Source organism: Plantactinospora sp. BB1 (assembly GCF_003030385.1).
Lineage (GTDB): Bacteria > Actinomycetota > Actinomycetes > Mycobacteriales > Micromonosporaceae > Plantactinospora.
In genome coordinates this window covers 3,037,752-3,153,094 of the sequence record NZ_CP028159.1, presented here as the reverse complement: position 1 = coordinate 3,153,094, position 115,343 = coordinate 3,037,752, and the positions used below count along the sequence as shown (strand labels likewise).

General features: G+C 72.3%; 92 protein-coding genes, 2 tRNA genes and 1 pseudogene (1 of these 95 only partly in view). 40 read left to right on the top strand and 55 right to left on the bottom strand.

The genetic code is table 11. From position 1 onward, the window contains the following. Nucleotides 1-69 precede the first annotated feature (69 nt). Complete coding sequence (locus tag C6W10_RS13700; protein WP_101371954.1) at nt 70-291, bottom strand: hypothetical protein; 222 nt, start codon at nt 289-291, stop codon at nt 70-72. A gap of 469 nt (nt 292-760) precedes the next feature. On the opposite strand from C6W10_RS13700, the gene C6W10_RS13695 reads away from it, so the two are divergent. The 4 genes from C6W10_RS13695 (at nt 761) to C6W10_RS13680 (ending at nt 5,205) form a co-directional block, all read left to right on the top strand. After that, the gene (locus C6W10_RS13695; protein ID WP_107258404.1) at nt 761-1,606 is read left to right on the top strand and encodes a helix-turn-helix transcriptional regulator; all 846 of its coding nucleotides are present in this window, start codon (nt 761-763) and stop codon (nt 1,604-1,606) included. 1 nt (nt 1,607) lies between these two features. Further along, nucleotides 1,608-1,832: a DUF397 domain-containing protein gene (locus C6W10_RS13690; RefSeq protein ID WP_107258403.1), complete on the top strand. Its 225-nt coding sequence runs from the start codon at nt 1,608-1,610 to the stop codon at nt 1,830-1,832. A gap of 143 nt (nt 1,833-1,975) precedes the next feature. Next, a complete protein-coding gene (locus C6W10_RS13685; protein ID WP_234358990.1) occupies nt 1,976-2,563 on the top strand; it encodes an HD domain-containing protein in 588 nt (195 codons plus the stop codon). Between the two features lie 218 nt (nt 2,564-2,781). Next, on the top strand, nt 2,782-5,205 hold the full coding sequence (locus tag C6W10_RS13680) for an MMPL family transporter (RefSeq protein WP_234361743.1): 2,424 nt from the start codon (nt 2,782-2,784) through the stop codon (nt 5,203-5,205). On the opposite strand, the pseudogene C6W10_RS13675 reads toward C6W10_RS13680, so the two are convergent. From C6W10_RS13675 to C6W10_RS13655, 5 genes and pseudogenes are all read right to left on the bottom strand, one after another. After that, nucleotides 5,125-5,556: pseudogene (locus C6W10_RS13675) on the bottom strand (DUF998 domain-containing protein); the annotation flags it as partial. The gene C6W10_RS13680 and the pseudogene C6W10_RS13675 overlap by 81 nt on opposite strands. Before the next feature lie 264 nt (nt 5,557-5,820). Next, the gene (locus C6W10_RS13670) at nt 5,821-6,861 is read right to left on the bottom strand and encodes an ROK family protein (RefSeq protein WP_107258400.1); all 1,041 of its coding nucleotides are present in this window, start codon (nt 6,859-6,861) and stop codon (nt 5,821-5,823) included. Nucleotides 6,862-6,991: 130 nt separating this feature from the next. After that, a complete protein-coding gene (locus C6W10_RS13665) occupies nt 6,992-8,143 on the bottom strand; it encodes a cystathionine gamma-lyase (protein ID WP_107263928.1) in 1,152 nt (383 codons plus the stop codon). 26 nt (nt 8,144-8,169) lie between these two features. After that, the gene (locus tag C6W10_RS13660) at nt 8,170-9,165 is read right to left on the bottom strand and encodes an NAD(P)H-dependent glycerol-3-phosphate dehydrogenase (protein WP_107258399.1); all 996 of its coding nucleotides are present in this window, start codon (nt 9,163-9,165) and stop codon (nt 8,170-8,172) included. Beyond that, nucleotides 9,162-9,884 carry a 1-acyl-sn-glycerol-3-phosphate acyltransferase gene (locus tag C6W10_RS13655; protein WP_107258398.1) on the bottom strand — a complete coding sequence of 241 codons (723 nt, stop codon included), beginning with the start codon at nt 9,882-9,884 and terminating at the stop codon, nt 9,162-9,164. The genes C6W10_RS13660 and C6W10_RS13655 overlap by 4 nt, the downstream gene beginning before the upstream one ends. A 245-nt stretch (nt 9,885-10,129) precedes the next feature. On the opposite strand from C6W10_RS13655, the gene cofC reads away from it, so the two are divergent. From cofC to C6W10_RS13630, 5 genes are all read left to right on the top strand, one after another. Next, nucleotides 10,130-10,774 (top strand): 2-phospho-L-lactate guanylyltransferase, encoded by a 645-nt coding sequence (gene cofC, locus C6W10_RS13650; RefSeq protein ID WP_199853930.1) that lies wholly within the window; start codon nt 10,130-10,132, stop codon nt 10,772-10,774. Between the two features lie 92 nt (nt 10,775-10,866). After that, entirely contained in the window at nt 10,867-11,064 is a 198-nt protein-coding gene (locus C6W10_RS13645) for a cold-shock protein (RefSeq protein ID WP_199853075.1), read from the top strand. Nucleotides 11,065-11,322: 258 nt separating this feature from the next. Beyond that, nucleotides 11,323-13,545: an RNA degradosome polyphosphate kinase gene (locus C6W10_RS13640; protein ID WP_369938683.1), complete on the top strand. Its 2,223-nt coding sequence runs from the start codon at nt 11,323-11,325 to the stop codon at nt 13,543-13,545. 68 nt (nt 13,546-13,613) lie between these two features. Beyond that, on the top strand, nt 13,614-15,143 hold the full coding sequence (locus C6W10_RS13635) for a CYTH and CHAD domain-containing protein (protein ID WP_107258396.1): 1,530 nt from the start codon (nt 13,614-13,616) through the stop codon (nt 15,141-15,143). Next, nucleotides 15,131-16,099 carry a bifunctional NUDIX hydrolase/histidine phosphatase family protein gene (locus C6W10_RS13630; protein WP_107263925.1) on the top strand — a complete coding sequence of 323 codons (969 nt, stop codon included), beginning with the start codon at nt 15,131-15,133 and terminating at the stop codon, nt 16,097-16,099. The genes C6W10_RS13635 and C6W10_RS13630 overlap by 13 nt, the downstream gene beginning before the upstream one ends. Nucleotides 16,100-16,322: 223 nt before the next feature. On the opposite strand, the gene C6W10_RS13625 is transcribed toward C6W10_RS13630, so the two are convergent. The 3 genes from C6W10_RS13625 to leuC form a co-directional block, all read right to left on the bottom strand. Beyond that, complete coding sequence (locus C6W10_RS13625; protein ID WP_107258395.1) at nt 16,323-16,898, bottom strand: HU family DNA-binding protein; 576 nt, start codon at nt 16,896-16,898, stop codon at nt 16,323-16,325. A gap of 174 nt (nt 16,899-17,072) precedes the next feature. After that, nucleotides 17,073-17,660 carry a 3-isopropylmalate dehydratase small subunit gene (gene leuD, locus C6W10_RS13620; protein WP_107258394.1) on the bottom strand — a complete coding sequence of 196 codons (588 nt, stop codon included), beginning with the start codon at nt 17,658-17,660 and terminating at the stop codon, nt 17,073-17,075. Nucleotides 17,661-17,675: 15 nt separating this feature from the next. Further along, nucleotides 17,676-19,130, bottom strand: coding sequence for a 3-isopropylmalate dehydratase large subunit (leuC, locus tag C6W10_RS13615; RefSeq protein ID WP_107258393.1), 1,455 nt, complete (start codon nt 19,128-19,130; stop codon nt 17,676-17,678). Nucleotides 19,131-19,179: 49 nt separating this feature from the next. Between leuC and C6W10_RS13610 the strand changes: the two genes are divergently transcribed. After that, complete coding sequence (locus tag C6W10_RS13610; RefSeq protein ID WP_101370253.1) at nt 19,180-19,866, top strand: IclR family transcriptional regulator; 687 nt, start codon at nt 19,180-19,182, stop codon at nt 19,864-19,866. Nucleotides 19,867-20,611: 745 nt separating this feature from the next. On the opposite strand, the gene C6W10_RS13605 is transcribed toward C6W10_RS13610, so the two are convergent. The 3 genes from C6W10_RS13605 to C6W10_RS13595 all read right to left on the bottom strand — a co-directional run bounded on the left by C6W10_RS13605 (nt 20,612) and on the right by C6W10_RS13595 (nt 21,749). Beyond that, nucleotides 20,612-20,684, bottom strand: a tRNA-Glu gene (locus C6W10_RS13605). 83 nt (nt 20,685-20,767) lie between these two features. Beyond that, nucleotides 20,768-20,842: transfer RNA gene (locus tag C6W10_RS13600), tRNA-Gln, on the bottom strand. 103 nt (nt 20,843-20,945) lie between these two features. Further along, entirely contained in the window at nt 20,946-21,749 is an 804-nt protein-coding gene (locus C6W10_RS13595) for a fumarylacetoacetate hydrolase family protein (RefSeq protein ID WP_107258392.1), read from the bottom strand. Nucleotides 21,750-21,914: 165 nt separating this feature from the next. Between C6W10_RS13595 and C6W10_RS13590 the strand changes: the two genes are divergently transcribed. Beyond that, nucleotides 21,915-23,678, top strand: coding sequence for a hypothetical protein (locus C6W10_RS13590; RefSeq protein ID WP_159104572.1), 1,764 nt, complete (start codon nt 21,915-21,917; stop codon nt 23,676-23,678). Nucleotides 23,679-23,712: 34 nt separating this feature from the next. Then, the gene (locus C6W10_RS13585; protein WP_107258390.1) at nt 23,713-24,594 is read left to right on the top strand and encodes a 3-methyladenine DNA glycosylase; all 882 of its coding nucleotides are present in this window, start codon (nt 23,713-23,715) and stop codon (nt 24,592-24,594) included. Nucleotides 24,595-24,621: 27 nt separating this feature from the next. Here the strand turns inward: C6W10_RS13585 and C6W10_RS13580 are convergent, their stop codons facing one another. Next, nucleotides 24,622-25,380, bottom strand: coding sequence for an SDR family oxidoreductase (locus C6W10_RS13580; protein ID WP_107258389.1), 759 nt, complete (start codon nt 25,378-25,380; stop codon nt 24,622-24,624). A 108-nt stretch (nt 25,381-25,488) separates the two neighbouring features. Then, on the bottom strand, nt 25,489-26,205 hold the full coding sequence (locus C6W10_RS13575; RefSeq protein WP_107258388.1) for a TetR/AcrR family transcriptional regulator: 717 nt from the start codon (nt 26,203-26,205) through the stop codon (nt 25,489-25,491). Between the two features lie 93 nt (nt 26,206-26,298). Between C6W10_RS13575 and C6W10_RS13570 the strand changes: the two genes are divergently transcribed. Then, a complete protein-coding gene (locus tag C6W10_RS13570; RefSeq protein ID WP_107258387.1) occupies nt 26,299-27,336 on the top strand; it encodes an aminotransferase class V-fold PLP-dependent enzyme in 1,038 nt (345 codons plus the stop codon). Nucleotides 27,337-27,351: 15 nt separating this feature from the next. Here the strand turns inward: C6W10_RS13570 and arfB are convergent, their stop codons facing one another. The 5 genes from arfB to C6W10_RS13545 all read right to left on the bottom strand — a co-directional run bounded on the left by arfB (nt 27,352) and on the right by C6W10_RS13545 (nt 31,829). Beyond that, the gene (gene arfB / locus C6W10_RS13565) at nt 27,352-27,774 is read right to left on the bottom strand and encodes an alternative ribosome rescue aminoacyl-tRNA hydrolase ArfB (RefSeq protein WP_107258386.1); all 423 of its coding nucleotides are present in this window, start codon (nt 27,772-27,774) and stop codon (nt 27,352-27,354) included. Between the two features lie 17 nt (nt 27,775-27,791). Then, on the bottom strand, nt 27,792-28,664 hold the full coding sequence (locus tag C6W10_RS13560; protein WP_107258385.1) for a S1C family serine protease: 873 nt from the start codon (nt 28,662-28,664) through the stop codon (nt 27,792-27,794). Nucleotides 28,665-28,750: 86 nt separating this feature from the next. Beyond that, complete coding sequence (locus C6W10_RS13555) at nt 28,751-29,710, bottom strand: VWA domain-containing protein (RefSeq protein WP_107258384.1); 960 nt, start codon at nt 29,708-29,710, stop codon at nt 28,751-28,753. Next, nucleotides 29,707-30,693 carry a DUF58 domain-containing protein gene (locus C6W10_RS13550; RefSeq protein ID WP_107263924.1) on the bottom strand — a complete coding sequence of 329 codons (987 nt, stop codon included), beginning with the start codon at nt 30,691-30,693 and terminating at the stop codon, nt 29,707-29,709. Before C6W10_RS13550 ends, C6W10_RS13555 begins: the two co-directional genes overlap by 4 nt. A gap of 86 nt (nt 30,694-30,779) precedes the next feature. Next, the gene (locus C6W10_RS13545; protein WP_107258383.1) at nt 30,780-31,829 is read right to left on the bottom strand and encodes a MoxR family ATPase; all 1,050 of its coding nucleotides are present in this window, start codon (nt 31,827-31,829) and stop codon (nt 30,780-30,782) included. Nucleotides 31,830-31,999: 170 nt separating this feature from the next. Here C6W10_RS13545 and C6W10_RS13540 point away from each other — a divergent pair, with 170 nt between their 5' ends. Next, on the top strand, nt 32,000-33,136 hold the full coding sequence (locus tag C6W10_RS13540; RefSeq protein WP_107258382.1) for a hypothetical protein: 1,137 nt from the start codon (nt 32,000-32,002) through the stop codon (nt 33,134-33,136). Between the two features lie 125 nt (nt 33,137-33,261). Further along, a complete protein-coding gene (locus tag C6W10_RS13535; RefSeq protein ID WP_107263923.1) occupies nt 33,262-34,200 on the top strand; it encodes an endonuclease/exonuclease/phosphatase family protein in 939 nt (312 codons plus the stop codon). A gap of 112 nt (nt 34,201-34,312) precedes the next feature. Here the strand turns inward: C6W10_RS13535 and C6W10_RS13530 are convergent, their stop codons facing one another. Further along, entirely contained in the window at nt 34,313-34,828 is a 516-nt protein-coding gene (locus tag C6W10_RS13530; RefSeq protein ID WP_107258381.1) for a hypothetical protein, read from the bottom strand. Between the two features lie 531 nt (nt 34,829-35,359). Further along, entirely contained in the window at nt 35,360-36,949 is a 1,590-nt protein-coding gene (gene cimA / locus C6W10_RS13525) for a citramalate synthase (protein WP_107258380.1), read from the bottom strand. 322 nt (nt 36,950-37,271) lie between these two features. Between cimA and C6W10_RS13520 the strand changes: the two genes are divergently transcribed. After that, a complete protein-coding gene (locus C6W10_RS13520; protein ID WP_107258379.1) occupies nt 37,272-37,745 on the top strand; it encodes a PRC-barrel domain-containing protein in 474 nt (157 codons plus the stop codon). Between the two features lie 121 nt (nt 37,746-37,866). Beyond that, nucleotides 37,867-38,604 carry a tyrosine-protein phosphatase gene (locus C6W10_RS13515; protein WP_107258378.1) on the top strand — a complete coding sequence of 246 codons (738 nt, stop codon included), beginning with the start codon at nt 37,867-37,869 and terminating at the stop codon, nt 38,602-38,604. Nucleotides 38,605-38,663: 59 nt separating this feature from the next. Here C6W10_RS13515 and C6W10_RS13510 read toward each other — a convergent pair whose 3' ends face one another. Then, nucleotides 38,664-39,761 (bottom strand): branched-chain amino acid aminotransferase, encoded by a 1,098-nt coding sequence (locus C6W10_RS13510; protein ID WP_107258377.1) that lies wholly within the window; start codon nt 39,759-39,761, stop codon nt 38,664-38,666. A 187-nt stretch (nt 39,762-39,948) separates the two neighbouring features. Continuing rightward, complete coding sequence (locus tag C6W10_RS13505; protein ID WP_107263922.1) at nt 39,949-40,980, bottom strand: 3-isopropylmalate dehydrogenase; 1,032 nt, start codon at nt 40,978-40,980, stop codon at nt 39,949-39,951. A gap of 249 nt (nt 40,981-41,229) precedes the next feature. Here C6W10_RS13505 and C6W10_RS13500 point away from each other — a divergent pair, with 249 nt between their 5' ends. Together C6W10_RS13500 and C6W10_RS13495 are read left to right on the top strand one after the other, a co-directional pair. Then, nucleotides 41,230-42,087 (top strand): FAD:protein FMN transferase, encoded by an 858-nt coding sequence (locus tag C6W10_RS13500; RefSeq protein ID WP_107263921.1) that lies wholly within the window; start codon nt 41,230-41,232, stop codon nt 42,085-42,087. Nucleotides 42,088-42,575: 488 nt separating this feature from the next. Continuing rightward, complete coding sequence (locus C6W10_RS13495) at nt 42,576-42,929, top strand: hypothetical protein (protein ID WP_107258376.1); 354 nt, start codon at nt 42,576-42,578, stop codon at nt 42,927-42,929. A 59-nt stretch (nt 42,930-42,988) separates the two neighbouring features. Here C6W10_RS13495 and serA read toward each other — a convergent pair whose 3' ends face one another. The 6 genes from serA to C6W10_RS13465 all read right to left on the bottom strand — a co-directional run bounded on the left by serA (nt 42,989) and on the right by C6W10_RS13465 (nt 52,346). After that, a complete protein-coding gene (gene serA / locus C6W10_RS13490; RefSeq protein WP_107258375.1) occupies nt 42,989-44,590 on the bottom strand; it encodes a phosphoglycerate dehydrogenase in 1,602 nt (533 codons plus the stop codon). A 202-nt stretch (nt 44,591-44,792) separates the two neighbouring features. Next, nucleotides 44,793-46,028, bottom strand: coding sequence for a mannosyl-3-phosphoglycerate synthase (gene mpgS / locus C6W10_RS13485; protein WP_107258374.1), 1,236 nt, complete (start codon nt 46,026-46,028; stop codon nt 44,793-44,795). A gap of 203 nt (nt 46,029-46,231) precedes the next feature. After that, nucleotides 46,232-47,245 carry a ketol-acid reductoisomerase gene (gene ilvC / locus C6W10_RS13480; RefSeq protein ID WP_107258373.1) on the bottom strand — a complete coding sequence of 338 codons (1,014 nt, stop codon included), beginning with the start codon at nt 47,243-47,245 and terminating at the stop codon, nt 46,232-46,234. A gap of 69 nt (nt 47,246-47,314) precedes the next feature. Next, complete coding sequence (ilvN, locus tag C6W10_RS13475) at nt 47,315-47,830, bottom strand: acetolactate synthase small subunit (protein ID WP_101370234.1); 516 nt, start codon at nt 47,828-47,830, stop codon at nt 47,315-47,317. A 10-nt stretch (nt 47,831-47,840) separates the two neighbouring features. Next, nucleotides 47,841-49,778 carry an acetolactate synthase large subunit gene (locus C6W10_RS13470; RefSeq protein ID WP_107258372.1) on the bottom strand — a complete coding sequence of 646 codons (1,938 nt, stop codon included), beginning with the start codon at nt 49,776-49,778 and terminating at the stop codon, nt 47,841-47,843. Nucleotides 49,779-50,030: 252 nt separating this feature from the next. After that, entirely contained in the window at nt 50,031-52,346 is a 2,316-nt protein-coding gene (locus C6W10_RS13465) for a bifunctional diguanylate cyclase/phosphodiesterase (RefSeq protein ID WP_107263920.1), read from the bottom strand. Nucleotides 52,347-52,640: 294 nt separating this feature from the next. On the opposite strand from C6W10_RS13465, the gene ilvD reads away from it, so the two are divergent. Further along, a complete protein-coding gene (ilvD, locus tag C6W10_RS13460) occupies nt 52,641-54,488 on the top strand; it encodes a dihydroxy-acid dehydratase (protein ID WP_107258371.1) in 1,848 nt (615 codons plus the stop codon). 56 nt (nt 54,489-54,544) lie between these two features. Here ilvD and C6W10_RS13455 read toward each other — a convergent pair whose 3' ends face one another. The 6 genes from C6W10_RS13455 to C6W10_RS13430 all read right to left on the bottom strand — a co-directional run bounded on the left by C6W10_RS13455 (nt 54,545) and on the right by C6W10_RS13430 (nt 59,030). Next, nucleotides 54,545-55,573, bottom strand: coding sequence for a hypothetical protein (locus C6W10_RS13455; protein ID WP_107258370.1), 1,029 nt, complete (start codon nt 55,571-55,573; stop codon nt 54,545-54,547). Next, complete coding sequence (locus C6W10_RS13450) at nt 55,570-55,938, bottom strand: GntR family transcriptional regulator (RefSeq protein WP_107258369.1); 369 nt, start codon at nt 55,936-55,938, stop codon at nt 55,570-55,572. Before C6W10_RS13450 ends, C6W10_RS13455 begins: the two co-directional genes overlap by 4 nt. Nucleotides 55,939-56,011: 73 nt before the next feature. Beyond that, nucleotides 56,012-56,935: an alpha/beta fold hydrolase gene (locus C6W10_RS13445; protein WP_234361742.1), complete on the bottom strand. Its 924-nt coding sequence runs from the start codon at nt 56,933-56,935 to the stop codon at nt 56,012-56,014. Continuing rightward, entirely contained in the window at nt 56,928-57,398 is a 471-nt protein-coding gene (locus C6W10_RS13440) for a hypothetical protein (protein WP_234361741.1), read from the bottom strand. The genes C6W10_RS13445 and C6W10_RS13440 overlap by 8 nt, the downstream gene beginning before the upstream one ends. Before the next feature lie 156 nt (nt 57,399-57,554). Further along, a complete protein-coding gene (locus C6W10_RS13435) occupies nt 57,555-58,346 on the bottom strand; it encodes a maleylpyruvate isomerase family mycothiol-dependent enzyme (protein ID WP_107258368.1) in 792 nt (263 codons plus the stop codon). Between the two features lie 207 nt (nt 58,347-58,553). Beyond that, complete coding sequence (locus C6W10_RS13430; protein ID WP_107258367.1) at nt 58,554-59,030, bottom strand: hypothetical protein; 477 nt, start codon at nt 59,028-59,030, stop codon at nt 58,554-58,556. 269 nt (nt 59,031-59,299) lie between these two features. On the opposite strand from C6W10_RS13430, the gene C6W10_RS13425 reads away from it, so the two are divergent. Beyond that, nucleotides 59,300-61,294: a M14 family metallopeptidase gene (locus C6W10_RS13425; protein ID WP_199853929.1), complete on the top strand. Its 1,995-nt coding sequence runs from the start codon at nt 59,300-59,302 to the stop codon at nt 61,292-61,294. A gap of 181 nt (nt 61,295-61,475) precedes the next feature. Here C6W10_RS13425 and nudC read toward each other — a convergent pair whose 3' ends face one another. Next, on the bottom strand, nt 61,476-62,468 hold the full coding sequence (gene nudC, locus C6W10_RS13420) for an NAD(+) diphosphatase (protein ID WP_107258366.1): 993 nt from the start codon (nt 62,466-62,468) through the stop codon (nt 61,476-61,478). Nucleotides 62,469-63,101: 633 nt separating this feature from the next. Here nudC and C6W10_RS13415 point away from each other — a divergent pair. From C6W10_RS13415 to C6W10_RS13390, 4 genes are all read left to right on the top strand, one after another. Then, the gene (locus tag C6W10_RS13415) at nt 63,102-65,264 is read left to right on the top strand and encodes an AAA family ATPase (protein WP_107258365.1); all 2,163 of its coding nucleotides are present in this window, start codon (nt 63,102-63,104) and stop codon (nt 65,262-65,264) included. A 334-nt stretch (nt 65,265-65,598) separates the two neighbouring features. Next, on the top strand, nt 65,599-65,901 hold the full coding sequence (locus C6W10_RS13410) for a hypothetical protein (protein WP_159104571.1): 303 nt from the start codon (nt 65,599-65,601) through the stop codon (nt 65,899-65,901). 1,711 nt (nt 65,902-67,612) lie between these two features. Then, nucleotides 67,613-67,990, top strand: a complete 378-nt coding sequence (locus tag C6W10_RS13400; protein ID WP_107258362.1) for a helix-turn-helix domain-containing protein — start codon at nt 67,613-67,615, stop codon at nt 67,988-67,990. A 648-nt stretch (nt 67,991-68,638) separates the two neighbouring features. Then, nucleotides 68,639-71,686 carry a hypothetical protein gene (locus tag C6W10_RS13390; protein ID WP_107258360.1) on the top strand — a complete coding sequence of 1,016 codons (3,048 nt, stop codon included), beginning with the start codon at nt 68,639-68,641 and terminating at the stop codon, nt 71,684-71,686. A 212-nt stretch (nt 71,687-71,898) separates the two neighbouring features. Here the strand turns inward: C6W10_RS13390 and C6W10_RS13385 are convergent, their stop codons facing one another. The 3 genes from C6W10_RS13385 to C6W10_RS13375 form a co-directional block, all read right to left on the bottom strand. Continuing rightward, on the bottom strand, nt 71,899-72,639 hold the full coding sequence (locus C6W10_RS13385) for a carbonic anhydrase (RefSeq protein WP_234361740.1): 741 nt from the start codon (nt 72,637-72,639) through the stop codon (nt 71,899-71,901). Nucleotides 72,640-72,797: 158 nt separating this feature from the next. Then, nucleotides 72,798-75,140, bottom strand: coding sequence for a SulP family inorganic anion transporter (locus C6W10_RS13380; protein WP_107258359.1), 2,343 nt, complete (start codon nt 75,138-75,140; stop codon nt 72,798-72,800). A gap of 280 nt (nt 75,141-75,420) precedes the next feature. Next, entirely contained in the window at nt 75,421-76,848 is a 1,428-nt protein-coding gene (locus tag C6W10_RS13375; protein ID WP_107263915.1) for a PLP-dependent aminotransferase family protein, read from the bottom strand. 108 nt (nt 76,849-76,956) lie between these two features. Between C6W10_RS13375 and C6W10_RS13370 the strand changes: the two genes are divergently transcribed. After that, complete coding sequence (locus tag C6W10_RS13370) at nt 76,957-77,580, top strand: disulfide bond formation protein DsbA (protein WP_107258358.1); 624 nt, start codon at nt 76,957-76,959, stop codon at nt 77,578-77,580. A gap of 10 nt (nt 77,581-77,590) precedes the next feature. After that, on the top strand, nt 77,591-78,640 hold the full coding sequence (locus tag C6W10_RS13365; protein ID WP_107258357.1) for a DMT family transporter: 1,050 nt from the start codon (nt 77,591-77,593) through the stop codon (nt 78,638-78,640). Between the two features lie 52 nt (nt 78,641-78,692). Here the strand turns inward: C6W10_RS13365 and gdhA are convergent, their stop codons facing one another. Then, nucleotides 78,693-80,039, bottom strand: coding sequence for an NADP-specific glutamate dehydrogenase (gene gdhA / locus C6W10_RS13360; RefSeq protein ID WP_107258356.1), 1,347 nt, complete (start codon nt 80,037-80,039; stop codon nt 78,693-78,695). A 357-nt stretch (nt 80,040-80,396) separates the two neighbouring features. Continuing rightward, nucleotides 80,397-80,804, bottom strand: a complete 408-nt coding sequence (locus C6W10_RS13355; protein ID WP_107258355.1) for a RidA family protein — start codon at nt 80,802-80,804, stop codon at nt 80,397-80,399. A 93-nt stretch (nt 80,805-80,897) separates the two neighbouring features. Here C6W10_RS13355 and C6W10_RS13350 point away from each other — a divergent pair, with 93 nt between their 5' ends. Further along, nucleotides 80,898-81,521: a TetR/AcrR family transcriptional regulator gene (locus C6W10_RS13350; protein WP_107258354.1), complete on the top strand. Its 624-nt coding sequence runs from the start codon at nt 80,898-80,900 to the stop codon at nt 81,519-81,521. A gap of 7 nt (nt 81,522-81,528) precedes the next feature. Here C6W10_RS13350 and C6W10_RS13345 read toward each other — a convergent pair whose 3' ends face one another. Continuing rightward, the gene (locus tag C6W10_RS13345; RefSeq protein WP_107258353.1) at nt 81,529-83,694 is read right to left on the bottom strand and encodes a hypothetical protein; all 2,166 of its coding nucleotides are present in this window, start codon (nt 83,692-83,694) and stop codon (nt 81,529-81,531) included. After that, the gene (locus C6W10_RS13340) at nt 83,694-84,032 is read right to left on the bottom strand and encodes a DivIVA domain-containing protein (protein ID WP_107258352.1); all 339 of its coding nucleotides are present in this window, start codon (nt 84,030-84,032) and stop codon (nt 83,694-83,696) included. The genes C6W10_RS13345 and C6W10_RS13340 overlap by 1 nt, the downstream gene beginning before the upstream one ends. Nucleotides 84,033-84,361: 329 nt before the next feature. Between C6W10_RS13340 and C6W10_RS13335 the strand changes: the two genes are divergently transcribed. From C6W10_RS13335 to C6W10_RS13315, 5 genes are all read left to right on the top strand, one after another. Beyond that, nucleotides 84,362-84,583, top strand: a complete 222-nt coding sequence (locus C6W10_RS13335; protein WP_107258351.1) for a winged helix-turn-helix domain-containing protein — start codon at nt 84,362-84,364, stop codon at nt 84,581-84,583. Nucleotides 84,584-84,746: 163 nt separating this feature from the next. Next, nucleotides 84,747-84,959 carry a hypothetical protein gene (locus tag C6W10_RS13330; protein WP_107258350.1) on the top strand — a complete coding sequence of 71 codons (213 nt, stop codon included), beginning with the start codon at nt 84,747-84,749 and terminating at the stop codon, nt 84,957-84,959. 22 nt (nt 84,960-84,981) lie between these two features. Next, nucleotides 84,982-85,239: a hypothetical protein gene (locus C6W10_RS13325; protein ID WP_107258349.1), complete on the top strand. Its 258-nt coding sequence runs from the start codon at nt 84,982-84,984 to the stop codon at nt 85,237-85,239. Next, nucleotides 85,239-85,901: a hypothetical protein gene (locus C6W10_RS13320; protein ID WP_107258348.1), complete on the top strand. Its 663-nt coding sequence runs from the start codon at nt 85,239-85,241 to the stop codon at nt 85,899-85,901. Before C6W10_RS13325 ends, C6W10_RS13320 begins: the two co-directional genes overlap by 1 nt. Continuing rightward, nucleotides 85,894-86,346 (top strand): hypothetical protein, encoded by a 453-nt coding sequence (locus C6W10_RS13315; protein ID WP_107258347.1) that lies wholly within the window; start codon nt 85,894-85,896, stop codon nt 86,344-86,346. Before C6W10_RS13320 ends, C6W10_RS13315 begins: the two co-directional genes overlap by 8 nt. A gap of 112 nt (nt 86,347-86,458) precedes the next feature. Here the strand turns inward: C6W10_RS13315 and C6W10_RS13310 are convergent, their stop codons facing one another. Next, the gene (locus tag C6W10_RS13310; protein WP_159104570.1) at nt 86,459-86,929 is read right to left on the bottom strand and encodes a hypothetical protein; all 471 of its coding nucleotides are present in this window, start codon (nt 86,927-86,929) and stop codon (nt 86,459-86,461) included. A gap of 115 nt (nt 86,930-87,044) precedes the next feature. Between C6W10_RS13310 and C6W10_RS13305 the strand changes: the two genes are divergently transcribed. Next, complete coding sequence (locus C6W10_RS13305; protein ID WP_107258345.1) at nt 87,045-87,470, top strand: hypothetical protein; 426 nt, start codon at nt 87,045-87,047, stop codon at nt 87,468-87,470. 436 nt (nt 87,471-87,906) lie between these two features. On the opposite strand, the gene C6W10_RS13300 is transcribed toward C6W10_RS13305, so the two are convergent. Further along, nucleotides 87,907-88,377 carry a hemerythrin domain-containing protein gene (locus C6W10_RS13300; protein WP_107258344.1) on the bottom strand — a complete coding sequence of 157 codons (471 nt, stop codon included), beginning with the start codon at nt 88,375-88,377 and terminating at the stop codon, nt 87,907-87,909. Nucleotides 88,378-88,828: 451 nt separating this feature from the next. On the opposite strand from C6W10_RS13300, the gene C6W10_RS13295 reads away from it, so the two are divergent. Beyond that, entirely contained in the window at nt 88,829-92,122 is a 3,294-nt protein-coding gene (locus C6W10_RS13295; RefSeq protein WP_159104569.1) for an endo-1,4-beta-xylanase, read from the top strand. Nucleotides 92,123-92,180: 58 nt separating this feature from the next. Here the strand turns inward: C6W10_RS13295 and C6W10_RS13290 are convergent, their stop codons facing one another. Then, nucleotides 92,181-94,184, bottom strand: a complete 2,004-nt coding sequence (locus C6W10_RS13290) for a cellulase family glycosylhydrolase (RefSeq protein WP_107258342.1) — start codon at nt 94,182-94,184, stop codon at nt 92,181-92,183. A 115-nt stretch (nt 94,185-94,299) separates the two neighbouring features. Beyond that, nucleotides 94,300-96,762, bottom strand: coding sequence for a glycoside hydrolase family 2 protein (locus C6W10_RS13285; protein WP_107258341.1), 2,463 nt, complete (start codon nt 96,760-96,762; stop codon nt 94,300-94,302). Nucleotides 96,763-97,295: 533 nt separating this feature from the next. Between C6W10_RS13285 and C6W10_RS13280 the strand changes: the two genes are divergently transcribed. After that, on the top strand, nt 97,296-98,315 hold the full coding sequence (locus tag C6W10_RS13280; RefSeq protein WP_107263914.1) for a LacI family DNA-binding transcriptional regulator: 1,020 nt from the start codon (nt 97,296-97,298) through the stop codon (nt 98,313-98,315). Nucleotides 98,316-98,422: 107 nt separating this feature from the next. Next, a complete protein-coding gene (gene glyA / locus C6W10_RS13275; RefSeq protein ID WP_107258340.1) occupies nt 98,423-99,691 on the top strand; it encodes a serine hydroxymethyltransferase in 1,269 nt (422 codons plus the stop codon). Between the two features lie 32 nt (nt 99,692-99,723). On the opposite strand, the gene C6W10_RS13270 is transcribed toward glyA, so the two are convergent. Then, nucleotides 99,724-102,369 carry a bifunctional diguanylate cyclase/phosphodiesterase gene (locus C6W10_RS13270; protein ID WP_107258339.1) on the bottom strand — a complete coding sequence of 882 codons (2,646 nt, stop codon included), beginning with the start codon at nt 102,367-102,369 and terminating at the stop codon, nt 99,724-99,726. A gap of 375 nt (nt 102,370-102,744) precedes the next feature. Between C6W10_RS13270 and C6W10_RS13265 the strand changes: the two genes are divergently transcribed. Continuing rightward, the gene (locus C6W10_RS13265; RefSeq protein WP_107258338.1) at nt 102,745-103,143 is read left to right on the top strand and encodes a PH domain-containing protein; all 399 of its coding nucleotides are present in this window, start codon (nt 102,745-102,747) and stop codon (nt 103,141-103,143) included. A gap of 39 nt (nt 103,144-103,182) precedes the next feature. Here the strand turns inward: C6W10_RS13265 and C6W10_RS13260 are convergent, their stop codons facing one another. Both C6W10_RS13260 and C6W10_RS13255 read right to left on the bottom strand, forming a co-directional pair. Further along, a complete protein-coding gene (locus C6W10_RS13260) occupies nt 103,183-104,109 on the bottom strand; it encodes a 2-hydroxyacid dehydrogenase (protein WP_107258337.1) in 927 nt (308 codons plus the stop codon). A gap of 95 nt (nt 104,110-104,204) precedes the next feature. Next, a complete protein-coding gene (locus C6W10_RS13255) occupies nt 104,205-105,830 on the bottom strand; it encodes a hypothetical protein (protein WP_234361738.1) in 1,626 nt (541 codons plus the stop codon). A gap of 327 nt (nt 105,831-106,157) precedes the next feature. On the opposite strand from C6W10_RS13255, the gene C6W10_RS13250 reads away from it, so the two are divergent. After that, complete coding sequence (locus tag C6W10_RS13250; protein ID WP_107263912.1) at nt 106,158-107,339, top strand: sorbosone dehydrogenase family protein; 1,182 nt, start codon at nt 106,158-106,160, stop codon at nt 107,337-107,339. 118 nt (nt 107,340-107,457) lie between these two features. Beyond that, nucleotides 107,458-109,095 (top strand): metallophosphoesterase, encoded by a 1,638-nt coding sequence (locus C6W10_RS13245; RefSeq protein WP_107258336.1) that lies wholly within the window; start codon nt 107,458-107,460, stop codon nt 109,093-109,095. A gap of 69 nt (nt 109,096-109,164) precedes the next feature. On the opposite strand, the gene gatB is transcribed toward C6W10_RS13245, so the two are convergent. The 5 genes from gatB to C6W10_RS13220 all read right to left on the bottom strand — a co-directional run. Further along, nucleotides 109,165-110,667 carry an Asp-tRNA(Asn)/Glu-tRNA(Gln) amidotransferase subunit GatB gene (gene gatB / locus C6W10_RS13240; protein WP_107258335.1) on the bottom strand — a complete coding sequence of 501 codons (1,503 nt, stop codon included), beginning with the start codon at nt 110,665-110,667 and terminating at the stop codon, nt 109,165-109,167. A 125-nt stretch (nt 110,668-110,792) separates the two neighbouring features. Continuing rightward, nucleotides 110,793-112,727 carry an arabinofuranosyltransferase gene (locus C6W10_RS13235; protein ID WP_107258334.1) on the bottom strand — a complete coding sequence of 645 codons (1,935 nt, stop codon included), beginning with the start codon at nt 112,725-112,727 and terminating at the stop codon, nt 110,793-110,795. 133 nt (nt 112,728-112,860) lie between these two features. Further along, nucleotides 112,861-113,544 carry a response regulator transcription factor gene (locus C6W10_RS13230; RefSeq protein WP_107258333.1) on the bottom strand — a complete coding sequence of 228 codons (684 nt, stop codon included), beginning with the start codon at nt 113,542-113,544 and terminating at the stop codon, nt 112,861-112,863. Further along, nucleotides 113,541-114,809 carry a sensor histidine kinase gene (locus C6W10_RS13225; protein WP_234361737.1) on the bottom strand — a complete coding sequence of 423 codons (1,269 nt, stop codon included), beginning with the start codon at nt 114,807-114,809 and terminating at the stop codon, nt 113,541-113,543. The genes C6W10_RS13230 and C6W10_RS13225 overlap by 4 nt, the downstream gene beginning before the upstream one ends. A 177-nt stretch (nt 114,810-114,986) precedes the next feature. Then, nucleotides 114,987-115,343, bottom strand: partial view of a hypothetical protein gene (locus C6W10_RS13220; RefSeq protein WP_107258332.1) — the 3' portion only. It continues 417 nt past the right edge of the window; 357 of the gene's 774 nt are visible here — the last part of the coding sequence; its start codon lies beyond the right edge, outside the window — the gene reads right to left on this strand; it ends in the stop codon at nt 114,987-114,989.

The following is a 115,343-nucleotide window of genomic DNA, read 5'->3' as shown; positions in this document are numbered from 1 at the left end:
AACGGCGACCCGAACGACGGCCTGAGCGGAGGGCTCGGCGGTGGGACGGGTTCCGGGATCGGCGTCAGCTCAGCCGGCCAGTGATCGACGTCGGCCGACCGCGAGTACCTTGACCCGCTGCCGGCCCGCCCGCACCATGCCGAGGGCGGCGAAGGCGGCGGCGATCCGGTCCGCGGCCTCCCTGCTGGTGGCGCCGACGACCTGGCGGCGCCGCTCCGGCTCGATCCGCTCGTCCCGGCCCTCCTTGGTCAGTGGCCGCACGTCGGTGAGCACCACGAGGAACCGGGTCACCGTGACCGCCCCGGCCACCGTCGCGGATGGCTGCGCCGCCCGCGACCACTCCGAAGTCCGTGCCGGTCAGAGGCCACGGCGAGCCGCCTCCGGCTCGGCGGTCGTGCCGGCCAGCCCACCCCACCGGTCCCGGCACACGTAGGCCAGGTCGGCGTGGATCCACGCGTCCTCGTTGTCCCGCAACACTGGTCGCGCGCACCAGCGGCATCGGGAAACCCGAGGCCAGCACGGGGTCGCGGTCATCTGTCACCTCCAGGTCCGCTTGCTGGCGGGAGGGACACGGCGATCGGGTACGGGAAGGTCCGATCGCCGTGCGCCTCATTCCCCTTCGGTCACCCACAGCCACCGTCGACACGACCACCGGCGGTGAGGACGTGATGACAGATTGCCAGTTGTGAACGCGTGAATGCAACTCTCACGTACCTTCTCTCATGCACACATTCCCGGTTCCATGTGACAGGATCGATGCATGGCTCCGAAGTCGTTCCGCGCCCGCCGCCTCGGCATCGCCCTACGCCATGCCCGCGAGGCGGCCGGGCTCACCCTCGAACAGGCCGCCGACGAGATCAACAGCACCCGCAGCACGCTCTCGCGGTACGAGAACGCGCAGACGATGGTCAGCCCGGCCTCGGTACGCGCCCTGCTCACCCTCTACAGGCGGCCGGAGAGCGAACTGGAGGACATGGTGGCGCTCGCCAAGGAGGCCAGGAAGCAGGGGTGGTGGGTCCCGTACTCGTACATCCTGGACCGCCGCACCATCGACTTCATCGCCGTCGAGGCCGAGGCCACCGCGATCGCGAACTTCGAGCCCTCGGTCGTGCCGGGCCTGCTCCAGACCACGGAGTACATCCGGGCGATCATGCGCGGCGGCCCGCACACCCTCGGCGACGAGGAGGTGGAGCAGCGGGTGCAGATCCGGATCGGCCGGCAGGAGCGGCTGAAGGAGAGCGACCCGCCGATCTTCGACGCCATCGTCGACGAGGGCGCCCTGCTCCGCCCGGTCGGCGGGGAGGCCGTGATGGCAGCACAGCTGAAGAGCCTGCTCAAGATGTCCGAGCTGCCGAACGTCACCGTCCAGGTCATCCCGCTCAAGGCCGGCTACCACCGCGGTACCCGTGGCTCGCTGCACCTGCTCGAGTTCGCCGACCCGGAGGATCCGATCCTCGCCTCGGTGGAGACCGTCGCCGGACAACTGATCCTCGACCGGCCGCACGAGCTGCGCACCTGCACCAAGATCATGGAACACCTGCGGGCCGTCGCACTGAGTCCCGCGGAAAGCCGCGACACCATCAACCGCCTCCTGAAAGGACTGTGACATGTCACCGGAGACCACCGACCTGCTCGGCCGGGCCCCCTGGCGCAAGAGCAGCCACAGCGGAGACCAGGGCGCCTGCGTCGAGTTCGCCCTGCTCGCCGGGGCCGCCGACGACGTCGTGGCCGTCCGCGACTCCAAGGACACCACCGGGCCGGTGCTGATTTTCGCGCCGGCCGCCTGGACCGCATTCACCACCGCGCTGCCCGCCTCCCCCGTTCTCCCCTGACCCCGGGGGAGGTCGGCGGTCACCGAGCTGCGTCCCCCCGGCAAGGCTCGGCCCGCCCAGCTCCGGTGCCCCACGCCCCCTGCTCCGCCGGTCCGGGTCGGCGGTCAGGGGGCGTGGCGGTCAGTTGGCTACCCTTGACCGTCGTGACCGCCGCCCTGCACCGCGCCCTCGCCGACCCCGGCACGCCGCCGCTGCGGCCGCTCCCGCCGGAGGCCGCCGAACTGCTGCTCAGGTCGAACGCCCCGGCCCGGCTGGCCGCACACCTGCGCGCGGTGCACGACGTCGCGGCCCAGTTGCTCGACTGGCTCGGCCAGGACTATCCCGACCTCGTCGTCGACCACCGGGCGGTGTGCTTCGGCGCCGCCACCCACGACATCGGCAAGACCCGCCACCCCGAGGAACTCTCCGGGCCCGGGTCGCGGCACGAGCCCGCCGGGCGCGAACTCCTGATCGGGTACGGAGTCCAGCCGGCCCTGGCCCGGTTCGCCGCCAGCCACGCCCGCTGGGACTCCCCCGACACCACCATCGAGGAGTTGCTGGTCAGCCTCGCCGACAAGATCTGGAAGGGTCGACGCGAAGCCGACCTCGAAGACCGGGTCGTGGACCGGCTGGCCGCGGTCGGTGGGCAGCAGCGCTGGGCGGCGTTCCTGGCCCTCGACGACGTACTGGGTCGGATCGCCGAGGACGCCGACGCCCGCCTCGACTTCCAGGCCCGCTACCCCGTCGACTGACGAGGGCGACGACCGGCCCGCGCTCGGCCGAACCGCCGGACCGGTACGGGATCAACCACGCCGACCGGCGGGGTGTGGTCTACCGCAGCAGCCGGAGTGCGGCCGGCCGTCCCGGGGCGGATGGTGCGCCCCATGGTGGCCTCCGGGCCGGATTCCTAACGTCGGAGCAGACCCGAGACGGGTCCTGGATCACCCGACGGCGTTGAGGACTCCGACCTGTGAAACGAATTCCCCTGACCGTGCGGATCGGCCGGTGGAGCGCCACCCGCCCCCGGCTCGCCATCCTCGGCTGGCTGCTCTTCGTCGCCGCCTGTGTCGTCGGCGGCTCCGCCGTCGGCACCGTACCGGCGACCGGGGCGAACAGCCTGCACGGCGAACTGGCCCGGGCCGACCGGATCGAGCGGGCCGGCGAGTTCGCCGAGCCGCCGGTGACGGAGAACGTCCTGATCACGCCCTTGACCGGTCCGCTCGACCGGGACCGGGCCGACGCGGCGGCGACCGAGGTCGGCACCCGGATGCGCACCCTGCCGGAGGTCGCCGAGGTGCGGGCGCCGCTGCACGCACCGGACGGCACCGCACTGCTGGTCGAAGTGGTGCTCGCCGACCCGCCGGACGAGGAGGCGGACGCCGCCGAACGGCAGGTGCCGGCACTGCTGGCCACCACCGCCGAGGTCCAGCGGGAGTTTCCGGACCTGCGGATCGAGCAGATCGGGACCGCTTCGCTCGGCAAGGCCCTGACCGAGACGCTGGGCGCGGACTTCCTGCGGGCCGAACTGATCAGCGTGCCGGTGGCCCTGGGCATCCTGGTGCTCAGCTTCGGCGCGCTGATCGCGGCGGGCGTACCCGTGCTGCTGGCGCTCTCGGCGGTCGCCGCCGCGTTCGGGCTGGCCGCCTTCGCGTCGCACGTCTTCCCCGCCGGAGAACTGGTGAACAGCATCATCCTGCTGATCGGGATGGCGGTCGGGGTCGACTACTCCCTGTTCTACCTGCGACGGGAGCGCGAGGAGCGGGCCCGGGGCCGGGACCACCGCAGCGCGGTCGAGATCGCCGCCGCCACCTCCGGACACGCGGTACTCGTCTCCGGGCTGGCGGTGATGGTGGCGATGGCCGGGCTCTACCTGGTCGGTGAGAACACCTTCAGCTCGATGGCGACCGGTTCGATCCTGGTGGTCGGGGTCGCGATGCTCGGCTCGCTGACCGTACTGCCGGCCGTACTGGTCACGCTGGGGCGGTGGGTGGACCGGCCCCGGGTGCCGTTCCTCGGCCGCCGGATCGAGCGGGCCGGCCGGAGCCGGTTCTGGTCCGCGGTACTCCGGCCGGCGCTGCGCTGGCCGGCACCGACGCTGCTGGTCGCCGTACTCGCGTTGCTGGCCCTCGCCGCCCCGGCCCTGGACATGCGGCTCGCCCGGCCGACCTCCGCGGACCTGCCGCGCTCCATCCCGATCCTGCGCGGCTACGACCGACTGGCGGCGGCGTTCCCCAGCAACGATCTCGGCACCAGCCACACCGTCGCGATCCGCACCGGCGCCGGGCACGGCGCGGAGCTGGACCGGGCGCTGACCGAACTCGGCGCCCGGCTGGGCGACGCCGCCGGCTTCGCCCACGACCGGCAGCCGACGGTACGGCGCTCCGCCGACGGCCTGGTCCGGCTCGTCTCGGTGTACGTGGCCGGTCCGGCCGGCAGCGACGACGCGGTCCAGACGCTGCGCCGGCTCCGGGCCGAGCTGTTGCCGGCCACCGTCGGCCAGGTGCCGGGAACCGAGTACGCGGTCGCCGGCCGCACCGCCAGCAGCCAGGACTTCCTGGACCAGATGTCGGACTCGCTGCCCTCGGTACTCGGCTTCGTCCTCGCCGTCACCTTCCTGGTGATGCTCGGCAGCTTCCGGTCCGTACCGGTGGCGTTGACCTCGATCCTGCTCAACGCCCTCTCCGTCGCCGCGTCGTACGGGCTGCTGGTGCTGGTCTTCCAGCACTCCTGGGCGGAGGACCTGCTCGGCTTCCAGAGCAACGGCGCCGTCGTCTCCTGGCTGCCGCTGATGCTCTTCGTCATCCTCTTCGGACTCTCGATGGACTACCACGTCTTCGTGGTCAGCCGGATCCGCGAGGCGGTGCTGCACGGCGTGCCGACCCGGGACGCCATCGAACGCGGAATCGTCTCCTCCGCCGGCGTGGTGAGCAGTGCCGCGATCATCATGGTGGCGGTCTTCGCGGTCTTCGCGACCCTGTCGATCCTGGAGTACAAGCAGCTCGGGGTCGGCCTCGCCGCCGCGATCCTGATCGACGCCACCGTCATCCGCGGCCTCGTGCTCCCCGCCCTGATGCGGCTGCTCGGCGAGGCGAACTGGTGGGCACCGCGCTGGCTGCGGGGGAACGGGCGGCCGCCGGCCGGCCCGGCAGCGGCACCGACGATGGAGCTGGCCGTGGTCACACCGCGACGCCGCCGGGCCCTGCTAGCGGGTCGACACCGCCCGGGACCGGTTGCCGGCGACCCGGTGCAGCCTGGCCACCAGCACCGCGAGCAGGGCCAGCTCGACCACCACCAGGATCCGCTCGACCAGCCCCATCATCACCCGGCCGCCGGGAAACGCGACGTAGTAGAGCGCGATCAGCGCCAGCACGCTGGTCACCGCCAACGCCCGTAACCGGCGTACGGCGTCCCGCCAGCGCACGTCGGCGGCGAGCCGGCGGATCGCCAGCAGCGTCGCGAGCGGCAGGGCGACGAAGGCGGCGACCGAGACGTACCGGTGCACGTAGCCCTGGGTGGTCAGCTCGACCGTTCCGAGCGGATCGGTCGGTACCAGTGCCGAGGCGATCAGCCCCAGGCACCAGACCAGCAGCAGCGCCTCGGCGGGGCGGCCCACCCTGACCCGGGCGGCCCGCAACGCCAGCGGTACGGCCAGCGAGGTGACCCCGAGGATCAGGATCGCGAGGTTCATCGGCCAGCCGTTGTTCGACACGGCGTAGTCGCTGATGGTGAGCGACAGCGGGCTCATCCCGGGGTCGGGGGCGAGGTGCGCCGCGACGCCCAGGGCCGCCGTCAGGCACATGCCAAGCGCCGCGAGCAGGGTCAGCGGTCGGGCGGTCCATGGCTGCGGTAGGGGTCCGGACATCATGTGACCAGCGTCGTCGCGCCGGCCCGGCGCCGAATCCGGCGCGATCCCGGACCGATCCCCGGCTTCCGCGACCCTGAGCCGATCAGGGTCGGGTTGCCCCTACCCCCGGAACTACCCCCAGCACCATCGACAACAGCGGGCGGATCACCGGGCGGGGTTGACCGTGCCGTCCAGCAGCTTCAGCGCGGCGATGGCGGCGCCCCGGGCCCCGGCCATGTCGAGATCCGGCACCAGCGCGAACCGGGCCCGTTCGGCCTGCTCGGCCCGGAGCGTGGTGTGTTCCCGGACGGTGGCCAGGAACCAGTCCCGGAACTCGGGCGTCGCCTCCACCACACCACCGCCGACGAAGTACCCGTCCGGGTCGGTGAAGTTGGCGGCGATGGTGAAGAGCCGGCCCAGGGCCATCGCCTGCTGTTCGAAGATCCGCAGCGCCATCGGGTCGCCGTCCACCCCGTACGACCGGACCTGCTTGGCGGCGCCCACCGGGTCGAGTTCGGCCAGCGGGTGACCGGCGAACCGGCCCAGCCAGTACGGCAGCAGGTTGCGCCGGATGCCGGTCAGCGAGGCGACGCTCTCCACGTCACCGACGAACCCACAGTTGCAGGCCGGCACCGGCTGCCCCTCGGCGAGCAGGCCGAACATCGGGATGTGCACGTGCCCGAGTTCGCCGGCCATCCCGGCGGTACCGGTCAGCACCTGCCCGCGTACGACCACACCGCCGCCGAGTCCGGTCCCCACGATGGCGGAGATCGACGACCGCTGCCCGGCGTCGGCGCCGAAGTAGGAGTGGTGGGCGTAGAGCGCTGCCGCGTTGCCGTCGTTGTGGTAGACGACCGGCAGGCCGAGCCGGCGTTCGAGGGCGCCGCGGATGTCGAAGCCGCGCCAGGCCGGCTGGGAGAAGTTCGTCGAGCCCTTCGACGAGATGACCCCGGTGGCGCTGGCCGGCCCCGGGGTGTCCAATCCGACGGCCAGCACCCGCTCCGGCCGGGTGCCGGTACGCGCCAGCACCTGTGCCATCGACGCCGCCAGCGCCTCGACCGCCGCCTCCGGCCCGTCCAGCACCCGGCACGGGGTCTCGACCAACTCGTCGACCAGGAACCGCCCGGTCGCGTCCAGCACGGTGGCGTTGTTGCTGTTACCGCCGTTGTCGAGCCCGACCACGACCGGTACTTCCGAGTTCGTCATGGTGCGCCTCCCCGGTACGCCGGCCGGCCCCCGGACCCCGATCCCGGCGTCGCCAGCCGACCGATGTGCATACCCTGCCGCACCCGAACCAGTCCCGCACCCCCCGGCCGTCCGACTCGGGCCAGCGACGCTATCGGCCGCCGGCCGCGTCCAGCGCGGCGGTCAGGTCGGCGACCAGGTCGGCGGTGTCCTCGACCCCGCAGGAGAGCCGGACGAATCCGGCGGAGACGCCGTCGCCCCACTGGGCCCGCCGGTCCGCGCTGGTGTGCAGGCCGCCGAAGGAGGTCGCCGCGAAGACCAGCCGGCTCGCGGCCAGGAACCGCGCCACCCGGTCGGCGTCGCCGAGGTCGAAGGCGACGATCCCCGGCACCCGCCGCAACTGCCGGCTGGCGATCGGGTACGCCGGGTCGTCGCCGAGCCCCGGCCAGCGCAGGCCGGCCACGTCGGAGCGGGCCCGCAGGACCGCCGCCACCGCCGCCGCGTTGGCGCTCTGCCGGGCCAGCCGCAGGTCCAGTGTGGCCAGTGACCGGTGTGCCAGCCAGGCGTCGAAGGCGCCCGGGATCGAGCCGGTGGTGGTCCGCCAGCCCAGAATCGTCTCCAGCAGTGCCGCCGTCCGGCTGGCCACGTAACCGAGCAGCAGGTCCGAGTGCCCGGTCAACGCCTTGGTGCCGGAGGCGACCACCAGGTCGGCGCCCAGGTCCAGCGGCCGCTGGCCGAGCGGTGTCGCGGTGGTGTTGTCGACCGCCAGCAGGGCACCGGCGGCGTGTGCCCGGGTCGCCAGCTCGGCGATGTCGCAGACGTCCAGGCCCGGGTTGGCCGGCGTCTCGACCAGCACCAGGCGTACGCCGTCGAACGACGGGTACGGGCCGGCGGTCGGTACGAAGTCGACGCGTACCCCGATCCCGCGCAGTGTCTCGGCGGCGAACGCCCGCACCGGGAAGTACCCGTCGGTGGGGAGCAGCACGGTGTCACCGGGGCGCAGCACCGAGAGCAGCACCGCCGTGATCGCGGCCTGCCCGCTGGAGAAGGCGAGACAGTCCCCACCCTCCAGCTCACCGATGGCCGCCTCCAGCAGGCGCCGGGTCGGGTTGTCCGGCCGGCCGTACCCGTTCGGGCTCGCCTCCGGGCCGACCGCCGGGTCCAGGTGGTAGGGGGCGGCGAAGACCGGCCCGGGCAGGAACGGCTGTCCGGGTACCGGCGCCGGCAGACCGGCGTGCACGCTCCGGGTGCCGTCGCCGTAGTCCGGCCGGGTGCCGTCGCCGTGGTTCGGCTGGTCGGGCATGGTCTCCCCCCGTCGATCGGTCGCGGTCACTCGGGCCTCGGCTTCCGGCTCATCAGGACGGCCATCGCGGCGTGCGGGTCGGCGCCCTCGTGGCAGACCCGCTCGACCTGCTCGGTGATCGGCATCTCCACGCCGTGCGCCCGGGAGAGATCCCGGATCGCCAGGCAGCTCTTCACCCCTTCGGCGGTCTGCCGGGTCGCGGTCTGCGCCTGCTCCAGGGTCTCGCCCCGGCCCAGGTGCTCGCCGAAGGTCCGGTTCCGGGAGAGCGGCGACGAGCAGGTCGCGACCAGGTCGCCGAGGCCGGCCAGGCCGGCGAAGGTGAGCGGGTCGGCGCCGAGCGCCACGCCGAGCCGGGCCGTCTCGGCCAGCCCCCGGGTGATCAGGGTCGCCCGGGTGTTGTCGCCCAGCCCCATCGCGGTGGTGATGCCGTAGGCGAGCGCGATCACGTTCTTGACCGCCCCGCCCAGCTCGCAGCCGATCACGTCGTCGTTGGTGTACGGGCGCAGGTACGGCGTGTTGACCGACGCCTGCACCAGGGTCGCCCGGTCGGTGTCGGTGCAGGCGACCACGGTCGCGGCCGGCTGCTCGGCGGCGATCTCGGCGGCCAGGTTGGGGCCGGAGACCACGACGACCCGGTCCGCCGCCACCCCGGCGGTCTCCACGATCACCTCGCTCATCCGCTTGGTGGTGCCGAGTTCGATCCCCTTCATCAGCGATACCAGCGTGGAGTCGGGTTCGAGGTGCCCGGCCCACTCGGCGAGGTTGCCGCGCAGCGTCTGCGCCGGCACCGCCAGCACCACCAGGTCGGCGCCGGTGATCGCCTCGGTGGCGTCGGCGGTGCCGCGTACCGCCGCCGGCAGCCGGAGTCCGGGCAGGTAGTCGGGGTTGGTCCGGGTGCTCCGCAGCGCCTCGGCCACCGCCGGGCGGCGGGCCCAGAGGAGCACGTCCCGGCCGGCGTCGGCGAGCACCTTGGCGAAGGCGGTACCCCAGGAACCGGCGCCGAGCACGGCGACGTGGCTCATGCCCGGTCCTCGGTACGCCGATTCGCCTGCGCCGACCAGAGCGGCGGGGGTGTCTCGCCCCGGACCTCGGCCAGCATGTCGCGCAGCCGCAGCATGATGGTGTCGGTCATCTCGTCGAGTACCGGCTTGCTCGGCACCGCGCCGGCCCACCGGCTCAGGTCCACCGGCGGACCGGCGACCACCGTCACCGGGGTACGCGGCCGGAGGCTGACCTTCTTCGTCCGGGGGTCGAAGATCCGCTGTGGCCCCCAGGTCACGATCGGCACCACCGGGGCGCCGGTGGCCAGGGCGAGCCGGGCGGCACCGGTCTTGCCGCGCATCGGCCACAGCTCGGGCTCCCGGGTGGTGGTCCCCTCCGGGTAGATCACGACGGCGGCGCCGGAGCGGACCGCCCGGTCCAGCGCGTCCAGCGACCGGGCCGCGTCGACGGTGCCGCGCTCCACCGGAATCTGCCGGCACTTCAGCAGGATCTTGCCGATCACCGGCACCTTGAAGACGCTCGCCTTGCCCAGATAGCTGGGCCAGCGGCCGGAGTCGTAGATGAAGTGGGCCGAGACCAGCGGGTCGAAGTGGGAGAGGTGGTTCACCACGATGATCAGGCCACCGGACGACGGGAGGTGTTCCATGCCGCGCCAGTCGCGGCGCGTCCAGACGGTCAGCACCGGCTTGACCACCGAGACGGCGAACCGTCGCCAGAACCCGAGCCTGCGCCGTGTCACTGTGCCTCCTCGTCGTCCAACCCTGGCGCGGCCCGGCCGGGGCGCCACCCGGGCGTCCCGGCTCGGGTGGCGAGGTGACACCGCCCGTGCCCACCCCGGTCCGGCCCGCCACCGACCCGGGCCCGGGGTGCCGCCGCCCGCAGCGAAATCATGCCTGTTCGCCCCGGGTACGGCCAGCCAGGGGTATCCGCCGGCCGGCTGGGCCACCCGCCGGGCGACCGCCGGCGAACTGGCAGGATTGTCGCGTGGCAGAGCGGAACTGGACCGTGGTGGTGCCGGTCAAGCGCCTCGGGTCGGCGAAGAGCCGGCTGCGCGGGGCGCTCGACGGCGTACCGCACGAACTGCTCGCCCTGGCGCTGGCCGAGGACACCGTCGAGGCCGTACTCGGCTGCCCGGCCGTCCGGGAGGTACTCGTGGTGACCGGTGACCCGGAGGCGACCCGTACCCTGGGCCGGCTCGGCGCCCGAATCGTGCCGGAGCCGCCGACCGCCGGGCTCAACCCCGCGTTCGCCCGGGGCGCGGCGGTCGCCGCCGACGGGCCGGTCGCGGCGCTCACCGCCGACCTGCCGGCGCTGCGCCCGGCCGAGCTGGCCGAGGCGCTGCGGGCCGCCGGCGGGCCACCCGGGGTACGCAGCTTCGTCGCGGACGCCCCCGGCACCGGCACCGTACTCCTCACCGCCGCCCCCGGCGCGACGCTGGACCCCCGGTTCGGCCCGCACTCGGCGGCCGCGCACGCCGCCTCCGGCGCCCGGCCGCTCACCGCCGCCTGGCCGACGCTGCGCCGCGACGTCGACACCCCGGCGGACCTGCGGGCCGCGGTCGCGCTCGGCCTCGGCCGGCAGACCGCCGCGCTGACCCGGCGGGCGACACCGGCCGGCGCCCAGCGCTGAGGCGCGGCCCGACCGGCGGGGAACGACACCGCCGCCGGTGCCGCCGCCCGAGGCCGACGCACCGTCTTCCCGACCGGTGTACGGTGCTGGGCATGCAGGGCACGGTGGCCGACTACGACCCGCAGACCCGCACCGGCACGCTGCTGCTCGACGACGGCACCCGGGTCAGCTTTCCGGCGACCGCGTTCGACGCCTCCGGCCTGCGGCTGCTCCGCCTCGGCCAACGGGTCCGGCTGGAGCACGACGAGACCGGCACGCTGGTCCGGATCACGCTGCCGACCTTCCCCTGATCCGCTCGGGCAAAGTTCATTTTCGGTTAACCACCACCGGGGAATGATGGGGTGGTGAGCACCCCACCGTCCCGACGCCCCCGCCCCGAGCGCAAGGCACGGCCCGCCGGGCACACCGACCGCGACCCGGCGGGCGAGCCGGACGGCACCGTCGAACCGGACACCGTCGCCGAACCGGACCGGTCGGCGGCGCTGGACCAGGCGGCCGACTCGGCCCGCGCCGCAGCCGGCGGCCCGGACCGCAGCCCGGCGACCGGCCTGGCCGGCAACCCGGAACAGGGCCGGCGCGGCGTGCCGGCCACCGGGCCGGGCAGCGCCATCCCGGAGAGCGGCCTGGCCGCCCGCCCCGAGAGCACCGAACCGGCCGCCGAACCCGCCGCAGCACCGGCCGGGCCGCTGCCACCGGACCGCTTCCTCAACCGGGAACTCTCCTGGCTGGATTTCAACGCCCGGGTGCTGGCCCTGGCCGAGGACCCGGACACCCCGCTGCTGGAGCGGGCCAAGTTCCTCGCCATCTTCGCCAACAACCTGGACGAGTTCTACATGGTCCGGGTCGCCGGGCTGAAGCGACGGTTGCAGGCCGGGCTGCCGGTGAGGGGCGGCGACCGGATGCCGCTGAGCACCCAGCTCGAACGGGTCTCCCAGCGCGCCGCCGAACTGGTCGCCCGGCACGCCGCGTGCTTCGTCGACGAGGTACGCCCGAAGCTCGCCACCGAGGATGTCGCGGTACTGCACTGGGGCGAGCTGCCGGTGGCGGAGCGGCAGCGGCTGCGGACGTACTTCCGGGAGCAGATCTTCCCGGTGCTCACCCCGCTCGCCGTCGACCCGGCGCACCCGTTCCCGTACATCTCCAGCCGGTCGCTGAACCTGGCGGTGGTGGTACGCGACTCCGACGGCGGCTCGGAACTCTTCGCCCGGGTGAAGGTGCCGAACAACGTACCCCGGTTCGTCCGGGTCGAGCGGGACGTGCCCGGCTACCGGTTCCTGCCGGTGGAGGACCTGATCGCGGCCCACCTCGACCAGCTCTTCTCCGGCATGCAGGTGGTGGAGTGCCACCTGTTCCGGGTCACCCGCAACGCCGAGGTGGAGGTCGACGAGGACCGGGACGAGGATCTGCTCCAGGCCCTGGAACGGGAACTCGCCCGGCGCCGCTTCGGCCCGCCGGTACGCCTGGAGGTCGCCGCCTCCGTCTCCGACCACGTCCTCGACCTGCTCGTCCGGGAACTCGACATGGACAGCCAGGACGTGTTGCGGGTGCCGGGGCTGCTCGACCTGACCGCGCTCTGGCAGGTCTACAACGAGTCCAACCGGCCCGAGCTGAAGGACCCGCCGTTCGTGCCGGCCACCCATCCCCGGCTCGCCGAGGGTGAGGTGCCGCGCAGCGTCTTCGCCACCCTGCGCGACGGTGACATCCTGGTGCACCACCCCTACCACTCCTTCTCGACCAGCGTGCAGCGCTTCATCGAGCAGGCCGCGGCCGACCCGAACGTGCTGGCCATCAAGCAGACCCTCTACCGCACCAGCGGGGACTCCCCGATCGTCGACGCGCTGATCGACGCCGCCGCCGCCGGCAAGCAGGTGGTGGTGCTGGTGGAGATCAAGGCGCGCTTCGACGAGGTGGCGAACATCGGCTGGGCCCGGGTGCTGGAGCGGGCCGGCTGCCACGTGGTCTACGGCCTGGTCGGGCTGAAGACGCACTGCAAGACCGCGCTGGTGGTCCGGCAAGAGGGCAACCAGATCCGCCGGTACTGCCACATCGGCACCGGCAACTACCACCCGAAGACCGCCCGGCTCTACGAGGACTTCGGCATGCTCACCGCCGACCCGGAGATCGGGGCGGACCTGACCGACCTGTTCAACGTGCTGACCGGGTACAGCCGGCAGACGTCGTACCGGCGGCTGCTGGTGGCGCCGCAGGGCATCCGGCGCGGCCTGATCGAGCGGATCGAGGGTGAGATCGACCGGGCCCGGGAGGGCCGGCAGGCCCTGGTCCAGTTCAAGGTCAACGCGTTGGTCGACGAGGCGATCGTGGACGCGCTCTACCGGGCCTCCCGGGCCGGGGTCCGGGTCGACCTGCTGATCCGGGGGATGTGCACGCTGCGGCCGGGCGTACCGGGGCTTTCGGAGAACATCCGGGTCCGCTCGATCCTCGGCCGCTTCCTCGAACACTCCCGGGTGTTCCGGTTCGGCAGCGGGGAGGCCGGGGCCGGCGGGTCGGACGGCGCCGTCGAGTTCTGGATCGGCTCCGCCGACCTGATGCACCGCAACCTCGACCGCCGGGTGGAGGCGCTGGTGCAGGTGACCGATCCGGCCGCCCGGGCCGCGCTGGACGAGTTGCTGACCGCCGCGATGAGCCCGGAGGTCGAGGCGTTCGACCTGGCCGGGGATGGCTGCTGGACCCGGCGCAAGGGCAGCCCCGAGGCACCGTTGGTGAACCTCCAGGAGGCGCTGCTGGGCCGGGTCGCCGGAGAGGCCAAATGAGCGGCGGGGCGGTGCGGTGGCGGCGGTGGACGGTCGGCCGGGCCGACATCCCGGACTAGGCTTGGCCGATGGTGGAGGAGGAGCGGAAGTACGACGTCGATCCGGAGTTCACCCTGCCCGACCTCGCCGGAGTCGTGCCGGACGGCGTACGGGTGGTGGAGCTGCCCCCGGTGACGCTGACCGCGACCTACCTCGACACCACCGACCTGCGGCTGGCCCGGGCCGGCGTGTCGCTGCGGCACCGCAGGGGTGACGAGCTGCCCTGGACGGTGAAACTTCCCGCCGACAGCCCCGGGGTACGCCACGAGATCTCCCGTACGGGCCGGCCGAAGAAGGCGCCGGCCGAGCTGCTGGCACTGGTCACCGCCTACTCCCGGGGCGCGGAACTGCGACCGGCCGCCGTGGTCCGCACCGTGCGCCGCGCCTACGAGCTGCGCGACGACACCGACCGGCTACTGGTCGAAATCGCCGACGACTCGGTGCGGGTGTTGGACGGCAAGCAGGTCCGGTCGACGTTCCGCGAGGTCGAGGTGGAACGCAAGGACGGCGACCGGGAACTGCTCGACGTGCTGGAGCCGGCGCTGACCGGCGCCGGTGCCCGGCGCGGTGACTTCACCCCGAAGCACGTCCGGGCGCTCGGTCCGGCGGCCGAGGCCGCGCCCGACCTGGTGCCGCCGGGCGAGCTGCCCGAGCGGCCCAGCGCCGGTGACGTGGTCACCGCGGCGATCCGCCGTGGCGTCGGCCGGGTGCTCGCACACGACCCGCTGGTCCGGTTGCGGGCACCGGTCGGCGACGACGACACCGCCGTACACCAGATGCGGGTCGGCTGCCGCCGGCTCCGCAGCGACCTGCGGACGTTCGGGCCGCTGGTCCGCGACGCGTGGGCCAGGTCGCTGCGGGACGAACTGAAGTGGCTGGCGGGGGTGCTGGGGCAGGCCAGGGACGCCGAGGTGCTGCGGGCCCGGCTCTCCGGTACGGCCGCCGCCGACCCGCTCAGCCCGCTCGACCCGGCGGCGGTGGCCCGGATCGACCGGGTACTCGCCGAGCGGCACGCCGAGGCGCTGGCCGCCGTCGACGAGGCGCTCGGCTCGACGCGGTACCACGCCCTGGTCGAGGCGCTGGTCGATGCCACCCGGGCCCCGCAACTGACCGCCAGGGCCGACGGGCCGGCCGCCAGGGTGCTGCCCCGGCTGGTCGCCCGGCCCTGGCACCGGCTGACCGACGGCGACGACGGGGTCGACGGCGCCGCCGACCTCGACCCGGACGCCCCGGACGAGCGCTGGCACGCGGTACGCATCAACGGCAAGCGGGCCCGGTACGCCGTCGACGCCGTCGCCGGGGTGCTCGGCGGTGACGCGGCGAAGCTGGCCAAGGCGCTGGCGAGGGTGCAGAACCTGCTCGGCGAGCACCAGGACGCGGCGGTCGCCGCGCAGACCTGGCTGTCGATCGCCGAGCGGGACCCGGGCGACCATGCCGTGGCCGTCACCGCCGGCCGGTTGGCGGAACGGGAACGGGCCGCCGTCCGTGCCGCCCGGGCGGCCTTCCCGGACGCGTGGCGCCGGGCGAGCCGGAAACGGCGGACGGCATGGCTGGGGTGACCCCGGTCCGGGCGGCGGGTGGCGTGGTCTGGCGGCACTGCGACGACGGCGTACGGGTCTGCGTGGTGCACCGCCCCCGCTACGACGACTGGTCGCTGCCGAAGGGCAAGTTGGACCCGGGGGAGCATCCGCTGACCGCCGCGGTACGCGAGGTGGCCGAGGAGGCCGACGTGCACGGGGTACCGGAGGTGCGGCTGCCCCCGGTGCACTACCGGATGCGCGACGGTGCGCCGAAGACGGTCGAGTTCTGGTCGATGCGGGCCGTCGGCAGCGGCGGTTTCCAGCCGGAGACCGAGGTCGACACCGTACGCTGGCTGCCGCTGGCCGAGGCCCTCCGGCTGGTCAGCTATCCGCACGACGTCCGGGTGCTGGAGGACTTCGCCGCCCTGCCGCCGGTGAGCGCGGTGCTGGGGCTGGTCCGGCACGCCCCGGCGGGCAGACGGGGCACCTGGTCCGGGCCGGACACCGCCCGGCCGCTGGACGCCGCCGGGCTGGCCCAGGCCCGGGATGTGGCCGGACTGCTCGCGCTGATCCGCCCGGTACGCCTGCGTTCGGCGGCGCCCCGGCGCTGTGTGCAGACGCTGCAACCCCTGGCCGAACTGCTCGACCGGCCGATCGAGGTGGATTCCGCGTACGACGAGCCGAAGCCGGGGCAGGACGCCGAGGAGAACGCCCTGGCCGCCGCCGGAGCCCTGCTCGAACTGGCCCGGGCCGGCGAACCGGCGGTGGTCTGTAGCCAGGGGAAGGTGATTCCGGAGGCGTTGGCGTGGCTGGCCGCCGCATCGGCCGCCTCGACCGGACCGGCCGCCTCGACCGGTGCCGTCCCGCTTCCCGGCTCGGCGGAGGACTTCCGGACCAGGAAGGGCACCGGCTGGCTGCTCGCCTTCAGCGGTGACCGGCTGGTCGCCGCCAGCCGGCTGGACGGCGCGGAGCGCCTCGCCGCCATCGCACCCTGACCCGGGCCGTCGCCCGGCCGGGCAGCGCGGGCTCTGCGGGAACGGCCGCCGCACTGGTACCCCGAGGGTCGGTCTCGGGGTTTCCGGCCGTCCACGGGCCGCTGAGCGGCGCCAACGCCCTGTCGACGGCGGAGGACCGCCGCCGTCGACCCCGGATTTCGGTGCCGGACAACGTGAAGGGCGCCTCCGGACGAGCCGGAGGCGCCCTGGCGGTACCCGATTCTCAGCGCTTGGCGGCTTTCTTGGCCGGAGCCTTCTTGGCCGTGCTGGCCTTCTTGCTCGCCGTGGCGCGGGTGGACGTGCTCTTGGCCGCCGTCGACTTCTTCGCCGCCGTCGTCTTCTTGGCCGTGGTGGCCTTCGTGCCGCCGGTGGCCTTCTTCGCCGGAGCCGTCTTCTTCGCCGCCGCCTTCGTGGCGGTCGTCTTGGCGGGCGCCGCCTTCTTGGTCGTCGTCTTCTTGGCAACGGTCGACTTGGCCGTCGACGCCGTGGCGGACTTCTTCGCCGCCACGGTGTTCTTCGGGGCCTTGCCGCTGGCCACCATCTCCTTGAAACCGGCGCCCGGCCGGAAGGCCGGAACCGATGTCTTCTTCACCTTCACCGATTCGCCGGTGCGGGGGTTGCGGGCTGTTCGAGCACCGCGCACGCGCTTTTCGAACACCCCGAACCCGGTGATGGCGACCCGGTCCCCCTTGGTGACCGCCGCCTGGACCTCCGCGAGGACCGCGTCGAGCGCCGACGTCGCCGTCTTCCGGTCCCCCAGACGAGCGGCGAGAGCCTCGATGAGCTCGGCCTTGTTCACGACTTCCCTCCCAATGTGCAACTGGACTCAACGCGAGCCATTCTGCGCGCACGGTATGCCCTGTGCCACCGGGACACAAACATCTGCTCGAAAAAACCCATTGTGTCGCAACGGATTCGCCCCCGCCGGACGAACCGGCGGGGGCGAAAACGACTGTGCGGTCGGCGGTTCGGCCTATGCCACCACAGGCCGGAAGGTGGATCGCCGGCCCTCGTACGCGGTGATGTCGGCCTCGTGCCGGAGGGTCAGTCCAATGTCGTCCAAGCCCTCCATCAGCCGCCAGCGGCTGAAGTCGTCCATCGGGAAGGACCAGGTGTCCTCCCCTGCCCGGACCTCCCGGGCGGTCAGGTCGACCGTGATCCGGGCCGTCGGGTCGGACTCGACCAACTCCCACAAAGCCTCGACGGCCTTCAATTCAAGCTCGACCGGCAGGAGCCCTTCCTTGAGCGCGTTCCCCCGGAAGATGTCTCCGAAGCGGGGAGCGATGACCGACCGGAACCCCCAGTCGCGCAGCGCCCACACGGCGTGCTCCCGGGAGGAGCCGGTGCCGAACTCGGGGCCGGCCACGAGAATCGACGCCCCGGAATATGAAGAATCGTTGAGTACGAATGTCGGGTCCTCCCGCCAGGCACTGAAGAGGCCGTCGGCGAAGCCCGTCCGGGTCACCCGCTTGAGGTACACGGCGGGGATGATCTGATCGGTATCCACGTTGGACCGGCGCAGCGGAACCGCCGTACCGGTGTGCACGGTGAACTTGTCCATCTCAGGTCAGCCCCTTCACAGGTCGGCCGGCGCGGCCAGCCGGCCCACCACGGCGGTGGCGGCGGCGACCGGTGGCGAGACCAGGTGGGTACGCCCGCCCCGGCCCTGCCGGCCCTCGAAGTTACGGTTGGAGGTCGAGGCCGAGCGCTGGCCCGGCTTGAGGGTGTCCGGGTTCATGCCCAGGCACATGGAGCAGCCGGCGAACCGCCACTCGGCGCCCGCCTCGGTGAAGATTCGGTCCAGCCCCTCCTGCTCGGCCGCCTCGCGGACCGCCGCCGAACCGGGTACGACCAGCATCCGCACGTTGTCGGCGACCCGGTGCCCGCGCAGCACGTCGGCGGCGGCCCGGAGGTCCTCCAGCCGGCCGTTGGTGCAGGAGCCGACGAAGACGACGTCCACGGGTACGTCCCGGAGCCGGGTGCCGGGCTTGAGGTCCATGTATTCCAGGGCCCGCCGGGCGGCGGCCTGCTCCGCGTCGGTGACGAAGTCCTCCGGGTCGGGCACGGCGGCGTTCAGCGCGGTGCCCTGGCCCGGGTTGGTGCCCCAGGTGACGAACGGGCTGATCCGGCCGGCGTCGAGCACCACCTCGCTGTCGAAGGTCGCGCCCTCGTCCGTCGGCAGGGTGCGCCAGTATTCCAGCGCCGCGTCCCAGTCCGCGCCCTGCGGGGCGTTCGGCCGCCCCTTCAGGTACGCGAAGGTGGTCTCGTCCGGGGCGATCATCCCGGCCTTGGCACCCCACTCGATGGACATGTTGGCGATGGTCATCCGGCCCTCCATGGAGAGCCCGCTGATCGCCTCGCCCCGGTATTCGACGATGTGGCCGCGACCGCCGCCGGTGCCGACCTGGGCGATCAGCGCCAGCACCAGGTCCTTGGCGGTGACCCCGGGGGCCAGCTCGCCGACCACGGTCACCGCCATGGTCTTGGGGCGGATCTGCGGCAGGGTCTGGGTGGCGAGGACGTGTTCGACCTCACTGGTCCCGATCCCGAAGGCCAGCGCGCCGAACGCGCCGTGGGTGGCCGTGTGTGAGTCGCCGCACACGATGGTCAGGCCCGGCTGGGTCAGGCCGAGCTGTGGCCCGATCACGTGCACGATGCCCTGGTTGTCGTCGCCGAGCGGGTGCAGCTTGACCCCGAACTCGGCGCAGTTGCGGCGCAGCGTCTCGATCTGGGTCCGCGAGGTTGGGTCGGCGATGGTGAGCAGGTCACCGCGCCGGGACCGGAACGACGGATCGTCGTAGCCGGTCGGGGTGTTGTGGTCCTCGGTCGCGAGCGTGAGATCGGGGCGGCGGACCTTGCGATTCGCCATCCGCAGCCCGTCGAAGGCCTGCGGGCTGGTCACCTCGTGCAGCAGGTGCAGGTCGATATAGAGCAGATCCGGCTCACCGTCAGCGGATCGCACCACGTGAGCATCCCAGACCTTCTCGGCCAAGGTCCTGGGCGAGGACGGCTCTGGAGTGACTCCCACCATCTGGACATCCTAAATTCTGGGAGGTAGGTTTCGGCTTGTGGGACACAGTATGAGCGGTGTCGGCGTTCTCGACAAGGCGGTGGTCATCCTGGCCGCCTGCGTCGACGGCGCCAGCCTGGCCGAACTCGTCGATCGCACCAAGCTGCCCCGGGCCACGGCCCACCGCCTGGCCCAGGCCCTGGAGATCCACCGGATGCTGGTCCGGGACACCCAGGGACGCTGGCGCCCCGGGCCGCGCCTGGGCGAGCTGGCGAACGCCGCACCCGACGTACTGCTGACCGCGGCCGAGCCGCTGCTGTCGGCGCTGCGGGACGCGACGGGCGAAAGCGCCCAGCTCTATCTGCGCCGGGCCGACGAGCGGATCTGCGTCGCCGCCGCCGAGCGGGCCAGCGGGCTGCGCGACACCGTGCCGGTCGGCTCGGTACTGCCGATGACGGCCGGTTCCGCCGCGCAGATCCTGCTCGCCTGGGAGCCGCCGGAGGCGGTCATGCCACTCCTCCCCCGGTGCAAGTTCACCGGCCGCACCCTGGCCGAGGTACGCCGCCGGGGCTGGGCGCAGAGCGTCGCCGAACGGGAGGCCGGAGTGGCGAGCGTCTCCTCGCCGATCCGGGACCGCACCGGACGGGTGATCGCCGCGATCAGCATCTCCGGGCCGATCGAGCGGCTCGGCCGACGTCCCGGCGACCGGCACGCGATGGCCGTGGTACGCGCCGGCCAACGCCTGAGCGGCCTGTAACCCGAATCGTTGCCGGCGGCTGCCGCCGCGCCGGTCGACGCCGCGCCGTGGCCCCGGACGACCGGCACCCACCCGACGGGTCGACGCCCAGCCGGCGGCCGCCGACCTCCGCCGCCGGGGAGACTCTGCCGAGCAGACTGTCGAGCTGCCCCGTCCACGCACCCAACCCGCCCCAGACCCAGCCGACAGGTGGCCAGCAGACGTCGCGGTGACCACGTGCGTGTCCGGGCAGCCGTGCGTGGCCTACCCCCACCCGACCGTTGCGGGGACCCGGCCGACGAATCGGCCAGGGCGCCCCGTCTGTGCACCCAGCTCGACAGTCTGCGCAGCGGGGGTCATGTTCGGAGTAGGTCGCCGAGATCTCCCCGCCGCGCTCCCGGTAGTCGAAGACGGTCGCGGCCCCGACCTCGCCGCGGCGCCGAGGCACGGCGGCGAGGCACGGCGACGAGGCACGGCGGCTTACGGCCGTTGCGCCGCCGGCCGGAGGGGCGGATCGGCATGCGCGAACGCAGGCCACCGCAGAGCATCCGGAAGACCAGCTCGTTTGCGGTACGAGGTCAGGGGCGGTGTGCGATGCTCGACATCGGGAGCCGGCCCGACGGCCCGATCGGCCGAGGAGTCCCGACGCGGACGCCGAGGCCAGGGCAAGGCAGGGCAGGTCGACGGCACGCGCAAGGGCGCGGCCCCGGGTGGCGTACGAACGAGAAACGGCCCGCGCCACCTGAGTGACGCGGGCCGTCGGTCGTAGCCCCGACCGGATTCGAACCGGCGCTACCGCCTTGAGAGGGCGGCGTCCTAGGCCGCTAGACGACGGGGCCAGGACTTTCCTCTTTGTTGACCTTGCGATCAACGCTGCTGAACTCTACCAGAGACCAGCTACCGTTGCCCTTTCGGGTTTCGGTGGCTGGGGTACCAGGACTCGAACCTAGACTAACTGAACCAGAATCAGTCGGGCTGCCAATTACCCCATACCCCATCGGTGCTCGTCGCACCGAAAGCGAACTTTACCGGACCCGGTGGTGGAGACCAAATCGGGTCGGTACCGGGCGACGGCGTGCCGCCGTCGCCCGCACCGGACCTCAGTCGAGGGTCACCACCGGGTTCGACAGTTCGCCGATACCGCCGATGCGGACCGTGACGGTATCCCCGTCCACGATCGGACTAACCCCCGCCGGAGTGCCGGTCAGCACCACGTCGCCCGGGAGCAGCGTCATCACGTGGGAGACGTAGGAGACCAGGGTCGCGACGTCGAAGACCATGTCCCTGGTCCGGCCGAGCTGGCGTACCTCCATCTCGTCGGCACCCCGACCCACCTCGCAGCGGACCTCGACGTCGCTGACGTCGATCCCGGTCGAGATCCACGGGCCGAGCGGGCAGAACGAGTCGAAGCCCTTGGCCCGGGTCCACTGGCCGTCCGCGCGTTGCAGGTCCCGCGCGGTGACGTCGTTGGCGCAGGTGTAGCCGAAGATGGCCTGGGCGGCGGCGGCCCGGTCGGCCCGACGCGCCCCCGGCGGCCCGATCACCACGGCCAGCTCGGCCTCGTGCTCGACCTGCTTGGACTGGGCCGGCAACCGGATCGCGTCCCGGGGCCCGATCACCGAGGTCGACGGCTTGAGGAAGAGCAGCGGCTCGGCCGGTACGTCGTTGCCCAGCTCGGCGGCGTGCTCGGAGTAGTTGCGGCCGACACACACCACCTTGCTCGGCAGGATGGGCGAGAGCAGCCGGACGTCCGCCAGCGCCCAGCGGGCGGTGGTGAACCGGATCTCGCCGAACGGGTGGCCCTCGATCTCGGCCACCGTCAGGCCCTCGGGGCCGCCCTCCGGGTCACCCTCGACCACGCCGAACGACATTCCCTTTGCATGAGCGAAACGAGCGATACGCACGCCGCCAATCTATCCCCACCAGGAGCCGTCCCCACCGGGAGCCGGCGCCGATGGGCGGCGGGGCGGCACCATACCGCAGCGGGCCGGCCGACGACGGGGGTTCGATCCTTCCCCGCCGGCCGGCCACCCGTCCGGCTTAGCGTCTGGGCGGGAGGAGACTTCGTGATGCCTGCATCGATCCGACTACGTGCGGTGGGGGCGGTGATCGCGGGTTACCTGCTGGTCGCCACCGCGCCCGGCGCCCCCGCCCAGGCGGCCGGCGCCCCCGCGCCGACCAGTCCGCTGATCACCGTCGCGATGGCCACGTCCGGCGATCCGGCGCCCCGCTACGAGATCCGGGTACGCAATGGTACCGACGGCATGGTCAAGACGACGGTCCGGCAGGAACTGCCGCCGGGCGCCACCCCGTCCCTGATCAGCCAGGGCGGCACGGCCAGCGCCCCCGGCACCCTGCCGGGGCAGCTCGGTACCGAGGTGATCTGGCAGGTCCAGCTCGGCGGCCGCAGCACCGCGCTGCTCAGCACCACCCTGGTACCGCCGGCGCGCGGGGCCGACGTCACCGCCCCGGCCTGCGCCTTCGTCGCGGGCGGCAACATGCCGTACGACTGCGCGACCGCGACCTGGAACCGGGCACGGGCGGCCGCCGCCGGCCCCGGCCCGGACGACGCGACACAGGCTCAGGGGGACGCCGCCCCACCGTGGTGGCGCCGGGGCACCCTGCTGGGTACCGCCCTCGCGGCACTGGCGCTGCTCGCCTCGGCCGGCGGCGCGCTCTGGTGGCGGCGACTGCGTCGACGGCGCGCCGCCGGCCAGGTCAACAGCACGCCGGTGGCCGGAGCGGACCGGCGGGCCGCCAAACGGGCCGCGAAGCGCGAGGCGGCGGAGCGGCGCGCCGCCGAGCGGCAGGCCGCCGCCGCGGACCGGCGGATCCGTCGTTCCGGCAACCCGATCGCGCGGGCCCGGGCACGGGTACGCGGAGACCACAAGATCCCGGTGCCGGAGAGCGTACGGCTGGCCACCGGCCACCCCCGGATCGGCGGCGCGGCGGAGCGGGCGGCGGCCGGGGATCTCGGTGCGCCGAGTGGGGATCTCGGTGCGGTCGCCCACCGGACCGGAGACGAGGGCGCGGGCGTGACCACCGGCGGCGGGCTGCTCCGGGACGGCGGGCTGGCCGGGCCGGCCGGAGCGGAGGCTGACGAACCCGGTGGTCTGGTCGGGATCGCCGGCGGCGCCCGTTACGTCGGGCGGGCACCGGTAGCGCCCCGCACACCTGCGCCGATCGACGCCGAGGAGCCGGTCGAGGAGCCCGTACCGGAGCCGCCGGAGCCGACCGCCGAGGAGCTCGCCCCGGTGGTCGGACGGGCCCGCCCCGCACCGCACCCGGCCGCCACCTACCGGCCGCCGCGACGGCGGGCCAGGCCGCCCGCGTGGGTGGCCGTCGGCTCGGCCGCCCTGCTCGCGGTGGCCCTGGCCGCGCTCACCGCATGGACCGGATCGAGTCGGGTGAGCGCGATCAACGCCAACCGCCAGCCGTCCAGCGGGGCGTGGGTGGGCAGGACCGTGGCCGGGCCGGTCGGTACGAGCCTGCGGGAGAGCGCCTTCGAGTTCACCGTCTACCGGCTGGTCTGCCCGCCGGCACCCGGCGGCTGCCAGGCGATTCTCGGGGTACGCAACCTGACCGACAAGAGCCAGCAGTGGCACGGCACGCTGCAACGGGCGTACCTGCCCAGCGGGGACTGGGTCGGCGCCGATGTACCCGCGACCCAGGTCGCCAACGCCGGGAAGGACCCCTTCGCCGAACCGGTACCCGCCGGTCGACGCATGATCATGCCGCTGGTCTTCGCCTCGACCGGTGCGGTCGAACCGACCCGGATCGAGCTGCGCAGCGCCGTCTTCTCCGCCGGGGTCAGCGTCGACGTGCCGCACTGACCAGCGGCATCCCGCCCCGCCGTACCCTGGAGCGGTGACCGCCGCTCTCGCCCGTACCGTCGTGCTCGACGCGGCGGACTGGCGCGCCCGGCGGGCGGCCCACGAGCGGCGGGTGGACGAGTGGCTGGCGCCGCACCTGGCCCGGCGCGGCAGCGGCACCCGTCATCCGGTGGAGGACTTCCTCTTCACCTACTACTCGCACCGGCCGGCGCAGCTACGCCGCTGGCATCCCGGCGCCGGTGTGCTGCTCCGGGACGCCGACCCGGCCGAGTTCGGTCGGGACTACCGGGTCGAGGACGGCGGCCTCACCCTGGACACCGAGGCGGTACGCGGGCGCCGGGGCGACTCCGTCGACTGGATCCGCACCCTGCTGACCCGGACCGCCGGCCGGCCCGGCCAGTTCGGCTGCTTCGGGATGCACGAGTGGGCCATGGTCTACCGGCAGACCCAGGCGGAGGTGCGGCACAACGCCTGGCCGCTGCGGCTTTCGCCCGAGCAGACCGCCCGGGTGGTGGAGGCCAACCGGATCCGGTGCAGCCACTTCGACGCGTACCGGTTCTTCACCGCACCGGCCCGGCCGCTGAACCTGCTCGCCCCGAGCCGCGAGACGCAGGCCGACAACGAGCAGCCGGGCTGCCTGCACGCCAACATGGATCTCTACAAGTGGGCGTACAAGCTCTCCCCGCTGGTGCCGGGCGAACTGGTCGCCGACGCGTTCGCGCTGGCCCGGGAGATCCGCGCCCTGGACATGCGGGCCAGCCCGTACGACCTGGCCGCCCTCGGCTATCCGCCGGTCCGGGTGGAGACGCCCGAGGGCCGGGCCGAGTACGCCGCCGCCCAGCGCGGTTTCGCCGAGCGGGCCGCCGCGCTCCGGGCCCGGCTGCTCGCCGCGCTGACGGCGGCCGGGATCGACTGACGGCGGCCCGGATCGTGCCGCCCGGGGTCAGATGATTCCGCCGTTGGCCCGCAACACCTGGCCGTTGACCCAGTGCCCGGCCGGGCTGACCAGGAAGGCCACCACCTCGGCGATGTCGTCCGGGGTACCGAGCCGCTCCAGCGGTGGCTGGGCCGCCAGCTGGGCGATCCGCTCCGGGCTGTTGGCCCCCAGGAAGAGGTCGGTGGCGGTCGGCCCGGGTGCGACGACGTTGACGGTGACGTCCCGGCCGCGCATCTCCCGGGCCAGCACCAGGGTCATCGCCTCGACCGCGCCCTTGCTGGCGGCGTAGGCGCTGTAGTTCGGGAAGGCGAGGCCGACGACCGAGGAGGAGAAGTTGACCAGCGCGCCGCCGGGGCGGAGCCGGCGTACCGCCTGCTGGTCGACGACGAAGGTGCCCCGGATGTTGGTCCGGTGCAGACTGTCCAGGTCGGCCAGGTCGAGTTCGGCGAGCGGGGCGAGCGGCATCCGGGCGGCCACGTGCACGACCACGTCGATGCCGCCGAAGGTCCGCTCGGCGGTGTCGAAGAGTTCGGCGACGGCGTGCTCGTCGGCCACGTCGGCCCGTACGGCGATCGCCCGGCCGCCGGCCGTCTCGACCTCCTTGACCGCGGCCTCGGCCTCGACCTGGTTGCCGGCGTAGCCGACCACGACGGCGAAGCCGTCGGCGGCGAGCCGGGTGACGACCCGGCGGCCGATGCCGCGTGAGCCGCCGGTGACGACGGCGGTACGAACGTTCGGGGTGGCGGGGGCGGACGGGGTGGACACAGGAGTTCTCCTTGCTGTTCCGTAGCTGTTCGTGCGGTTTCGGGGTGCGGGGTGGCGCCGGTCGCGGCGCCCGGGTGCTGCCCGCGCTGTCGCTGCCCGCCGGTCGGGTCAGCCGGTGACGGGCCGGTCGGCCAGTCGGGTCAGCCACTCCAGCAGCAGGCCGGTCTCGGCCGCCGAGAGCGGACTGTCCGGCAGCGCCGGCAGCAGCGCGCCGAGGTTCGCGGCGGCCACCGCGACCTCGCCGCCCGGTTCGGCGGTGCGCTCCCGACCGGCGGAGGGGTCCGGGGTGACGATGGCCGTGACGACCGCCTCGCGTACCCGGGCGGACACCTGGGCGGCGTCGGTGTAGATGGTCGGGCGGGTGATCAGCAGCAGTGCGACCCCCACGGTCGCCGGCATCACCATCTGGGCGGCGAGCTGCGGACTGATCCGGAGCCGGCCGGCCGCGGCGCAGCGTTCGAGGACGCCGAGCAGGAGTTGGTGCGCCTCGGTCGCGGCGGCCGGCGGGGTGGAGAGCCCGGGTGAGTACATCAGGCGGTAGAAGTTCGGGTTCTCCAGCGCGAACGAGACGTGGTTGTCCCAGCCGTTGCGCAGGTCCCGGACCGGGTCGTCCGACGGGACGGCGGCCCGCTTGTCGGAGAGGTACTGCTCGTAGCCGTAGTCGACCACGGCGGCGAGCAGCCCCTCCTTGTCACCGAACTGGCGGTAGAGCACCGGCGCGCCCACCCCGGCGGCCTCGCAGACCGCCCGGGTCAGCAGGTCCGCCTCCGGGGAGCGGGCCAGCAGGTCGGCCGCAGCCCGCAGAATCCGCGTTCTCGTATCCACGTAAGCGACGATAACACCGGAGGGGTACCACCGCTACCTCATAGCTGTAATCGTCGTTACGGGCGCCCGGTCGGGCCGTACTACGCTGGTCGAGTGGATCTAGCCGAGGCGCGACAGTTGTGGAAACCGGAGCCGGGCTGGCTGAACACCGCCAGCTACGGGCTGCCGCCGGAGCCGGCCTGGGAGGCGCTCCAGGCCGCCCTCGCCGACTGGCGCACCGGGCGTACCTCCTGGGAGGGGTGGGACGAGTCCACCGCCCGGTCCCGGGCCGCCTTCGCCCGGCTGGTCGGCGTACCCGTCTCGGACGTGACCGTCGGGGCGACCGTCTCCCAACTGCTCGCCCCGGTCGGTGCCGCGCTGCCCGCCGGAGCCACCGTGCTGGTGCCCGAGGTGGAGTTCACCTCCAACCTCTTCCCCTGGCTGGTGCACGCCGAGCGCGGGGTACGGGTGCGCACCGTGCCGGCGGACCGGCTCGCCGAGGCGGTCGACGCCGACACCGACCTCGTCGCGTTCAGCCTGGTCCAGTCGGCGGACGGCACCGTCGCCCGGTACGACGAGATCCTGGCCGCCGCCGAGGCGCACGACGCGCTGGTGGTGGTCGACGCCACCCAGGGCTGCGGCTGGCTGCCCTTCGACGCCGGCCGGGCGGACGTGGTCGCCGTCGGCGCGTACAAGTGGCTGATGGCGCCGCGCGGGGCGGCGTTCGGCTATCTGGCGCCCCGGATCCGGGACCGGATCACCCCGCTCGCCGCCAACTGGTACGCCGGCTCCGACCCGCACGCCTCCTACTACGGGCCGCCGCTGCGGCTGGCCGACGACGCCCGCCGGTTCGACCTCTCCCCCGCCTGGTTCTGCTTCGTCGGCGCGGCCCCGGCCCTGGAGCTCCTCGTCGAGGTGGGACTGCCGGCGATCCGGGAGCACAACGTCGGGTTGGCCAACCGGTTCCTGGCCGGGCTCGGCCAGCCGCCCCGGGACAGCGCGATCGTCACCGTGGACGTGCCCGGTGCGGCGGAGAAGCTGGCGGCGGCGGGTGTCCGGGCGGCGGTCCGGGCCGGCCGGGTACGCGCCTCGTTCCACCTCTACTCCAGCGACCACGACGTCGACCTGGCCCTGGCCGCCCTGACCTCCTGACCGGCCCCCGCGACGTCAGTCCACGTCGCGGCGGCGCGTCTGCTTGAGCTGGCTGCGGCGCTTCTTCTCGGCGAGCCGGCGCTCCTTGGCGCCGCGACTCGGTTTGGTGGGCCGCCTCGGCGGCGGTGGCGGCGCGACCGCGTCCGCCAGCAGCGCGGCGAGCCGGGCCAGCGCGGCCTCCCGGTTGCGGAGCTGGGCCCGGTGCTCCGACGCCGAGATCGTCAGTACCCCGTCGACGAGCCGCCCGCCCAGCCGGTCCAGCGCCCGGGCCCTGAGCCGCTCCGGCAGCGCCGTCGAGTTCGCCACGTCGAAGGAGAGTTCCGCCCGGGAGTCGGTGGTGTTCACGCCCTGTCCGCCCGGGCCGCCGGACCGGGAGAACCGCCAGTTCAGTTCCGCCTCCGGGATGACGAGACCCGGTCGGATGGTCAGGGGTGCCATGGCGTCAACCGTACGGCTCAGCCGCCCTTGCCGATGATGGTGTCCGCCGTCTGCTGCACCTGCTCGATCGGGATGGCGAAACCGATCCCGATCGACCCACTGCCGTCGATGGTGGCGATCGCGGTGTTCACTCCCACGACCTCGCCCCGCGCGTTGACCAGCGGACCACCCGAGTTTCCCGGGTTGATGGAGGCGTCGGTCTGCACCGCGCTGTGCCGGTTGTCGCCGAGCTTCACCTGACGGTCCAGCGCGCTGACGATGCCGGCGGTCACCGTGCCGGCGAGCCCCAGCGGCGAGCCGACCGCGAGGACCGGCTCGCCGACCCGGGTGGCGCCGGGCTTGGCCAGCGGCAGCGCCGTCAGTCCGGCCGACGGCGGCACCCGGAGCACGGCGATGTCGCTGCTGGAGTCCCGGCCGACGAGCCGGGCCGGGAACTGCCGGCCGTCCGAGGTCTCCACCATCACCGCGCCGTCGGGCTCCCCGCCGCCGCCCCGGGCCACGATGTGGTCGTTGGTGACGATGTGCTGTAGGTCGTCGATGGCGAACCCGGAGCCGCTGGCCGACTTGCCACCCCCGGCCACCATCACCGAGACGACCCCGGGCACCACCTGCGCGGCCGCGGCCACCAGGTCGGCCGGCAGCGCCGCCTGCGCCGCCTTGCCCGGCTGCCCCGGGGGCTCCTGGCTGGCCACCCAGCCGCCGGCCAGGCCGCCGGAGCCGATGGAGAGCGCGACCACCGCCAGCGCGGCGAGCAGCGCCCGCCGCCGCCGGGCCGCCCGCTCCGGCAGCCCCGCACCGGGTACGCCCGGAACTGCTCGCCCGTCCGGTTCCAGGTCGGGTGAGATGAACCATGGACCGCGGGGTTCGCCGAGTCCGGTCTGCGTTGCCATAGCTCACTCCTCGTCAGTCCGTCGTCGGATCGGGCCAGCAGGTGTGCCGGTCTCCGCCTCGGCCGGGCCGAGCGGGCCGGCGCGGTCTACGGCAGTCGGGAGAACCACGCCATCGAGCCGCCCGCCGCCGCCAGGGCCAGCAGCAGCCCGATGCCGATGAACCGGGCGGAGATGTCCTGCTTCTCCGTGCGGTAGCCGACCGATGTCCCGATGTCCTCGTACACGGCCCGCAACTCGGCGCTGCTGCCCGCCTCGTGGTAGCCGCCCTTGGTCTGCTCGGCGACCGCCCGCAGGGTCTGGCCGTCCACCGGTACCCGGATCGGCCGGCCGCCCCGGGCGACATAGCCGGCGGCGGTGCCGAACGAGATGGTGTGCACCGGTACCCCCGCCTGCACCGCCTCGTCGGCCGCGTCCATCGGGTCGCGTCCGGAGGTGTTCGCCCCGTCGGAGAGCAGCACGATCCGGGCCGGCGGCGGGTTCTTCGCGGCCTGGGTGTCGAAGGTCTTGATCGCCTCCAGCGAGGTGCCGATCGCCTCGCCGATCGCGGTGCCCTGCACCCCGGTGCTCCCCTCGGCGAGCCGCCTGATCCCGGAGTGCAGCACCGAACGGTCGGTGCCCGGCGGTACGAGTACCGCCGCGCTGCCGGCGAAGGCGACCAGCCCGACGTTGAACTCGTCCGGCAGCGACTCGGCGAACCGGTGCGCCGCCGACTTCGCCGCCGCCAGCCGGTCCGGTTCGACGTCGGTGGCGAGCATCGAGGTCGAGACGTCCACCGCGACCATCACGGTGGCCCGCTCCCGGGGCACCCTGACCTCCGCCTCCGGCCGGGCGAAGCCGACCACCAGCAGCGCCATCATGGCCAGGAACAACCCGGCCGGCAGGTGCCGCCGCCAGGACGGCCGCTCCGGCGCGACCCGGTCCAGCAGCCGCAGGTTGGTGAAGCGGACGGCGTACCGGCTGCGGCGCCGTTGCAGCACGACGTACCAGATGCCGAGCCCGAGCACGCCGAGCAGCAGCAGGAGCCGCTCCGGAGACTGCCACGTCATGCCGTGCCTCCCCGTACCGCTGCCGTGGGCGGGCGGGCCGTGCCGGCCAGCCGCCGCTGGGTGTGTACGTGCCGGACGATGTCCGCGACCCAGTCCCGGTCGGTACGCAGCGACAGGTGCGCGGCGCCCGAGCGGCGCAGCGCCTGCCGGACCAGTTCGCGCTGGCCGGCCGCTGCGGCGGCGTACCGCTCGCGGAGCCGACGGTCCGCCGTGGACACCTCACGCCGCCGGCCCGTCTCCGGGTCGACCAGCGTGACCAGTCCGACGTCCGGCAGTTCCAGTTCACGCGGGTCGACGATCTCGACCGCCAGCACCTGGTGGCGTACCCCGAGCCGTCGCACGGCCCGCTCCCAGGCCGGCGTGCCGCCCTCGGTCTCGGGCAGCCCGTCGAGGAAGTCGGAGACCAGCACCACCAGGCCCCGGCCGGTGGTGGCCCGGTGCAGTGTGGTCACCGCGTCGGCGAACGACGGGGCCGTCCCGGACGTGTCGCGCCGGTGCGCCGCGAGCAGCATGTTGAGCAGGCCGAGCAGGTGGTTCCGGCCGGTCCGGGCCGGGAAGCGGCGGATCCCGGTGCCGTCGAGCAGGTGGGCGCCGAGCCGGTTGCCCACCCCGGCGGTGAGGAAGCCGACCGCCGCCGTCGCGGCCACCGCGAGTTCCCGCTTGTCCAGCTCGGCGGTGCCGAAGTCCATGCTGGGGGTGGAGTCGACGAGCAGCCAGGTGGTGAGTTCCCGGTCGGCGTCCACCTCCCGGACGTGCGGCAGGGTGGTCCGGGCGGTCACCGCCCAGTCCATCCGGCGTACCTCGTCCTCGCCGGGCCGGTATTCCCGGGCGCCGGTGAACTCGCTGCCGGGGCCGGGGAGCAGGCCGAGGTGCTGGCCGTGCAGCAGCCCGTCGAGGCGCCGGGTGACCAGCAGTTCCAGCCGGCGCAGCCGGTGCTCGGGGGCGAGCTGTGCCAGCGTGGGGTCGCCGCTGTGCGCGGGCACGCCGTCCCGACCCGTGCGGCCGTCCTCGCCCGGCGGGCTCTCCCGACCGATCCGGCCGACCCGGCGACCGATCCGGCTGACCCGGCTCACGCGACCGCCAGGCCGCGCCGCTGTTCCTCGCGGCTCGGCGCGATCCGGGGCGGCGGGACCGCCTCGACCAGCCGGCGTACCACCGACTCGGCCGGTACCCCGTCGGCGATCGCGTCGAAGGAGAGCACCAGCCGGTGCGCGATCACGTCGGTGGCGAGTTCGCGTACGTCGTCGGGGAGCACGTAGTCCCGGCCGCGCAGCAGCGCCTGTGCCCGGGCGGCGGCGACCAGGCCGAGGGTGGCCCGGGGACTCGCCCCGTACGCGAGCAGCGGCGCCACCTCCGGCACCCCGAACCGGGCCGGATCGCGGGTGGCCAGGATCAGCCGTACGACGTATTCGGCGAGTGCGTGGTGCACGAAGACCCGGGAGGCCCGGTCCTGGAGGGCGCGCAACCGCTCCGGGTCGAGTACGGCCCGCGCGGTCGGCCGCTCCGCGCTCATCCGGTAGAGGATGGCGAGTTCGTCGGCGTCGGTGGGGTAGTCGACGAGTACCTTCAGCAGGAACCGGTCGCGTTGGGCCTCGGGTAGCTGGTAGACGCCCTCGGACTCGATCGGGTTCTGGGTGGCCAGGACCAGGAACGGTTCCGGTACCGGATAGCTGCGTCCGCCGATGGAGACCTGCCGTTCGGCCATCGCCTCCAGCAGCGCCGACTGTACCTTGGCCGGTGCCCGGTTGATCTCGTCGGCGAGGACCAGGTTCGCCATCACCGGGCCGAGTTCGACGTCGAAGCTCTCCGAGGAGGCGCGGTAGATTCGGGTGCCGACGATGTCCGACGGGACCAGGTCCGGGGTGAACTGGATCCGGGAGAAGGTTCCGCCGACGGCGACGGCGAGGGTCTGCGCGGCGAGGGTCTTCGCCACCCCGGGTACGCCCTCCAGCAGGCAGTGCCCGTCGGCCAGCAGCGCGGTGAAGAGCCGTTCCACCAGCCTGTCCTGCCCGACGATCACCCGCTTGACCTCGAAGAGGGCCTGTTCCAACTCGGGGCCGGCGGAAGCCGTCTCGACCGGCCTGGGGCGGGTGGCCACGGTGTCTGACATGTCCGTCACGGTGCGGGCTTCCCGACCTCACCGGCGGCAAACCCGTGGCCACCGCAGCGTCATGACAAGTTCCGTCACAGGCACATCTCCGGGCGCACAAATCCTCCGGTGTACCAATAGGATCGGCGGCACACAAACCCGTCAGCGGAGCCGGGACGGGACGAAACGCGGGAGGCACTGTGTTGCTGCGACGGTGCACGGCGACGCTGCTGGCGGTGGCTTCGGTGCTGCTCTTCGCGGCACCGGCGACGGCGGCCCCCGACCCGCTCCCGCCACCGAGCTACGCGGGCTTCCGGCTGGTGAAGGCGATCCCCGGCGAGCCCGGCACGCCGCAGATCACCCTGCCGGTCGGCTACGAACTCGTCACCGGCGCCTCGACCCAGGTGGCCAGCCGGGCCGAGTACTACTCCTTCGTCCGGGGCCCGCGCAGCGAGGCGGTCACCGTCACCGTCGACTGGCCGGGCACCTGGGTCGGCTCGGTGGTCGCCACCGACACCCGGCTGGCGATCCGCCGGCACGCCGGTGCGCCGTACCGGATCAGCTTCACCCTGCCGGTGACCTGGTCGTCGGTGAACGCCAACCAGGCGACCGTGCAGGTCTGGAGCATGCTCAGCCCGGAGACGTCGAGCGGGCTGCACTGGCGGATCGAGCACAACGACCCGGACCGGGTGGCCGGGCCGTGGACCACCGTCGCCTGGCCGGCGACGCAGGCCGCCTCGGTGATCAACTATCTGGTCGCGACCGAGGCGGTGCTCCAGGACTCCGGCCTGGTCGCCGAGGCCCGCCGCAAGGGGCACTTCTTCTCGCTGATGGGCTTCGAGACCAACAACGTGCTGCACCCGGACAACCCGCCGCACTGGCACCTCGCGTACTACCCCGGGCTGACCTACAGCGCGCCCCGGGCGCACGTGCCGCACTTCTGGGTCGACGCGCAGGGCAGGACCTACTACAACGGGATGGACATCCAGGGCCAGGGCCGCAGCCGCTTCTACGCCGGGGACCCGGCGCAGATCCACGACCCCGAGAACAACCTCGTCGTCACCCTCACCATCCGGGCCGACGGTGGGCTGGACATCGACCCGCCGGCCGGGCCTCGCTACTCGGTCACCGCACCGGACGGGGACTTCTCGCACCAGGTCGACGTCTCCCGGGACGGCGTGCCGTGGCGCTCGGTGGTCAGCCGGGACCACGTGAAGATCGGCGTACTGGTCACCCAGGTGAAGGAGCACCAGTCGACCCGGCCGCACCGGACCACCGTCTACCAGTACGACGCGCTGACCGGGGTGCTGACCAACACCTGGCCCGGCCCGCACTAGCTCCGCACCCCGCACACGATCTTCACCGGCTCTCCACAACCGACGGTTAGCGTGCCGGTGTGGATGTCGATCTCGCCTCGGAGCGGCCGCCCCCGGCCGTACCGGACCGGACCCGTCGACGGCCGCTGACCGGGCTCTGCTGGCTGCTGGTGCTGCCCGCGCTCGGTCTCGCGGCGGTACGGCTCAGCGGGCTGGAACGGGGTCCGCTGGTGCAACTGATCGCGTTCACGCCGTACCTGGCGGCCTGGGCGCCGGTGCCGCTCGGGCTGGCCCTGGCCCTCCGGCACCGGTGGGCGGCGGGCGTCGCGGCCGTCGCCGCGCTCGTCCTGGTCGCGCTGGTCGCGCCCCGCGCGCTGCCGGACCGGCAGCCGGCCGCCGGTGGACCTCCGCTGCGGGTGCTCACCGCCAACCTGCTCGCCGGGGCGGCCGATCCGGAGACGCTGGTCGCACTGGTCCGGAGCGAGCGGGTCGACGTGCTCGCCGCCCAGGAGTTCACCCCGGCGGCCGAGGCGGCACTGGACCGGCTCGGCCTGGCCGGACTGCTGCCGCACCGGCAGGTCAACCCGGAGATCGGCACGACCGGGTCGGCGCTGTACTCCCGCCATCCGCTCCGGGAGACCGGCATCCGGCGCAACGGGGGCGGCTTCTCCCAGGCGTACGCGACGGTCCAGCCGCCGGGCGGGCCGGCGGTGCTGGTGGAGTCGGCGCATCCGATGGCGCCCGCCACGCTGGCCCGGCTGCCGGACTGGCGGGCGGATCTACGGGCCCAGCCACCGGCCACCCCGGGCGGGCCGCTGCGGATCCTGGCCGGGGACTTCAACGCCACCCTGGACCACGCCCCGCTGCGCGACCTGCTCGACACCGGGTACGTCGACGCCGCCGATTCGGTCGGGGCCGGCCTCACCGGCACCTGGGGTCCGTACGACGGCGATCCGATCCCGCCGGTGACCATCGACCACGTCCTGGTGGACCGGCGGATCGCGGTCGGCCGGGTGGCGGTGTTCCGGCTGCCCGGCTCCGACCACCGCCCGGTACTGGCCGAGCTGACCCTGCCGGCCCGCTGACCCGGCGCGCTGACCCGCTGGTCTGGACGGCGACGTGGCGGCGCACCCGCACCAGACGCCGCCGGCCTCCGTGTCCGTTCGGGGGGACACGGAGGCCGGCGGGCACCGGGGGTCAGGGCAGGAACACCGCCAGGTGGAAGCTGCGGTTCGCCGGCTGGTTGGCCGCGTTCCAGGTCTGCACGAAGACGCCCTGGGACAGGTTGGTCCGGCCGACCACCGAGATGAGACCGGACGGTGAGGTCCCGACGCTGCCGGTCAACCCGATCGTGGCGACGAACGCCCCGCTGGCCACCGGCACGTTGAAGACCACCTGGTAGAGGCCGAGTCCCAGCGAGGTCGCCGAGACGGCCTGGCTGCCGCGGATCAGACCGCCGTTGGCGCTGACCACGGCGAAGAGCTGTGCGCTCGACGCCTGGATGGCCGCGTCGCCCTTGAGCAGCGCCGCCTTGGCCAGGTCGATGTCGGCCTGGGTGACCGCTGGCTGCTGGACCACCTTGCCGTTCACCCGCACCGCGTCGGGGTCGGCGCGGTGGCTCGGGCCGGCGACGGCGATGCCGCCACCGGCAAGGGTCAGCGCGAGCGCTCCGACGGCTAGCAGGATCGTCTTACGTCCAAAGATTCTGGCCATGACGTCATCTCTTTCTTTCTACCCAGGATGGTGATGGTCTCTCCGACGGTGGAGATGGGTCCGAACTGCCGACCTGCTGTTCCGGGTACGCCCCTTGCCCGTCCAGACTCGCGACCGAAATAGCCAGCCCGACAATTGCCGTGGGCGCTTTCAACGACGAGCCACCGGACAATGAGGGCTGCGTCAGTCCTTGACGCACGATTGTTTCGCGTGCCGAACGCCCGACCGACACCGATCGTCGCCCCGCGCCCAGCAGCAGATACTACTTAGAGTGGCCACTCAACAACCATGAGCGAACATAGCATTCGGCAAAGCAGCAGGTCAATAGCGGTTTCACCTGCCCGGGTCCGTCCACATGGGCGGCCGACAACGGGCCGTCAACCGGAGCGCGATTTTCGAGAATGCGTGTCGCTCTCGGATCTCACATTCATTTTTCGCCTTTTACGGGAAACGGCCCCCGGCATGCCGGAGAAACGGAACGGCCCCGCCCGCGGTCGTCACCGCGGCGGGGCCGTCTTTCGGTCCGTCGGCTCAGACCTCGGCCGGGGTACGCGCCACCCCGTACGTCAACGCGTCGACCAGCGCGTGCCAGCTCGCCTCCACCACGTTCGGGTGTACGCCCACCGTGGTCCAGTCCCGGCCGCCGCTGTCGGCGGTCTCCACCAGTACCCGGGTGATCGCGCCGGTGCCGTGGCTCCCCTCCAGGATCCGTACCTTGTAGTCGGCCAGCTCGAACCCGCGCAGCTCCGGGTAGTGCCGCAGCAGCGCCACCCGCAGCGCCTCGTCCAGGGCGTTGATCGGCCCGTTCCCCTCGGCGGTGGCGATCACCCGCTCACCGCGTACCCGGAGTTTCACCGTCGCCTCCGAGACCACCGCGCCATCCTCGCGGTGCTCGACCAGCACCCGGTACGACTCCAGCGCGAACGGCCGGGGCGCGGTCATCCCGGGCAGCTCGGCCCGGACCAGCAGCTCGAACGAGGCGTCGGCGGCCTCGAACGACCAGCCGCCGGCCTCCAGCTCCTTGACCCGCTTGGTGACCCGGGCGGCGGCGTCGGGATGATCGGCCAGGTCCAGACCCAGCTCGCGGCTCTTCAGCTCGATGCTGGCCCGGCCGGCCATCTCCGTCACCAGGATCCGCATGTCGTTCCCCACCACGGCGGGGTCCACATGGTTGTAGAGCAGCGGATCCACCTTGATCGCACTCGCGTGCAGCCCCGCCTTGTGGGCGAAGGCGGCGGCCCCGACGTAGGCCTGGTGGGTGTCGGGGGCGATGTTGGCGATCTCGGCGATGGCGTGCGAGACGCGCACCATCTGCTCCAGGCACCCGTCCGGTAGGACCGGTAGCCCGAGCTTGAGTTGCAGGTTGGCGACCACCGCGAAGAGGTCGGCGTTGCCGGGCCGTTCGCCGTAGCCGTTCGCGGTGCCCTGGAAGTGGCGTACCCCGGCCTCGACGGCGGCGATGGTGTTCGCCACCGCGCAGCCGGTGTCGTTCTGGGTGTGGATGCCGAGCCGGGCCGGCGAGATCCCGAGCCGCTCGGTCAGCTCGCCGATCGCGGCGGTCACCTGGGAGGGCAGCATCCCGCCGTTGGTGTCACACATCACCACGACCTCGGCGCCGGCTTCGAGGGCGGTCTCCACCACCGATGCGGTGTACGCCGGGTCGTGCCGGAAGCCGTCGAAGAAGTGCTCGCAGTCCAGGAAGGCCCGCCGCCCCTGCGCGACGAGGTGGGCCACGCTGTCCCGGACCATCGCCAGGTTCTCGGCCGGGGTGGTCCGCAGCGCCCGCTCCACGTGCCGGATGTCGGACTTGGCGACCAGGCAGACCGCCGGGGTCTCCGCGTCCAGCAGCGCGCGCAACTGCGGGTCGGCGTCGACCGCCACCCCGGCCTTGCGGGTGGCGCCGAAGGCGACGAGGACGGCGTGCTTGAGGTCGAGTTCCGCCCGGGCCCGCCGGAAGAACTCGGTGTCCTTCGGCATCGCCCCCGGCCAGCCCCCCTCGATGAATCCGACGCCGAACTCGTCGAGCAGCCGGGCCACGGCCAGCTTGTCGACGACCGAGTAGCTGATCCCCTCGCGCTGCGCACCGTCGCGCAACGTCGTGTCGAACACCTGGTACGTCATGTGATCTCCTTCGAGAAGGGCGCGCACCCCGCTCCGATGCCGTCCCGGCCTGACAAACAAAATGACCCCCCGCGGATGCGGGAGGTCTGCGCGCTCGGCGGGAAGGATGCCGGCGCGCTAGCTGCCAATAATGAGTGCGGAGCGGGTCACGGACCGTACTCTGCCACGCCGTCACGGATCTGGGAGGAAAAATCCACATCGCGGGACTGGTCACCGGATCTCGGCTCGCCGAATTCCCCTGGTGTAGGGATCGACCACCCTGGGTAGGTGTCTTCGGGACAGCGGAGAACGTCGAGACAGTCGAGAAGAGGAGTGATAGCCAGTGGACAGGCTCGATCCTCAGACGACCCCGCAGCAGACGCCGGATCCTCTGATCCATGGCGGCGGTGGTGCCTTCGCGGGCGGAGCGCCCGCGGGCGAGTTCGACCCGTGGCGCTACCGGGACGACGCCGGGGTGACCGGCGCCGACCTGGTGGGCTACAAGGTGGAGGCGACCGACGGCGGCATTGGCAAGATCGACAGTGCCAGTCACGAGGTCAACGCCAGCTACCTGGTGGTGGACACCGGCCCGTGGATCTTCGGCAAGAAGGTCATGTTGCCGGCCGGCGTGGTGAACCACGTCGACCACGACGACCAGAAGGTGTACGTCGACCGGAGCAAGGACCAGATCAAGGCCGCTCCGGAGTTCGACGGCGCCACGCACGAGGATCCGGCCTACCGGGACAAGCTCGGTGGCTACTACGGCGGCACGTACGGCGCCTCGGGCTGGACGGTTCCGCCGGGCCGCGCCATGTGACACGCGACCCGCAGTCGACTGGCCGGTGGGGCCTCCGCCCCGCCGGCCAGCGGCGTCCTACCGCCGGAAGGCGCGATCGCCGGCCCGGACCGGCCCTCCCCGCAGGCACTACGGTAGTCGGGTGGACGGAACTTCGACGCGTACGACGACCTTCGAGAACCTCTTCAACTTCCGGGACGTCGGCGGCGTCGCCGGGCTCGACGGCCGGCTGGTCCGCCGGCAGCGGTTGTACCGGTCGGACTCACCGCACCGGATCGACGGCATCGACCGGGAGGCGTTCGAGGCGCTCGGCATCCGCACCGTGGTCGACCTGCGCCGGCCCGCCGAGGTACGCCAGCACGGCCGGGTACCCGCCTACGACGGCCTGGTCTACCAGCACATCCACCCCGAGCACGCGCTCTGGCAGGAGGCCGCGTACGCCGAGGAGATCGGGCTGGCCCGCTGGCTGGCCGACCGCTACCACGACCTGGCCAGCACCGGCTCGGCGGGCCTGGTGGCGGCGCTGGAGATGATCGCCGACGCCGAGGCCGCCCCGGTACTGGTGCACTGCGTGGCCGGGAAGGACCGCACCGGCGTGGTCTGCGCGCTGGCCCTGTCGGTCCTCGGCGTCGCCAACGCCGACATCGCCGAGGACTACGCCCGGAGCACCGCCGCCTCGGCCCGGTTCAGCGAGTGGCTGGCCAGCACCATGCCGGACGAACCGCCGCTGCCGGCCCCGTTCCTCGCCTCGCCGGCCGAGGCGATGACCCTGTTCCTGGCCGAGCTGCGCGACCGGCACGGTTCGGTACCGGACTACCTGGTCGGCGCCGGCCTGGCCCCGTCCCGGATCGACGCCCTCCGCACCCACCTCCTGAGCTGACCGGCGCCGCGCGCCGCACCCACCGCGCGCCGTCGGGCGGGGGTGCGGCGGGCGGACGCTCAGCCGATCCGGTGGATCCAGCCGTTGCGGTCCTCGGCCCGGCCCCGCTGGATGTCGACGAGCTGCTGCCGCAGTCGCATGGTGACCTCGCCGGGACTGCCGTCGGCGATCGGGAACTCCCCGTCCGGGTAGCGGACCTGGCCGATCGGGGTGATCACGGCGGCGGTACCGCAGGCGAAGACCTCGCGCAGCCGGCCGCTGGCCGCGTCGGCCCGCCACTCGTCGAACGCCACCGGCCGCTCCAGCACCGTACCGCCGGACTGCCCGATCAACGTGATCAACGATTCCCGGGTGATGCCGCGCAGGATCGTACCGCCGAGCGGCGGGGTGACGATGCTCCCGTCGTCGTAGACGAAGAAGATGTTCATGCCACCGAGTTCGTCGACGTACCGCCGCTGCACGGCGTCGAGGAAGACCACCTGGTCGCAGCCGTGCTCCATCGCCTCGGCCTGGGCCGCCAGCGAGGCGGCGTAGTTGCCGCCGAACTTCGCCTCGCCGGTGCCGCCGGGCGCGGCCCGGGTGTAGGTGGGCGAGACCCAGACGTCGACCGGCTGCACGCCCCGGGCGAAGTACGAGCCGACCGGCGAGGCGATCACCACGAAGAGGTACTCGTTGGCCGGGCGCACCCCGAGGAAGACCTCGTTGGCGAACATGAACGGCCGCAGGTAGAGGCTGGCCTCGTCGGTGGTGGGCAGCCAGGCCCGGTCGATCTCGATCAGGTGCCGTAGCGAGTCCAGGAACACCGCCTCCGGCAGCTCGGGCATGGCCATCCGCCGGGCCGAGTCGTTGAACCGGGCGGCGTTCGCGTCCGGCCGGAACATCGTCACCGAGCCGTCCGCCGCCGAGTACGCCTTCAGCCCCTCGAAGATCTCCTGGGCGTAGTGCAGCACCGCGCTCGCCGGGTCCATCGGGATCGGCGCCCGGGCCTCCACCCGGGCGTCGTACCAGCCCTTGCCCTCGGCGTACCGGATCGTGACCATGTGGTCGGTGAAGACCCGACCGAATCCCGGGTTGGCCATCAGCGCCGCGCGCTCGGCGGCGGCTACCGGCTGAGGATTCGGACGGATCTCGAAGTCGAGCTTGTCACCACCGCTCATCGTGCTGACCTCCAGAGAGTGGACCGGCGCCCGGGGACGGGCGGCCGGAACATGGGAGTTGTGCCTGAAACTTACCCGAACGGTCGTTCAACCTCGACCCTCCGGGCGACCGGCGGGCCGCACCACCCGCGCCTTCGCGCAGATCCGGCGGCCTGCCAGGCTCTGCGGGCGGAACGGGGCGGGCGGCTCAGGAGGCCGCGTGGGCGGCGAGCCGGTCTCCGATGTCGGCGGTGCGCCGTGCCGAGCCGGGGCCCCGGGAGGCCAGCTCGGCGGCGACCGCCTCGGTTACTCGGCGGGCCGCGTCGGGGTGGCCCAGGTGGTCGAGGAGCAGCGCGGTGGAGAGCACCGCGGCGGCCGGGTCGGCGACGCCCTGGCCGGCGATGTCCGGCGCCGAGCCGTGCACCGGCTCGAACATCGACGGGTACGCCCGCTCGGGGTTGATGCTGCCGCTGGCGGCGAGCCCGATCCCGCCGGTGACGGCGGCCGCGATGTCGGTGAGAATGTCCCCGAAGAGGTTGTCGGTGACCACCACGTCGTAGCGCTGCGGCTGGGTGACCAGGAACATCGCGGCGGCGTCGACGTGCTGGTATTCGGTCTCGATGTCCGGGTGCTCGGCGGCGACCGAGGCGAAGGCCCGGGCCCAGAGCGAGCCGGCGTGGGTCAGCACGTTGGTCTTGTGCACCAGGGTGACCTTGCGGCGCTCCCGGCGCCCCGCCCGGGCGAACGCGTCCCGGATCACCCGCTCGACGCCGTGCCGGGTGTTCAGGCTCTCCTCGGTGGCGATCTCGGCCGGGGTGTCCCGGTGCAGCGTGCCGCCGGCCCCGGCGTAGAGGCCCTCGGTGCCCTCCCGGACGACCACCAGGTCGATCTCGTTCGGCTTGACGCTGGCGAGCGGGCCGGCGGTGCCCGGCCAGAGCCGGGACGGCCGGAGGTTGACGTACTGGTCGAACTCGAAGCGGAGCTTGAGCAGCAGGCCGCGCTCCAGCACCCCGGGCGGCACGGTGGGGTCGCCGACCGCGCCGAGCAGGATCGCGTCGTGCCCGGCCAGCTCGGTGAGCACGGAGTCGGGCAGCACCTCGCCGGTCCGGTGGTAGCGGGCGGCCCCGAGGTCGTACTCGGTGGCCTCGACCCCCGGCAGTACGGCGTCGAGCACCTTGCGGGCCTGCGCGACCACCTCCGGCCCGATGCCGTCGCCAGCCACCACCGCGATCCGCGCCACCGCCACGTCCCAGCTCCCTTGCCTCCGTCGTGTCTAGGGAACGTTAAGGGACCGTCCCGGCTCCCGGTACGCCACTCCCAACATCTGGAATGTCAACTGCACAGGAGCTTCTCAGCCAGTACTCATGCTCTGGCCATCTTCGCTTCCTATGGTGAGCGCGGAGAACGGCTCGCGGGCTGGCGACGGCGACCGGGCCGGAGGGGCGAGACGCGGATCCAGGGGGCGAACGTGCGGGTCCAGGGGGCGAACATGCGAATCCCGGGCGGCCGAAGTCGGGGACAGCGTAGCCGGAGCCTGCCGCCGGCGCCCGCCGTAGGCCGGGGACGGCCGGACCTGCGGTTGGGCGCCGGCTGGCGCAACGTCCGGCCCGGCGCGACCCTGACCGACCGGGTGGTCGCCCGGCACACCGTGCAGACCTCGATCGCCGAATACACCCTGGTGCTCAACGGCATGGGTGCGGTCGGCTGGCGCGGCGTCGGCGACGCGCTGCGGGACGCCGTCGCCGAACTGCGGGCCATCGACCTCACCTACAGTCCGGCCCGGCCGGAAAGCCTGGTCTCCCGGCTGCGCCGGGGCGAGATCTCCGCGGACGCGTACCCGCCGCTGGCCGACATCGTCGCCCGGTGCGCCGCGATGCGGGCCGCCACCGACGGCTGGTTCGACGCCTGGGCGGTACCCGGCGGCTTCGACCCGGGCGGCCTGCTGGTCGGCTGGGCGGTGGAGCGGGCCGCCGCCCGGCTGCGCACCGCCGGCATCGAGGACTACGCCGTGATCAGCGGCGCGGATCTGGTGGTACGCGGCCACGCGCCGCACGGCGGCCCGTGGCGGGTCGCGGTGCACCACCCGACGCAGGGCGACCGGCAGCCGATGATGCTGGAGATGACCTCCGGGGCGATCGGCACCTCCGGCGTCGCCGGCCGGCGCGACCACGTGGTCGACCCGCACACCGGGCAGCCGGCCGACAAGCTGCTCGCGGCCACGGTCACCGGCCCGGACCTGGCGGTCGCCGACGGCTACGCGACCGCGCTCTTCGCCGCCGGGCGCCCCGGCCTGGACTGGTTCCCCACCCGGGACGGTTACCGGGCCCTCTTCGCCACCGCCCGCTGACCCTGCCCGGCGGCCCTGCCCCGGCCCGACAGCCCTGACCCTGCCCGGCGGCCCTTTCCGGCGGCCCTGGGTTGGCCCGACGGCCCTGAGTCGGCCCGGCGGCTCTTTGCCGACTCCCGTCACCGCAGGCAGTGCACGGGCACCCAGGTGATCCGACCGTGGAGCGACGGTGCGGCGGCGCAAGCGCGATCGGCCCCCGCGATCTCGGCAACGATCGCGGGGGCCGATCAGCGACGAGTGCGCGTGGCTCGCGCACACGGGGGTGCTGGCTACCCGGCCGGCGCGACGCCTCATCACCCGAAGACGAGCCCACGCCTAGGAACTCACCGGGTATCCGCGTCAATACGCTATAGACCCGACGCGAGTCCCCGCAAGAGTCGCCCTTCCGCGTGTCGGCGGGGTATCCGAGAAAAGGTCGCCGACTCAGTGGCACCCTGTACCCCCGTGAGTTCTGATCTGTCAACACTCTTGGGACACGGGAGCCCGGTGTGAGCTTCGATCTGATCGTATGGGCGCTCGGGGCCGGCGCCGCCGACGAGGACGTACGCGCGGCCCACGGCCGGTGCCGGCAGGGTGTCCACGCCGAGGGGAGTCCGGACCGGCGGATCTCGGCGTTCTACCGGGCGATCACCGCGGGCTATCCGGACCGGCCGGGGCCGGGTACGCCGTGGGCGGTGACCCCGCTGCACGTCGCCGCCGACCACGTCGAGATGAAGCTCGACGAGTCCTGTGCCGACCAGGTGCTGCTCGACATCGAACGGTTGGCCGCGCAGCACGGCCTGATGCTGCTCGACCCGCAGGACGGCTCGGTCTATCCGCCGCCGACCCCGGTGAACGGCTGACCCGGGCGGGGCGACCGTACCCCGATCGCCCCGCCCGGGCCGCAGGTGTCAGGCGCCGCTCACACCTCGTCGCGCAGGTCGGCGGCGCTCGCCGCGACCGCGCCGATCGAGTCGGCGGCCGAGCTGAGCAGCTCGGCCGCGGTCGCCGAGTCCACGGTCAGGGTCATCAGCGCCTCGCCGCCGGCCTCCCGGCGGGCCACCTGCATCGCCGCGATGTTGACGCCCGCCTCGCCGAGGATCGAGCCGATGCTGCCGACCACGCCGGGCTTGTCGACGTAGCGGAAGAAGAGCAGGATGCCGTCCGCGCCGAGTTCCAGGTCGAAGCCGTCCACTTCGGTCAGCTTGAGCACGTCGCGGTTGCCGCTGTGCACGGCGGTGCCGGAGACGGAGACGGTCCGGCCGTCCGGCAGCGCACCGTGCACGGTGACCAGGTTCGGGTGGTCGATGGTCTCCGCGTGCGTGGTCAGGGCCACCGTGACGCCCCGGTCGGCGGCGAGCAGCGGCGCGTTGACGTAGCTCACCTGCTCCTCGACGATCGAGGTGAAGATGCCCTTCGTGGCGGCCAGCTTCAGCACCGAGACGTCGTTGGCGACGATCTCGCCGCGTACCTCGACGGTGACGCTGGCGGCGACCCCGCCGGCCACCGCCGTGAAGACCTTGCCGAGCTTCTCGGCCAGCGGCAGCAGCGGCCGGACGTCCTCGGCGACCACGCCGCCGGCCTGCACGTTCACCGCGTCCGGCACGAACTCGCCCTGGAGGGCGAGCTTGACGCTGCGGGCCACCGCGAGGCCCGCCTTGTCCTGCGCCTCGGCGGTGGAGGCGCCCAGGTGCGGGGTGGCCACCACGTTGTCGAAGGCGAAGAGCGGCGAGGCGGTGCAGGGCTCCTTGGAGTACACGTCGATGCCGGCGCCGCCGACCCGCCCCTCGGCGATCGCGTCGGCCAGCGCCTGCTCGTCGATCAGGCCGCCCCGGGCCGCGTTGACGATCCGGACCCCCGGCTTGACGAGGGCGAGTTCCTTCTCACCGATCAGACCGACCGTCTCCGGGGTCTTCGGCAGGTGGATCGAGATGAAGTCGCTCTCCCGGAGCAGCTCCTCCAGCCCGACCAGGCGTACGCCGAGCTGCGCCGCCCGGGCCGGCTGCACGTACGGGTCGTACGCGATCAGCCGGGTGCCGAAAGCCGCGATCCGCTGCGCGAAGAGCACCCCGATCCGGCCGAGCCCGACCACGCCCACGGTCTTGCCCTGGATCTCCACCCCGGTGTACTTGGACCGCTTCCACTCCCCCGCCTTCAACGCGGCGCTGGCGCTCGCCGTGTTCCGGGCGACGGCCAGCAGCAGCGCGAGCGCCTGCTCGGCGGCGGAGACGATGTTGGAGGTCGGCGCGTTGACCACCATCACGCCCCGGGCGGTCGCGGCCGGCACCTCGACGTTGTCCAGCCCGACGCCGGCCCGGGCGACCACCTTGAGTCGGGGGGCGGCGGCGATCGCCTCGGCGTCGACCTGGGTGGCGCTGCGTACGATGACCGCGTCCGCCTCGGCGAGCGCGCTGAGCAGGGCAGGGCGGTCGGTACCGTCGACGTGGCGTACGTCGAAGTCGTGCGCGAGCACGTCGATTGCGGCGGGAGCGAGCTCTTCAGCGATCAGTACGACGGGAGTCATTGGTCCTCGTATATGTCGTCCGGGCGAGGTCTGCGGCCACGTGGGCGCCGCACTGCGTCCCGCGCTTCCGGCCATTCGGGTGCTTCCCTGCGGTGCGGACGCACCTGTCTGCCGATCGTAGGCGTCCTGCTGCGCACGGTGCGGCGCAGAACCGCGTGAGTGCCCTCACAAGGCGCACCGACCGGCGTGTTCCGCCGACGGCTCAGGCGGAGGTGAAGACCTCGGATCCGGGCAGTGCGGAGCGGGGCCGCAGCAGCGACCGGGTACCGAGCTGGCGGAACGTCCCCGCCTCGCTCTCCAGTACGTCGCGGAGCAGGTCCAGGTCGAGCGAGCCGACCGGCGGGTAGATCCGCTCCCGGGGCGGCTCCTCGCCCGGCGCGATCGCCTGCTGGGCGAGCATGAAGTCGAGGATCGCCTCGCGGACCGGCGGCAGCGCGACCGGCGAGTGGTAGAGCACGTTCAGCGCCTGCATCCGCATGCCCTGGACGTGGTCCTCGCCCTTGTTGTCGTGGAAGTGCGGGTTGCGGGTCTCGATCTGGAGTACCGGGACGGAACTCGCCATCACCTCGGGATGGGTGGTGTCGAGCACCCCGCCGAACTGTTCGAAGAGTTCCACGAACTCGAAGGGCTCGACCGCGAAGCCGCCGGCCAGCCGCATCCGCAGCCCGAGGTCGAGACTGAGCGCGTGTTCGCCGGCATTGCCGGTGGCGATCACCTCGGTACCGAAGCCGGAATACTCGGCCACCAGCCGGTTCAGGAACTCGTTGGTGATCTCGGAACTCCGGCCGCGCCGGCTGAAGAAGAGGCGCCCGTCCCGCAGTTTCGGCTTCGAGTGCCAGGAGATCCGGACCATCGCGTACGGATTGGCCGCGAGGTGCAGGCCGGCGGCGTACACCTTGACGTACTCGTGCACGGCGCCCGGTACGTAGTTGTCGGCGTCGATGTAGCCGAGGTACTTCCGGCCGGTCAGCGCGGCGACCGCCATGCCGATCAGCATCGCCTCGCCCTTGCCGGCCCGGACCAGCCCCTCGTCGTCGATCAGCTCGGGCATGCCGGCGGCCTTGACGGCGGCGGCCAGTCCCGGGTCCCGCTGGTGCACCATGATCGCCGGCCGCTCGGTCGCCCGGCAGTACTGCTCCAGGGTCTGGGCCTCCATGTCGTAGCGATCGACCGGGTGCCGGGCGCTGTTCGAGACGAGCACGATCAGACAGTCGTGTGGAATCCCCGAGAGCACACCTTCGATTACTCTGCGTGTCTCGTTCATGCAGGGAATGACGATGACCATCTGCCGCTCGATCGCGCGCATCGCCGCGTGCGAGACGATCCCCTCGGCGGTGGTCCCCGTGGCGTCTCCCGAGTCCAGCTGTATGACACGCTGGAGTTCGTGGATACGGACGGCGCCGAAACGCTCGGTACGGTGCGATTGCTCCAGACGCATGCGGCGACAGTACCCGAGCGGACGCATTAACCGCCCGTAACCGCCGACCATTTCCTGACGCCACCGCCGTGGATGGCGATTGGACGTCTATTGGCAATGATCTGGAAACTCGGCGGGGAAGATCGGGTACCGGAAGAATGTTGCCACCGGATGCGGCCGCCGCCCCGGACCGGTATCCTCACCGGCCCGGGGCCGCCGCTGTGTCAGGCGGTCTCGGTGATCGGCCGGTCGACCCAGCTCATCATGCCGCGCAGCTTCTTGCCGGTCTCCTCGATCGGGTGCGCCGCGCCCTCGGCCCGCCACTTGGTGAAGTTGGGCCGGCCCGCGTCGTCCTCGGCGATCCACTCCCGGGCGAACTCGCCGGACTGGATCTCGGAGAGGATCTTCCGCATCTCGTCCTTGACCCGGGAGTCGATCACGCGCGGGCCGCGCGAGTAGTCGCCGTACTCGGCGGTGTCGGAGACGCTGTAGCGCATCCGGGCGATGCCGCCCTCGTACATCAGGTCGACGATCAGCTTCAGCTCGTGCAGGCACTCGAAGTACGCCACCTCGGGCGCGTACCCGGCCTCGGTGAGCACCTCGAAACCGGTCTGCACCAGCGCGGAGGCGCCGCCGCAGAGCACCGCCTGCTCGCCGAAGAGGTCGGTCTCGGTCTCCTCCTTGAAGGTGGTGCGGATCGCACCGGCCCGGGTGCCGCCGATCGCCTTGGTGTAGGCGAGCGCGAGCGGGAAGGCGGTGCCGGTGGCGTCCTGCTCCACCGCGACCAGGCAGGGCACGCCCTTGCCGTCGACGTACTGCCGGCGGACCAGGTGGCCCGGGCCCTTCGGGGCGACCATCGCCACGTCGACCTCGGCCGGCGGGGTGATGAAGCCGTACCGGATGTTCAGGCCGTGGCCGAAGAACAGCGCCTTGCCGGCGGTCAGGTTGGGCGCGATGGCCTCGGCGTAGAGCGACCGCTGCGCGGTGTCCGGCGCCAACACCATGATCACGTCGGCCTCGGCCGACGCCTCGGCCGGGGTCAGCACCCGAAGGCCCTGCTCCTGCGCCTTGGCCCGGCTCTTGGAACCCTCCGGCAGACCGATCACGACGTCGACGCCGGAGTCGCGCAGCGACAGCGCGTGGGCGTGGCCCTGGCTGCCGTACCCGAGCACCGCGACCTTCTTGCTCTGGATGAGCCCCAGGTCGGCGTCGTCGTCGTAGAACACCTCAACGGACATGACTTTCCTCTCCTGCGGCGCGACCCGGCCGGGCCCGCCGTTGCCAATCGTTGTGCGGGTTCGCCGTGCTCAGGCGGCCCGCAGCGCCGAACCGGTGGTGATCGAACGGGAGCCCCGCCCGATCGCCACCAGGCCCGACTGCACCATTTCCTTGATTCCGAACGGTTCGAGATCGCGCAGCAGCGCGTCCAGCTTGTCAGCGGTGCCGGTCGCCTCGATCGTGAGGGTGTCCGGCGCGACGTCGACCACCCTGGCCCGGAACAGGTTCACCGTCTCCAGCACCTGGGCCCGCTGTGAGCGGTCGGCCCGGACCTTGACCAGCACCAGCTCCCGGGCCACCGAGACGCCCGGATCCAGCTCGACGATCTTGAGTACGTTCACCAGCTTGTTGAGCTGCTTGGTGACCTGCTCCAGCGGTGAGGTCTCGGCGTTGACCACGATGGTGATCCGGGAGACGTCCGGGTTCTCCGTCTCACCGACCGCCAGCGAGTCGATGTTGAAGCCCCGGCGGGAGAAGAGCCCGCTCACCCGGGCCAGGACACCCGGCTTGTTCTCCACCAGCACGGACAGCGTGTGCTTGCTCATCTTCCCGGCCTCACAGCTCGTCGTCGTCGAAGGCGGGGCGGACCCCACGGGCGAACATGATCTCGTCGTTGCTGGTGCCGGCGGCCACCATCGGCCAGACCATGGCGTCCTTGCCGACCACGAAGTCGATCACCACCGGCGCGTCGTTGATCTCCATCGCGGCCTTGATGGTCTTGTCCACGTCGGCCTTGCTCTCGCAGCGCAACCCGACGCAGCCGAGCGCCTCGGCCAGCTTCACGAAATCGGGAATCCGGTGCTTGTGGGTGCCCAGCTCGGTGTTGGAGTAGCGCTCGCCGTAGAAGAGCGTCTGCCACTGCCGGACCATCCCCAGGTTGCCGTTGTTGATCACGGCGATCTTGACCGGGATCCCCTCCAGGGCACAGGTCGCCAGCTCCTGGTTGGTCATCTGGAAGCAGCCGTCGCCGTCGATCCCCCAGACCACGGTCTCCGGCTTGCCGACCTTGGCGCCCATCGCCGCCGGCACCGCGTAACCCATGGTGCCCAGGCCGCCGGAGTTGAGCCAGGTGTACGGCTTCTCGTACGAGACGAACTGTGCCGCCCACATCTGGTGCTGCCCCACCCCGGCCACGTAGATCGCCTCCGGGCCGGCGATCGCGCCCAGCCGCTCGATCACGTACTGCGGGGCGAGGGTGCCGTCGGTCGGCTCGTCGTAGCCGAGCGGGTAGCGGTCGCGCAGGTCGTCGAGCTGCGCCCACCACTCGGTCCGGTCGATCGCCGCGGTCTGCCCGGCGGTGGCGGCCCGGACCGCCTCGATCAGCTCGTCGATCACGTATTTCGCGTCGCCGACGATCGGCACGTCGGCGGCACGGTTCTTGCCGATCTCCGCCGGGTCGATGTCGGCGTGCACGATCGCCGCCCCCGGGGCGAACGAGTCCAGCTTGCCGGTCACCCGGTCGTCGAACCGGGCCCCCAGCGCCACGATCAGGTCCGACTTCTGCAGGGCGTAGACCGCGGCGACCGTGCCGTGCATGCCGGGCATGCCGAGGTGCTGCGGGTGCGAGTCCGGGAAGGCGCCCCGGGCCATCAGCGTGGTCAGCACCGGGATGCCGGTCAGCTCGGCCAGCTTGCGCAGCCCCTCGGTGGCGCCGGCCTTGAGCACGCCGCCGCCGACGTAGAGCACCGGGCGGCGGGCGGTGGTCATCAGCCGGGCCGCCTCGCGGATCTGCTTGCCGTGCGGGTGCAGGGTCGGCCGGTAGCCCGGCAGGTCCAGGGTCGGCGGCCAACTGAAGGTGGTCTGCGCCTGGAGGACGTCCTTGGGGATGTCGACCAGCACCGGGCCGGGCCGGCCGGTGGCGGCCAGGTGGAACGCCTCGGCCAGGATCCGCGGGATCTCCTCGGCGGTCTGCACCAGGAAGTTGTGCTTGGTGATCGGCAGGGTGATGCCCTGGATGTCCGCCTCCTGGAAGGCGTCCGTGCCGATCGCCGGCCGGGCCACCTGACCGGTGATCGCCACCATCGGCACCGAGTCCATGTACGCGTCCGCGATCGGCGTGACCAGGTTCGTCGCCCCCGGACCCGAGGTGGCGATGCAGACCCCGACCCGGCCGGTGGCCTGCGCGTACCCGGTGGCGGCGTGCCCGGCGCCCTGCTCGTGCCGGACCAGGATGTGCCGCACCGACGAGTCGTAGAGCGGGTCGTACGCCGGCAGGATCGCCCCACCCGGGATGCCGAACGCGACCTCGACGCCGAGCGCCTCCAGCGACTTGACCAGCGAACCGGCCCCGGAGACCTGGACCGGTGCCACCACCTGCCCGCCCGCGGCACCCCGGCTCGGCTCGGCGAGCGGACCGGACTGGTCGCCGGCCGGCTGGGCACCCGGGCGGAGTCGGCGGGGGAACTGGTCGGCGGGGTCGTTGCTCCCCTCGGCGGGGGCGGACCGGTGACGCCGCGCGCTGTTGGCCAGGGTCTCGGGTGTGGGTCTCGTCATGGCTATTCAGGCCTTCGGCTCGGAGCAGTGATCTTTTCGAGGTGTACGGCGTTGCGGGCGGGCCGCCTCGGCCGGCGGCCGATCCGCCCAAACCGGCAGGAGTGGTACGCCAACCGGGGCGAGCACACTGCCGACGCGAGATACGTGGCCAATAAAAACGGCCCTCGTGCTGATGCACGGGGCCTGCGCACTCTCGGGAGTCGAGAGTGCGCTCAGATAAGTACTCGGAAGGACCTGGTCGCAGACATGCGGCTAAGCCTGACGCATCTCACGCGATGAGTCAACTGATCCCGCATTCTGGGCAGTGTCGGTTTTCGGGTCCGCCGGCCCGTCGCTGGGCCTGCGCTGCCGGGGCGCACTCCGGCTGTTGCCGGCCGTCCGGGGGGCGGGCTTGCCGGCGTCGCCCTTCGGGCGGGACTCCGAGCCGCTCCCCTCCGGCGGGCTGGCCGCCTCCAGCATCGCCTCCAGGTGCTCGGCCGGCACCCCCCAGCCGAAGAGCTGGCCCTGGCCGAACCGGCAGCCGGCCTCGACCACGGCGGCGAGTTCCGTCGGATTGGTCACCCCCTCGGCGATCACCTCCAGCCCGAGCTGGTGGCCGAGCCGCATCACCACGTCCACCATCGGGGCGAAGGCGCGGCCCTTCGGTCGCCGGATCGGCTCCGGACCGGCGACCAGACTGTGGTCGATCTTGAGGATGTCGATCGGCAGCCGGCGGAGCTGGCCGAGCGAGGAGTATCCGGCGCCGAAATCGTCCAGCGCGATGCGTACCCCGGTCAGCCGCAGCGCCCGGAGCCGGCGGATCAGCTCGTCCAGGTCGGTCGCCACGGCGTGCTCGGTCACCTCCAGCACCAGCCGTTGCGGCGGCACCCGGTGCGCCCGCAGCGCCTCGGTGACCTGGACGACGTACTCCGGGGCGTGCAGCTCGCGGGGCGAGACGTTCACCGACACCCAGACGTCGTGCCCGGCGGCGAGCCAGAGGGAGAGCTGGTGGCAGGCCCGGTGCAACACCCAGGCGCCGAGCTTGGCGATCATCCCGCACTCCTCGGCGAGCGGGATGAACTCGTCCGGGCCGACGTTGCCCAGCTCGGGGTGGTGCCAGCGCAGCAGCGCCTCCGCGCCGACCGGCCGGACCGACGGGACCGCCACCACCGGCTGGAACGCCAGGTGCAGCTCGTCGCGCTCGATGGCGCCGCGCATCTCGTGCTCCAGCGTGGTACGCCGGCGCAGCAGGTTGTCGTAGGTCGCGTCGTACCGCTCGACGCGGTTCTTGCCGCGCTGCTTGGCGTACCGCAGGGCCAGGTCGGCGTTGCGCAGCAGGGTCTCCACGTCGGCGGCGTCGGCGCTGTCCGCCACCCCGATGCTGACCGACAGGAAGACCGACCCGGCCTCGTGCCGGTACGCCGAGCCGACCACCCCGAGCAGCCGCTCCGCGATCCGCTGCGCCTCGGCCGGACGGGCCCGCATCAGTACGGCGAACTCGTCGCCGCCGAGCCGCGCGGCCAGGTCGCCGGGGCGCAGGTTGCTCTTCAGCCGCCGGCCCACCTCGACCAGCACGGCGTCGCCGACGTCGTGCCCGCGCATGTCGTTGACGTTCTTGAAGCCGTCCAGGTCGAGTCCGAGCAGCACCCAGGGCGTCTCCGGGTCGGCCTGCTGCACCGCCCGGAGCAGCCCCCGGCGGTTCGCCAGCCCGGTCAGCGGATCGGTGTGCGCCAGTTCCCGGAAGTGTGCCTCCCGCTCGGCGAGCCGACCCGCATAGGCGCGTACGTCGGCCAGGGCCAGGTATTGCCGGGCGACCAGGCCGAACCCCTCGACGATGCCGGCCACCACCGCGAAGATCGTGAAGTCGCCGCCGACCAGCAGGTGGTAGACGGCGGAGACGGCCATCGCCACCATCGGCAGCACGGCGTAGGTGCCGCGCCGGATGACGTCGCCGTCCGGCCCGCCGGCCAGCTCCGGTGCCCGGCCGGCCAGGGCGACCATCAGCAGGCCGAACGGCAGCAGCACCGCCCCGACCAGCGCGACCGTCGGGCCGGCCTGGCAGATCCCGGCGGAGATGGCCAGCCCGGAGCCGGTCACCAGGTTGACCCCGGCCCCGGCCAGCAGCAGCCCGCGCCGGGGCGCCCGGGCCCGGGCGCCGACGATGAAGGTCAGCCCGACCGCCACCGCCGCCGTGACGGTCGCCACCAGGATGGCCAGGCAGCCGCTCGGGGTGAGGTCGCCGAGCACCCGGGTCGGTTCGGCGAGCAGCACCCAGCCGACGAACCAGAGCGCCGCCCCGATCACCAGCCCGTCCAGCACCAGCCGGAGCGCCGCGCCGGGGGTCTCGGCGACGCCGGGCAACCGGAGCAGGCCGGCGCAGAGCAGCGCCCCGCTGCCGGCCATCCCGGCCGCGATCAGGGTGGCCAGGCCGGTCCGCTGGGCCTGCTCGTGCTGCCAGTGCTCGGCCATCGTGACCAGCGCGAACAGCCCCAGTGCGGCGCTGGCCGCCGCCAGCGCGCCGCCGACGGCGAGCAGCCAGTGCCCGACCCGGCGCGCACCGGTGTGCCGGTGTGCCGACAGCGCCAGCATGACCGGCCCGCAGCAGGAGGCGAGGCCGGTCGCCACGGCGAGGGCCGGCGCACCGGAGGCGAGTTGCACGGGTTCACTCTGCCGGATCGATCGCACTCCATGGGGGAGCCCGCGCCGGTTCATCGATCAGAGGCACAGACCGCCCATTCGGGCATCGGCGGGATCATCGGGCCGGGGCGGGACGGCCCGGCGGGGGTGCCGGCGGGCCGGCCCCGACCCGGCCGGCGTCCCGCTGGCTGGACCGGGTGGACCGCGCAGGCGGCGTTCGGCCGCCGGGAGTGCCACACTTGTCGAATGCCTGACCTGCGGTCGAAGACCTCCACACACGGCCGGACGATGGCCGGCGCCCGCGCGCTGTGGCGGGCCACCGGGATGACCGACGACGACTTCGGCAAGCCGATCGTGGCCATCGCGAACAGCTTCACCCAGTTCGTACCCGGGCACGTGCACCTCAAGGACCTCGGCGGCCTGGTCGCGGACTCGGTGGCCTCGGCCGGCGGCGTCGGTCGGGAGTTCAACACCATCGCCGTCGACGACGGCATCGCGATGGGGCACGGCGGCATGCTCTACTCGCTGCCGAGCCGGGAGCTGATCGCCGACGCGGTCGAATACATGGTCAACGCGCACTGCGCGGACGCCCTGGTCTGCATCTCCAACTGCGACAAGATCACCCCGGGCATGCTGCTCGCCGCGCTCCGGCTGAACATCCCGACCGTCTTCGTCAGCGGCGGCCCGATGGAGGCCGGCAAGACGGTGGCGATCGAGGGGATCGTGCACGACAAGATCGACCTGATCGACGCGATGATCGCCTCGTCCAACGACGCGGTCACCGACGACCAGCTCGGCGCGATCGAGCGCTCCGCCTGCCCCACCTGCGGCTCCTGCTCCGGGATGTTCACCGCCAACTCGATGAACTGCCTCACCGAGGCGATCGGGCTGGCCCTGCCCGGCAACGGGTCGGTGCTGGCCACCCACGCCGCCCGCAAGGCGCTCTTCGAGGAGGCCGGCCGGGTCGTCGTGGAGATCGCCAACCGGTGGTACGCCGACGACGACGCCTCGGTACTGCCCCGGTCGATCGCCTCCCGGGCCGCGTTCGAGAACGCGGTCGCGCTGGACGTGGCGATGGGCGGCTCCACCAACACGGTGCTGCACCTGCTGGCCGCCGCCCGCGAGGCGGAACTCGACTTCGGCGTCGCCGACATCGACGAGATCTCCCGCCGGGTGCCCTGCCTGGCCAAGGTCGCCCCCAACTCGCCGAAATACCACATGGAGGACGTGCACCGAGCCGGCGGCATCCCGGCGATCCTCGGCGAGCTGGACCGGGCCGGACTGCTCCGCCGGGACGTGCACGCGGTGCACTCGGCCGACCTGGACGGCTGGCTGGCCGACTGGGACATCCGGGGTGGCAAGGCCAGCCGGGAGGCGATCGAGCTCTTCCACGCCGCCCCCGGCGGGGTACGCACCACCGAGCCGTTCTCCACCACCAACCGCTGGTCCACACTCGACACCGACGCGGCCGAGGGCTGCATCCGGGACCGCGAACACGCGTACACCGCCGACGGCGGGCTGGCGATCCTGCACGGCAACCTCGCCCCGGACGGCGCGGTGGTGAAGACCGCCGGGGTGCCGGCCGAGTGCCTCACCTTCCGGGGCCCGGCCAAGGTCTACGAGTCGCAGGAGGCCGCCGTCGAGGCGATCCTCGGCAAGCAGGTCGTCGCCGGTGACGTCGTGGTGATCCGCTACGAGGGCCCGAAGGGCGGGCCGGGGATGCAGGAGATGCTCTACCCCACCTCGTTCCTCAAGGGACGCGGTCTCGGCCGGGAGTGCGCGCTAATCACCGACGGCCGGTTCTCCGGCGGCACCTCCGGGCTCTCCATCGGACACGTCTCCCCGGAGGCGGCCGGCGGCGGGCTGATCGCGCTGGTCGAGCCCGGCGACGAGATCGTCATCGACATCCCCAACCGGAGCATGGAACTGGCGGTGGCGCCCGAGGTGCTGGAGGCGCGCCGGATCGCGCAGGAGAAGCGGGACCGGCCGTACACGCCGGTGGACCGGGAGCGGCCGGTCTCCGCCGCGCTGCGCGCGTACGCCTCGATGGCGACCTCGGCCAGCGACGGCGCCTACCGGCGCGTCCCGGAGTGAGCGCGACGCCGGGCGTGGGGTCTTCTGACGGATGACCCCACGCCCGGCGGTCCGGGTCAGCCGAGCCGGGCCCGCAGGGTGTTCACCATCGCCACCGCGGTCGGCACGTCCCGGCAGGTGACCAGCCGGCGGCTGCCGTCGGTCAGCCGGAGCGCCAGCGCCGGGCCGGGCAGCAGCGGCACGTCGGCGGCGGTGGCGCCGCGCAGGAACGAGCGGAGCAGCCAGTCCTGCACCGCCAGATGGTCCGGCTCGGCGGCGGCGATCGCCGAGATCGGCACCCGGCGGCGCAGCGGGCCGACCGCCACCCGGACCGCCTCGCCGTCGATGACCAGCCGGTAGCGGGTGAACGGCAGCATCGCCAGCGCCGACACCATCGGCGCGGCACCCGCCCAGCCGACGACGCCGATCAGCGGCACCAGTACGGCGACCATCAGCACCCCGGTCAGGGCCAGCGCCCCGGTCGTCCAGAGCACCGGGCGCAGCGCCCGCAACTCCCACCAGATCAGCCGCTCGTCGACACCGGCCGCCAGCAGCGGCCCGACCGCCGGCTCCGGGACGTCGGGCCCGGCCGCCGCCCGGGTCGGTGCCGGGGGGCCGGCGCCGGGTGCCGCCGGGGGTGCCGCGCCGGCCAGCAGGTACGCCAGCAGCCCGGCGACCGCCGCCGCCACCATCGGCAGCCCCATCAGCGCGGCGAAGTAGCCCCAGGAGAGGCGTACGTCGGCGGCGGTCGGCGCGTCCAGTGCGGCGGCCAGCGTCATCAACAGCACCGTGCCGGCCGCCGCGGCGGTGCCGTTCACCGCGACCTGGGCACCGAGCCGTAGCCAGTGCCGCCCGGTGCCGGGGAGCCCACGGGCCAGCGCGAAGACCAGCAGCCCGGCCAGCCAGACGGTGAGCGCGGCGCCGAGCAGCACCCCGGCCAGGGTGTCGACGCCGATGGTGCTCACCATCGGCCGGTCACCGACACCGCCGGAGTTGGGCAGGCTCTCCGGGAGGCGGCTCCGCCAGGCGAGGGTCACCGCCACCGCACCGCCGATCAGGGCCGCCGGCAGCAGACCGCTGCCGATCGTCCACCGGGCACTCCTCATGCGCTCACCTCTCTCGAATACTGCTGCCGCAGCATCGCGACGGCCTCGTCGAGGCCGACGCCGGCCCGGCGGGCAACCGTCACCAACTCCCGTACCGACTCGATCACCCGGGCCCGCTCGTGCGGGACCTCCCCGGTCACCACCGCGCCCCGTCCCCGGCGAAGCTCGATGAGCCCCTCCTCGCGCAGTGCCGCGTACGCCCGGAGCACGGTGTGCATGTTCACGTCGAGCGTGCCGGCGAGTTCGCGGGCGGCGGGCAGCCGGTCGCCCCGGCCGATCGCTCCGTCGGCCAGTGCCCGGCGCACGCTGCCGGCGATCTGCTCGGCCAGCGGTACGCCGCTGCCCGGTGACACCCGAAACAACATGTTCGCATTCTACTAGAACAACGAGCACTATCCGCAAGCCCGCCGACCGGATCGGGGCACCAGCGCGGGACCCCTAGCGGGAGAGGAACCCCGCGACCAGGTCGGCCAGTTGGCCCGGGCGTTCGGCCACCATGGCGTGGCTGGCGCCGTCCAGCGGTACCACCTCCAGCCACGGGTTGTCCCGGACGGCTGCCAGCCGCTCCAGCACCCGACGCCGGTGTGCGGCGTAGAGGTCGTGGAAGGGACGCTGTTCGGGCATGTCCACGGTGGCCAGTACGAGCAACAGCGGGCAGCGGACCGCACGGTAGACGGGTACCAGGTCCAGCGACTCCATGGCCAGCCGCAGTTCCTCGGTCAGTTCCGGATCGGGGCGCAGCCGGCTCGTCCCGTCCTCCGCCGGCACCAGGTTGCGCCGGAACGCCTCCACCCAGATCTCCTCGGCGGAGCCGTACCGCCGGGCCGTGGCCCGCTGTCCGGCGAGCGCCGCCGCGACCTGCTCGGCGTCGAGCGGTCGGGCCAGCGCGGCGGACATCCCGGCGAAGACCTCGCGGAGCCGGGCGAGTTCGGCCACCGCCCGGTCCGGGTCGAGGCCGGCGAGGTCCTCCGGCCGGCTCGGGGTGGGATTGCCGTCCAGGCTGACCGCGCCGGGGCAGTCCGGGTGACGGGCCGCCCAGAGGCTGGCGAGCATGCCGCCCAGCGACATGCCGACCACCGCCGGACGGGTCAACTCCAGTTCGTCGGCGACGGCGTCGAGGTCGTCGAGGACCTCGTCCCACTTCCACGGGCCGTCGCCGGAGCGGCCGTGGCCGCGCAGGTCGACCGCGACCACCCGGTGCGCCGGCCGCAGCGCCTCGGCCAGCGCGGTCATGGTGACCAGGTTGCCGCCCCCGCCGTGCAGCAGCAGCATCGGAACACCGGAGCCGCCGAAGTCCCGGGCGACGATCGGCACCGGGCCGGAATCGATGGAAATCTCACGGTCGTGGGGTACGTCAGACACGGCGGGGCCGCCCTTCCTCCAGTAGCCGGTCGCGGACGGAGGAGGGCAGCACACCACCTTCCGGATGACGGACCAGCTTGCCCCGGTTGACCAGGTCGTGGACGCCCTGCCGGGTGATCCCGAGCATCGCCCCGGCCACCGCGTACGTCACCGAGTCGGCGGTGGGGTGCCCGACCCGCCGCGCGACGACCTGGCCCAGCGGGCTGCGCCACCAGTCGAGCGGGGGCTCGAACGGGCCGTCGCCGGGATAGAGCGTCGAGACGATCCGCATCGCGGTGCCGACCGCCTCCCGGTCGTCGCCGTCGACCAGCCGGTGCGCCCAGGTCTCGGCGCGGACCCGCACCACCGTACGCAGCGCGTCGACCGCGTCGTCCCCGTCGAGCAGGATCTCCAGCGGATCGAGCAGCCGGACGTCCATCGTCCGGAGAAGCTGCTCGATGAGTTCGTCACGGGTCGGCGGCACGCCACCCTCCTCACTTGACGTCCAGTGTCAAGCACTTGACTAGCGCTGTCAAGTAGATGCCGACGACCGGGCTGGGCGGGTGAGCCGGTCAGCTCGGGCGGGCGGAGTCGTCCAGCCCGGGCCGGTGGAGCCGGTCAGCTCGGGCGGCGGAGTCGGTCAGTAGCCGGGGAAGACCCGGCGCAGGTCGTCCAGGCCGAGCGGGCCGGTCACGGTCAGCGTGTCCGGGGTGTGCTCGGGCGCCAGCCGGCCGGCGGCCAGCCGCAGGAACGCCTCGGCCGGCCCGGTGATCTCACCGGCCGGCTGCTCCGGCCGCTCCACCAGCTCGACCCGGTCGGTCAGCCGCAGCCCCAGGACCCGGTCCGGATCGGTCAACCGCAGCGCCAGCTCCACCGGCCGGTCGCCGACCGCGTCCGGCCGGGCGATCCAGCCGAGCAGGCCGCCGAGCCGGTCGAGCACCAGCGGCACCGCCTCCGGCGCCACCGTCGCGTACCGGTTGAAGGCGACCTCCACGTCCCACTCGTGCAGCGCGAACTCGCTGAGCCGCATCCCGGCCGCCGTCGCCAGGTCCACCGGCTCGGGCAGGAAACCGAGGTCGATCCGCAGGCTGGACCGGGCCTCCGCGTCCAGCGACTCGTACCGCTCGACGAGCCGGCGGTTGGCCTCCAGAAAGCCCTCGGCGTGCTCGATCGGGGTCATCGCGTCCCAGCGGGCCCAGACCTGCTTGTTGAAGTCCGCCTCCAGGGCGGGGCGACCGCCCAGCGCCACGTCGAGAGTGGCCTCGTTGATCTCGGCGCCGCTGCCGAGGTGGCTGAGCACCTGCGACACCTGCCACTCGCTGGCCCCGGACGGCCGGGTCAGGTCGGTCGGGCCGAGGTCGCGGACCAGCGCCGCGAGTTCGTCGTGGCCCGAGCGGAGGGCTGCGATGGTCGTGTCGGCGGTAGTGGCCATGTCTTCCTGTCTCCCGGGTCGTACGTCGCCGGCTCCGGATCGGCCGGCACGACACCCGCCCATCATGCCCGCTGCCCCCGGCCGACCGCCGACCCTCCGGCCACCGCGCGGCGGTGGCGGGCGGCCCGGAAGCCGGCGAACGTCCACCGTCAGCTCCGCGTGGCGCCGCCACCGTCGACTCCCGGGCCGCCGCCACCGGCACCGGGGTCAGCCGATGCACTCCTTGTCGATCCTCGTGCCCACCTGCACGAACTCGCCCTGGAGGAACTTCACCGGGTCACCGGACTTCGCGCCGGACTCGATGTCGGCGACGATCCCCTCGACCAGCGCCTTGACCTTCGGGTCGGTCGCCTTGGCGGCCTCGGCCTCCAACTGGCCGGCGAGCCCGGTCAGCGTGGTCTGGAGCTGCTTCTCCTGCTGCGCCACGCTCAACTGCTTCTCGATCGCCTTCACCGAGTCGTCGGCGATCTTGACGCTGCCGTCCAGGAAGATGTCGGTGACCGCCTCGCACACCTCCTTGGTGTTCGGCGCGGCGGTCGGGCTCGGTGCGGCGGTGGTCGGAGCCGCGGTCGGCGTACCGGCCGCGTCGGTGGTCGACTCGTCCGGCTGGCAGCCGGCACCGAGTACGGCGACGGTCGCCAGGGAGAGGGCGACGAGGCCGGTACGAACAGAACGAACAGTCATCAGGAACCCCCGTTATCGCGAGCAACGGCGGGGAGCGTAGCAAGGGTGATCAACCACGGCTGAAGATTTATCGGCGCCCCGTCACGGGCGACGGCGGGCCCGACGGGACCGTCCACCCCCGCCACCAGCACCGGATATTTACACCGGCACACGCCTCGATTAGCATGATCACAAGTGAGTACACGTTGGGTGGCGCCCCCGACACGGAAAGTGGCCATCATCCTGCCGACCCGGCAGACGGTCACCGAAGTGACGACAGGAGATCTACCGTGGGCTCCGAGATCACCCGCTCCGCACCCGACCGACCCGATCCCGGCCAGCCGGCCCCGCCGGTACCCCGACCCGCCCGGCGGCCGACCCCGAAGCTGGTGACCCTGCTGGCGGGCGCCGCCGTCGTGCTGGCCAGTACGCCCCTGTGGGGTACCGGCGACCCGGTCGCACTCGACGACGCCGAACTCTCCGCCGCGCCGACGTACACGATCGGGTTGCAGCCGGCGGCGGACCCCGGCCCGTTCCCCGGCAGCGTCACCCCGACCACCCCGACCATCACCATCGCCGGGGAGCGCGACGGGGAGAGCACCTTCGACGTCGTACGGTACCCGCAGGTCCAGCCGAAGCAGCCGGGCCAGATGGACTTCGACCACTTCCACACCGGGATCGAGATCCAGTGGTGGCTGAAGAAGTGGGCGCACCAGCGGCCGGACATCGTCGACCTCCACATCGTCGGCGAGAGCTTCGGCGGCGAGCCGATCTACCAGCTCACCATCACCGACAAGTCCACCGGCAAGGACACCGACAAGCCGGCCGCGTTCTTCGAGGGCAACCGGCACTCCGGCGAGGTCTCCTCGGCCGAGAGCTCGCTCTGGCTGGCGCACCACCTGATCAGCCGGGCCGGCAAGGACCGGCAGGTGGACCGGATCCTCGACACCAAGACCGTCTACATCCGGCCGGTGAACAACCCGGACGGGCACAACCTCTACCTCTACACCGCGCAGACCAACCGGTCGTCGGTCCGGCCGACCGACAACGACGCCGACGGCAGGCTCGACGAGGACCCCGGCGAGGACCTCAACGGCGACGGCTACCTCGGGCAGCTGCGCCAGCACGTCGGCGCCGGCAAGGGCACCCACGTCGTCGACGACCGCGACCCGGCCGGAGTCGTGATGCGCAACGTCGGTGCCGGCAACGGCGACTACCTGATGTTCTCCGAGGGCGTCGACAACGACGGCGACGGCCGGGACAACGAGGACGGCGTCGGCGGCCTCGACCTGCACCGGAACTACCCGTACAACTGGCACGTCATGCCCGGGTACGACGAGACCGGCCGGAACCTCACCCAGGTGGGCGCCGGCGAGTACCCGCTGTCGGAGCCGGAGACCCGGCACGTCTACACCTGGCTGATGTCGCACACCAACATCGGCGCGGTGAACAGCATGGACACCCGGGTACCGATGCACCTGCGCGGCCCCTCGACCTGCGACCCGGTCGAGTGCATGTACACCGGCGACCGCAAGCTCTACGAGCACTTCGACCGGGCCGGTGTCGGCTTCACCGGCTACCGCTACTCCGGCAGCGTCTACATCGACTACGCCACCCGCAACGGCGGCGACCCGGAGGCGCTCTTCGGGCACGGCCCCGACTTCGGCTACTTCCAGTACGGCGCCGTCTGGTACGGCGACGAGATCTGGAACGGCGGCGACTTCGTCGACTACGACAAAGACGAGCGGTTCGCCGACTGGGAACGGTCGCGGTGGTGCGTGGAGAACCGGCGTACCAACTGCTTCCTGCCCTGGACCAAGATCCAGCACCCGAAGCTCGGTGCCGTCGAGGTCGGCGGGATCAACCCGAAGTTCTGGGCACAGAATCCCTCGCCCGACCTGATCGGGCAGTGGGCGGCGAACCAGGCCCGGTTCAACATCTACCTGACCGAGTCGCTGCCGCAGGTGGCGCTCTCGCAGGTCGGCGTGCGCAAGCTCCGGGCCGGGCAGAGCGACGGCGCGACCCACGAGATCACCGCCACCGTCACCAACACCGGCCGGATCCCGACCGCGCTGGAGCGGGCGAAGGAAGTCAAGATCGTGGCTCCGGACACCGTGCAGGTGCAGGGCGCCCGGCTGGTCGGCGAGGCTCCGCAGTTCTTCCTGGACGGTGGGAAGAAGCAGCGGGTGACGCTGCGGGTCAGCAAGACCGAGACCGAGTCGGTGGCGGTACGGGCGGTCAGCGTCCGGGGCGGGCTCGACTCCGCACCGGCACGGCTGCGCTGACCCTCGTCGTCCCCGCTCCGCGCGATCGTCGTCCCGGGCGATGCTCTCGCGGGGCGGGGACGTCCGTCTCCGGGTCAGCGGACGGTTCGGAGCCGGGCGTTACGCGGGGTCCCGGGCAGCGGACGGTCCAGAGCCGGGCGTTACGCGGGGTCCGGGGCAGCGGACGGTCCAGAGCCGGGCGTTACGGGGCGGCGTCGAGCCAGGTCTCCAGCAGCAGCCGGTCGATCGAGTCCGGGTTGCCGAGCCGGCCGCGCGCCGCCCGCCGGTCCCGCAGCTCCGCCCGGCTGAACCAGCGGGTCTCCAGCAGCTCCTCGCCGTCCACGGTGGTCATCTCGTCCCTGGCCGTGGCGAAGAAACCCACCATCAGACCGGACGGGAACGGCCACGGCTGCGAGCCGAAGTACCGTACCGAGTCGACGGCCAGCCCGGCCTCCTCGGCCACCTCCCGGCGTACCGCGTCCTCCAGGCTCTCCCCGACCTCCAAGAAACCGGCAAGCAGCGCGAAGGAGTCCTCCCCCGCCCCCGCGTGCCGAGCCAGCAAGCAGCGGGCCGGCGGGCCGGGCAGCTCCACCAGCATGATCACCGCTGGGCTGATCCGGGGGAAGAGAACCTGGTCGCAGCCCGTGCACTGCCGGGCCGCACCGCCCTGCACCGACCGGGCCGGGCTGCCACAGGTGCCGCAGAACCGCTGGTTGCGGTGCCAGTGGCAGAGCCCGCGGGCATACCCGAGCACGGCAGCCTCGGCCGGGTCGAGCCGGTGCACCAGCCGGCGTACGTCCATCGTCCGGTCGGCGCCGACCGCGGCGAGTGCCTCCTCATCGGAGAGGTCGCTGAGGTCGACGGCGAACACCGGTCGAACGTCGTCGAGACGTCGGCCGTCGACACGTCGACCGTCGACACGTCGACCGTCGTGGCGTCGACCGTCGTGATGTCGACCGTCGTCGAGACCGAGGAAGACCGGTTCGCCGAGCCCGTCCGGCAACCCGCGCCTGCCGTCGCCGACCAACCGCAGCACCGCGTCCCGCGCCACCAGGCAGCGGTCCCGCCAGAGCGGCACCACCTCGGCCCGTTCACTTCCGAAGAGCCGGCGCAGTCCGTCGGCGTCCCGCCGCAGCCCACCCGCGCGATCCAGCGCTCCGCCCGCGTACGCCGTGACGACGCCCGTGCTCAGCATCCGGCACCGCCGGGTCGGCCGGCGGGTGGAGCGGATCCGACCTGCGGGAAGTGGGATCTGATCGACGACACCACCGCATGGTATGCCCGGGTGCTGGCGCTCCCGTGTATCGGGTGACAGCGTAACTAGGTCGGGCAGGAAAATCTACGGTCTCCCCTGGTCAGGAGCGGGGATCTACTAAGGACTTAGTAAAGTCCCAGGTAGAGCGGCATATGAGAGAGCTAGTCGGCTTGTTCGCCGGTAGCTAGCCGACTAGACTGGAGGCAGCAACGAACGCTGACGCTAGCGTGGATGCGGTCACGGATGAGGCCACCCGGATGGGTGGCCGACACCTTCCGAGGTGAGATCCGGGCTGAGGAAACGCGAACGGCGCGGACCCCGGACGGGAACGCCGAGCAGAGGTCACCACTAGACGTGCTGATCTTCGCTCGGCGTTCCCGTATCTCCGGGAGCAGACATGGCAGCGTCTACGACGCTCACCCCTGAGCAGCGTCGGGAACGTGCCCGTAGAGCGGGCCGCGTCGCGCACTCACTCGACGCGCACATCGGGGCCGTGGTGGATCGGGCGCCGGAGCTAACTCCGGATCAGATGGCCCGCCTCCGCACGATCTTCGCTCCGGTGGTGAGCCACCGATGACCGATGCGACGAAGGCCGCCCCGGCTGACCCCCGGAACGGCCTCCACAACAACGAAGCTGAGATCGATTCTACCGCGCTGGAGTGGCTGACCTGGCTCTACGGCGAGAAGCCGAAGGGTGTGATCTGGATCGGTGGTCACGCCGATAACTGGCGGGGACGGACGTTCGCCACGACCAGCGAGGCGGCGGCGGCGGCCTACGCGGAGAAGCTGGACGCGGCCGGCGGAGTGGGGGTGTACCACCGACTGACCACGCTGCGGCCGGAACTGGCCTCGGGACGGGGGAAGGTAGAGGACTCCGCCGCGTGCGTGGCCCTGGCAATGGATCTGGACCTGGCCGGCCCGAACCACAAGGCCGCCGGGTACCCGGAGACGGACGCGGACCTGGCCCGACTCCTGGAGAAGGCGGGACTGCCGGAGCCGTCCGCGTGGGTGCACAGCGGCGGCGGACGGTACCCGTACTGGCGACTGTCGGAGCCGGTGGACCTCACCGAGCCCGGTCACCTGGAGTGGGCCGCACACGTCGCGGACTCGCTGGATAAGCACGTCAAGGCGTGGGCGAAGCACCTCGGCCCATGGAAGATCGACACGGTACGGGACCTGGCCCGGGTCTTCCGCTTGCCGGGGACCACGAACCGAAAGAACGGCGGGGCCGAGCCGTGCCGGGTCCTCTCCGCCCACGGTCCGGCGTACACCCTGGCGGACCTGGAGGCCGCTCTACTCCAGGCCCCGAGCCCGGAGCCGGCCCCGGAGCCGGCCGCACCGTTCGCGGACCGGGCGGACGTGAGCCGGATCCGGGAGACCACCGTGCGGCGGACCTTCACTGAGGAGCCGGCTCGGACGTTCTGCCGGCCGTACCTGGAGAAGCTACGCACGGCCCGGGACGGGGAGATCAACGTCAAGCTCAACTCCGCCGCCAAGGTGCTGTCCCACTTCATCCCGGACTACTGGAGCGAGGAGCAGGCGGAAGGGTTCCTCCTGGCCGCCCTGGAGCACACGGAGTACGACGGGCGGACCTGGCAGGCCGGAGACACCATCCGGTCCGCGTTCCGGTCCGCCGCCGGAGATTGGAAGGCGGAGCGACCGTCCCCCACCGTCCCCGGGGACGTGTTCGGCCAGGAGGGCGCCGAGGAGGACGGCCCGCAGGGCTGGGAGCCGGTGGACCTGTCGGAGATCCTGGCTGGCCGGTGGAAGCCGGTCCTACCGGTGCTGGGCCGGCGGGAGGACGGCGTACCGCTGCTATACCGGGGCAAGGAGCACGCGATAGCGGCGGAGCCGGAGACGGGTAAGACGTGGTTCGCGCTGCTCCAGGTCTGGGCCGTGCTGCTCAATGGTGGCCGGGTGCTGTACGTGGACTTTGAGGATGACGCGGGAACCATCGTGGGCCGGCTCCTGAACATGGGTTGCCACCGGGACCGCCTCCGGCCGGACCAGTTCCGGTACGTACGGCCGGAGGGGAGCAAGGCCGTCGGAGACCGCCTGCCGGCGCTCCTCCAGTTGCCGACCGGACCGGCGGACCTGGTGATCTATGACGGCGTGACGGAAGGGATGACGCTCCTCGGGCTGGATCCGCTCGGGCAGACGGATAGCGCCACCTGGCGGCGGATCCTGATCCGCCCGGCGCTCAACGTCGGAGCGGCCACGCTGGCAACGGACCACGTGGTGAAGAACCGGGAGGCCCGTGGCGGGTACGCCATCGGCGCGCAACACAAACTCGCTGGGCTCACCGGGGCCATGTTCCTGCTGGAGCGTGACCAGCCCTGGGGGATCAACCGGCGTGGCCGTACGCGGGTGCTGCTCGGGAAGGACCGTAACGACGGCCTCCGGCAGTACGCGGTGCCCTGGAGCGGCACGGGCGCCCACCCGGGGCTGATGCACCTCGGGGACCTGGTGGGGGATGCCAGGGACGGGGAGATGCGGGTGGCGTTCTTCCCGCCGCCGGAGGAGACCTCCCCGGAGGAGGACACCAACCCGGTTCCGGTGTCGCTGCGGAAGGCGGTGGCCGCCGTGCTGGCCGTGCTGGAGAAGCAGGGCCGGGCGCTCAGCGTGCGGGAGGTCCAGGCCGGCTGTGCTGGCAACCGTAAGGGAGACATCGGGCAGGCGTTGGACTGGCTGGTCCTCAACGGCCGGGTGGTGGTGGAACGCGGCGCCCGCAACTAGCTACTCCAGCGGCTGGCCCCGGAACCGGACGGCCAGGAGAACGAGAACGAACAGGGATGACCGTCCCCCACTGTCCCCCACCGTCCCCCGGGGACGCGGGGACGGTCCGTCCCACCGTCCCCCGTCCCCCGTCCCTAGGGGGACGCGGGACGGGGGACGGTCCGGGGCGCCCGGGGACAGAGATCAGAACCGAACTTCGGGGGACGGTCGTCCGCTCCCCTGGCCGACCCGGTGAGCAGTCCTGCCGGTCTGGCCCATACGCCGATCGTGAACAGTCCGCCCCCCGCTGGCGGACATGCCAGCCGTCCCCGACCCACTACCCGAGGAGATCACCATGACGAACCCGACCACCGTTCCCGGCTACCTCCGGCCGGGCCAGCCACAAGGCGGACAGACCCCGCTCGCGTTGCTGGTGCCGTGCCGGCCGTGCGGACGGTGGCACTGGCACGGGGCCGGCACGATGGAGGGGCCGTACTACAAGCCCGGCGACCTGACGCACCGGTCCGCGCACTGCCGCCGGCTGGCGGGCAGCTACGAATGGATCCATGTCCAGGCGGAGCCGTTCGACCCGCGCTGGATGCGGAACCACCGCCGGGTCCTGTCCGCCGTCACGGAGGCGTACCCGTGGCCTGCCTGAGCGGCTGGGAGCAACCACCGGACCCGGTGGAGGACTGGCGTATCCCAGCGACCCGGGCGGAGCTGCTGGCCGAACTGGAGCTGTGCGGTGTCCCGGTGGACATGTCCGCCCGGGACGCGCGCTGTGTCCTGGAGCTGTCCGGGACATGGGCTCCTGTGTCCCGGCTCCGGGACGCTCAGCGTGTCCGGCGGGAGTCTGTCCCGGTGTCCTGATGTCCCCGTGTCCCCCGGCCCTTTCCCGTTGTCCTGACGGTCGTGTGAGAACTGGGACACGTCCCAGTTCGTCCACGAGGTGTCCCGGGACACGGGCCAGGGAGGTTGCGGTGGTGCCCTACGACCCGGAGTTGGAGATTGATTCGGCCGTCGGACCTAGGACACGGGCAGGGTACCTTGCCGGAGCGCATTTCCCCTGGTCACAGGCATTTAAGGCAGGTACCTGCCTTGGCCCCGCTGCTCTATAACCTAGGTTGCCCTACTCCATTTCCCCTGGTCACGGGTGTTTCGCCCGGGTACCTGGGTTACCGGTTCGGGACACGACCTGGCCCGCTTTCGCCCCGGCTCTCCTCAAGGTGGTCGTGGACGACTACCTACCGGGACAGGACACCGGGCCGGGACATGTCCCCGGCGGACAGCCGAAGAAGGGTTCTGGGGAAGGACATCATCCCGGGGTGTCCCGGCCCGGAGGCTCGGTGTCCTCTGTCTGTCCACCTGGCCGCCTGGCCGGGGACAGTCGACCACGGTACGTCCTCCGGTAACTCAAAATGCGTCCACGCGATGACCTTGACTTGGGGGAACCACTTTGACTCTCGGGGAACACATCTAAACCCTCCTTATTCGAACGGCTGTGCGATCACCTCGAATGGTCCAGCGGACGCGTTTTAAGAAACCGCAGGTAGACGGCCATCTGTCCGCCATGGACCGTCCGGAGCCTGTCGGCCATCCGGTAGGGGGTGGCCATACATGGCAGCGGTACGCATTACGCTGTCCCCCAGCACCGCATCCAGCGGTGTAGGACCGGCGCTAAGCCACCTCCCTTCCCGCCGCGAGCGAGGGACCTTCCCTCGATCGCGAGGGGGAAGGAGGTAGCGATGGCAGACCCCCCAGGGACACCCGGTCCGCAGCAACAACCGCCGTCCGGTCGAGACCGGAAGACGGGGGACGTGGCAATCCTGATGATCAGGATCGCCACGGAGCTAGTTCGGCTGATGGACGCGATCTTGTCCGGAAGCTGGAGCGGCCCCACCTAACCCAACGGGTTAGGCAGGGCCACCTTCGGGAGATCCCTCGCCTCGGGCCTGCAAGCATGGGGCGGGGGGACTCTCCGTCTCCTGGACCGTTAGTCACAACCTCACACAACAGCAAGTTGACTGAGGTTATGACTTCGTCGGTCGGATCGATTCTGGCACGCGTACCCACAAACGCGGTAGGCAGGTCCCTGCATGGCCCTGTGTGTCCCTGCGTGCCCCTGCACTCTCCCCGCCCCGATGGCCTGCCTTTTTCTGGCTTGAGTTCGTCTCCGGCGGTCCGCCGTGCCAACCCTTCACGCCGCTGACGCTGCGCGCGGCCGGCAAGGTGGTGACTTAGTCGCCGCATGACTCCCCCAGCCCCGGTGTAGTAATAAGCGTCATTATGGTGTCTCCCCCGAGACTTAGTATGTCCGTTAGTGAGGCTTTAGGATGGTTACGTAAGACTTATTCACGTACCATGAGACTATGTCCCGATTGACCAACGGCCAGAAGCGGCAACAGGAGCTTGAGGCCCTGGAACTGAGCAACGCGGGCCACTCCATCGACGTGATCGCGGACCGCCTCCAGGTGAGCCGCGCAACCGCCGCGCGACGTGTCCGGGACGCACTGGGAAGCATTCCGGCGCACGAAGCGGACACCCTCCGACGCCAGTCAGAGACGCGGATCAACGGATGGATGCGGCGCTGTAACACGCTCCTGGAATCCCCGGAGCTGTCCATACAGGACACCGTCCGGACCCTGTCCCTCCTGGCCACCCTAGAGCGGGACCGGGTACAGCTCTACGGCCTCCGCCTGCCGTCCGCGATCGTGGTCCAGCACGAGATGAGCGGGGGCCAGGCATGAGCCCGCTCGCGTTCGGTCCCCGGGCCGGCAACCTCGGGAAGTGCTCCCGCCACCGGGTGGACCTGCTCCCCTCCCCCCGCCACGTTCCCGGTGCCCGGGTCAACGTGTGGGCCGGGGAGGAGGCCGGCTACGCGACTAGGGCTCCGTGGCCGGACCTGCCGTTTCCCGACGAGGGGGTGACGCGTGTTCAGTGACGACCTACCGCACCAGCCCGTACCGCCTACGAGCTCCAGGCCCGCCCCCGTGACCTGGATGTCCGACCCGAAGGTGATCAACCCGTCGTTGCCGGTCCATCTGTGCGTCCGGTGCGCCACCGCGCTGGCCGCCGGGGACCAGGAGCACCTTTGCATTGAGGTTGACCCGGACCGGCACCCGGCCGCCGCGCTACGCGACTGGCGCTGTGAGTGCCCCTGCCAGCCGTAACCCGAACCGGCTGGCAGGCAGCGGCCCGAGCCTCCCCTCTCCCCGGAGGCTCGGGCCGTTTGCTGTGCCCTGCCGGAGCGTGACTGGTACGCCCGTCGCGTCCTGGCGTCGCCGTGAACCCGGGCGGACCTCGTCCGGCAGCCGACGCGGCGCAGGCACCTCTGGCGGGTCGCCGCGAACTCCGGGCTCGGTAAATGGATTGGACAGCACGAGGATCATGAACTCGTGACACTGCGGCTGTCGGGTGGGGTGGTGCCGGGGCCGGACATGCGGGTCTGGGCCGCCGGACCGCGTGGCCGGGCCGTCGCGCCCTCCCCGGAACTCGCCCCGGGCAGCCCGGTCGTGTTGGGGCCCCGTTCGGCCACCCCGGAGGGTGCCGAGCGGGCGGTCGCGGAACTCGGCCGGCTGGTCACGGTCGGCGGTGTGCTGGCCGCCGGTGCCGGCGTCGACCTCGGTGACGGGTTCCGGTCGGCCCGTACCGAGGGCGCCGCCGGAGACCGCCGGGACGCCGTACTGTCCGCCCTGCTGGTGCCGGCGCTGGGCGGGCGGCTCGGCGACCGGCGGGCCGTACTCGTCGCACTGTTCGGCCCGGACGCGACGAAGCCGCTCGGCGCCGCCGCGCAGGCCGTACTCGACGAGGGCCGGTGGCCGGTGCTGCGGTTCGCGGTCGCGGCGAGCGACGTACTCGGACCGGAACAGCTCGTCCGGATACTCGAACTGCGGGCGCCGGACGGGGTCGATCCGTTCCCGGGCGGGCTCCCCTCGGTGGTGGGCGGGCACCTGACCCGGGTGCTCCGGGAGGTGCCCCGGCCACGCCGCCTCGCCCTGCTGACCGACCTCTGGCAGCGGGTCTGCGCGCACGGTGTCCAGCAGGTGCGGCGAGAGCGGCTGCGCGCGTCGCAGGGCCGGCAGGACCGCAGCGCCGACCTCACCGTCCGCTACCAGCGGTACGAGGAGGACGAACTGACCGAGCGGTTGCGTACCGAACTGTGGGGCGAGCCGACGATCCTCCGGGCCGCACTGTGGCAGCCGTCGCCCGGTTACTGGCTGACCCGCGCGAACCGGGTGCTCCAGGACGCCATGGCGGCGACGGTGCTGGCCCGGGTCGCGGTGAGCGCGGTCGACCGTGGTCTGGACGCGGCCCTGACCGCACACCGGCACGAGATCGAGGCGGCCGTCGCCGAACTCTCCCCGCCCGAGGCATCGAGGTCGGCGCGGCGGATATCGGGGCTGACCGGGCTGCCGGCCCGACCCGGGTCGTACCTGCGGGACATCCTCGCCCGGACCGCGCCCGGCGAACCGCCCGATCCGCGCTGGGCGCCCTACCTGGACCAACGGCTGGCCCGGGCCCGGGACTACGGCCGGATCATGCTGGACGTCGTGGCGCAGTTCGTCACCTCGACCGCCGGGCTGGACTCCGCCTCGGCGCACGCACACCTCGCCGCCTGGGCCGGCAGCCCGCTGGACGTCTGGCGGCACCGGGTCGGCTACCTCTCGCCGGACCGGCCCGCCCACTGGGACCAGCAGCCGATCCTTTCGTCGGATCCGACCCCGCCGCTGGCCGAGCGGCTGCGCGCCGCACCGGACCGCACGACGGCCGAGGTCGAGACGATCGGCGACCTGCTCTGGTACGCCGAACTCGCCGACGCGCTCGCCGGGCTGAACGGTCATCCGGCGGCCGTGATCACCCCGCGACCGCACGCCCCGGTCCCCGACACCGACCCGACGGCCCCGGACGAACCGCTGGTACCCCGACCGCAGTCGATCCCGCTCGCCGTCGCCGGTGCCGCGCAGCTGGTGGACCTCGGCGGGCAGCTTCCGCCCCGCTGCCGGAGCTGGTCGGAACTCGTCGCCGGGCTGAGCGACCAGGCCACCATCGCCGCCGCGCTGACCGGCGCCTTCACCGTCCCGGCGCCGGTCGAGCGCTTCGACGGTACGGTGCTGCCCGGCACCGACGCGCGGATCGAGCTGGCCCGGACCGCCCGGCAGTTGGCGGACTGGTCCGACTACATGGGCAACTGCATCGCCGGCCCGCACTACGTCGAGGACGCGGCCAGGGGCCGGAGCGTGCTGGTCGCGCTCCGCGCACCGGACGGGCGCATCCTGGTCAACGCCGAGCTTCGGCCCAGCGCCCGGGGTTGGCGGCTCGAAGAGATCCGCGCCCGGTTCAACCAGGACCCCGATCCGACACTGCGGCACCGGACCACCGCCTGGCTGGCCGACCTCGCCCTTCCCGAGCGGACCGTCCCGCAGCCGCGCCGCGCCGCCCGGCACGACGGGACCGGTGCGGCGGCGCCCCGCACCGGCCGGCGGCCCGCCTCCGCCGTACGGGTGCTGCGCGACCTCGGCCGCCGCCTCGACGAGGCGGCGGCCGACACGCTCGGCCAACCGGACATCCTTCGGGCCGCCGAGGTGCTGGCGCTGCTCGCGACCCGACTGGCCGGCGCACCGGCGACGCCGCCGGCCGACCCGCACGACGCACTCACCGCACTGCGCCGGGCCACGCCCGGGGCGGTGCTCCAGGCCTGCCGGCTCACCCTGGCCGACCCGGCCGGGCCCGGCCCGGTCGCGCTGTGGCGGGCGAGCGGAGAGCGGCCGCTGGCCCGTGCGTGGCAGACCCTGGCGCCGTCCACCGTCGCGGTCGTTCCGGCCGGGTCGACCGGAGGGAGGACCGTCACCGTCGGTTCCCCGTCGCCGGGGTTGCCGCGTCGAGCGACTCCGCCGTCGCCGCCCGCACCGGACCGGCTGGCTCCGCTGCTGCGGGACGCGCCGCTGCCCGGCTCGCTCCGGCCGGTGGCCCGGGTCGGGCACGTCGCGATCGCCCGCACCGCCGACCTGGTCGCGTTGCGCGTGCGCATCGCCCTGGGCACCCTGCTCCGGCAGGACTGTCCCGAGTTGGCCGACGGGGTACGGTCCCGGCCGCACGCCGGGCTGCTCCGGGCTGCCGCGCTCGCGGTGACCTCCTGGAGCGGTCTGCGCACCGGAGGGCCCGATCCCGGGTCCGCCCCGGTCCGGTTCTCCGCCGAGCGCGTCACCGTCGTGGTGCCGCGCCGCCGAGTACGGGTGCCCGGCTTCCCGCAGTCGTCGCTCCGGGACGAGAGCTGGCAGTCGAGCTGGCCCGACGCCGTCGAACTCGGTGCCGTACCCGACGGGTTCTGGGAACGGATCGCGGGGCACGGGCTGCTGCTGCCCTCGTCGTGGCTAGCCGGCGGCGGCTGGGCCGCGCTCTGGTCCCGGGCCAACGGCCCGTGGCAGCAGGCGACGGAACGGTAACGCCGCCACCGGTCTCACGAATTGCCGGCGACGCGTTCGGATGCACCCGTGCCGCCGCCCACCAGAGCCGGACGGCCCGGATACGCCCGAGTCGCGTACCACAGCCGGGCGGCGCCGAGACGGGTCCTGCCGTGCGGGTTGCCGCCGGGTCCGATTCGCCGGTGCCCGGTCGGCTCACCGTCGTCATCGAGCCGGCCGGGCGTTCCGCGTCCTCAGTCGAGCAGCGTGATCCGACCGCTGTCCAGGTCGTAGCGGGCACCGACGATCGCCAGCTCACCCGCGTGCACCCGCTCGCCGATGATCTCGCTCGCCTCGGCCAGGTGTCGCGCCTGGGCGAGTACGTTGGCCCGGACCGCCGCCTCCACCACGTCTCCCGACCCGCCGAGCAGTGGCTCGACGACCGGCCGCAGCGCCTCGACGATCGCCTGGATCGCGCCCGGGGCGGTACCCCCGCTCTCGATCGTCTGCACGGCGGCGGAGACCGCACCACACCGCTCGTGGCCGAGCACCACCAACACCGGCGGGGCGAAGTGCTCGACGGCGTATTCGATGCTGCCGAGCATGACGGTGTCGACGATGTTGCCGGCGACCCGGTTGTCGAAGAGGTCACCGAGGCCCTGGTCGAAGAGGACCTCCGGGGGTACCCGCGAGTCGGCGCAACCGACGAGGATCGCGAACGGGTCCTGTCCGGCGGCGAGATCGTGGATGTGCCGGGGCGACTGGTGCGGGTGCCGACCCCGGCCCTGGACGAAGCGCCGGTTGCCGTCCAGCAGCCGGGCGATCGCCGCCCGGGGGTTGTCGACGGCCGCGTCGGCGGGGGTGGCGGCGGCTGCCTCGGCGGAGGGTCGGGCGGCGGCCGGTCCGGCGAGGGCGGCGGTGCCGACGGCGGCCAGGCCACCGGCGGCCAGCAGCGAGCGTCGGGATAGGTACGACCGTTCTGGAAGATTCTTCACAAACCGTGAACGTACGCCGACCGACGACGGAGCTGAATGCCCGCTGAGAGTTGCCTGCGCCACTCTCCGGCACCCTCCACAGAGGCTGGCGAGAAGGCGGGCAGCGACCCCTTGTCACCGCATCGTCCTGGCAGTACAGTCCCGGCTCGCTCTCCTGGCTAGGGCCGGACGAAACTGGCGCCGTTGATCTCCAACTCCTGCTCCGGCGGCGAGGTGAACCGCTGCCGTTGCTCGTCGAGGACCAGCAGCATTCCGGTCGGAATGTCGAAGAAGAGCCCCTGCACCGACACCTTCCCCTCCGCGACGCCACGGGCGGCGAGGAACTCCCGGAGCACCGCGACCTGGCGGGCGACGTTCACCATCGCCAACTGGTCGACCTCGGCGCGGCCGTCTCCGGCTGCGGCCGACCCGACCGGATGGCCGGCCCGCCACGCCGCCAGGCTCGGCCGCCCCCACCGCAGCCACCGCCCGACGTGACTCTCCTCCTCGTCGCGCCCGCCGAGCAGCCCCTGCATCGCCCCGCAACCGGAGTGCCCGCAGACCAGCAGCGCCGGTACGGCGAGCACCTCGACGGCGTACGAGACGGCGGCGGTAACCGAGCACTCCGCCGGATGGTCGGCGGGGACGAGGTTGCCGAGATTGCGCACCGTGAAGAGGTCACCCGGCCCGCTGCTGGTGATCACGTTCGGCACTATCAGGGCGTCGGCGCAGGTCAGAAAGGCACTGTACGGCCTGTGCCGGCCGTCCAGTTCGGTGAGGAACGGCCGCAGCCGGGCGGCCGAGCGGCGGTGGTATTCGCGTACCCCGACGTGCAGCGGCCGGAGCGCCGCGTGCGCCGATCCGGCCGCCTGCTCGGTGTGGTTCGGCTCACCCGCTCCGTCCGGATGCCGGGCCTGCCAACTCGACCACGGTGAGAACCAGCGCGGTGGCACCAGGGCGTGGATCCGCCGGGACGGCCGGGGCTGGTCGCCGCGCAGGGCCGCCGGACCGACCTCGTCGAGGCGTACCCGGCCGCCGGTGGTCTCGTGCTGGCGTACCCACGAGTCGAGGTGGTCGAAGGCCGCATGGTCCAGGAAGTCGGTGACCAGTTCCAGGTCGACGGTGCTGCCCGGCGGCACCCGCCCGAGGACGACGGAGAGCCGTGGGATGGCGAGGAAGCTGAGCGTCCCCTCGACGTGCACGGACCAGTGTTCGCGGCCCGCCGGACCGCCGCGTACCCGCTCGGCGTGCACCCTGGCCCAGACCACCCGGCGCAGGATCAGCACGACCGCCAGGACGAGTCCGACCAGTACCCCCTCCAGCAGGTTCAGGACCACCACGCCGAGCGCGGTGACGACGTAGACGGCCAGTTCACGGTGCCGGCGTACCCGCCGGATGTCGGAGATCTTCACCAGTTGCAGGCCCACCACGACGAGGAGGCCGGCGAGTGCGGCCAGCGGGATCCGCTCGACGAGTACGACGAGCAGGACCGCGAAGAGCAGCACCCACACCCCGTGCAGTACGGCGGAGGCCCGGGTCCGGGCGCCCGCGTTGACGTTGCTGGAGCTACGCACGATGACACCGGTGACGGGAAGCCCGCCGAGCAGCCCGGAGACGCCGTTCGCCAGGCCCTGGCCGATCATCTCCCGATCGAGATTCGTCGGGGTGGTCCGGCGTTCGCCCCGGGCGGCCCGGTCGGCGGCCAGCCGGTCGACGGCGGTGGCGGAGAGCAGGCTCTCCACGCTGGCGATCACGGCGACGGTCAGTACCGCGGCGGCGACCGCCGGCCAGTCCCCGGCCGGCAGCGCCGGCAGATGTACGGCGGCCAGCAGCGACCCGGGCATCTCCACCCGGGCCAGGTCGACGTCGTTCCAGACGAGCGCGGCGAGGGTGGCCAGGGTGACGGCGACGAGCGGGCCGGGTATCCGGCGTACCGGTGCCGGCAGCCGGGGCCAGAGCACCAGCAGTCCGATCACCGTGAGTCCGATCACGGCCGCGTGGTCGTGCCGGGTCGCCAGTTGGGCGGGCAGGTCGATCAGGTTCCGCACCGGCGTGGTGCCGGGTTCGCCACCGAGCAGTACGTGCAGTTGCCCGAGCACGATCGTGAGGCCGATCCCGGCGAGCATGCCGTGCACGATCGCGGGCGAGAGGGCGAGCGCGGTCCGGGCGATCCGGCACAGCCCGAACCCGACCTGCAACAGCCCGGCGGCGGCGGTGATCGCGCAGGTGGCCGCCCAGCCGAACCGGCTGACCAGCTCGGCGACGACAACGGTCAGCCCGGCCGCCGGGCCGGTGACCTGGAGCGCCGACCCGCCGAACAGGCCGGCGACCACCCCGCCGACCACGGCGGCGATCAGGCCGGCGGCCACCGGGGCGTTGGAGGCGGCCGCGATGCCCAACGACAGCGGCACCGCGACCAGGAAGACGACGAGCGAGGACGGCAGGTCGTACCGCGCGTCGTGGCGGAACCAGCGGTGCAGTCGGTGGGATGCGTCGGCCAGGCCGATCGAGGTGGGCGACATGCTGCCTCCTCCGGCTCCGCCGGCCGCGATGACGGCAGAGGGATTGTTGCCGGGCCGGCTCGCGTCCGATTCCGGGTGCGCTGGTCGGGCGGTGGAGGGGGAACGTCGCTGTCCAACAGAATTGTAGCCTTACGTCATAGGAAATCCCTATAGTGACGATTTATCATTTTCGAGAGCTGGGTGCTCGCCCCGAACGTCGCCTGGTGAGCGGCGACAGGACGCCCAGCCACCCGCGCGTGGCGGTTCCTCGTGCGGGCACTCGACCTCCGATTTGCGCCCGCTACCGCTGGGCGAACCCGGCGGCGAGGCGGCGGATTCCCTCGTCGATGTCGGTCAGCGCGATGCCGCCGTACCCGATGACCAGGCCGGGCTGCGCGGGGCGGTCGGCGCAGTAGCCGGCCAGGCTCTCCACCGCGACCCCGCTCTCGCGGGCCCGCGCCGCCACCGCGGCCAGCTCCCCGGTCGGGTCCGGGCCGGGCCGGACGGCGAGGTGGAGTCCGGCGGCCGAGGGCACCGGGTGCAGCCGCCCGGCGAGGTGCGCGGCCAGGGCGGCCAGGATCCGTTCACGGCGGGCCCCGTACTCCCGGCTGGTCCGGCGGATGTGCCGGGCCAGCAGACCCTCGTCGATGAACTCGGCCAGCGCGCCCTGGGTGGTCAGGTCGCCGTGCCAGTCGGTGAGCTGCCGCGCCGTGCGCAGCGCGGGCCGCAGCGAGGCCGGCGCGACCAGGAAGCCGACCCGCAGCATCGGCAGCAGGGTCTTGGAGAACGACCCCACGTAGACCACCCGACCGTGCCGGTCCAGGCTCTGCAACGGTTCCAGCGGGCGGCCGGCGAACCGGTACTCGCTGTCGTAGTCGTCCTCGACGACCACCGCGCCGTGCCGCTCCGCCCAGTCCAGCAGGGCGGTACGCCGGGCCAGCGACATCGGTACGCCGAGCGGAAACTGGTGGGACGGGGTGACGTAGACGAGTCGGCTGTCGGCCGGCAGCGCGGCGACGACGAGTCCCTCCGCGTCGACCGGCACCCCGGTCACCCGGGCGCCGAGGGTCCGGAACAGGCGGCGTGCCGGCGGATAGCCCGGCTCCTCCACCGCCACCCGGTCGCCCGGCTCGATCAGGACTCGACCGATCAGGTCGAGCGCCTGCTGCGCACCCTGGGTGACCAGGACGTCGTTGGCGCCGGCCCGCACCGATCGGGATACGCCGACGTGCCGGGCGAGAGCCGCGCGCAGCCCGGGATGCCCGGCCGGTTCGGTGTAGGCCGGGTACCGGACCGTCGCCGCCCGCAGTTGCCGGGCGACGAGCCGCCGCCAGGTCTGGAGAGGAAACAGCGCCGGGTCGGGGAAGCCGACCCGGAAGTCGTACCTCGGAGCGGGCTGCCGGGGCGTCTCCGGGACGGACTCCCAGACCGGACGGGGCCGGACGTCTCGGCCGACCGGGGCGGTCCGGGGCCGCGCCTCGCCGATCAGCCGGCGATCACCGACGTACGTCCCGGAGCCGACCCGGCCGACCAGGAAGCCCTCTGCGGTGAGCCGGTCGTACGCCGCCGCCACGGTGTTGCGGGCGACGCCGAGCCGCTCCGCCAGCTCGCGGGTGGGCGGCAGCCGCTCCCCCGGCCGCAGTCGCGCGTCGAGCACGGCCTCCCGTAACTGTCGGTAGATCTGAGTGGTCAGGTCATCAGGGCCGTCCAGCCGTACGTGAACCTCCACGTTCCCCTCCATTGGCCCAATCAACTTGTCGGGAATTGGAGCTTCTACACGGCCAATATGCCACCTAACGTCACGGGCAGCACAGCGCTCCTCTCCGAAGGGATCTCGATGATGCCGACCTCCGTCGACATGTGGTTCGATCCGATCTGCCCGTGGGCCTGGATCACCTCACGCTGGCTGCTGGAGGTCCAGCAGGTGCGGGAGATCGAGCTGCGGTTCCACGTGATGAGCCTGTCGGTCCTCAACGAGGGCCGGACGGACCTGCCGCAGCGGTACCGGGACCTCTTCGAGGTCGGCTGGGGGCCGGTCCGGGTGGCCGTCGCCGCCGAGCGGAAGTACGGACCGGAGGTGCTCGGTCCGCTCTACACCGCCCTCGGCACCCGGCACCATCACGACCGGGTGCCGATCGGCCGGGACCTGTACGTCGACGCGCTCACCGAGCTGGGGCTCGGGATCGAGCTTGCCGACGCCGCCGACTCGACCGAGTACGACGAGGAACTCCGGCGCAGCCACCTGGCCGGGATGGAGCCGGTCGGGGAGGAGGTCGGTACGCCGGTGATCCACGTACCCGGGCCGGACGGCCGGCGGATCGCGTTCTTCGGCCCGGTGGTGACGCCGATCCCGCGCGGTGCCGCGGCCGGTCGGCTCTGGGACGGTGTGCTGCTGGTGGCCGGAACCGACGGCTTCTTCGAACTGAAGCGGACCCGCACCCGGGACCCGGAATTCCACTGAGGAGGGTGCGGTGACCAGGCGGGGTTGGTTGCTCTTCGCCCTGATGAGCGTGATCTGGGGCATTCCGTATCTGTTGATCAAGGTAGCCGTGGAGGGCGGCGTACCGGTGCCGGTGCTGGTCTTCGTCCGGACGGCGGTGGGCGCCGCCGTACTGCTGCCGCTGGCCGTGCGCGGTGCCCGGGGTCTCCGGGGACTGCACCGGCACCGGCGCCCGCTGGCCGCCTTCGCAGCGCTTGAGATCATCGTCCCGTGGTGGCTGCTCACCGACGCCGAACGGCAGATCAGCAGCTCGATGACCGGGCTGCTGATCGCCGCGTCGCCGATCATCGCCGTGCTGGCCGGGCGGCTGGCCGGTGACGTCGAGCGGCTCGGCGGGCGGCGCTGGGCGGGTCTGGGGGTCGGACTCGCCGGGGTGGCGGTGCTGGCCGCGCCCGGCCTGCGCGGCGGAGACGTGCGCTCGATCGTCGAGGTGCTGCTCGCCGCCCTCTGCTACGGGATCGCACCGCTGATCCTGGCGCGGCGGCTGGCCGACGTACCGGTGCTGCCGTTGACCGCCGTCTGCCTCGGCGGAGCCGCCCTGGTGTACGCCACACCGGCAGTGTTGACCTGGCCGGAGGCGCTGCCCACCGGCCGGGTACTGGCCGCCCTCGCCGGGTTGGCCGTGGTCTGCACGGCGGCGGCGTTCGTCATCTTCGCCGCCCTGATCCGCGAGGTCGGCGTCACCCGGGCACTGGTCTTCACGTACGTGAATCCGGCAGTGGCGGTCATCGCCGGAGTACTGCTGCTCGACGAGCCGCTCACCGTCCCGGTCGTCGCCGCGTTCACGCTGATCCTCGGCGGCTCGGTGCTGGCGACCCGACGCGACGCCACCGCACCACACACCGTGCCCACCAGCGCACCGGACACCGGACCGACCGCCGCCCGCCCGAGCCCCGGGCCGGCGGCGGCGCCTACGCCACCCCGGCCGGCCGCCGCAACGACGACGACGACGGCTACGGCTACGGCTACGAGCACGAGAACGAGGACGAGGACGAATCGGAGCACGCCGCCGGACCGGTGATGCCCGATGTACTCGGGTGTACCCCGCCCGAATCGACGACGACGCCGGAGGCTCAGATGAGCCCGTGGGCGAGCATGGCCTCGGCGACGAGCCGGAAGGCGTCGATGTTGGCTCCCGCGACGTAATTGCCCGGCATGCCGTACTCCTCGGCGGTGGCGTAGCAGCGGTCGTGGATGGTCCCCATGATCTCCCGCAGTCGCTGCTCGGAGTGGGCGAAGGTCCACGAGTCGCGACTGGCGTTCTGCTGCATCTCCAGCGCGCTGGCCGCGACTCCACCGGCGTTGGCCGCCTTACCGGGCGCGAACCGCACCCCGGCCTTGGTGAAGGCGCGCACCGCCTCCGGCGTGGTGGGCATGTTGGCCCCCTCCACCACGATGGTGCAGCCACCCGTGATCAGGGTGAGCGCGTCGGCGGCGGTGAGTTCGTTCTGCGTCGCGCAGGGGATCGCCACCTGGCAGGGCACCTCCCAGACCGGGCGACCGGCGACGAACGTGGCGTGCGGCCGGGCCTCGACGTACTCGTCGATCCGTGCCCGGCGGACCTCCTTGACCTGCTTGAGCACCTCGACGTTGATGCCCTTCTCGTCGTGGATGTAGCCGGAGGAGTCCGAGCAGGCCACCACGGTGCCGCCGAGCTGGTGCACCTTCTCGATCGCGTAGATCGCCACGTTGCCCGAGCCGGAGACCACCACCCGTTTTCCGTCGAAGCTGTCGCCGCCGTCGACCCGGAGCATCTCCTCGGCGAAGAACACCGCCCCGTAGCCGGTGGCCTCCCGGCGCACCTGGGCACCGCCGTAGCTGAGGCCCTTGCCGGTCAGCACCCCGGACTCGTACCGGTTGGTGATCCGCTTGTACTGCCCGAACAGGTAGCCGATCTCCCGGCCACCGACTCCGATGTCGCCGGCCGGCACGTCCGTGTACTCGCCGATGTGCCGGTACAGCTCGGTCATGAACGATTGACAGAACCGCATCACCTCCCGATCGGAGCGGCCTTTGGGGTCGAAGTCCGACCCGCCCTTGCCGCCGCCGATCGGCATCCCGGTCAACGCGTTCTTGAACAGTTGTTCGAACCCGAGAAACTTCACGATCCCCAGATAGACCGACGGGTGGAAGCGAAGACCTCCCTTGTACGGGCCCAGCGCGCTGTTGAACTCCACCCGGAAGCCACGGTTGATGTGCACCTCGCCGCGATCGTCCTCCCACGGCACCCGGAAGATGATCTGCCGCTCCGGCTCGCAGATCCGCTCGATGATCTTCGCTTCGGCGTACTCGGGGTGGCTGATCAGGGCGGGAACGACGCTGTCGAGCACCTCCCGCACCGACTGGTGGAACTCGCTCTCACCAGGGTTGCGCCGCACCACCGACGTGAAGATCGACTCTAGCTTGTCCTCTACCGACACGTATGCTCCTCGGCGTTGCACCCGCGGCCGGTTCACGGCGGCGCGTCGGGCGCCCCTCGGATCGCCCACACCGCCGCGGCCACGTCAAACTCATAATGTCGCCGTGGGTAGCGACATGTCGGGGTACGGCTGATTCCACCTTGTGAGCGAGAATCGCCGGCAGGCACGGGATCTTCTCACCGCCCCCGTCCCGGACCGCGCTCGGCATGGTCAAGTGTGACTTTCGGCTGCTCATCGTCGTCGGCGTTAGTGGGTTGGCGAGGGCGCCGATGGCGGCCGGGAGGGTGGGGGGCGGTCGCAAGCCGGCGTACGTCGTCGCGCCCGCCCGGTCGGTCCGGCCGGCTCATCGCCGTGCGTTCAGTCGACCACCGCGACGGCCTCGACCTCCACCAGGAGATCGGGGCCGGCAAGCGCGCTGACACCCAATCCCGTCAACGGCGGGACGGGGGCGATTCCCAGCTTCGCCGCTGCCCGGCTGATCCCCTCCATCAGCAGCGGCATTTTGTCGGCAGTCCAGTCGACGACGTAAACGGTCAGCTTTGCCACGTTGTCGAAGGAAGCGTCGACCGCGCTCAGGGCGGTGGCGACGTTCAGGTAGCACTGTTCGACCTGGGCGGCGTAGTCGCCTATCCCCACCGTCGCCCCATCGGCGTCAACGGCGACCTGGCCCGCGAGGAAAACCAGCTTGGAACCGGTGGCGACCGACACCTGCCGGTACAGGTCGACCGTCGGCAGTCCTTCGGGGTTCACCATTGTGATGGGCATTGCTGGCTCCTTGTCTTGAAAACGTCTGTGCAGACGGCGGCTACTCCAGCTCCTCCCAAACCATAGCAGAGCTATGTTATGTAATCTGATGGCATGGCGAGGACGAAGGATCCTGCGGTCCGGGTACTGCTCATCGAACGCGCCGCACACATGCTCCGGACCCGCGAGCCCATCACCCTGCGCTCCCTGGTCGCCGGGACCGGTGTGTCGACGATGGCCGTCTACACCTACTTCGGCGGCATGGACGGCCTGTGGCAGGCCCTGCGCCAGGAGGGCTTCACCCGCCTGGCGGCCAGGTTCGCCACGGTGGCCACGTCCGAGGATCCGGTGCAGGACCTGGCCGCGCTGGTCGCCGCCTACCTCGGCAACGCCCTGGAGCACCCCGACCTGTACCGGGTCATGTTCGACGCGAACTTCGACCTCGAAGACCTCAAGGCCGCGGACGCCACCCTGGAGTGCCTGGTTCAAGCCGCCCGGCGGGCCAGAGACCTCAACCGCTTCCGCCTCGCGATCGAGCCGCTGGAAGTGGCGATCCAGAGCTGGGTCATCGGCCATGGACTGGTCTCCCTGGTCGCCAACGGCCCCCTGCCCCGCCAGACGCTCGACCACGGCGTCTCCATGCTGACCGCGTTGTTCGTCGGCATGGGCGACGAGCCCGACAGGTGCCGTTCATCGGTGGCGAACGGCTGGAAGCAACTGCACCCGCCCGGCCGATAGGGGTCGGTCAAAGACCGAGAGCGCCGATGGCGGCGGGGAGCGTGGGCGCGGCGGCAAGCTGGCGTACGTCGTCGCGCTCGCGAAGCCAGACCTGGCAGGTGGCGTTGTCGTAGTGGGCGGCGACGGGTTGTCCGGGGTGGTGGCGGGCGAGCCGGCGGAGCAGGGGTACGGGATCGTCGACCGCGATCGGGGTCGGAGTCTGTGGCACCGGGATCTGCTGGTCGGGGTTGGCGGGGACGTTGCCGGCGATGGCGAGTTCGAGATATTCGAGGCAGTGCGCGGTCGCGGCTTCCGGGGTGGAGTGGGTGGGCGGGTCGGCCGGGGTGGGCAGTCGGTCGAGGGTGTTGACGGTGACGTCCCAGCTCTCGCCTTGGAGGAGGCGGAGGTCGCCGGCATTGCGGATGTGGTCGGTGAGGGTGATCGTGACCGTGAGGCGCAGCCCGAGGACGAGCCGGACCAGGTCGGCCAGGGGTGGCACGTCGGGGCGGCGGGCCAGCACGAAGAGCCGGCCGCCGGGTCTGCCCCGGGCGGCCCAGCGCAGGTATTCGGTCAGTGGGTCGGCGTCGGGGTGGTGCAGGGTGACGGTGCCGTCCCGGAGACTGTGGTCGAGGCTGCCGCCGCCGTCGAGTTCGACCAGGTCTTCCGGGCGTACGCCGAAGTGGTCGGCCCAGCCGGCGAGCCGGAACTGGTCGGGAAGCTGGTGCAGCGGCTTGCCGCCGGGGTGGGTTGCCACCTGCGGCGCCGACACCTGCCGGCCGGTCCGCCAGGTCTCCTCCCCCGCCGGCCCGGCCCGGCCGGCGGGGTCGTCGTGCCAGGCGAATTCGCCGGTACGCCAGCCGGACGCGTCGGTGCGCCAACTGAGGTGTACGACCCGGCCAGCGAGGTCGGTGAGCGTGATGGCCGCCTCGGAGTGGAGTCGGCGGGCGCCCCGGCAGGTGTAGCAGCGCAGCAGTGACGGGCTGCGGCCGGAGCCGGCACACTTCGGGCAGTCAGGGTCGGCACGGTCGGTGCCGAGTCGGCAGTCGCAGCGGCGGAGTCGACTGTGCGGGTCGCAGTCGGGGCAGTCGACGTACGGGACGGGCGAGTCCTGCCACGACGGTGCCGGCGGCTCCCATCCCCGGCGCAGCGTCGTCGCGCGCCGGCTGTAGATCTGCCCGGTCGACCACTCGGTGAGAGTCTCCGTGGTCCCGGCGGTACGCAGGCTGGTGTGCCACCAACGGCCGTTCCGCCAGATCGCCTGCGCCCCGGCGGTCGGGTCGCCGGTGATGAGGTCGAGACAGTCGGCGAGGATCCGCCGTTCGAGCTGGTCCAGGTCGATCGTGGTTGGCTCGGGCGGTGGCTGCCCGAGGGTCACGTGGTGGGCGGGGGTGGACAGGCCGCGCTCCTCCAGGCCGTAGCAGGCGTCGAGCACGGTCGTGGTGGTGATCGCTTCGCTCAGGTCGTCGGCGTAGCCCTGGGCCTCGGCCGGCACCGGCCCGCCCGGCACCTCGAACCGGATCGCCCAGGTCAGGCCGGCCGTGGCGATCAGGCGGCGGGCCTCGACCACCAGATCCAGGCAGAGCAGATCGGCCAGCCGGCAGAGCCGGCCCAGCTCGACCGCCGCATCCCGGGGCGGCGCTACCTCGGTTCGGCCGAGATAGAGCCGCCACGCGTCGGTGTTCTCCCCGGCGATGGCCTCGGCCTCCAGCACCTCCCGGACCGACGCGGAGTGCTCCGGCCGCCAGGCGCGGGGCAGGAGGACGAGCGGCCCGTCCTGATCACCGGGTTGGCGAACATCCGTCCACGAACCGGCGCCGACGGCGGCGGCCAGGTCGCGGAGAAGCGGGGCGAGGGGCAGATGCCAGCTCCCACCGCCGTCGCCGGGCCACGGCGCCGGTTCCACCGCTCGCGGTACGACGTTCGCCGAGGCCACTGCCCCGGTGTCCAGGTTCGCCATCGTCAGGACGAGTTGGGCGCGGCGCCGCCCGGTCTGCCCGCAGTCGTGGCAGGGCCGGCCGACCGTGCCGACCCCCTGACACTCCAGGCAGTCCTGGTACGCCTCCCCCGCCGCCCGCCGAACTGACTCACTCTCGTCGACCAGAACGCGGTTGCCCCCGTAGGTGCAGCGGCACGGGTCGAGGGTGAAGGAGAGGCCGTCACACGACCGGCACTGCACCACCGCAGGCCCGGCCATCAGCGCCGCGCCAGCTCGTGCGCCGCCGACACCTGCCGGGACTGCCAGCGCCGCAACGCGTCCTTGATCCGGGCGTTCTGCTCTCGGACACCGGCCAGTTCCGCGTACGCCCTGGCCAGGTCACCGGCGACCTGATCCAGGAACTGCGTCACCTCGTCCGGATCGACTCCCCGCCGACCGAAGCCGACCGGGGTGAACCGGCGCAGCCGCACCTGCGACGGCAACAACGGCCGGTACGCCGCCGACCGGTACGGGTACGGGTACGCCGAGCCGAGCCGCCGCAGCGACGGCCCGTCCCGCCCCTCCCGCCGGAACAACCAACGGAGCAGAGCACGCATGACCTCTCACCAGCCTCTCGGAGCACAGGACGTGATGGGTGACCCCGGCCGGCGCCACCCCGCCCCACCGCCGCAGGCACGAGCAACATGCGGCAGCAGGGCGTGGCTCAGGGCTGGCACGGCCAGCAGGGAGAGTTCGCTAGCCGTGCCAGCAGGGATGCCCAACCGGAGGGCCGGTTGCCTACCAGGCTTTCCGTCACCAGGCGTCCCGCACGAGCAACTTACAATGCAAAGCATGGGAGGACAAGAGCTAAGCATGCAAAGCAGGCAAAGTCTTGAGGCCTCCTTGGCGATCATGAGAAGATGCAGGGGCCTACCAGGAAGTTGCCATGCCCCGAATCTCAGACCGCCAGCGCATCGCCCAGGACATCCGCGACAAGATCGCATCGGGTGAGTACAAGCCGGGCGACAAGCTGCCGTCGCTCCGCGAACTGATTGCGCTGTACGGCGTGTCCGCCGAGCCCGTCCGCTCAGCCCTGCTGATCCTGCAAGCGGAGGGCATTCTCGAAGGCCACCAGGGTAAGGGCGTCTTCGTGACCAACCCGAAGTAGGACTGCCACGACCCGACACCCTGGCAAGCGATCGACCGGGCTGCACCTTTCGACCATCTCGGATAGTGTTCGTTCGGCCACGCAGGAGTGACACCAGCGATGCCCGTCCGCGCTGACTCACGTCCACCGCCCACGGCGGCGGCCGGCACTCGGGGAGGATCACATGGCCAGCATCGGGGAAGTCAAAGCCGCACTCGCGCAGGCCGCCGAGCAGGTCCTCACCGGTCTCCGAGGCGTTGCTGTCGGCACCAACCACGCCAAGGTCTTTCAGGCCATCCAACGCGCCGAGCGGGGTAGGCAGCGTCTCCACGAGGCGGCCACCCTCATTCAGGGCGGCGCTACCGCCGCCCGCGAGCACGTCGGCGTCCTCGGCTAAGCGGGCTTCGAGGACGCGTCCGGTGGATATCACTCAGGTGAAGGCGACCATCACCCGAGGCAAGCAGGCCGCCGCGGATGGGAGTGTTTTGGCGCAGGGAGTCCGGGACCAGGCCGAGCAGGCTCGGACATCAGCCGCCGCAACCGCCCATGACAGCACGCACGACGAGGTCGAAGCAGGTCTGAAAAAGCTGAAGGAAGCAATGAGAGAGGCGTCCCGGGTCGCCGAGCTGCTTGGCTCTGGTTCCGACGCTGCGAGCGAGTACGCCGCGAAGCTCTGATGGCCGACACCTCCGTGGGCGAAGTCGTGGCGCAGTTCCGCACGGTGCTGGGTCTGATCGACGAGACCGCCGTGACCGCCAAGAGGGCTCAGGAGCAGGCCCAAAAGGCATTCACGGCTTACACCGAGGCTTCCCGGGGAACCTCCGACAGGTTGATGCGTACGGCGGTCGTCGACTCGCGGACCGCCGGGGAGAAAGCAGGGAAGACCGCCCGTCTGCTCTCCGAGGCTGCCGAGCACTTCACCGCCTACATCAACGCCATCGCTCCCGGCACCCTGCCACCTCGCTCATCAGCCCCAGAAGCCGATGCCTCTGGCGACCGCATCCTCGCCACCACAGCCGGACAAGGCGCCCTGTCTTCGAAGCTGCTCGGCCGTACGGCGTCCGTCCCGAACGCCGATGACGGGTTACAGCACGCGAAGAAGATCGCAACGGCCATCAAGGACGCGACGGGCTCCGGCGGGGTTGCGGTCCCCAAGTCACCCCAGCCAGCGATCAGAGCCGCCAAGACCCAGGATGCGTCCGCCGGAGATGCCCTCCTCGCGGCATTCACTGTCGCGCTCCTCGGGATCAAGGGCGCTGAGGTGGCCGCCCGACTTCGCAGTAAAGCTAGAACGAAGAGCGCGGAACGTACAGAACGGAAAGGTGACCATAGTGGATGACAACACGAGGTTTCTCAAGTCGATCCTTCAGCAGAATTGGGAGGCATACGACGCCCTACTGGCAGAGTTCGAAAGTCAGGGCAAGGGAACTCCCACCGCGATCATCGGCTTCGCCTTCAACCTCGCGGTTCATCGGCGCTTCGGGCAGCGAAGGAACATGGACGAGATCATCCAGTTCGTTGCAGACGCTCGCACCTTCCTGTCCGAAGGCCGCGACCTTCCTGCCAGGGAAGCCGAGGCGCTCATCTGCGCCACCCTTGACCTGGACGCGCCGGATGTCGCGGAGACCGTCGACCGGCTCGACATCGGCACGATCACCGAAATCGAGGGACAACTTCTGTTCAAGCTGATCGCGGACGAAGGTATGTCCGAGCAGCAATTGAACGACTTCCTGGCACAGGCAGAAGCTCTTGCTGCGCAATGGCAGAGCGGTGCCACATCCTGACCAAATCCAATCCCGCAGGTCCAGTCCGCCAGGCAGATCCTCCGATGGCGGCAGACCGTTCGCCTCCTGCCGCCACCATGGCCGGCGAGGTGGGCGTTGCGCGACAGTCGTCCTACTCGGACGGACGTAGCGGGCCTGCGGTGTCGTCGTGCCGGAGCGGGGAGCGCCTTCGCCGCTCCTGCCGCCACCAATGGACCCGCAGTGCGAGCATCCCGCCGAGGAAGACGACGAGAATGCCGAACAGGACCCAGTCGCGCGTCCTCCCACCCTCCAGCGCCGCCCCCAGCATGGCCGCGACGAAGGCCAGCCCAGCGATGGCGAACCATCCCGCCCGCACCCGGTAGTAGCTCACGGGGAGCTTGCGGTGCGCGTAGCGGGCGACCGCTTCCATGACCAGAAACACCGGCACGAAGGCTACGCACAGCAGGAACAGCACGAAGGCGTAAGTGATCCACACCGGCGGCGCACCTTTCTGGAGCCTGGCATCGCCTTGCACGGTACGTGAGCGGCCAGCGATCGCCACAGCCACGACCAGGACCGTCGCCCGCGCCGCCAACAGTTGCACCGTCGAAGTTCCGGTCAACCCCAGAACATGGAAGTATTTCTATGGCTCCGCGCGGGGTAGGGCACGCAGATCGGCGTCGCCGGTGGCTCCGGTGGTGCCGCCGTGACGTCCGTTCCCTACCGAAAGGTTTCCGATGCCCGTCATTCCCGTACGTCGCCTGTCCGGTGCGGCCGGCGCGCTCGCGCTCGCCGCCGTCGCGGTGGTCGCCCCCGCCGGACCGGCGCAGGCCGCCGGCAGCCTCGACGACGAACTTCCGAGGGTGATCGCCGAGCCCGCCGAGACCTCGATCCCGGAGGGCACCGGCGGCTCCTTCCGGGTACGGCTGAGTCACCGGCCGGCCGAGGCGGCCTTTCTCCAGATGAGGATGCGGGGCACCGGCAGGTGGATCAGCCAGCCGGTGATGCTCCAGTTCACCCCGACGAACTGGAGCAACTGGCAGGGTTACGCGCTGGGGAGCGTTCAGGATCCGGACACGGTCGACGATGTTCTCGTCATCACCCTCAGCTTCCCCGAGTACCGTCCCGACAGCGTCACCTTCACCCAGGTCGACGACGACTAGTGCCTCGTCCTGTCTTCCAGCCCTTGCGATCTGCTCGGTGATCTGCCGTCCGGATCACCGTTCCAGCCGTCTGACGTGGCACCGGCATCGCTGCGCGGAGGGCCGGCAACCACATGAGCGACCGGCGGCGGAGCGGGGGTGGTCGGCGCGGAGACTGTCGAGCTGGGTGCACGGGCGGGGCACCGGCAGCCGGGGTTGCCGACGGCGTGCTGCGGTTCACCGTCGACCGGCCGGGCGAGACCGGGGTTCGGGCAGCCCGTGAGGGTGGGCGCACAAGCGGGGCAGCTCGACAGTCTCCTCGGCGGATATCCCCACCCCGCACCCAACCCGACGTCAGGAAGACGCCCACTCAGCGATACCTGGAACCACCGGGTTACCCGATCAACCGCAGCGACAGGACACTAGCCGCTACACCGTTGGCGACGCTGGCGTGTGGTCACAGCGACCCCAGTACCGCGTCGGGGTCCGCGTCCAGCGCCAGCGTCTCCAGCGCCGTCAGGAGCTGGCGTTCCTCGTACCGGAAATGGGACTCCATGATGGCAGCCACGCCCTCCAGATGGCGCTCCAGCTCCGACGGCGGAGCGCCCCGAGCCACGGCGGCCTGGAGGCCGGTCAGCAGGTACCCGATCATCGAGTGGTCCTGCCGCAGGTAGCGCAGCGTCTCCCGCAGCTCGGGATGCTGCTCGGCGATCGCCGGGAACAGGTCCCGGTCCTCGCCCTCGTGGTGCGCGGTCAACGCGGTGCAGAAGCCGTGACAGAACAACAACAGGTCTCTGGTCGCTGGCTCCGCCGGTTCGCCGTCGGCGACGGCCTGCCGGGTGACGCGCAACGCCTCGCGGAGCCTTGCATGGACGCGGCGCAACTCTCGACTCCAGGCCACCAGCCTGGTCTGCTCGCCCTCACCCACAGGTGGAGGGCGAAGGGACGACTGACACGTCGGATTCCCTTCGGTCCGGCGCCTCCATGCCTGACACGGTCTGCCACCGGCACGCGACGCTGGGAGCGAAGCTACCACGGAGCCTGCCCGGACCGAGCCGCCGACCGGGTAGGCCGCGCCGTCCGGCGGCCGGGCTGCCACCCGTCGACGACCGCCCTGCTCCGAAACATCGACAGCCGGCTCACCGAAACTTTCGGTCCGTCGACCGTCCGGTGGAGAGGTACCGACCGGTCGGACAGGGCATCTCGACTAGCCCGCGTCACGCGGCTAACATTCGCGCGACTGGATTCGCGAGGAGCGATTCGGAGACACCGCCATCGCGTCGTCCCGCCCGGGTAGGGAGCCCTTGATGCGCATCGGACGTAGACCGGCAAAACCATCTCGAAAATTGACCGCTTTTGTCACATCCTTACTGCTCACCATGGCCGGGTCGGTCGCGCTCGCCGCTCCCGCCCAGGCTGCGGACCGGGTCGTCCTGGCCAACGATTTCGAGTCGGGTTCCTACGCTCCGTGGGGGCCGCGCGGAGCCGTCACGCTCGGGATAACTGCGGAGGGGCACGAGAGCGCGAATAGCCTTTCGGTCACCGGCCGTACCGCGAACTGGCAGGGTACGGCGATCGACGCGGCCGCGAGATTCGAGCCGGGCGCGACGTACGTTATCAGCGCGTGGGCGAAACTTCCGGCCGGTACCGCCGGGTCGGCGGGCGTCCACTTCACCGTGGAGGCCAGCCCGGCCGGCGGCGGTGACAACACCTACACCTGGGTCGGCGACAACGTCCCCACCACGGCGGAGAACTGGGTACGGATCGGTGGCAGCTACACCATGCCTGCCGGCCTGGCCGCGGCGACGCTCTACGTCGAGGCCGAGGGGACCACGCCATACCTGCTGGACGACATCAGCATCACCACCCCGGAGGGCGGGCCGGAACCCGGCACGGTCGTGATCGACACCGACTTCGAGGACGGGCTCGACGGTTGGGGGCCGCGCGACGGCGGACCGGGCGCCCCGACGGTCGGGCTGACCGACGTCGCGCACGGCGGCGAGGCTGCGGCCCTGGTCAGCAACCGGGTGAACCAGGGCGCCGGCATCGGACGCGACGTGAGCACCGTGTTCGAGACCGGCGTGACCTACGAGTTCAGCGCCTGGCTGCGGTTCGCCGAGGGACAGCCGACCGACCAGATCTGGCTCAGCCTGGCCAGCACGAGCGGCGGCAGCCAGTCGTTCAGCACGCTCGCCCAGTTCGACGGGATCACCAACACCGGCTGGACCGAGGTGACCGCCAGCTTCACGATGCCGGCGGCCGACAGCGCGCTGCTCTACTTCGAGTCCCGCTGGCAGGACGGCGAGACCGGAAACACCAGCGACTTCCTCCTCGACGACGTCGTGGTACGGGTGCCGCAGCCGCCGGTCATCGAGGATCTCACGCCGATCCACGAGACCACCGACTTCCCGGTCGGCGTCGCGATCGACAGCCGCGAGACGGTCGGCGCCGCCGCCCAACTGCTGACCCGGCACTTCAACCACATCACGCCGGAGAACCACATGAAGCCGGAGGCGTGGTACGACGCGGAGCGCACCTTCCGCCCGCACGACCAGGCGATCGCGCTGATGGACTTCGCCCGGGCCAACAACCTCGGCCTCTACGGGCACGTACTCGTCTGGCACAGCCAGACTCCGGCCTGGTTCTTCCAGGACGAGGCCGGCGCCCCGCTCAGCACATCGGCGGCGCACCAGCAGGTTCTCCGCGACCGGCTGCGTACGCACGTCTTCGCCGTCGCCGAGTCGCTGAGTGACCGGTACGGTCCGTTCGGCTCCGCCACCAACCCGATGCGGGCCTTCGACGTCGTCAACGAGGTCGTCGCCGACAGCGGCGAGTTCAGCGACGGCCTGCGCCGCAGCGAGTGGTACCGGATCCTGGGCGAGGAGTACATCGACCTCGCGTTCCGGTACGCGGACGAGGCGTTCAACGACGTCCACGCAGTCGCCGGCACCGACCCGGTCACCCTGTTCATCAACGACTACAACACCGAGCAGAGCGGCAAGCAGGGCCGGTACAAGGCGCTGGTGCAGCGGCTGCTCTCCCGTGGGGTACCGGTCGACGGGGTGGGCCACCAGTTCCACGTCTCCCTGTCCACCCCGACCGCCAGCCTCGGGGCCGCGCTGGCCGCGTTCGCGGACCTGCCGGTGATCCAGGCCGTCACCGAACTCGACGTCACCACGGGTACCCCGGTGACCCAGGCCAACCTGATCGAGCAGGGCTACTACTTCCGGGACGCGTTCCGGATCTTCCGGCAGTACGCGGACGACCTGTTCGTGGTCACCGTCTGGGGTCTCACCGACGGCCGGTCCTGGCGGGTCGGCAACGGTGCCCCGCTCGTCTTCGACGACAACCTCCGGGCCAAGCCGGCGTATTACGGCGCGGTGGACGGTGAGCTTCCGGTCCGGCTGCGGACGGCGAACGTCTTCGCCGGTGACGTCGCCCTCTCCGACACCGCCACCGCCGACCTGACCTGGAGCAAGCTTCCGCTGCACCCGGTGGAGGACCTGGCGAGGTTCCAGCTTCGCTGGGCTCCGGATCACCTGACGGCCTTCGTCACCGTCTCCGACGCCGCCGCCTCGGCCGGCGACCAGGTCAGCTTCGTGCTGGGCGACCAGACGTACACGGTGGCCCGGGACGGCAGCGGGAACGTGCCCGCCGTGGCGAAGGAGCGCAGCGGTGGCTACGACATCGTCGCCCACCTGCCGCTGAGCGACGCCGCCGAGGGCGACACGCTCACCCTGGACGTCCGGGTCGGCAACGACGGTCGGACGGCCGCCTGGAACGCCCCGGGCGCGCTGGGCACCCTGGGCCTGGTCGAGGAGCTGTCGTACCTGGAGGTCACCCAGGCCCGGACGGCGCCGGTGGTCGACGGCGCGGTGGACACCGCCTGGGCCGACGCCCGCGCGGTCACCACCGCGAAGGCGGTCTCCGGCACGGACGGCGCGACCGCCACCGTCCGTACCCTGTGGCGGGACCAGACGCTCTACGTGCTCGCCGAGGTCGCCGACCCGGTCGTGGACGTCTCCGGCTCCGACCCCTGGACCCGGGACTCGGTGGAGATCTACGTCGACGGAGGCAACGTCAAGAACGGCCCCTACCGCTACGACGACACCCAGATCCGGATCAACGCGGAGAACGGCGTCTCGTTCGGTACCGGTGACGAGGCGTTCCAGCGGGGTCGGCTGACCAGCGCGACGGTCCGCACCGAAACCGGGTACACCGTCGAGGCGGCGATCAGCCTCCTGGAGTACGGCGGCCTCGGCACGTTCCACGGCCTGGACTTCCAGGTCAACGACGCCACCGGCGGCACCCGTACCGCGATCCGGAACTGGGCCGACCAGTTGGGCACCGGTTACCAGACCACCTCGCGTTGGGGAGTGGGTCGGTTGGTCGGCCCGGCCGACGGCAACGTCGAGATCGTGGTCAAGAACTTCACCCAATGGAACTCGGACGACGGCGGCGGCTACTGCGCGAAAATCGTCGCCACGAACAGGACCGACAAGCCCGTCGACTGGTACGGCTATGTCGCGCTCGGCGGCGAAATCTACACGGCCTGGAACTTCGCCCGGCAGGTTCAGGGTGACGGCAGCTACCGGATCCACGGCGAAGCCTGGAACAAGACCCTGAAGCCGGGCGCCAGCACCGTCAGCGTGGGCTACTGCGCCAACCGCTGAGGGTGGTCAGCGCGGGGGCCCTTCCTGTCCACGACAGGAAGGGCCCCCGCCTTTCGGCTCACTCGGCGCGCAGATGGTCCAGGTCGTGGGTGCCCGGGCTTACCCAGATCAGGATTCCGCGTACGTCGGCCAGCGCCGCCGCGTCACACGACATCTCGGTGAGCAGGTCGACCGTCACCGTCGTCTCGGTGCCCTGCGACACCCAGCCGAAGGTGGACTGGCACCAGGCCCAACCCTCCCCGGTCTGCACCGCGATGGAGGTCGAGGTGCCGACAGTCGCGTCGACCCGCAGGTCGTACCTGAGCGTCGCCTTGGCCGACAGGTCCACCGGCTCGGGCAGGGTCACCCCGAACCAGCCGCCACCGGTCGCCGCGACCCGCAGCCCGGCCGAGCCGTGGGTGTGGAAGTCCGTCGTCTGGGCAACCGTCCCGGCGTCGGCCTGCCAGTTGCCCGGTGCCCAGCCCTCGACACCGCTCTCCCAGGAGGCGATCAGGATCGGGTCACCGGGGGCGGGCTTGACCGTCACCGTCAGCTCGGCCGGGTTCGACACCCGGCCGGCCTGGTCGCGGATGGTGTACGAGGCGACCACCCGGCCCTGGAAGCCCTCCGCCGGAGTGAACGTCACCGTCCCGGTCACCGGGTCGAGCGCGAACGTGCCCCCGGCGACGGTCACCGTACGCTGTTGCCCGGCCGTCGCCGGATCGAGGTCGATGCTGGCCGGCCGCACCGTCGTCCGGTACGCGATGTCGTTCGTCGCCGGGGTCAGGGTGACCGGCGTACCCGACTCGGTGACGGCGGTGTCGACGTCGGCGACCGGCGGTCGGGAGCGCTGCCCCCGGACGAGTTCGTCGCCCGCGTTGGAGAGCGTGGTGCAGACCGGGCTCGGGCAGTAGACGGTGTAGCCGTCGTAGTCCGGATAGGGCGTGCCGTCGTCCTGGATGCCGGAGAGGATCCAGTAGAGGAAACCCGTGCCGCCGGTGGCGATGAAGGCATCCGTCCACTGTTGATAGACCGGGTTCCGGGTCGCCTTGTCGACGTAGCCGAACTCGCCGAGCATCACCGGCTTGCCGAGCCGGCGCGCGTCCCGGTTGTGCCGCTTGATCCACTCGACTCCCCAGGCCGCGTCCGTGCCCCAGTGGTCGGGATAGAGGTGGTACGAGACCACGTCCACCGCCGGCAGCCGGGTCAGCGCCACCGAGTCGACGCCCTCGGCACAGTTCACGGTCCAGTCGGAACTGGCCGGGTCGTCGCAGTAGAAGCCCTCGTCACCGACGCTGGCCAGGTGCCGGCGGTCGACCGACTTGACGTGCCGGGTCATCTCGTCGGCCCAGGCGGTCAACACCGCCGGGGTGCAGGTCGGCGACGTCGGATAGACGCCCGAGCCCTTGCACCTCGGCTCGTTGCCCAGCTCCCAGGTCATCACCGTCGGGTCGTCCTTGTAGGCCACCCCGGTCAGCGTGTTGGTCCGGTTCAGCACGTGCGAGATCCAGTCCTTGTACCAACCCCTGATCACCGGGTCGGTGTAGAACTCGTCGTGGTACTGCCCGCCGCGCCAGCGGACGTACTGGTCCATGCCGCCGAAGTCGCGCCAGTTGTTGGTCAGCGGGATCACCACTTTGATCCCGGCCTGCCGGGCGGCGTAGAGGACGTAGTCGAGGCGTTCCAGCCCGTCCGGGCCGTCGTTGTACGCCGGCTTCGCCCCGTCCCAGTACTGGAAGTAGACCCCGTCGGCCGGCCCGGCGACCGAGTCGGTCCCGCCCGGGGTGCCGATGTCGAGGAAGCCCCAGTGCCGCAGCACGGTGAACCCGGCCGCCTTCGCGTCGGCGAAGACGTCGTCCACCATCGCCCGCGACTTGTACATCAGGTAGTAGTTGTTGGTCCCGGCGAACCGGAACCGCTTGCCGTCGAGCATGAGCTGGTCGCCGTGGCGGACGACGAACCCGGCGGACCGGCCGGAGCCGGCGGAGTCGGGCGAGCCGGGCGGGGCGGCGGAGGCGGGTGCCGGCGAGGCCGCGAGCAGCAGCCCGACCAGCCCCAGCAGCAGCGGGACATGGCGTTTCATGGGCGGTGGTGATCCTTCCGGGAGCGGTGTCCGGGAACAGGGGTGCGGATCAGTGCGAGGAACCAGAGCGACGGATCAGTGCCGCGGAACCAGGCTCAGTGCCGCAGAACCAGGTTCAGTGCCGCGGAACCATGTCGTTGACGCAGCGGAGCACCGGAGGGGCGGTGAGCGCCGCCGGGTCCAGCCGCGCCGCGGACCGTACGGTGAAGGTGGTCGACTCCCCCGGCAAGAGCGTGACCAGCGCCTCGTCGACCTCCGCCGCCGGGTCGAGCCGATCCGGGGCGAGCAGCAGGTCGCGCAGGATCGTCCGGGCGGTCACCCGGACCCGTACGCCCTCCGGCGACGGTTCGACGGTGGCGTCGTAGTCGGCCGCCGGATAGGCCAGCTCGTGATCCTCGGCGAAGAACCAGAAGCTGCGCTCGCCGTCCCCGCCGGGATCGGCGACCAGCAGCTCGGCGCGCGCGTCGTCCGGGCCGGCGACGTCCGCCGGCAACGGCCAGGTGATTTCCGAGTACGGCGGCACGGACAGCTCGACCGACGACTTGCCCCTCGGCTCGCCGGCCAGGGTCAGCCGGGTCACGTCCACCCGACCGGTCCACGGCGCGCCGCCGTCGTTCACCGCGACCAGGGCCAGCCCGCCCTGCCTCGGCTGGATGGTGAGCAGCCGGTCGGCGTACGCGCGACGTAGCGCGTACCAGAGGGGTTTGCGCCGGCCGTCACCGTCGACGGCGGCCCACGAGGTGACCGGCCAGCAGTCGTTGAGCTGCCAGACGACGCTGCCCATGCAGATCGGCCGGTACGACCGCAGGTGCTCCACCCCGACGCTGATCGCCCGGGCCTGGTTGAGCTGGGTCAGGTAGTGCCAGTCGTCGAAGTCACGCGGCGCCGGCAGGTGCGCCGCCAGTCCCCGGGCCAGCTTGAGCCGGCCGTCGCCGGCCTTCTGCCGGTGCGCCATCGCGGCCGAGTCCTCGGCCAGCCCGCCCGGGTCGGAGATGGCCCGGCGCAGCGTGGCATGGCTGGCCGGGCCCTGCCAGCCGAACTCGGCGACGAACCGGGGCAGGTAGTCCCGGTAGTGCGTGTAGTCGAGCTGGTTCCAGACCGTCCAGATGTGCATGCTGCCGTGCGCCGGGTCGTTCGGGTGGATCTCCGGCCGCCCGGACCACGGGCTGCCCGGCCAGTAAGGCCGGCTCGGGTCCAGTTCGGACAGCAGGCCGGGCAGCAGCTCGAAGTAGTAGCCGGCACCCCAGGTGCGGTCGGCCAGCTCCTCCTGCCAGCCCCAGTCGTGCCAGCCCCAGATGTTCTCGTTGTTGCCGAACCAGAGAACCAGGCTGGGATGGCTGGCCAGCCGGACGATCTGCTCGGCCGCCTCGGCGCGTACCTCGGTGCGGAACGGCTCCTCCTCCGGGTACGCGGCGCAGGAGAAGAGGAAGTCCTGCCCGACCAGCAGGCCCAGCTCGTCGGCGAGGTCGTAGAAGTCCTCGGACTCGTACCGGCCACCGCCCCAGATCCGCAGGAAGTTGACGTTCGCGTCGCACGCCTGGCGGAGGCGTTCGGCGTAGCGCTGCCGGGTCACCCGGTGCGGGAAGCAGTCGTCCGGGATCCAGTTCACGCCCCGGGCGAAGACCGGCAGGTCGTTGACGACGACGGTGAACGCCGAGCCGTGCTCGTCGGCGGCGGTGTCGAGGCGTACCGAGCGGAAGCCGACCTTCCGCTGCCAGCCGTCCAGCTCCCGGTCACCGGCGTGCAGGGTGACGGCGAGCGGATAGCGCGGCTGTGCGCCGTACCCCCGGGGCCACCACAGCTCCGGGTCGGCGACGGTGACGGTCAGCTCGGCACTGCGCTGCCCGGGCCCGAGCACCGTCTCGGCGACCTCGCCGGCCAGCGCGGCCCGGACGGTGAGCGGCTCGTCGTCGGCGGCCCGGTCGACCTCGACGCGTACCTCGACCCGGCCCTCGGTGCCGGCGACGGTGACCTGCGGGCGGACCTCGGCCAGCCGCGCGGTCCGCCAGCTCCGCAGCCCGATCTCCTGCCAGATCCCGGCGGTGACGAGTTCCGGGCCCCAGTCCCAGCCGAAGTTGCAGGCCATCTTGCGGATGAAGTTGAACGGCGTCGGGTACGCCTTCGGCCGGGCGCCGAGCCGCCGCTGCTCCGCCTCGGCATACCGGTACGCCGAGTCGAAGCGCACCCGCAGCACGTTCTCGCCGACCCGCAGCAGCGAACGGACGTCGAAGGAGTAGCTCCGGTGCATGTTGGCGGTGCGGCCCAGCTCGACGTCGTTGAGGGTGACCGTGGCCACCGTGTCGAGGCCGGCGCAGACCAGCTCGACCCGGTCGGCGTCCCCGCCGCCGTCCCACCGGAAGGTGGTCTGGTAGCACCAGTCGGTGCGGCCGATCCAGCCGAGCGTGAGTTCGTGCTCGTCGAGATAGGGGTCCGGGATCAGTCCGGCGGCGAGCAGGTCGGTGTGCACGCAGCCGGGCACGGTGGCCGGGACCGGCGCGGACGCGACCGCCTCCGGAACGTCCGGGTTGCCGATCGCGGTCAGCGACCAACCGTCGTGCAGGCTCTGCCAGGACGTCACGGGCACCTCATCTTCCTCAGGTCGTGACCGACCGTTTCTCGCGGCTCGCGACTCCGACCGTTCCCCCGGGTCGCGACTCCGACCGTTTCCCTCAGGTCGGCGACGATACGGTTGACCGACCGCGACCTCGGCGCGCCGTCCCTGGTGGAGGGCACCGTCGCCGCACCGGGAGGCACGCTCAAGACATCGAGAGATGTCGACTGAACCGGATAAGTAACGTCACCGTACGGGCGCCCCTCCGCCCTGTCAACGGTCCGCAATTCGGCCAGGAATGGCCGACAATCGATGGCCGAACGATCCGGGTCGGGCCTTCGTCGCCGTTCCCGACCTCGAAATATCGGGGCGCTATCCACCGGCCCGGCGAGCCGGCCGGCACTGTCGGCAAGATTGCCGCATCGCTATGCTTAACCGGAAAAGTTCACTCCCGTGGTCCGCGCGGGCTCTGCTGCGCGCGTGCGGCAGCACGACCCGGCGTGCGGGTGAGCCGACCGGCCCGCTGCGAATTCGGGTCGGCGCAGACGAAGGAGCGCCGGGTGAAGCGGCCGACAATCGCGGATGTGGCCCGCCGGGCCGGGGTTTCCAAGGGGGCCGTCTCCTACGCCCTCAACGGGCAGCCCGGCGTCTCGGACGCCACCCGGCAACGCATTCTCGCGATCGCCCAGGAGATCGGCTTCAACCCGAACAGCGCGGCCCGGGCACTCTCCGGAGCCACCGCCAACGCGGTCGGGCTGGCGCTCTGCCGGCCCGCCCGGATCCTCGGCATCGAGCCGTTCTTCATGGAGCTGATCAGTGGGGTCGAGGCGGAACTCTCCGCCCGGTCGTACGCGCTGACCCTCCAGGTGGTGGCGAGCCCGGAGGCCGAGATCGCCGTCTACCGGCGCTGGTGGGGCGAGCGGCGGGTGGACGGCGTACTCGTCTGCGACCTGCGGATCGACGACCGCCGGCTGCCGGTGCTGGCCGAGCTGGGCCTGCCGGCGGTGGTGATCGGTGGGCCGGGCGACCGTGGCGGGCCGGACTACGTCTGGTCGGACGAGTCGGTGGCCCTGACCGAGGTGCTCGAATACCTCGTCGCGCTCGGCCACCGCCAGATCGCCCGGGTCGGCGGCCTGCCCGGGCTGCTGCACACCGAGATCCGCACCGAGACGTTCGGCACCGCCTGCCGCCGGCTCGGGCTGGAGCGCACCGTCACCGTCTCGTCCGACTACAGCGGCGAGGAGGGCGCGCGGGCGACCCGACGCCTGCTCAGCTCCGCCGACCGGCCGACCGCCATCGTGTACGACAACGACGTGATGGCGATCGCCGGACTCTCGGTCGCCCAGGAGATGGGGCTGACCGTGCCGACCGACGTCTCCATCGTCGCCTGGGACGACTCGCCGCTCTGCCAGCTCGTGCACCCGTCGCTGACCGCGCTGCACCGGGACATCCCGGCGTACGGGGCGCACGCCGCCGGCCGGCTCCTCGCCGCGATCGCCGGGCAGCCGCTCGGCGACTTCCAGGACGAGACCGCGCACCTCATCCCGCGCGGCAGCACCGCACCGCCCCGGCAGCCCTGAGCCCCGGGCACCGGTCGGCTCCGGGCGCGGGGCATCGGCTGCGGGCGACGGCCGGGCAACCGATAGCATCGGCGGCGAGGCGGAGCCAAGCCAGGAGGACGACCACCGTGCACGTACCACCGATTCCCAGCCTGACCGCCGCCGACCCGGAGTTGGCGACGCTGATCGAGTCCGAGGCGACCCGGCAGCACGACAAGCTGCGGATGATCGCCTCCGAGAACTACGTCTCGACGGCCGTGCTGGAGGCCAGCGGCACGGTGCTGACGAACAAATACTCCGAGGGCTACCCCGGCCGCCGCTACTACGAGGGTCAGCAGTTCATCGACCCGATCGAGACGCTCGCCGTCACCCGGGCCCGGGAACTCTTCGGGGTCGACCACGCCAACGTGCAGCCGTACTCCGGCTCCCCGGCCAACCTCGCCGTCTACCTGGCGTTCCTCTCCCCCGGTGACACGGTGCTCGGGATGGCGCTGCCGATGGGCGGCCACCTGACGCACGGCTGGTCGGTCTCGGCCACCGGCAAGTGGTTCAACCCGGTCCGCTACGGCGTCTCGGCGGAGACCGGCCGAATCGACCTCGACGAGGTCCGCGACCTGGCCCGCCGGGAGCGCCCCAAGCTGATCTTCTGCGGCGGCACCGCCGTGCCGCGCACCATCGACTTCGCCGGCTTCGCCGAGATCGCCCGCGAGGTCGGTGCGGTGCTGGTCGCCGACATCGCGCACATCGCCGGGCTGGTCGCCGGTGGCGCCCACCCGTCACCGGTCGGGCACGCCGACGTGATCACCACCACCACGCACAAGACCCTGCGGGGCCCGCGCGGCGCCATGATCATGACGACCGCCGAGCACGCCGCCGCGGTCGACAAGGCCGTCTTCCCGGGCCTCCAGGGCGGCCCGCACAACCACACCACCGCCGGCATCGCGGTCGCGCTGCGGGAGGCCGGCACCGAGGAGTTCCGCCGGTACGCCCACCAGGTCGTCGCCAACGCCAAGGCACTGGCGGCGGCGCTGGTCGAGCGGGGCTTCACCCTCTCCTCCGGCGGCACCGACAACCACCTGATCCTCGCCGACCTGACCGGCAAGGGCATCGCCGGCAAGCCGGCCGCGCAGGCGCTGGACCGGGCCGGGATCGAACTCAACTACAACACCGTGCCGTACGACCCGCGCAAGCCGTTCGACCCCTCCGGCATCCGGCTCGGCACACCGGCGCTGACCACCCGGGGCCTGACCGAGGAGCAGATGCCACAGGTCGCGGCCTGGATGGACGAGGCGGTCAGCGCGGCGATCAAGGACGACGAGGCTGCCCTCGACCGGATCGCCGGTGAGGTCCGGGACCTGCTGGCGGCGTACCCGATGCCGGGTTACGCGGCCGGCTGACCGGCCCGGCCGTCGGCTGACCGGTCCGGTGGTCAGCGGGACGGGCTCGGGAACTCCTCCAGGTACGCCTCGACCCGCTCTGCCGGAGCGGGTCGGGAGAGTGCGTACCCCTGGCCGAGCTTGCAGCCCGCCCTGCGGGCCTGCTCGACCTGCCCCGGCGACTCCAGGCCCTCGGCGATGATCTCCAAGCCGAACCTCTTGCCGAGACTGACCAGTACGTCGATGAAGGGCTTGCTTCCGCCCTCCCGGGTGCCACCCTCGGTCACCAGGGTCCGGTCGACCTTGAGGAAGTCGACCGGCAGCCGGCGGAGCTGGGCCAGCGAGGCCTGCCCGCTGCCGAAGTCGTCCAACGCGGTCCGCACCCCCAGCGCCCGCAACCCGGCGAGCTGGGTCACCACCGCCGGCACGTCCACCCCGCCCCGGGGTTCGGCGATCTCCAGCACCAGCCGGTCCGGCTCGATCCGGTGCTCGGCCAGCGAGGTGCTCACCCAGCGGACGAACTCGGGGGCGGTCAGCTCCCGGGACGAGATGTTGACCGACATCCAGAGCCGTCGGGGCCGCTGCGACCAGGCGGCCAACTGCCGGCAGGCGGTGTCCAGCACCCAGCGGCCCAGCTCCTCGACCAGCATCAGGTCCTCGGCCACCGGCAGGAGCTCGGCCGGCAGCACGGTGCCGAGCGCCGGGTTCCGCCAGCGCAGCAGCGCCTCGGTCCCCACCGGCTGCTGGTCGTCGAGGTCGAGCACCGGCTGGTAGACCAGGTCCAGCTCGCCCCGCTGCACCGCACCGGGCAGCTCGCGCTCCAGGTCGAGCCGGCGGGTGAACTGCTCCTCCAGCTCGTCGTCGTACCACTCGACGCGGTTGCGACCGAGCTGCCGGGCCCGCAGCCGGGCCAGGTCCGCCCGGCGGAGTACGTCGTCGACACCGTCCCCGCCGGAGAGGTCGGCCAGGCCGATGCTGGTGCCGAGGTAGAGCACCGCGCCGGGCATCGGGTACGGCTCGGTCAGCGCGGTCAGCAGCCGGGTCCCCATCGCGTACGCCAGCACCGGCCGGTCCACGGTCACCACCGCGAACTCGTCCCCGCCCAGCCGGGCCACCACGTCGGCGGCACCGACACCGGTCTTGAGCCGTCGGCCCGCCTCGGCGAGTACGGCGTCGCCCATCTGCCGCCCGTGCGAGTCGTTGATCCCGGACATGCCGTGCAGGTCGATCACCAGCAGCGCGCCGGTGTGCCCGGGCACCGCCCGCTGGGTCACGATGGTCCGCATCAGTTCCCGGCGGTTCGCCAGCCCGGTGAGTTCGTCGGTGAAGGCCAGCTCGTTGAGCTTGCGCTCCAGCCGCTGCCGTTCGCTGACGTCCCGGACGTGCACCACCAGCGCGGCCACCTCGGGTACCGCCCGCTGGTCGCTGACCGTGGACTCGGTGTCCCGCCAGGCGCCGTGCCCGTCCAGCAGCCGGGCGGTGACCAGTTGCGGCCGGCCGGTCGGCACGTCACGCCCGGCGAGCACATCGGTGAGTACCTGGGTGACGTCGGCGGCGTCGTCCGGATGCATCAGGTTGGGGAACGCCCGACCCCGCACGTCGGCGTCGGAGAGCCCGAAGAGCCGGGCCGCGGTCGGCGACTGCCAGCGGATGAGCAGGTCCTCGCCGACGATCATCGTCAGGTCGTTGGCCCCGGAGACCAGCGAGCGGAAGTGCGCCTCCTGCTCGGCCAGCCGCTTGGCGTACCGGCGGATGTCCAGCATCACCAGCACCTCCCGGACCACCAGGGTCGGGATCACGGCCAGGCCCAGCAGGATCGAGGTGGAGTCGAAGTGGCCGACGGTGGCCAGGTGCCAGAGCGCGGAGAGCGTCGCCAGGATCGCCGGGATGGTCAGCAGCGGATAGGCGGTCAGGGTGGTCTGCGGCTCGGTCGGCGCGCCGTTCGGCTGCGCCACCGGATTGGCCCGGCGGGCACCGGCGGCGATCAGTGCCGGACCGGCGACCAGCGAGATGGCGACCAGCGGCAGCGCGGTCACCGGCGCGCCGTAGGCGATCAGTACCGCGATCAGCGAGTGCCCGAAGACGGCGAGTCCGGCGCCGATGCCGCAGAACGCGGCGGAGCGCCGGTGCTCGTACGCCCGCAGCGTGGTGATGGTGACCACCGGCAGGCCGACGACGGCGAAGAGCGCCGCGACCATGGCGAGCGGCGGCAGCTCGCGGGGCGGGATCACCCAGGCGGAGAAGGCGAGACTGATCCCGAGGCTCAGCCCGTCGAAGGCACGACGCAGTCGTACCGGCACCGTGCTCGCGGCGCCGGGCAGCATCATCATGCCGAGCAGGTAGAGGGCGAACGCCAGCACCAGCCCGCCGAGCGCCACCGTCGACCGGGCACCGGGCGGCGCCAGGAAGAGGGCGAGCGCGGAGAGCGCGCTGGCGATCAGGCCGAAGCCGAGGAATCCGGCGCCCCGGCACGGGCCGAAGCCGGTACCGCCCCGGTGCAGTCGGATCGCCAGCCGGACCAGCCGGGCGGCGGCCGCGGCGGCGACCATGCCGACGGCCGCGGCGACGGCGGCGTAGGGCGGCAGTGCGCCGACGTGGGCGGCGAGCAGGACGCCTACGGCGAGAACTGGGGCACCGCTCTCGGTGACCCGGACGACCAGCCGGCGGGCTCGGCCGTCCGCGATGTGCGCCACGAACATGGCGGGATGCCTTCGCAGAGGGGGCACGGACGTGGTGCAGGTCAGGCCCGGTCCGACCGAACGGCCGAAACCAGTCCTATCAACCCCCAACGATCGGCAGGGGGCATGGTTACGTATCGAACCTTTTTCGACCTTCCCTTGCGGTCCGTCCCGGTCGCGGTCGTCGGCCGGGACGCGTACGCCGGGCTGCCCAGGTTGAAGAGGTTCAATGGTAGGGGTCTCCCACTCCGGGTTGCTCGGGAAATCTTCCCTCAGCCGGTCAAGCCCGCTCCACCCCGGCTCGGCCAGCGGTACCGGCCACCCGGCCGACCCCACTCGGCCCGGCCGGCCGAGGCCCACGCCCGACCCGGCGGGCCGGGGTGCGAAAATCGCCGGGTGGGTAAGACCGGCACACTCCGCTTCCGGCACAGCCAGGCAATCTGGGTGGCCGCGCTCATCGCGTTCCTCGGCGCCCTTCCGCTGGCCAGCTCCCGCTGGTATCTGACCCCGCTGCTGCTGGTGCCGGTGGCGGTCGGCGTCTGGGCCTGGCGGGCCGGCACCGACGCCGACCGTGACGGGGTACGGATCCGGGCACTCCTGGGCCAGCGCAGCATCGCCTGGTCCGAGATCGTGGAGCTGGCGTCCGACCCGCGCGGCCAGGCGGTGGCACGGCTGCACGACGGCCGAACGACGGCCCTGCCCGCGGTCCGGGCCGCCGACCTGCCCGGTCTGGTCGCCGCCAGCGGCCAGCCGCTCGGCGAGCCCCGCCCCACCCCGGACCAGCCCGCCGACTGACTCCCGGCGCGCCTCCCCGCCGGTCTCGGGGCGTCCGGCTCAGTAGCCGTCGACCACCTCGTTGATCAGCGGGGTTCCGGCCACGAAGCGGCGCAACTGCTCGCCGGCCAGCCGGTAGCCACGGGGCAGCAGCCCGCGTACCGAGCCGCCGACGTGCGGGGTGAGCAGTACGTTGGGCAGGTCCCAGAGCGGGTGCCCGGGCGGCAGCGGCTCGGGCTCGGTGACGTCCAGCGCCGCCGAGATCCGGCCGGTCGTCAACTCGGCGACCAGGGCGTCGGTGTCGACCACCGGTCCACGGGCGGCGTTGACCAGCAGGGCACCGTCCGGCATCGCGGCGAGGAACCCGGCGTCGACCAGCCCCCGGGTGGCCTCGGTGAGCGGCACCAGCAGCACCACCACGTCCGCCTCGGGCAGCAGCGTCGGCAGGTCGTCGACGCCGTAGACCTGCTCGGCGGGGCGGGCGGTCCGGGCGACCATGGTCAGGCCCACCTCGAACGGCGCCAGCCGGGCCCGGGTGGCCGCCCCGATCGAACCCGCGCCGACGACGAGTACCCGCTTGCCGGCCAGCTCGTCGGTCGGATTGACCTGGTCGTACGACCACTCGTGCCGGGCCTGGGCGCGGGCGAAGAACGGGAACGACCGCAGGTACGACAGGATCGCCGTGACCACCCACTCGGCGGTGGACGAGTCGTGCACCCCGCGCGCGTCGCAGAGGGTGACGTGCTCGGGCAGCCGGCCGGCCCAGGTGTCCGCCCCGGCCGAGAGCAGCTGCACCACCCGCAGGTCGGGCAGCTTGGCCGCGATCGGCACCGCGGCGGCCTGGGCGAGGAACGGCGGCACCCAGAACCGGACTCCGGCCGGGTCCGAGGGGAGCCGGTCGGGTGTCGGGGCGATCTCCACGGTGACGCCCTCGGGAATCTCGCCGAGCAGTTCCAGACCTTCGGGATGGGGAATCCACACCTTCACGGACGCCGACGATAGTCCTCGGCGGCCGGGTACCGGCGGTCGCCCTCGCAAGCCGCGACCCGCCGGGGCCGGTGGGCGGGGCCGTCGCGCCGGCCTCAGCGCAGCGGCAGGCCGACCGGCCCGGACGGCTGGTAGACGTGGTGTCCGGCCACGGTGGTGACGGTGACCGGCAGGCCGCTCCCGCGCAGGTGTGCCCGGACCGCCGCGTCCAGCGGGGAGCGCTCGGCGGTGACGAACGCCGGCCGGTCCGCCTCGGCGACGAGTCGGGGGTAGCGGGGGTGACGGTCCCAGCCGGGGCGCAGGTCGGCGCCGAGCACGCCGCAGACGAGTCGTTCCCGGCTGAGGAAGATGACGTCGTAGCAGGTCCAGTAGTCGGTGTAGAACCGGCGTACGCCCAGCCGGTCGAGGCCGGTGACCAGGTCCCGACGCTGTGCGGCCTTCCGGGCCAGTTCGGGACCGGCCGCGACCAGAGCGGCGCTGGCCAGCAGCATGCTGACGGCGAGCCCGGCGAGCGGGGCCGCCGCCGCCAGCCGGACGGCCGCCGCCCTCCGGGGCCGGCCCGGGACCGTGCCGGGCGGCCGGGTCAGCACCGACCAGAGCGGCCAGAGCACGGCCGGAGTCGAGATGAGCAGTACCGAGAGGTAGCGCGCGCTCTCCACCGGGGTTCTCGCGGCGGCACCGCTGCCGGCGTACGCCAGCAGGGTCAGCGCCGCCGCGCCGAGCAGGGCGAGCCGGCCGGCCTGCCGGACCCGGGCCGCCCGGTCGGTGGCGCGGCGCAGCGCCCGCCAGGCCGCCCCGGCGGCGACGGCCAGCAGCACCGGGTAGACGACGCCCCAGCCCAACTGCCAGGGCGCGCACCGGCCGGGTGGGCAGAGCCCGGTACCCATCGGCAGTCCGAGCAGGACGCCGCCGTAGAGTCGCTCCGGCCACGAACCGGCGCCGCCGCCGAGCGCGGCGTAGACGGCCAGCGAGCGGTCTGCGGGCGCGGCGGTGAGGTTGTGCGCCACGATCGGGACGAGTCCGAGCGCCAGCCCGGCGCCGAGCGCCAACCCGGCCCGGCCGGCCAGTGCCCGCCACCGGAACCCGAGCAGCACCGCGGCTGCCGCGCCGACGTACGGCAGGATCAGCCAGTCGTCCCAGAGGGTGAGTCCGGCGACCAGCCCGAAGCCCGCGTACGCCGGGGCGGGCCGGCGGACGACGCCGAGGCCGAGGTTGACCGCCAGCAGTACCAGCAGCGCGCCGGCCGGGTTCATCTCCGGATAGCCGCCACCCGCGATGAGCTGGTTCTTCACGATCCGGTCGGAGCCGAGGGCGAGCAGGCCGACGGTGGCCGCCGCCAGCCAGGGGGTGTAAAGCCGACGGGTGAGCTGCCACATCAGCGCCAGGAAGGCGGCGTAGAGCAGCAGGTTGGGCAGCCGCAGTACGAGGGTGGACGAGCCGAGGACCGCGAAGAGCGGCGCGGCGAGATAGGACTCCAGGGCGCCCATGTAGTACTGGCCGTAAAAGAAGAGCGGAAACTCCCGCCCCTGTGCCACGTGCCGGGCCACCAGCCCGGTGACCGCCTCGTCGCTGTTGCCGGGCGGCACCTCGGCGAGCAGCAGTGCCAGCCGGTAGCCGACACCGAGCACGCCGAGTGCGGCGGCGACGTGCCCGGGCCCGGGTCGCCGCCGGGCGGGCCGGGGTGGCGACCCGGTCAGCTCCGGCGAGGTGGCGAGCGCCATGCCGGGGAGTCTCGCACGGCCGGACCGGCGGGAGGCTCGGCGACATGCCCGATTCATCTCCTCGGCACCGTTCGCGGCTTGTCGACGTGATTGATCCGATCCGGGCCGGGGCCGGAGGGTCGAGAGTGGATCATCGTCCCCTGCCGGGAACCCGTCCCGGACGGCACGACTCGTCCCGCTGACGGTCGCCGATCCCGGTGCCCGGCCGGGGCGACCTGCCGGCCCCACCATGCCGGCCGGCGCCCCGAGCAGCGACGACTCCGGAAGATCGGTGGAATGATCGAGCGAACCGACGGCACACGGTGGGATCGGACTACGCTGGGCCGGGTGAGCGCTCGTCCGTACCCCAGACTCAGCCGTCGACGCGCGGCGGTCGCGCTCTGTGCGGCGGCCGTGCTCGTCACGAGTGGTTGTGCCTTCGGCGAGCCGGAACCGGACCCGGCCGGCGAACCGCCGAAGTTCCCCACCCCCTCCGTCTCGCCCAGCCAGAACGGCGCCGGGCAGCAGGTCGCGGCCACGGTGCTGGCCAGCAGGTTGCAGATCCCGTGGGGGATCGCGTTCCTGCCCGACGGGGGCGCGCTGGTGACCGAGCGGGACACCGCCAAGATCCTGAAGGTCGGGCCGGAGTCCGACACGAACGGCCTCAAGGTCACTACCGTGCAGACCCTCGACGAGGTCGACGCGGCCGGCGAGGGCGGCCTGCTCGGAATCGCGGTCTCCCCCGGCTACCAGCGGGACAGGTCGGTCTTCGTCTACTACTCGACCGCCGAGGACAACCGGATCGCCAAGCTGACCCTCGGGGGCGAGCCGACGCCGATCGTCACCGGCATCCCGCTCTCCGGCATCCACAACGGCGGTCGTCTCGGCTTCGGCCCGGACGGATTTCTCTACGCCACCACCGGGGACGCCTCGGAGCGCGGCCTCTCCCAGGACCTCAGGAGCCTCGGCGGCAAGATCCTCCGGATGACCGCGGCCGGCAAGCCGGCCCCGGGCAACCCCTTCCCGAACTCGCTGGTCTGGTCCTACGGGCACCGCAACGTGCAGGGCATCGCCTGGGACGCCGACAAGCGGCTCTACGCCACCGAGTTCGGGCAGAACCAGTGGGACGAGATCAACCTGATCACGCCGGGCAAGAACTACGGCTGGCCCGAGGTCGAGGGGCGCGGCGGCAGCGGCGCCGACGCCGACAAGTACGCCGACCCGCTGGTCACCTGGACCACCGCCGAGGCGTCCTGTTCCGGGGCGGCGATGATCGACCGGGTCTTCGTGGCCGCCTGCCTGCGGGGCGAGCGGCTCTGGCTGGTGGAACTCACCGCGAACGGCACCGTGCTGGGCCAGCCCCGCCCGCTGCTCGTCGGCGAGTACGGCCGGCTCCGCACCGCGGTCGCCGCACCGGACGGCTCGTTGTGGATCTCCACCTCCAACCACGACGGCAAGCGCGACCCCGCTCCCCAGGACGACCGGATCTTCCGGTTGGTCTTCTCCGGCGGTACGGCCGGCCGGAGCTGACCCCTCCGGCTGGACGGCCGGGCGGGCGGCTGGTGAGTTGGCTCATACCCGCGGTGGAAATGGCGCGGCACCTGCGGCGGGTTTCGAAGATGTCGCTTTGGGCAGGTGATGATTGAGCATGGACAGGCGGAGGAATGACACCCGAGCCGCCGGCGGCACGACGCCTCCGGCGGCTCGGCGTGTGCTGGGCTGGTCGCGTACCGCCGTACGGGGCTGCCGCGCCGTCCTGACCTCGAAACCGAGCCGACGGGCCGGACTGGCCCTGTCGATCATCACCGTCACGGTGGTCGGGATCGTGGTCGGCGCCCTGCTCGGTGGGCGGATGCAGACCGACATCGGGCCCTTCCGGGCGGAGATGGCGATCACGCCCTCGGTCGAGGGCGGCACCACCGTCACCATCCCGCCGCTCGGCGCGCTCCAGCTCAGCAGTCATGCCGGCCCCGCACACCTCTCGGTCCGGCTCGGCTCCCTCGACCAGCGCCGCACCGAGGCACTTATCGACGATCCGGCCAGCATCAGCCGGGCCAGCCAGTCCGCCGTCAGCGACGTGACCAACGGGGTGATCCGGGTCGGGGTACGCACCGTCGCGGTCTCCGTACTGGCCACCATGATCCTGGCGGCGCTGGTCTTCCGGCGTACCCGCCGGGTGGCCTGGGCCGGCGGGCTGGCGCTGGTGATCACCGGCGGCAGCCTGGGCATCGCCGCGCTGACCTTCCGGCCGGACTCGATCGAGGAGCCCCGCTACGAGGGTCTGCTCGTCAACGCCCCGGCGATCGTCGGCGACGCCCGGCGGATCGCCAACGACTACGGCCGGTACGCCGACCAGCTCCAGCGGATGGTCGGCAACGTCAGCCAGCTCTACACCACGGTCTCCACCCTGCCGGTCTTCGACCAGGAGCAGGGCACCGTACGGGTGCTGCACGTCTCGGACCTGCACCTGAACCCGACCGCCTGGCAGGTGGTCCGGACGGTCGTCGAGCAGTTCAAGATCGACGTGGTGATCGACACCGGGGACATGACCGACTGGGGCAGCGAGCCGGAGGCGTCCTTCGTCGGCTCCATCGGCCTGCTCAAGGTCCCGTACGTCTTCATCCGCGGCAACCACGACTCGCCGGCAACCGCCGCCGCCGTCGACCGGCAGCCGAACGCGATCGTGCTGAACAACTCGATCGTCAACGTCGCCGGGTTGACCATCGCCGGCATCGGGGACCCCCGGTTCACCCCGGACAAGGAGACCTCGCCGGCCGGCTCCGGCGCCCTGCCGCAGACGGTCGACCAGGTCGCCGGGGCCGGCGAGCAGCTCGCCTCGACGATCCGGGTCTCCGGCAAGCCGGTCGACATCGCCCTGGTGCACGATCCGGCGTCGGCCGACGCGCTCTCCGGCGTCGTACCGCTGGTGCTGGCCGGGCACACCCACCACCGGGAGGTGCGCGAGCTGCCACCGGTGCCGGACGCGATGCCGACCCAGCTACAGGTGCAGGGTTCCACCGGCGGGGCGGGGCTGCGCGGCCTGGAGGGCGACAAGCCGACACCGCTGGCGATGTCGGTGCTCTATTTCAACCAGCAGCGGGCGCTCCAGGCGTACGACGACATCCTGCTCGGCGGCACCGGCGAGGCGCAGGTCAACCTGGAACGGCACGTCGTGGAGGAGCCGGAGCCACCGGTGCCGCCCACCCCGACCCCCGGTACGCCGACCCCGGCCAGCCCGGTCCCGCCGGCCGGCGCCCCGCCGCCCGACCCGACCCCCACCGGCTGACGCCGCAGGTGGGTGTAAGGAAGGGCCCCCGCTACAACAGAAACGATGAGCGGGGCCCTCCGGCACACCTCAGCCCTCGACGCCGAGCCGGGAGAGGATCAGCGAGCGGACGGTCTTGGCGTCCGCGCCCCGGGTGCTCTTCATGACGGCCCCGACCAGGGCACCGGCCGCGGCCACCTTGCCGTCCCGCACCTTCGCCGCGATCTCCGGGTTGGCCGCGATCGCCTCGTCCACGGCGGCGGTCAGCGCCCCGGTGTCGGAGACCACCTCCAGGCCACGGGCGGCCATGATCTCGCTCGGCGAGCCCTCGCCGGCCACCACGCCCTCCAGCACGGTACGGGCCAGCTTGTCGTTGAGCTTCCCCGCGTCGACCAGCTTCTGCAGCTCGGCGACCTGGGCCGGGGTGGCGCCGACGGCGGCCAGCTCGACGCCGGCCTCGTTGGCCCGCCGGGACAGCTCGCCGAGCCACCACTTCCGGGCACCCGCCGGGGTGGTGCCGGCGGCCACCGTCTGCTCGATCAGCTCGACCGCACCGGCGTTCAGCACCGACTGCATGTCGTGGTCGTTCAGCCCCCACTCCTGCTGCAACCGCCGCCGGTGCACCCGGGGCAGCTCCGGAAGGCCCGCCTTCAGCTCGGCGACCCAGGCCGCGTCCGGGGCCAGCGGCACCAGGTCCGGCTCGGGGAAGTAGCGGTAGTCGGTGGCGGTCTCCTTGGACCGGCCGGGCGTGGTGTCCCCGGTGTCCTCGTGGAAGTGCCGGGTCTCCTGCACGATCCGGCCGCCGGAGTCGAGTACGGCCGCCTGGCGCAGCATCTCCGAGCGGACCGCCCGCTCGACCGAACGCAGCGAGTTGACGTTCTTGGTCTCGGTCCGGGTGCCCCACTCGGCGGAGCCGGCCGGCGAGAGCGACGTGTTCACGTCACAGCGCAGCGAGCCCTCCTCCATCCGGACGTCGGAGACGCCGAGCGAGCGGATCACGTCCCGCAACTCGGTGACGTACGCCCGGGCCACGATCGGAGCCTTGGCGCCGGTACCCGGGATCGGCTTGGTGACGATCTCGACCAGCGGAATCCCGGCCCGGTTGTAGTCGACCAGCGACTCGGTCGCGCCGTGGATCCGCCCGGTGGCGCCACCGACGTGCAGCGTCTTGCCGGTGTCCTCCTCCAGGTGCACCCGCTCGATGCCGATCCGGACCATCTCCCCGTCGACCTCGACGTCGAGCCAGCCGTCCACGCAGAGCGGCTCGTCGTACTGGCTGATCTGGTAGTTCTTCGGCATGTCCGGGTAGAAGTAGTTCTTCCGGGCGAACCGGCTCCACGGCGCGATCGAGCAGTTCAACGCGAGACCGATCCGGATGGTCGCCTCGATCGCGGCCCGGTTAGCCACCGGCAGCGAGCCGGGCAGCCCGAGGCAGACCGGGCAGACCCGGGTGTTCGGCTCGCCGCCGAAGTCGGTCGGGCAGCCGCAGAACATCTTGGTCTTCGTGCCCAGCTCGACGTGGGTCTCCAGGCCGATCACCGGGGCGTAGCGCTCGACGACGTCGTCGTACGAGGGCAGGACGGTCGTGCTCATCAAGACTCCAGCTCTCGGGCGGCAGCCGGCCCCCCGGCGGCATCCGGACAGAACCCTGCAAGCCTAATCGTTGCCCCGACCCGGGCTCGCCCGGGTTTCACCGCCGACTCCGCCGACCGGCCCGATCAGGGCCGGCGCACCGCCACCAGGTACCCGTCGATCGTGGTGCTGGCGAAGTGCTCCGCTCCGACCAGCCGGACCGGTATCCGGACCGTCCGGCTCTTCGTGCCGAACGGGAAGGCGTCGTCGGAGCTGTGGAAGATCAGATTGTCCTTCTCGACGCGCAGCACCAGGACGTCGATCCGGTCGTACGGGTTGTCGGCCGTCCGGTCGGCGAACTCGGCCGGGCTGCCCGCCCGGGCCACCTCGTCCAGGAAGTCGAGCCGGTCGTGGTAGCGGGCGGTCGGGTGGGAGTAGTTCGCGGTCCACTGCACGAACCCGTAGTACGGGTAGAAGGCGAAGAGGTTCGCCCGGTCCGAGAGCACGACCGGGTGCCCGGAGCCCCGGTACCGCTCGGAGATCACCGCGTGCACCGCCTCCGCCGCCGGCAGTTTCGGCTTCGCCTCCTCGTCGTGGAAGCCGGGCAGCCGGCCGTCCGGGAACGTCTCGTTGTGCGCGACCCTGATCCGGTCGTCGTCGACCACGGTGCTGACGAACCGGTCCGTGGCGAAGACCGCGAGCAGCACCCCGCCGAGCGCCACCACCCGCCAGAGCTGCCCGGCGGAGACGGTCGCGGCCGGCAGCCGGTCCACGGCGTACCGGGTCAGCCGGACCAGCCCCATCGCCGCCCCGGCCAGCAGTACCACTGGGACCACGGCCTTCATCCGGAACGACATCAGCGGCATGTCGACGGCGGCGAAGAGCCAGCCCAGCGCGTGCCAGACATAGAGCGAGACGAGGACGATCAGCAGCGACCGGGACAGCGCCTCCCGGAGCGTCACCACCAGGAAGCCGAGGCCGAAGAGGCAGAGCGCACCGAGCACCGAGGGCGAAAGCATCGGCAGGGCCAGGTCGCCGGAGTTCAGGGTGATCCACCGGTTGTTCAGCGACTCGAACCGGGCGGCGGTGAGGAAGTTCCAGGCCAGCGGCGCCCAGTACGGCGCGGCACCGGCCGCCGCGATGCCCAGCACCCCGAGGCCCCGCCCGACGACCCGCCAACTGAACTCGGCACGCCACCGCTGCACCGCCAGGAACAGGGCGAAGACAAGGACGAAGAGGAAGAAATAGTAGTAGTAGACGCAGAACAGCACCGCGCCGATCAGGCCGAGCAGGACCGGGTGCCGGGGCCGCAACCCCGGCCGGGTGAGCCCGTGAACCGCCTCCAGCCACCACGGCACGATCGCGACCAGCACCAGCCAGCCGTACGACTCGTACAGCTCGGGGGCGATCAGCGGCACCGCCGAGATGAGCGCCGCGACCCGCAGCGGCACCAGGCGGCGCCAGCACAGGTACGAGATGAGCGGGGTCAGGAAGCCCACCGCGACCAGGCCGTACTTGAGCATCTTCCACGGCGCCACCCCGGCCAGGTCGGCGGCCCGGCCGAGCAGCCAGAAGAAGCCCGGCGCGTAGTAGGCGGGCAGGTCCCGGTAGGTGTAGTCGGCGAGCCGCCACGAGTCGGCGAACCGGGTGACGATGGCGGTCCGGAACGTCTGGTCGCCCTGTAGGCCGTTGGCGTCGAACGGGGTGCCGTGCAGCGCGGTGAGCAGCGTCAGCGCGGCGAGGCCGCCGAAGAGCGCCGGCAGCAGGTCGGCATCCCAGGTCCGGCCCCGGCGCCGGGCCCACCAGACGGCGAGCACGGCGAGGGTGGCGACGACCAGCGCGGCGGTGTGCAGGCCGTACTCGGTACGCCCGGACCGGGGACTGACCCCGGCCCGCACCGCCAGGGCGTGGATCGCCAGCACCACCAGTCCGACGGCACCGGCGAAGAGCAGCGGGCGGAGCGCCGACAGGCCGCGCCGGACGAGGGTGCCGGCCCGGCCCGCTCCGGACGGCTCCGGTTCTGTCGTCGGTCGCTCCGGTGCGCGGACACGCTGATCCTGATCGGCAACCCCGTGTTCCACGTATCCCCGCTCGTCTCCTCTGAGGACAGAACCGGGTGCAGGCTAGCCGAATCCGGACCGGGTACCGCTCGGCCGTTCCACCGATCCCCGTCGATCGAACGGCCGCCTCCGGTCCGCCCTCCGGCCGCCGGGCTCAGCCCGACGGCTCGGCCGCGCTGCCGGGTCGGACCAGGCCGGTCTCGTACGCCACGATCACCAACTGGACCCGGTCCCGGACGCCGAGCTTGGCGATCGCCCGGGTGATGTGGGTCTTGGCGGTCAGCGGGCTGATGAAGAGGCGCCCGGCGATCTGCTCGTTGGAGAGCCCGGTGGCGACCAGCCGGAGCACCTCGCGCTCCCGTTCGGTGAGCACCGACAGCCGCGCCTCGGTGTCGGTGGCCGCCACCGGCCGGTGCGCGAACTGTTCGATGACCCGGCGGGTGACGCTCGGCGAGAGCAGCGCCTCGCCGGCCGCGACGATCCCGACCGCCTGGCGGAGCTGGGCCGGCTCGATCTCCTTGGTGAGGAATCCGCTGGCGCCGGCCCGCAGGGCGGCGAAGACGTACTCGTCGGTCTCGAAGGTGGTCAGGATGATGACCCGGCAGCCGGACATCGCCGGGTCGGTCACGATCCGCTCGGTGGCGGCGAGGCCGTCCAGCCCCGGCATCCGGATGTCCATCAGCACCACGTCCGGGCGCAGGGTACGGGCCAGCCGCACCGCCTCGTCGCCGCTGCCCGCCTCGCCGACCACCTCGATCTCCCGGCCCCGGCGCAGCAGGCTGCGGAATCCGGCCCGCACCAGGGCCTGGTCGTCGGCGAGCAGCACCCTGATCGTCACGGCCGGAAGCCTGCCACCGGGATCGTCGCGCGGACCGCGTACCCGCCGCCGTCGGCCGCTCCGGCGGTGAAGGTACCGCCGAGGGCGGCGACCCGCTCCCGCATTCCGTTGATGCCGTGTCCCGGCACCGCCGCCGGGCCGGGGCCGTTGCCGTCGTCGCGCACCTCGAGTCGTACCGAATCGGTGGTGATCGCCAACCGGACGGTGGCCCGTCGCGCGCCCGCGTGCTGCACCGTGTTGGTCAGGGCCTCCTGGATCACCCGGTAGCAGGCCAGCGCGACCGGCGCGGCGACCGTACCGGGATCGCCGGTGACGTCGACGGCGACCTCCAGGCCGCTGGCCCGGGTCCGGGCGGTGAGTTCGGCCAGGCCGTCCAGGTCGGCCTGCGGGGCCGGGACGGCGTCCGCGTCCGGCCGGTCGCCCGGCGCCCGCAGCACGTCGATCAGCGACCGCAGGTCGGTCACCGCCCTGGCCCGGACCTCCTGGGCGGTACGCAGCGCGGCCCGCGCCTCGTCGGTGGAGTCGTCCAGCGCCTCGTCCACCACCCGCAACTGCACCCCCACCACGGTCAGGGTGTGCGCCACCACGTCGTGCAGCTCGCGGGCGATCTGCAACCGCTCCTCCGCGGCCCGGCGATCCGCCTCCAGCCGCCGCTCCTGCTCGGCGTGCGCCAGTCCGGCGGCGAGTTCGGCGCGCCAGCGCAGCCAGTTCCGGAACGCCACCGCGACCGCGATGGTCAGGGCCAGGCCGAGCGCCTCCCCGCCGACCTCGCCGATCGCCCGCTGCACCGCCTGACCCTCGACCGTCCACTGCCAGTTGACCGCGAAGGTCAGTTGGAACAGCCCGGCCCCGACCGCCCAGCGCAGCCCGTGCCGCCGGGGCGTGTCGTCGGCGGCCAGCACGAAGAAGATCACCGACGCCGGCCAGACCCAGCCGGCACCGGTCAGCTCGGCGATCCGGAATCCGCTGACGGCCGCCAGGCTGGCCAGCAGGGCCGCCACCGGCCAGCGGCGGCGCAGCAGCAGGAAGAGCGCCAGCCAGCCGGCCAGCGGCAGGGTGCCCTCGTAGGTGATCGGCGCACCGGCGACGGCGGTGCCGACCGGTACCCCGACCAGGGTCAGGGCGACCAGGCCCAGGGTGTTCCAGACCGGCCGTCGCCGCATGGCGGGGCCGCCGGCCGGGTCCTCGTCCCGGGCCGGCACCCGCTGGTCGTCTCCGACCACCGATCCGCCCGGGTCCGGTGGTCGCGGCAGCGTCGTCGTCATCCTGGCCTCCTCCTTCGGCAAGCCTGCCTCACACCGCGTGAGGTCGGCGACACCGACGCTAGGCGGCAGGGGCCGGCGGCGCGTCAGCCCAGGGCCGACACCTGCGGCTGCCCGCCTGGAGCACCACGTACACCGGACGGAGTACCGGCGCCCGGGCGCGGTCGCGTCCGGGTGTGCTCAGGACTGGTCGCCGGCACCGAGCAGGACGGCGACGAGGAGCACGCAGAGCAGCGCGACCGGCAGGCCCCAGCGGACCAGCCGGGTACGCCGGTCCGGGCGCCCCGCCGCGGCTCCCGGGGTCGCCCCGGTTGGCGGGCCGGCGGAGAGCCGCCCGGAGGCGAGCGGCCACCAGGCGGCCACCAGCAGCAGTACGCCGGCGCCGAGCGGCAGCCAGCCGGGGAGCCGTACCGCCACCTGCTGCCAGACCAGCACCGGTACCGTCGTGCAGGCGATCGCGGCGGCCCCGACCAGGCCGAACCGCCAGTCCGGAGCCGGCCGGTACGCCCGCCCGGGCCGGAACAGCAGCGCGACGGC

Excerpts from the sequence above, each read along its gene's own strand:
- C6W10_RS13665 (WP_107263928.1), bottom strand. The coding sequence starts at position 8,143 with ATGCCCGACCAGCCGAACCACGGCGACGGCACCCGGCCGGACTACGGC.
- leuD (WP_107258394.1), bottom strand. The coding sequence starts at position 17,660 with ATGGACAAGTTCACCGTGCACACCGGTACGGCGGTTCCGCTGCGCCGG.
- C6W10_RS13290 (WP_107258342.1), bottom strand. The coding sequence starts at position 94,184 with ATGAAACGCCATGTCCCGCTGCTGCTGGGGCTGGTCGGGCTGCTGCTC.
- C6W10_RS13355 (WP_107258355.1), bottom strand. The coding sequence starts at position 80,804 with ATGCCCATCACAATGGTGAACCCCGAAGGACTGCCGACGGTCGACCTG.
- C6W10_RS13590 (WP_159104572.1), top strand. The coding sequence starts at position 21,915 with ATGCCTGCATCGATCCGACTACGTGCGGTGGGGGCGGTGATCGCGGGT.
- ilvN (WP_101370234.1), bottom strand. The coding sequence starts at position 47,830 with ATGAGCAAGCACACGCTGTCCGTGCTGGTGGAGAACAAGCCGGGTGTC.
- C6W10_RS13455 (WP_107258370.1), bottom strand. The coding sequence starts at position 55,573 with ATGAGGAGTGCCCGGTGGACGATCGGCAGCGGTCTGCTGCCGGCGGCC.
- C6W10_RS13530 (WP_107258381.1), bottom strand. The coding sequence starts at position 34,828 with ATGGCCAGAATCTTTGGACGTAAGACGATCCTGCTAGCCGTCGGAGCG.
- ilvC (WP_107258373.1), bottom strand. The coding sequence starts at position 47,245 with ATGTCCGTTGAGGTGTTCTACGACGACGACGCCGACCTGGGGCTCATC.
- C6W10_RS13295 (WP_159104569.1), top strand. The coding sequence starts at position 88,829 with ATGGCCGGGTCGGTCGCGCTCGCCGCTCCCGCCCAGGCTGCGGACCGG.
- C6W10_RS13225 (WP_234361737.1), bottom strand. The coding sequence starts at position 114,809 with ATGACGACGACGCTGCCGCGACCACCGGACCCGGGCGGATCGGTGGTC.
- gatB (WP_107258335.1), bottom strand. The coding sequence starts at position 110,667 with ATGAGCACGACCGTCCTGCCCTCGTACGACGACGTCGTCGAGCGCTAC.
- C6W10_RS13400 (WP_107258362.1), top strand. The coding sequence starts at position 67,613 with ATGTCCCGATTGACCAACGGCCAGAAGCGGCAACAGGAGCTTGAGGCC.
- C6W10_RS13660 (WP_107258399.1), bottom strand. The coding sequence starts at position 9,165 with ATGAGCCACGTCGCCGTGCTCGGCGCCGGTTCCTGGGGTACCGCCTTC.
- leuC (WP_107258393.1), bottom strand. The coding sequence starts at position 19,130 with ATGGTGGGAGTCACTCCAGAGCCGTCCTCGCCCAGGACCTTGGCCGAG.
- C6W10_RS13690 (WP_107258403.1), top strand. The coding sequence starts at position 1,608 with ATGTCACCGGAGACCACCGACCTGCTCGGCCGGGCCCCCTGGCGCAAG.
- C6W10_RS13415 (WP_107258365.1), top strand. The coding sequence starts at position 63,102 with ATGACCGATGCGACGAAGGCCGCCCCGGCTGACCCCCGGAACGGCCTC.
- cimA (WP_107258380.1), bottom strand. The coding sequence starts at position 36,949 with ATGACGTACCAGGTGTTCGACACGACGTTGCGCGACGGTGCGCAGCGC.
- C6W10_RS13435 (WP_107258368.1), bottom strand. The coding sequence starts at position 58,346 with ATGGCCACTACCGCCGACACGACCATCGCAGCCCTCCGCTCGGGCCAC.
- C6W10_RS13450 (WP_107258369.1), bottom strand. The coding sequence starts at position 55,938 with ATGTTGTTTCGGGTGTCACCGGGCAGCGGCGTACCGCTGGCCGAGCAG.
- nudC (WP_107258366.1), bottom strand. The coding sequence starts at position 62,468 with ATGCTGAGCACGGGCGTCGTCACGGCGTACGCGGGCGGAGCGCTGGAT.
- C6W10_RS13380 (WP_107258359.1), bottom strand. The coding sequence starts at position 75,140 with ATGTCGCCCACCTCGATCGGCCTGGCCGACGCATCCCACCGACTGCAC.
- C6W10_RS13555 (WP_107258384.1), bottom strand. The coding sequence starts at position 29,710 with ATGACGTGGCAGTCTCCGGAGCGGCTCCTGCTGCTGCTCGGCGTGCTC.
- mpgS (WP_107258374.1), bottom strand. The coding sequence starts at position 46,028 with ATGCGTCTGGAGCAATCGCACCGTACCGAGCGTTTCGGCGCCGTCCGT.
- C6W10_RS13320 (WP_107258348.1), top strand. The coding sequence starts at position 85,239 with ATGGCCGACACCTCCGTGGGCGAAGTCGTGGCGCAGTTCCGCACGGTG.
- ilvD (WP_107258371.1), top strand. The coding sequence starts at position 52,641 with ATGCCTGACCTGCGGTCGAAGACCTCCACACACGGCCGGACGATGGCC.
- serA (WP_107258375.1), bottom strand. The coding sequence starts at position 44,590 with ATGACTCCCGTCGTACTGATCGCTGAAGAGCTCGCTCCCGCCGCAATC.
- C6W10_RS13305 (WP_107258345.1), top strand. The coding sequence starts at position 87,045 with ATGCCCGTCATTCCCGTACGTCGCCTGTCCGGTGCGGCCGGCGCGCTC.
- C6W10_RS13255 (WP_234361738.1), bottom strand. The coding sequence starts at position 105,830 with ATGGCGCTCGCCACCTCGCCGGAGCTGACCGGGTCGCCACCCCGGCCC.
- C6W10_RS13245 (WP_107258336.1), top strand. The coding sequence starts at position 107,458 with ATGGACAGGCGGAGGAATGACACCCGAGCCGCCGGCGGCACGACGCCT.
- C6W10_RS13270 (WP_107258339.1), bottom strand. The coding sequence starts at position 102,369 with ATGTTCGTGGCGCACATCGCGGACGGCCGAGCCCGCCGGCTGGTCGTC.
- C6W10_RS13335 (WP_107258351.1), top strand. The coding sequence starts at position 84,362 with ATGCCCCGAATCTCAGACCGCCAGCGCATCGCCCAGGACATCCGCGAC.
- C6W10_RS13330 (WP_107258350.1), top strand. The coding sequence starts at position 84,747 with ATGGCCAGCATCGGGGAAGTCAAAGCCGCACTCGCGCAGGCCGCCGAG.
- C6W10_RS13670 (WP_107258400.1), bottom strand. The coding sequence starts at position 6,861 with ATGACGAACTCGGAAGTACCGGTCGTGGTCGGGCTCGACAACGGCGGT.
- C6W10_RS13410 (WP_159104571.1), top strand. The coding sequence starts at position 65,599 with ATGACGAACCCGACCACCGTTCCCGGCTACCTCCGGCCGGGCCAGCCA.
- C6W10_RS13370 (WP_107258358.1), top strand. The coding sequence starts at position 76,957 with ATGATGCCGACCTCCGTCGACATGTGGTTCGATCCGATCTGCCCGTGG.
- C6W10_RS13500 (WP_107263921.1), top strand. The coding sequence starts at position 41,230 with ATGCGAATCCCGGGCGGCCGAAGTCGGGGACAGCGTAGCCGGAGCCTG.
- C6W10_RS13430 (WP_107258367.1), bottom strand. The coding sequence starts at position 59,030 with ATGACTGTTCGTTCTGTTCGTACCGGCCTCGTCGCCCTCTCCCTGGCG.
- C6W10_RS13465 (WP_107263920.1), bottom strand. The coding sequence starts at position 52,346 with ATGCTGGCGCTGTCGGCACACCGGCACACCGGTGCGCGCCGGGTCGGG.
- C6W10_RS13635 (WP_107258396.1), top strand. The coding sequence starts at position 13,614 with ATGGTGGAGGAGGAGCGGAAGTACGACGTCGATCCGGAGTTCACCCTG.
- C6W10_RS13470 (WP_107258372.1), bottom strand. The coding sequence starts at position 49,778 with ATGACGAGACCCACACCCGAGACCCTGGCCAACAGCGCGCGGCGTCAC.
- arfB (WP_107258386.1), bottom strand. The coding sequence starts at position 27,774 with ATGGCACCCCTGACCATCCGACCGGGTCTCGTCATCCCGGAGGCGGAA.
- C6W10_RS13630 (WP_107263925.1), top strand. The coding sequence starts at position 15,131 with ATGGCTGGGGTGACCCCGGTCCGGGCGGCGGGTGGCGTGGTCTGGCGG.
- C6W10_RS13510 (WP_107258377.1), bottom strand. The coding sequence starts at position 39,761 with ATGAGCGGTGGTGACAAGCTCGACTTCGAGATCCGTCCGAATCCTCAG.
- C6W10_RS13345 (WP_107258353.1), bottom strand. The coding sequence starts at position 83,694 with ATGGCCGGGCCTGCGGTGGTGCAGTGCCGGTCGTGTGACGGCCTCTCC.
- C6W10_RS13340 (WP_107258352.1), bottom strand. The coding sequence starts at position 84,032 with ATGCGTGCTCTGCTCCGTTGGTTGTTCCGGCGGGAGGGGCGGGACGGG.
- C6W10_RS13350 (WP_107258354.1), top strand. The coding sequence starts at position 80,898 with ATGGCGAGGACGAAGGATCCTGCGGTCCGGGTACTGCTCATCGAACGC.
- C6W10_RS13560 (WP_107258385.1), bottom strand. The coding sequence starts at position 28,664 with ATGGCAACGCAGACCGGACTCGGCGAACCCCGCGGTCCATGGTTCATC.
- C6W10_RS13645 (WP_199853075.1), top strand. The coding sequence starts at position 10,867 with ATGCAGGGCACGGTGGCCGACTACGACCCGCAGACCCGCACCGGCACG.
- C6W10_RS13695 (WP_107258404.1), top strand. The coding sequence starts at position 761 with ATGGCTCCGAAGTCGTTCCGCGCCCGCCGCCTCGGCATCGCCCTACGC.
- C6W10_RS13610 (WP_101370253.1), top strand. The coding sequence starts at position 19,180 with ATGAGCGGTGTCGGCGTTCTCGACAAGGCGGTGGTCATCCTGGCCGCC.